Annotated in this window: 109 protein-coding genes, 4 tRNA genes and 1 other RNA gene (2 of these 114 only partly in view); 55 read left to right on the forward strand and 59 right to left on the reverse strand. The window is 60.3% G+C overall.

Going from position 1 to position 114,828, the window contains the following annotated elements; all coding sequences use genetic code 11:
- From mltG to fabD, 6 genes are all read right to left on the reverse strand, one after another.
- A protein-coding gene (gene mltG, locus VOI23_RS05540) for an endolytic transglycosylase MltG (RefSeq protein WP_323782738.1) crosses the window boundary here: on the reverse strand, positions 1-118 show its beginning. It extends 1,037 nt beyond the left edge of the window; only the first 118 of its 1,155 coding nucleotides appear in the window; its start codon is at positions 116-118; its stop codon lies beyond the left edge, outside the window.
- Positions 118-1,377 carry a beta-ketoacyl-ACP synthase II gene (fabF, locus tag VOI23_RS05545; protein WP_323782741.1) on the reverse strand — a complete coding sequence of 420 codons (1,260 nt, stop codon included), beginning with the start codon at positions 1,375-1,377 and terminating at the stop codon, positions 118-120. Before fabF ends, mltG begins: the two co-directional genes overlap by 1 nt.
- Before the next feature lie 151 nt (positions 1,378-1,528).
- Complete coding sequence (locus VOI23_RS05550) at positions 1,529-1,720, reverse strand: hypothetical protein (protein WP_323782745.1); 192 nt, start codon at positions 1,718-1,720, stop codon at positions 1,529-1,531.
- Between the two features lie 69 nt (positions 1,721-1,789).
- Positions 1,790-2,023, reverse strand: a complete 234-nt coding sequence (locus VOI23_RS05555) for an acyl carrier protein (protein WP_058261235.1) — start codon at positions 2,021-2,023, stop codon at positions 1,790-1,792.
- Between the two features lie 257 nt (positions 2,024-2,280).
- Positions 2,281-3,018 (reverse strand): 3-oxoacyl-[acyl-carrier-protein] reductase, encoded by a 738-nt coding sequence (fabG, locus tag VOI23_RS05560; RefSeq protein ID WP_323782751.1) that lies wholly within the window; start codon positions 3,016-3,018, stop codon positions 2,281-2,283.
- Between the two features lie 66 nt (positions 3,019-3,084).
- Positions 3,085-4,026: an ACP S-malonyltransferase gene (gene fabD, locus VOI23_RS05565; RefSeq protein ID WP_323782754.1), complete on the reverse strand. Its 942-nt coding sequence runs from the start codon at positions 4,024-4,026 to the stop codon at positions 3,085-3,087.
- A gap of 183 nt (positions 4,027-4,209) precedes the next feature.
- On the opposite strand from fabD, the gene VOI23_RS05570 reads away from it, so the two are divergent.
- Positions 4,210-5,412 carry a cytochrome b/b6 domain-containing protein gene (locus tag VOI23_RS05570; RefSeq protein WP_323782757.1) on the forward strand — a complete coding sequence of 401 codons (1,203 nt, stop codon included), beginning with the start codon at positions 4,210-4,212 and terminating at the stop codon, positions 5,410-5,412.
- 104 nt (positions 5,413-5,516) lie between these two features.
- On the opposite strand, the gene VOI23_RS05575 is transcribed toward VOI23_RS05570, so the two are convergent.
- Together VOI23_RS05575 and VOI23_RS05580 are read right to left on the reverse strand one after the other, a co-directional pair.
- A complete protein-coding gene (locus VOI23_RS05575; RefSeq protein WP_323782760.1) occupies positions 5,517-6,095 on the reverse strand; it encodes a YceI family protein in 579 nt (192 codons plus the stop codon).
- Between the two features lie 110 nt (positions 6,096-6,205).
- The gene (locus VOI23_RS05580; RefSeq protein WP_323782763.1) at positions 6,206-6,688 is read right to left on the reverse strand and encodes a hypothetical protein; all 483 of its coding nucleotides are present in this window, start codon (positions 6,686-6,688) and stop codon (positions 6,206-6,208) included.
- A 247-nt stretch (positions 6,689-6,935) separates the two neighbouring features.
- Here VOI23_RS05580 and rpsF point away from each other — a divergent pair, with 247 nt between their 5' ends.
- From rpsF to VOI23_RS05605, 5 genes are all read left to right on the forward strand, one after another.
- Positions 6,936-7,292 (forward strand): 30S ribosomal protein S6, encoded by a 357-nt coding sequence (gene rpsF / locus VOI23_RS05585; RefSeq protein WP_323782766.1) that lies wholly within the window; start codon positions 6,936-6,938, stop codon positions 7,290-7,292.
- 22 nt (positions 7,293-7,314) lie between these two features.
- On the forward strand, positions 7,315-7,542 hold the full coding sequence (gene rpsR / locus VOI23_RS05590; protein WP_008328567.1) for a 30S ribosomal protein S18: 228 nt from the start codon (positions 7,315-7,317) through the stop codon (positions 7,540-7,542).
- Positions 7,543-7,554: 12 nt separating this feature from the next.
- The gene (gene rplI / locus VOI23_RS05595; protein ID WP_323782786.1) at positions 7,555-8,178 is read left to right on the forward strand and encodes a 50S ribosomal protein L9; all 624 of its coding nucleotides are present in this window, start codon (positions 7,555-7,557) and stop codon (positions 8,176-8,178) included.
- A 278-nt stretch (positions 8,179-8,456) separates the two neighbouring features.
- Positions 8,457-9,155, forward strand: coding sequence for a LuxR family transcriptional regulator (locus VOI23_RS05600; RefSeq protein ID WP_323782789.1), 699 nt, complete (start codon positions 8,457-8,459; stop codon positions 9,153-9,155).
- Positions 9,156-9,270: 115 nt separating this feature from the next.
- Positions 9,271-10,146 (forward strand): acyl-homoserine-lactone synthase, encoded by an 876-nt coding sequence (locus VOI23_RS05605; protein ID WP_323782792.1) that lies wholly within the window; start codon positions 9,271-9,273, stop codon positions 10,144-10,146.
- An 81-nt stretch (positions 10,147-10,227) separates the two neighbouring features.
- Here VOI23_RS05605 and VOI23_RS05610 read toward each other — a convergent pair whose 3' ends face one another.
- From VOI23_RS05610 to VOI23_RS05630, 5 genes are all read right to left on the reverse strand, one after another.
- On the reverse strand, positions 10,228-10,644 hold the full coding sequence (locus VOI23_RS05610) for a DUF1330 domain-containing protein (protein ID WP_323782795.1): 417 nt from the start codon (positions 10,642-10,644) through the stop codon (positions 10,228-10,230).
- Positions 10,645-10,778: 134 nt separating this feature from the next.
- The gene (gene tig, locus VOI23_RS05615) at positions 10,779-12,113 is read right to left on the reverse strand and encodes a trigger factor (protein WP_323782798.1); all 1,335 of its coding nucleotides are present in this window, start codon (positions 12,111-12,113) and stop codon (positions 10,779-10,781) included.
- Between the two features lie 536 nt (positions 12,114-12,649).
- Positions 12,650-13,303, reverse strand: a complete 654-nt coding sequence (locus tag VOI23_RS05620; RefSeq protein ID WP_323782801.1) for a pyridoxamine 5'-phosphate oxidase family protein — start codon at positions 13,301-13,303, stop codon at positions 12,650-12,652.
- A gap of 10 nt (positions 13,304-13,313) precedes the next feature.
- Positions 13,314-13,778, reverse strand: coding sequence for a nuclear transport factor 2 family protein (locus VOI23_RS05625; protein ID WP_323782804.1), 465 nt, complete (start codon positions 13,776-13,778; stop codon positions 13,314-13,316).
- A gap of 72 nt (positions 13,779-13,850) precedes the next feature.
- Complete coding sequence (locus VOI23_RS05630) at positions 13,851-14,405, reverse strand: carboxymuconolactone decarboxylase family protein (RefSeq protein WP_323782807.1); 555 nt, start codon at positions 14,403-14,405, stop codon at positions 13,851-13,853.
- Between the two features lie 118 nt (positions 14,406-14,523).
- Here VOI23_RS05630 and VOI23_RS05635 point away from each other — a divergent pair, with 118 nt between their 5' ends.
- Positions 14,524-15,414 (forward strand): LysR family transcriptional regulator, encoded by an 891-nt coding sequence (locus VOI23_RS05635; RefSeq protein WP_323782810.1) that lies wholly within the window; start codon positions 14,524-14,526, stop codon positions 15,412-15,414.
- Between the two features lie 132 nt (positions 15,415-15,546).
- Here the strand turns inward: VOI23_RS05635 and VOI23_RS05640 are convergent.
- Positions 15,547-15,636 (reverse strand) — tRNA-Ser (locus VOI23_RS05640).
- Positions 15,637-15,764: 128 nt separating this feature from the next.
- Between VOI23_RS05640 and VOI23_RS05645 the strand changes: the two genes are divergently transcribed.
- Positions 15,765-16,934: an AI-2E family transporter gene (locus tag VOI23_RS05645; protein ID WP_323782813.1), complete on the forward strand. Its 1,170-nt coding sequence runs from the start codon at positions 15,765-15,767 to the stop codon at positions 16,932-16,934.
- Positions 16,935-17,015: 81 nt separating this feature from the next.
- On the opposite strand, the gene VOI23_RS05650 is transcribed toward VOI23_RS05645, so the two are convergent.
- The 12 genes from VOI23_RS05650 to VOI23_RS05705 all read right to left on the reverse strand — a co-directional run bounded on the left by VOI23_RS05650 (position 17,016) and on the right by VOI23_RS05705 (position 30,960).
- Entirely contained in the window at positions 17,016-17,735 is a 720-nt protein-coding gene (locus VOI23_RS05650) for an alanyl-tRNA editing protein (protein ID WP_323782816.1), read from the reverse strand.
- Positions 17,735-20,122, reverse strand: a complete 2,388-nt coding sequence (locus VOI23_RS05655; protein WP_323782819.1) for a DUF3772 domain-containing protein — start codon at positions 20,120-20,122, stop codon at positions 17,735-17,737. The genes VOI23_RS05650 and VOI23_RS05655 overlap by 1 nt, the downstream gene beginning before the upstream one ends.
- 4 nt (positions 20,123-20,126) lie before the next feature.
- Positions 20,127-21,161 carry a cysteine synthase A gene (locus VOI23_RS05660; RefSeq protein ID WP_323782822.1) on the reverse strand — a complete coding sequence of 345 codons (1,035 nt, stop codon included), beginning with the start codon at positions 21,159-21,161 and terminating at the stop codon, positions 20,127-20,129.
- Between the two features lie 54 nt (positions 21,162-21,215).
- Complete coding sequence (locus VOI23_RS05665; RefSeq protein WP_323782825.1) at positions 21,216-22,343, reverse strand: gamma-glutamylcyclotransferase; 1,128 nt, start codon at positions 22,341-22,343, stop codon at positions 21,216-21,218.
- A gap of 26 nt (positions 22,344-22,369) precedes the next feature.
- Positions 22,370-22,810, reverse strand: coding sequence for a TrgA family protein (locus VOI23_RS05670; RefSeq protein WP_323782827.1), 441 nt, complete (start codon positions 22,808-22,810; stop codon positions 22,370-22,372).
- The gene (locus VOI23_RS05675) at positions 22,810-24,021 is read right to left on the reverse strand and encodes a cyclopropane-fatty-acyl-phospholipid synthase family protein (protein WP_323782830.1); all 1,212 of its coding nucleotides are present in this window, start codon (positions 24,019-24,021) and stop codon (positions 22,810-22,812) included. Before VOI23_RS05675 ends, VOI23_RS05670 begins: the two co-directional genes overlap by 1 nt.
- Positions 24,022-24,098: 77 nt before the next feature.
- Positions 24,099-25,520, reverse strand: coding sequence for a deoxyribodipyrimidine photo-lyase (locus tag VOI23_RS05680; RefSeq protein ID WP_323782833.1), 1,422 nt, complete (start codon positions 25,518-25,520; stop codon positions 24,099-24,101).
- A 37-nt stretch (positions 25,521-25,557) separates the two neighbouring features.
- On the reverse strand, positions 25,558-26,778 hold the full coding sequence (locus VOI23_RS05685) for an aminotransferase class V-fold PLP-dependent enzyme (RefSeq protein WP_323782837.1): 1,221 nt from the start codon (positions 26,776-26,778) through the stop codon (positions 25,558-25,560).
- Between the two features lie 115 nt (positions 26,779-26,893).
- Positions 26,894-28,534 (reverse strand): BCCT family transporter, encoded by a 1,641-nt coding sequence (locus VOI23_RS05690; protein WP_323782840.1) that lies wholly within the window; start codon positions 28,532-28,534, stop codon positions 26,894-26,896.
- 42 nt (positions 28,535-28,576) lie between these two features.
- Entirely contained in the window at positions 28,577-28,993 is a 417-nt protein-coding gene (locus VOI23_RS05695; RefSeq protein WP_323782843.1) for a universal stress protein, read from the reverse strand.
- A 373-nt stretch (positions 28,994-29,366) separates the two neighbouring features.
- Complete coding sequence (gene acuI, locus VOI23_RS05700; RefSeq protein WP_323782846.1) at positions 29,367-30,356, reverse strand: acryloyl-CoA reductase; 990 nt, start codon at positions 30,354-30,356, stop codon at positions 29,367-29,369.
- 88 nt (positions 30,357-30,444) lie between these two features.
- Entirely contained in the window at positions 30,445-30,960 is a 516-nt protein-coding gene (locus VOI23_RS05705; RefSeq protein WP_323782849.1) for a DinB family protein, read from the reverse strand.
- Between the two features lie 228 nt (positions 30,961-31,188).
- Here VOI23_RS05705 and ssrA point away from each other — a divergent pair.
- The 8 genes from ssrA to VOI23_RS05745 all read left to right on the forward strand — a co-directional run bounded on the left by ssrA (position 31,189) and on the right by VOI23_RS05745 (position 36,782).
- Positions 31,189-31,539, forward strand: a transfer-messenger RNA (tmRNA) gene (ssrA, locus tag VOI23_RS05710).
- Between the two features lie 106 nt (positions 31,540-31,645).
- Entirely contained in the window at positions 31,646-32,083 is a 438-nt protein-coding gene (locus tag VOI23_RS05715) for a nuclear transport factor 2 family protein (protein ID WP_323782852.1), read from the forward strand.
- A 92-nt stretch (positions 32,084-32,175) separates the two neighbouring features.
- On the forward strand, positions 32,176-33,453 hold the full coding sequence (chrA, locus tag VOI23_RS05720; protein WP_323782854.1) for a chromate efflux transporter: 1,278 nt from the start codon (positions 32,176-32,178) through the stop codon (positions 33,451-33,453).
- Positions 33,454-33,533: 80 nt separating this feature from the next.
- Positions 33,534-33,995 (forward strand): SspB family protein, encoded by a 462-nt coding sequence (locus VOI23_RS05725; protein ID WP_323782856.1) that lies wholly within the window; start codon positions 33,534-33,536, stop codon positions 33,993-33,995.
- 103 nt (positions 33,996-34,098) lie between these two features.
- Positions 34,099-34,656 (forward strand): class I SAM-dependent methyltransferase, encoded by a 558-nt coding sequence (locus VOI23_RS05730; protein ID WP_323782859.1) that lies wholly within the window; start codon positions 34,099-34,101, stop codon positions 34,654-34,656.
- Between the two features lie 251 nt (positions 34,657-34,907).
- The gene (fumC, locus tag VOI23_RS05735) at positions 34,908-36,302 is read left to right on the forward strand and encodes a class II fumarate hydratase (RefSeq protein ID WP_323782862.1); all 1,395 of its coding nucleotides are present in this window, start codon (positions 34,908-34,910) and stop codon (positions 36,300-36,302) included.
- A gap of 79 nt (positions 36,303-36,381) precedes the next feature.
- Positions 36,382-36,555, forward strand: coding sequence for a DUF4169 family protein (locus tag VOI23_RS05740; protein WP_323782865.1), 174 nt, complete (start codon positions 36,382-36,384; stop codon positions 36,553-36,555).
- Positions 36,552-36,782: a ribbon-helix-helix domain-containing protein gene (locus tag VOI23_RS05745; protein ID WP_323782868.1), complete on the forward strand. Its 231-nt coding sequence runs from the start codon at positions 36,552-36,554 to the stop codon at positions 36,780-36,782. The genes VOI23_RS05740 and VOI23_RS05745 overlap by 4 nt, the downstream gene beginning before the upstream one ends.
- A gap of 4 nt (positions 36,783-36,786) precedes the next feature.
- On the opposite strand, the gene VOI23_RS05750 is transcribed toward VOI23_RS05745, so the two are convergent.
- From VOI23_RS05750 to VOI23_RS05765, 4 genes are all read right to left on the reverse strand, one after another.
- Positions 36,787-38,145, reverse strand: a complete 1,359-nt coding sequence (locus VOI23_RS05750) for a cytochrome P450 (RefSeq protein ID WP_323782871.1) — start codon at positions 38,143-38,145, stop codon at positions 36,787-36,789.
- Between the two features lie 8 nt (positions 38,146-38,153).
- The gene (locus tag VOI23_RS05755; RefSeq protein ID WP_323782873.1) at positions 38,154-39,362 is read right to left on the reverse strand and encodes a hypothetical protein; all 1,209 of its coding nucleotides are present in this window, start codon (positions 39,360-39,362) and stop codon (positions 38,154-38,156) included.
- Between the two features lie 124 nt (positions 39,363-39,486).
- Entirely contained in the window at positions 39,487-40,236 is a 750-nt protein-coding gene (locus VOI23_RS05760; RefSeq protein ID WP_323782875.1) for a cytochrome c biogenesis protein CcdA, read from the reverse strand.
- 144 nt (positions 40,237-40,380) lie between these two features.
- Positions 40,381-43,245, reverse strand: coding sequence for an Rne/Rng family ribonuclease (locus tag VOI23_RS05765; RefSeq protein ID WP_323782878.1), 2,865 nt, complete (start codon positions 43,243-43,245; stop codon positions 40,381-40,383).
- A 566-nt stretch (positions 43,246-43,811) separates the two neighbouring features.
- Here VOI23_RS05765 and VOI23_RS05770 point away from each other — a divergent pair.
- Positions 43,812-45,026: a glycerophosphodiester phosphodiesterase family protein gene (locus VOI23_RS05770; RefSeq protein ID WP_323782881.1), complete on the forward strand. Its 1,215-nt coding sequence runs from the start codon at positions 43,812-43,814 to the stop codon at positions 45,024-45,026.
- 89 nt (positions 45,027-45,115) lie between these two features.
- Here the strand turns inward: VOI23_RS05770 and VOI23_RS05775 are convergent, their stop codons facing one another.
- From VOI23_RS05775 to purC, 6 genes are all read right to left on the reverse strand, one after another.
- The gene (locus VOI23_RS05775) at positions 45,116-46,450 is read right to left on the reverse strand and encodes a sigma-54 dependent transcriptional regulator (RefSeq protein ID WP_323782885.1); all 1,335 of its coding nucleotides are present in this window, start codon (positions 46,448-46,450) and stop codon (positions 45,116-45,118) included.
- A 6-nt stretch (positions 46,451-46,456) separates the two neighbouring features.
- Positions 46,457-48,217: a sensor histidine kinase gene (locus tag VOI23_RS05780; RefSeq protein WP_323782888.1), complete on the reverse strand. Its 1,761-nt coding sequence runs from the start codon at positions 48,215-48,217 to the stop codon at positions 46,457-46,459.
- Between the two features lie 45 nt (positions 48,218-48,262).
- A complete protein-coding gene (gene purQ / locus VOI23_RS05785; RefSeq protein WP_323782891.1) occupies positions 48,263-48,931 on the reverse strand; it encodes a phosphoribosylformylglycinamidine synthase subunit PurQ in 669 nt (222 codons plus the stop codon).
- Positions 48,932-49,029: 98 nt separating this feature from the next.
- The gene (locus VOI23_RS05790) at positions 49,030-49,491 is read right to left on the reverse strand and encodes a DUF1203 domain-containing protein (protein ID WP_323782893.1); all 462 of its coding nucleotides are present in this window, start codon (positions 49,489-49,491) and stop codon (positions 49,030-49,032) included.
- Between the two features lie 192 nt (positions 49,492-49,683).
- Positions 49,684-49,914 carry a phosphoribosylformylglycinamidine synthase subunit PurS gene (gene purS / locus VOI23_RS05795; protein WP_323782895.1) on the reverse strand — a complete coding sequence of 77 codons (231 nt, stop codon included), beginning with the start codon at positions 49,912-49,914 and terminating at the stop codon, positions 49,684-49,686.
- Positions 49,915-49,998: 84 nt separating this feature from the next.
- Positions 49,999-50,760 (reverse strand): phosphoribosylaminoimidazolesuccinocarboxamide synthase, encoded by a 762-nt coding sequence (gene purC, locus VOI23_RS05800; RefSeq protein WP_323782898.1) that lies wholly within the window; start codon positions 50,758-50,760, stop codon positions 49,999-50,001.
- Between the two features lie 151 nt (positions 50,761-50,911).
- Here purC and VOI23_RS05805 point away from each other — a divergent pair, with 151 nt between their 5' ends.
- Both VOI23_RS05805 and bmt read left to right on the forward strand, forming a co-directional pair.
- Positions 50,912-51,229, forward strand: a complete 318-nt coding sequence (locus VOI23_RS05805) for a DUF1476 domain-containing protein (protein ID WP_323782901.1) — start codon at positions 50,912-50,914, stop codon at positions 51,227-51,229.
- A 155-nt stretch (positions 51,230-51,384) separates the two neighbouring features.
- The gene (gene bmt / locus VOI23_RS05810) at positions 51,385-52,395 is read left to right on the forward strand and encodes a betaine--homocysteine S-methyltransferase (RefSeq protein ID WP_323782904.1); all 1,011 of its coding nucleotides are present in this window, start codon (positions 51,385-51,387) and stop codon (positions 52,393-52,395) included.
- 46 nt (positions 52,396-52,441) lie between these two features.
- Here bmt and VOI23_RS05815 read toward each other — a convergent pair whose 3' ends face one another.
- Positions 52,442-53,539 (reverse strand): PA0069 family radical SAM protein, encoded by a 1,098-nt coding sequence (locus VOI23_RS05815; RefSeq protein WP_323782907.1) that lies wholly within the window; start codon positions 53,537-53,539, stop codon positions 52,442-52,444.
- Positions 53,540-53,727: 188 nt separating this feature from the next.
- On the opposite strand from VOI23_RS05815, the gene VOI23_RS05820 reads away from it, so the two are divergent.
- Together VOI23_RS05820 and VOI23_RS05825 are read left to right on the forward strand one after the other, a co-directional pair.
- Positions 53,728-54,429, forward strand: a complete 702-nt coding sequence (locus VOI23_RS05820; protein ID WP_323782909.1) for a B12-binding domain-containing protein — start codon at positions 53,728-53,730, stop codon at positions 54,427-54,429.
- 20 nt (positions 54,430-54,449) lie between these two features.
- Positions 54,450-55,088, forward strand: a complete 639-nt coding sequence (locus VOI23_RS05825) for a DUF1638 domain-containing protein (RefSeq protein ID WP_323782912.1) — start codon at positions 54,450-54,452, stop codon at positions 55,086-55,088.
- A gap of 131 nt (positions 55,089-55,219) precedes the next feature.
- On the opposite strand, the gene VOI23_RS05830 is transcribed toward VOI23_RS05825, so the two are convergent.
- A complete protein-coding gene (locus VOI23_RS05830; protein WP_323782916.1) occupies positions 55,220-55,636 on the reverse strand; it encodes a SufE family protein in 417 nt (138 codons plus the stop codon).
- A gap of 126 nt (positions 55,637-55,762) precedes the next feature.
- Between VOI23_RS05830 and VOI23_RS05835 the strand changes: the two genes are divergently transcribed.
- Complete coding sequence (locus tag VOI23_RS05835; RefSeq protein ID WP_323782919.1) at positions 55,763-56,260, forward strand: hypothetical protein; 498 nt, start codon at positions 55,763-55,765, stop codon at positions 56,258-56,260.
- Positions 56,261-56,282: 22 nt separating this feature from the next.
- Here VOI23_RS05835 and rnd read toward each other — a convergent pair whose 3' ends face one another.
- The 3 genes from rnd to purM form a co-directional block, all read right to left on the reverse strand.
- The gene (gene rnd, locus VOI23_RS05840; RefSeq protein ID WP_323782922.1) at positions 56,283-57,440 is read right to left on the reverse strand and encodes a ribonuclease D; all 1,158 of its coding nucleotides are present in this window, start codon (positions 57,438-57,440) and stop codon (positions 56,283-56,285) included.
- A 110-nt stretch (positions 57,441-57,550) separates the two neighbouring features.
- Positions 57,551-58,144 (reverse strand): phosphoribosylglycinamide formyltransferase, encoded by a 594-nt coding sequence (purN, locus tag VOI23_RS05845; RefSeq protein ID WP_323782925.1) that lies wholly within the window; start codon positions 58,142-58,144, stop codon positions 57,551-57,553.
- Entirely contained in the window at positions 58,141-59,190 is a 1,050-nt protein-coding gene (gene purM / locus VOI23_RS05850) for a phosphoribosylformylglycinamidine cyclo-ligase (protein WP_323782928.1), read from the reverse strand. Before purM ends, purN begins: the two co-directional genes overlap by 4 nt.
- A 487-nt stretch (positions 59,191-59,677) precedes the next feature.
- Between purM and VOI23_RS05855 the strand changes: the two genes are divergently transcribed.
- Complete coding sequence (locus VOI23_RS05855) at positions 59,678-61,408, forward strand: methyl-accepting chemotaxis protein (RefSeq protein WP_323782931.1); 1,731 nt, start codon at positions 59,678-59,680, stop codon at positions 61,406-61,408.
- A gap of 342 nt (positions 61,409-61,750) precedes the next feature.
- Here the strand turns inward: VOI23_RS05855 and VOI23_RS05860 are convergent, their stop codons facing one another.
- From VOI23_RS05860 to VOI23_RS05870, 3 genes are all read right to left on the reverse strand, one after another.
- Positions 61,751-61,924, reverse strand: a complete 174-nt coding sequence (locus VOI23_RS05860) for a hypothetical protein (protein ID WP_323782934.1) — start codon at positions 61,922-61,924, stop codon at positions 61,751-61,753.
- A 91-nt stretch (positions 61,925-62,015) separates the two neighbouring features.
- A tRNA-Asn gene (locus VOI23_RS05865) sits at positions 62,016-62,090 on the reverse strand.
- 72 nt (positions 62,091-62,162) lie between these two features.
- A complete protein-coding gene (locus VOI23_RS05870) occupies positions 62,163-63,083 on the reverse strand; it encodes an MBL fold metallo-hydrolase (protein ID WP_323782937.1) in 921 nt (306 codons plus the stop codon).
- A gap of 52 nt (positions 63,084-63,135) precedes the next feature.
- Between VOI23_RS05870 and VOI23_RS05875 the strand changes: the two genes are divergently transcribed.
- Positions 63,136-64,455 carry an ATP-binding protein gene (locus VOI23_RS05875; protein WP_323783704.1) on the forward strand — a complete coding sequence of 440 codons (1,320 nt, stop codon included), beginning with the start codon at positions 63,136-63,138 and terminating at the stop codon, positions 64,453-64,455.
- A 40-nt stretch (positions 64,456-64,495) separates the two neighbouring features.
- On the opposite strand, the gene VOI23_RS05880 is transcribed toward VOI23_RS05875, so the two are convergent.
- Both VOI23_RS05880 and VOI23_RS05885 read right to left on the reverse strand, forming a co-directional pair.
- The gene (locus VOI23_RS05880; protein ID WP_323782940.1) at positions 64,496-67,120 is read right to left on the reverse strand and encodes a hybrid sensor histidine kinase/response regulator; all 2,625 of its coding nucleotides are present in this window, start codon (positions 67,118-67,120) and stop codon (positions 64,496-64,498) included.
- A 323-nt stretch (positions 67,121-67,443) separates the two neighbouring features.
- The gene (locus VOI23_RS05885; protein WP_323782943.1) at positions 67,444-67,572 is read right to left on the reverse strand and encodes a hypothetical protein; all 129 of its coding nucleotides are present in this window, start codon (positions 67,570-67,572) and stop codon (positions 67,444-67,446) included.
- 229 nt (positions 67,573-67,801) lie between these two features.
- On the opposite strand from VOI23_RS05885, the gene VOI23_RS05890 reads away from it, so the two are divergent.
- A complete protein-coding gene (locus VOI23_RS05890; protein ID WP_323782946.1) occupies positions 67,802-68,434 on the forward strand; it encodes a response regulator transcription factor in 633 nt (210 codons plus the stop codon).
- Between the two features lie 45 nt (positions 68,435-68,479).
- On the opposite strand, the gene VOI23_RS05895 is transcribed toward VOI23_RS05890, so the two are convergent.
- From VOI23_RS05895 to flhA, 3 genes are read right to left on the reverse strand one after another with little or no spacing between them, the layout of a single operon-like run.
- Positions 68,480-69,190 (reverse strand): FliA/WhiG family RNA polymerase sigma factor, encoded by a 711-nt coding sequence (locus tag VOI23_RS05895; RefSeq protein WP_323782949.1) that lies wholly within the window; start codon positions 69,188-69,190, stop codon positions 68,480-68,482.
- Between the two features lie 8 nt (positions 69,191-69,198).
- Positions 69,199-70,539 carry a hypothetical protein gene (locus VOI23_RS05900; RefSeq protein ID WP_323782952.1) on the reverse strand — a complete coding sequence of 447 codons (1,341 nt, stop codon included), beginning with the start codon at positions 70,537-70,539 and terminating at the stop codon, positions 69,199-69,201.
- A gap of 11 nt (positions 70,540-70,550) precedes the next feature.
- Entirely contained in the window at positions 70,551-72,686 is a 2,136-nt protein-coding gene (flhA, locus tag VOI23_RS05905; RefSeq protein WP_323782955.1) for a flagellar biosynthesis protein FlhA, read from the reverse strand.
- A 183-nt stretch (positions 72,687-72,869) separates the two neighbouring features.
- Here flhA and VOI23_RS05910 point away from each other — a divergent pair, with 183 nt between their 5' ends.
- The 6 genes from VOI23_RS05910 to VOI23_RS05935 all read left to right on the forward strand — a co-directional run bounded on the left by VOI23_RS05910 (position 72,870) and on the right by VOI23_RS05935 (position 79,752).
- Positions 72,870-73,427: an LPP20 family lipoprotein gene (locus VOI23_RS05910; protein ID WP_323782958.1), complete on the forward strand. Its 558-nt coding sequence runs from the start codon at positions 72,870-72,872 to the stop codon at positions 73,425-73,427.
- Positions 73,428-73,430: 3 nt separating this feature from the next.
- On the forward strand, positions 73,431-74,534 hold the full coding sequence (locus VOI23_RS05915; RefSeq protein WP_323782961.1) for a hypothetical protein: 1,104 nt from the start codon (positions 73,431-73,433) through the stop codon (positions 74,532-74,534).
- Entirely contained in the window at positions 74,531-75,286 is a 756-nt protein-coding gene (flgA, locus tag VOI23_RS05920; protein WP_323782963.1) for a flagellar basal body P-ring formation chaperone FlgA, read from the forward strand. Before VOI23_RS05915 ends, flgA begins: the two co-directional genes overlap by 4 nt.
- 55 nt (positions 75,287-75,341) lie before the next feature.
- Positions 75,342-75,647: a flagellar biosynthesis anti-sigma factor FlgM gene (flgM, locus tag VOI23_RS05925; protein ID WP_323782966.1), complete on the forward strand. Its 306-nt coding sequence runs from the start codon at positions 75,342-75,344 to the stop codon at positions 75,645-75,647.
- 18 nt (positions 75,648-75,665) lie between these two features.
- On the forward strand, positions 75,666-76,031 hold the full coding sequence (locus VOI23_RS05930) for a hypothetical protein (protein WP_323782969.1): 366 nt from the start codon (positions 75,666-75,668) through the stop codon (positions 76,029-76,031).
- A gap of 190 nt (positions 76,032-76,221) precedes the next feature.
- Positions 76,222-79,752 (forward strand): beta strand repeat-containing protein, encoded by a 3,531-nt coding sequence (locus VOI23_RS05935; protein WP_323782972.1) that lies wholly within the window; start codon positions 76,222-76,224, stop codon positions 79,750-79,752.
- A 71-nt stretch (positions 79,753-79,823) separates the two neighbouring features.
- On the opposite strand, the gene VOI23_RS05940 is transcribed toward VOI23_RS05935, so the two are convergent.
- The 4 genes from VOI23_RS05940 to guaB form a co-directional block, all read right to left on the reverse strand.
- On the reverse strand, positions 79,824-82,127 hold the full coding sequence (locus VOI23_RS05940; protein ID WP_323782975.1) for an ATP-binding protein: 2,304 nt from the start codon (positions 82,125-82,127) through the stop codon (positions 79,824-79,826).
- Between the two features lie 61 nt (positions 82,128-82,188).
- Positions 82,189-83,382, reverse strand: coding sequence for an RsmB/NOP family class I SAM-dependent RNA methyltransferase (locus VOI23_RS05945; protein WP_323782978.1), 1,194 nt, complete (start codon positions 83,380-83,382; stop codon positions 82,189-82,191).
- Complete coding sequence (locus VOI23_RS05950) at positions 83,379-84,164, reverse strand: MBL fold metallo-hydrolase (protein ID WP_323782981.1); 786 nt, start codon at positions 84,162-84,164, stop codon at positions 83,379-83,381. Before VOI23_RS05950 ends, VOI23_RS05945 begins: the two co-directional genes overlap by 4 nt.
- The gene (gene guaB / locus VOI23_RS05955; protein WP_323782984.1) at positions 84,164-85,612 is read right to left on the reverse strand and encodes an IMP dehydrogenase; all 1,449 of its coding nucleotides are present in this window, start codon (positions 85,610-85,612) and stop codon (positions 84,164-84,166) included. The genes VOI23_RS05950 and guaB overlap by 1 nt, the downstream gene beginning before the upstream one ends.
- A 125-nt stretch (positions 85,613-85,737) precedes the next feature.
- Between guaB and VOI23_RS05960 the strand changes: the two genes are divergently transcribed.
- From VOI23_RS05960 to VOI23_RS05975, 4 genes are all read left to right on the forward strand, one after another.
- A complete protein-coding gene (locus VOI23_RS05960; RefSeq protein ID WP_323782986.1) occupies positions 85,738-86,625 on the forward strand; it encodes a crotonase/enoyl-CoA hydratase family protein in 888 nt (295 codons plus the stop codon).
- A 67-nt stretch (positions 86,626-86,692) separates the two neighbouring features.
- Positions 86,693-87,649 carry an agmatinase gene (gene speB, locus VOI23_RS05965; protein ID WP_323782989.1) on the forward strand — a complete coding sequence of 319 codons (957 nt, stop codon included), beginning with the start codon at positions 86,693-86,695 and terminating at the stop codon, positions 87,647-87,649.
- 200 nt (positions 87,650-87,849) lie between these two features.
- Positions 87,850-89,898 carry an ASKHA domain-containing protein gene (locus VOI23_RS05970; RefSeq protein WP_323782992.1) on the forward strand — a complete coding sequence of 683 codons (2,049 nt, stop codon included), beginning with the start codon at positions 87,850-87,852 and terminating at the stop codon, positions 89,896-89,898.
- 60 nt (positions 89,899-89,958) lie between these two features.
- Positions 89,959-90,032: transfer RNA gene (locus VOI23_RS05975), tRNA-Gly, on the forward strand.
- Between the two features lie 68 nt (positions 90,033-90,100).
- On the opposite strand, the gene VOI23_RS05980 is transcribed toward VOI23_RS05975, so the two are convergent.
- Entirely contained in the window at positions 90,101-91,138 is a 1,038-nt protein-coding gene (locus VOI23_RS05980) for a trans-3-hydroxy-L-proline dehydratase (protein WP_323782995.1), read from the reverse strand.
- Position 91,139: 1 nt separating this feature from the next.
- The gene (locus tag VOI23_RS05985; protein ID WP_323782998.1) at positions 91,140-93,185 is read right to left on the reverse strand and encodes an NADH:flavin oxidoreductase; all 2,046 of its coding nucleotides are present in this window, start codon (positions 93,183-93,185) and stop codon (positions 91,140-91,142) included.
- 96 nt (positions 93,186-93,281) lie between these two features.
- Between VOI23_RS05985 and VOI23_RS05990 the strand changes: the two genes are divergently transcribed.
- From VOI23_RS05990 to VOI23_RS06015, 6 genes are all read left to right on the forward strand, one after another.
- Positions 93,282-93,896, forward strand: a complete 615-nt coding sequence (locus VOI23_RS05990) for a TetR/AcrR family transcriptional regulator (RefSeq protein ID WP_323783001.1) — start codon at positions 93,282-93,284, stop codon at positions 93,894-93,896.
- Between the two features lie 225 nt (positions 93,897-94,121).
- Positions 94,122-95,201, forward strand: a complete 1,080-nt coding sequence (locus VOI23_RS05995) for a TRAP transporter substrate-binding protein DctP (RefSeq protein ID WP_323783004.1) — start codon at positions 94,122-94,124, stop codon at positions 95,199-95,201.
- A gap of 4 nt (positions 95,202-95,205) precedes the next feature.
- A complete protein-coding gene (locus VOI23_RS06000; protein WP_323783007.1) occupies positions 95,206-95,742 on the forward strand; it encodes a TRAP transporter small permease subunit in 537 nt (178 codons plus the stop codon).
- On the forward strand, positions 95,742-97,067 hold the full coding sequence (locus VOI23_RS06005) for a TRAP transporter large permease subunit (protein WP_323783012.1): 1,326 nt from the start codon (positions 95,742-95,744) through the stop codon (positions 97,065-97,067). The genes VOI23_RS06000 and VOI23_RS06005 overlap by 1 nt, the downstream gene beginning before the upstream one ends.
- A gap of 3 nt (positions 97,068-97,070) precedes the next feature.
- Complete coding sequence (locus VOI23_RS06010) at positions 97,071-98,657, forward strand: gamma-glutamyltransferase family protein (RefSeq protein WP_323783015.1); 1,587 nt, start codon at positions 97,071-97,073, stop codon at positions 98,655-98,657.
- Between the two features lie 13 nt (positions 98,658-98,670).
- Positions 98,671-99,489 (forward strand): sulfite exporter TauE/SafE family protein, encoded by an 819-nt coding sequence (locus tag VOI23_RS06015; protein ID WP_323783018.1) that lies wholly within the window; start codon positions 98,671-98,673, stop codon positions 99,487-99,489.
- Positions 99,490-99,494: 5 nt separating this feature from the next.
- Here VOI23_RS06015 and VOI23_RS06020 read toward each other — a convergent pair whose 3' ends face one another.
- Positions 99,495-100,151 carry a GntR family transcriptional regulator gene (locus tag VOI23_RS06020; protein WP_323783021.1) on the reverse strand — a complete coding sequence of 219 codons (657 nt, stop codon included), beginning with the start codon at positions 100,149-100,151 and terminating at the stop codon, positions 99,495-99,497.
- Between the two features lie 310 nt (positions 100,152-100,461).
- Between VOI23_RS06020 and VOI23_RS06025 the strand changes: the two genes are divergently transcribed.
- From VOI23_RS06025 to VOI23_RS06035, 3 genes are all read left to right on the forward strand, one after another.
- Positions 100,462-101,517: an AbrB family transcriptional regulator gene (locus VOI23_RS06025; protein WP_323783024.1), complete on the forward strand. Its 1,056-nt coding sequence runs from the start codon at positions 100,462-100,464 to the stop codon at positions 101,515-101,517.
- Positions 101,518-101,584: 67 nt separating this feature from the next.
- The gene (locus VOI23_RS06030; protein WP_323783026.1) at positions 101,585-102,340 is read left to right on the forward strand and encodes an SDR family NAD(P)-dependent oxidoreductase; all 756 of its coding nucleotides are present in this window, start codon (positions 101,585-101,587) and stop codon (positions 102,338-102,340) included.
- A gap of 135 nt (positions 102,341-102,475) precedes the next feature.
- The gene (locus VOI23_RS06035; RefSeq protein ID WP_323783030.1) at positions 102,476-103,249 is read left to right on the forward strand and encodes an SDR family oxidoreductase; all 774 of its coding nucleotides are present in this window, start codon (positions 102,476-102,478) and stop codon (positions 103,247-103,249) included.
- 155 nt (positions 103,250-103,404) lie between these two features.
- Here the strand turns inward: VOI23_RS06035 and VOI23_RS06040 are convergent, their stop codons facing one another.
- The 3 genes from VOI23_RS06040 to VOI23_RS06050 form a co-directional block, all read right to left on the reverse strand.
- On the reverse strand, positions 103,405-105,222 hold the full coding sequence (locus VOI23_RS06040) for an ABC-F family ATP-binding cassette domain-containing protein (protein WP_323783033.1): 1,818 nt from the start codon (positions 105,220-105,222) through the stop codon (positions 103,405-103,407).
- Between the two features lie 126 nt (positions 105,223-105,348).
- Positions 105,349-106,080: a GNAT family N-acetyltransferase gene (locus VOI23_RS06045; RefSeq protein WP_323783036.1), complete on the reverse strand. Its 732-nt coding sequence runs from the start codon at positions 106,078-106,080 to the stop codon at positions 105,349-105,351.
- Positions 106,081-106,174: 94 nt separating this feature from the next.
- Positions 106,175-106,630: an outer membrane protein assembly factor BamE gene (locus tag VOI23_RS06050; RefSeq protein ID WP_416376509.1), complete on the reverse strand. Its 456-nt coding sequence runs from the start codon at positions 106,628-106,630 to the stop codon at positions 106,175-106,177.
- A gap of 78 nt (positions 106,631-106,708) precedes the next feature.
- On the opposite strand from VOI23_RS06050, the gene VOI23_RS06055 reads away from it, so the two are divergent.
- From VOI23_RS06055 to VOI23_RS06105, 11 genes are all read left to right on the forward strand, one after another.
- The gene (locus tag VOI23_RS06055) at positions 106,709-107,266 is read left to right on the forward strand and encodes a YceD family protein (protein WP_416376510.1); all 558 of its coding nucleotides are present in this window, start codon (positions 106,709-106,711) and stop codon (positions 107,264-107,266) included.
- 296 nt (positions 107,267-107,562) lie between these two features.
- Positions 107,563-107,769, forward strand: a complete 207-nt coding sequence (gene rpmF, locus VOI23_RS06060; RefSeq protein WP_323783039.1) for a 50S ribosomal protein L32 — start codon at positions 107,563-107,565, stop codon at positions 107,767-107,769.
- A 27-nt stretch (positions 107,770-107,796) separates the two neighbouring features.
- Positions 107,797-108,903 carry a phosphate acyltransferase PlsX gene (gene plsX / locus VOI23_RS06065; protein WP_323783042.1) on the forward strand — a complete coding sequence of 369 codons (1,107 nt, stop codon included), beginning with the start codon at positions 107,797-107,799 and terminating at the stop codon, positions 108,901-108,903.
- Positions 108,900-109,874: a beta-ketoacyl-ACP synthase III gene (locus tag VOI23_RS06070; RefSeq protein WP_323783046.1), complete on the forward strand. Its 975-nt coding sequence runs from the start codon at positions 108,900-108,902 to the stop codon at positions 109,872-109,874. The genes plsX and VOI23_RS06070 overlap by 4 nt, the downstream gene beginning before the upstream one ends.
- A gap of 98 nt (positions 109,875-109,972) precedes the next feature.
- The gene (gene ihfA / locus VOI23_RS06075; protein ID WP_323783049.1) at positions 109,973-110,284 is read left to right on the forward strand and encodes an integration host factor subunit alpha; all 312 of its coding nucleotides are present in this window, start codon (positions 109,973-109,975) and stop codon (positions 110,282-110,284) included.
- Positions 110,285-110,290: 6 nt separating this feature from the next.
- On the forward strand, positions 110,291-111,007 hold the full coding sequence (locus tag VOI23_RS06080) for a MerR family transcriptional regulator (RefSeq protein WP_323783052.1): 717 nt from the start codon (positions 110,291-110,293) through the stop codon (positions 111,005-111,007).
- 69 nt (positions 111,008-111,076) lie between these two features.
- Positions 111,077-111,153 (forward strand) — tRNA-Pro (locus VOI23_RS06085).
- 211 nt (positions 111,154-111,364) lie between these two features.
- Positions 111,365-112,171 (forward strand): crotonase/enoyl-CoA hydratase family protein, encoded by an 807-nt coding sequence (locus tag VOI23_RS06090; RefSeq protein WP_323783055.1) that lies wholly within the window; start codon positions 111,365-111,367, stop codon positions 112,169-112,171.
- Between the two features lie 213 nt (positions 112,172-112,384).
- Positions 112,385-113,461, forward strand: a complete 1,077-nt coding sequence (locus VOI23_RS06095; protein ID WP_323783058.1) for a 2'-deoxycytidine 5'-triphosphate deaminase — start codon at positions 112,385-112,387, stop codon at positions 113,459-113,461.
- Positions 113,462-113,478: 17 nt separating this feature from the next.
- Positions 113,479-114,090, forward strand: a complete 612-nt coding sequence (locus VOI23_RS06100; protein ID WP_323783061.1) for a M23 family metallopeptidase — start codon at positions 113,479-113,481, stop codon at positions 114,088-114,090.
- 78 nt (positions 114,091-114,168) lie between these two features.
- A protein-coding gene (locus VOI23_RS06105) for an MFS transporter (protein WP_323783063.1) crosses the window boundary here: on the forward strand, positions 114,169-114,828 show its 5' portion. The gene runs 489 nt beyond the window's last position; 660 of the gene's 1,149 nt are visible here — the first part of the coding sequence; its start codon is at positions 114,169-114,171; its stop codon lies off the right edge, out of view.

The raw sequence follows: 114,828 nt of genomic DNA on the forward strand, positions 1-114,828 counted from the left end.
GTTGCTGCAACGGCCCCGCAACGCGATAGCTGCGCTGCCCCCAAAGGATCAAACCACCCCCGAGGAACAGCATAACAATAAGCAGTGTCAATGCGTTAGACGCAATTGATCGCCACATCAGCCGACCTTTCCGAACAGCACGCTGGCATTTGTGCCGCCAAAGCCAAAGCTGTTGGACAGCGCCACGTTGATGGTGCGTTCGCGTTTCTGGTTCGGGGCCAGATCCAGCGCGCTTTCAACCGCCGGATTGTCGAGGTTGATTGTCGGCGGCGCGACCTGATCGCGGATTGCAAGGATCGAAAACACTGCCTCGATCGCCCCGGCCGCGCCCAACAAATGCCCGGTCGCCGATTTGGTCGACGACATCGTAGCGGTCGATGCGGCATCGCCCAGCAAACGTTCCACCGCGCCCAACTCGATCGTATCCGCCATGGTCGAGGTGCCATGTGCGTTGATGTAATCAATCGCCGAAGCATCGATCTTGGCGTCCTTCAGCGCCGCGCGCATCGCGCGTTCGCCACCATTGCCATCTTCCGATGGCGCGGTGATGTGATAGGCATCGCCCGACAGGCCATAGCCCAGAACCTCGGCATAGATCTTGGCACCGCGCGCCTTGGCGTGTTCGTATTCTTCCAACACGATAACGCCCGCCCCTTCGCCCATGACGAACCCATCGCGGTCGTTGTCATAGGGGCGGCTGGCCGCCTGCGGATCGTCCTTGCGCTTGGTCGACAACGCTTTGCAGGCGTTGAAACCGGCAATCCCGATCTCGCAGATTGCCGCCTCGGCCCCACCGGCGATCATCACATCGGCATCACCATATTTGATCAGCCGGGTCGCATCGCCGATGGCATGGGCCCCGGTCGAACAGGCTGTCACCACCGCATGGTTCGGGCCCTTGAAGCCGTATTTGATGCTGACCTGACCGGAAATCAGGTTGATCAAAGCCCCGGGAATAAAGAAGGGCGACACCCGACGCGGCCCCTTTTCCTTGATCACCAGCGCGGTTTCGGCAATGGACTGCAACCCGCCGATCCCCGAACCGATCATCACGCCGGTGCGTTCGCGGCTTTCATCATCTTCCGGGGTCCAGCCGGAATCTACCACCGCCTGCGTCGCCGCCGCGATGCCGTAAAGGATGAAATCATCAACCTTGCGGCGTTCTTTCGGCAACATCCAGTCATCGGGATTGAAACTGCCGTCGCTGCCATCTCCATAGGGGACTTCACAGGCGTAATCCGTGGCCAGATGGCTTGCATCGAAACGGGTGATCGTACCTGCGCCAGACTTCCCCTCCAGAAGCCGCGACCAGGTTTCTTCGACACCACATGCCAGCGGAGTCACCAACCCCAGCCCGGTAACAACAACTCGACGCATTTTCTGCTCTCCTTTGCCTCGGCAGTCCGCGCCCTCAATAGCTTGGATCAAGCCGAAAGCGCAAGCATATGCAGCCCCTTATAGGCGGCACGGGCCGGTCCTTGCCAGAGGGAAACGACCGTTATCTTTACCGCAAGCCTGCGACGGCTGATCAACGGTTAAGCTTGCTGCAATGCAGCGCAAATTCTGGAAGGTTCAAACCCACACCGGCGGCTCTTCCCGTCGGGCGTGCGGATTTGCGCGGCGTCTTTTCAACCAGACGCAAAAGCCAGAAGTGAGAAATCGATGAAAAACCTGCTTCCGCAAACGGCTCACAGCCACGTTCCAGTATCTGCAGTTCCAACCGCTATCGCCCACAAAAAAGCCCCCGCCAAAAGGCAGGGGCTTTCAAAATTCAGCGATGTGCAGCCGATTACGACGCTTGGCTGATGAATTTCACTGCGTCGCCAAAGGTCTGAATGGTTTCGGCGGCGTCATCGGGGATTTCGATGCCGAATTCTTCTTCGAACGCCATCACCAGTTCAACGGTGTCCAGGCTGTCCGCGCCCAGATCGTCGATGAACGAAGCGTTCTCGGTGACTTTGTCTTCTTCCACACCCAGGTGCTCAACAACGATTTTTTTGACGCGGTCTGCGATATCGCTCATTTTCTGTCCTCATCTATTGGGCCATCGGCCCGAATTGTCGCCCGTACCCGCAGGCTGGCTTGATTGATGCCCAAAATGCGGGCGGCTCCTCTCCCGCGACGCGGGCAGTTCCGAAGGGCAGATATACCGCCCCCGGGAAAATCTGCGTGGCCTATAGCACATGGTGACGCCAACGCAAACGCTTTAGCAAGGGCCTATTGGGTTTCCTTCAGGTTTTTGCTGCAAACCGCAATTCCCGTCCCAGTGGCCCTGTCGGCTTAAAGCATCGCCATGCCGCCATTCACATGTAAAGTGGCGCCAGTAACATAGCCTGCTTCTGGGCTGGCCAGATACAGAACGGCAGCGGCTATTTCTTCCGGTGCGCCCATCCGGGCGGCAGGAATCTGCGCGTTGATCTTTGCCTTCTGATCATCGGTCAGCTTGTCGGTCATCGCGGTGGCGATGAACCCCGGGGCGACCGCATTGGCGGTGATGCCCCGGCTGGCGACCTCATAAGCAATGGATTTGGTCATCCCCACCAACCCGGCTTTGGCGGCAGCATAATTCGCCTGCCCCGGGTTGCCGGTGGCGCCAACGATCGAACTGATATTGATGATCCGGCCCCAACGCGCCTTCATCATCGGGCGCATCACGCCCCGGCACAGCCGCATCGCCGACGTCAGGTTCACATCCAGAACAGACTGCCATTCGTCGTCCGACATCCGCATGAAGATCTGGTCTCGGGTGATCCCGGCATTGTTGACCAGAATATCCAAGGCCCCCATCGCTTCGATCGCCTGTTTTGGCAACGCATCGACTGCTTCGGGATCGCTCAGGTTACATGGCAGCACGACCGCGCGCTCTCCCAGTTCCGCCGCCAACGCTTCCAGCGGGTCCACCCGTGTACCGCTCAGACCGACAGTGGCCCCGGCACCGTGCAACGCCTTGGCGATGGCCCCACCGATCCCTCCCGATGCCCCGGTCACCAGGGCGCATTTTCCGCTCAGATCAAACATACCAGTTTTTCCTTATTGTCCCCCCGGCCCGCCTGCAAAATGGAACCGGATAAATTCTTGCACAGCTCAGTTCAGGCTGGCCACGGCTTTGGTTACATCCTCCGGCGTACCGACGGCGGTACAGGCGATTGACCGGTCAATCCGGCGGATCATCCCGGACAGGGCTTTGCCCGCGCCGATTTCCCAAACCTCGGTCACACCCTTGCCGGCCATCCACAGCACGCTTTCGCGCCAACGGACCGACCCAACGATCTGATCGACCAGCAACGACCGGATTGTCGCGGGATCGGTGATTGCTTCGGCCACCACATTGGCGACAACCGGAACCACGGGCCGGTTGATATCCACTTCTTCCAAGGCTTCCGCCATCACTCTGGCTGCGGGTTCCATCAGGGCGCAGTGGAACGGGGCGCTGACCGGCAACAGAACCGCCCGCTTGGCACCCTTTTCCTTGGCCAGGGCAATTGCACGCTCGACCGCGTCAGCATGGCCCGACACCACCACCTGCCCCGGATCGTTGTCATTCGCCGCTTGGCAAACCTCGCCCATTGCAGCCTCTTCGGCCACCGCCTTTGCTGCCGCGAAATCCAGCCCCAGCAAGGCCGCCATCGCGCCTTCGCCAACCGGAACCGCCTGCTGCATCGCCAGACCACGGGTGCGCAGCAGCCGCGCCGCATCAGTCACGCTCAACGCGCCCGCCGCGGCCAGCGCCGAATATTCACCCAGCGAATGACCAGCAACATATGCTGCGGCTTCGGCCAGAATCACGCCTTCGGATTCCAAGGCCCGCATCGCCGCCAGCGACGTCGCCATCAAAGCCGGTTGGGCGTTCTGCGTCAGGGTCAGCGCATCCTGCTCCCCTTCCCAGATCAGCCCGCTCAGGTTTTCACCCAAAGCTTCGTCGACTTCATCGAACACAGCCTTTGCAGCCGGATAGGCATCAGCCAGCGCCTTGCCCATGCCAATGGTTTGCGCCCCCTGACCGGGGAAAACGAATGCTTTTGTCATGACGGCCCTCATCCCGTTTTGTTTGAGCCGATGTAACCGTCCAAAGCGACGATCACAAGAGAAACGCAAGCCAAAGCCATGTTGCCGATCTGCGCAGAGCATCTGTGCGCAGGCTCCAGTGTTGCCCGCATCCTCCCCGGATTACATCTCATCAGACCCTGAAATCCGAAAGGACCCGCTCTCATGCAGAACACAGAAGCTCATTATGGTGTGATCGCACGCAGCTTTCACTGGCTGACCGCCCTGCTGATCTTCAGCGCCTTCCCGCTGGGCTTTATCGCCGAAGAAATGTCAGAATCCCTGCGCAGCGGCGACACGAATGTTAATCTCGACACCGTTGTTACTCTGTTTTCCCTACATAAAACCATTGGCATAGCAATTTTCTTCACGGCTTCGGCGCGGGTGATCTGGGCCCTGATCCAACCCAAACCCAAACTGTTGAATGGCGATCACAAAACCGAAGCTCTGCTGGCCGAAACCGTACATTGGCTGCTCTACGGCTCGTTGATTCTCGTGCCGCTCAGCGGATGGATTCATCATGCCGCCACAACCGGATTCGCGCCGATCTGGTGGCCCTTCGGTCAGGGCCTGCCGCTGGTGCCGCAATCGCAGACGCTGTCCGGCCTGGCCTCCGATCTGCATTTCCTGCTGATGCTGGTTCTGGCGACCTCCATCGCGTTGCATGTCGCAGGCGCGCTGAAACACCATGTAATAGACAAAGACGCCACCCTGCGCCGGATGATATCAGGTCATACCGACATCTCTCCCAGCAAAACCCAACCCTCTCACATACTTGCAGCCGCTTCCGCAGCTGTGATTTGGGTCGGGGTTTTGGCCGCAGGCACCGCGTCGGGTCTGGTTGCTTTGCCCGATCCGGCGCAAAACAACCCCGCTCCGCAACAAACCGCAGGGGCGTGGCAGGTCTCGACCGGTACGCTGAACCTGTCGATCACCCAGATGGGGGCGCAGGTCGCCGGAACCTTTACCGGCTGGAGCGCACAGATCGACTATGATGACACCGCCGCCACCGCGCAGAAGGGTCAGATTGATGTCACCATCCCGATTGCCGGGCTCCAGCTCGGCTCGGTTTCGGATCAGGCCATGGGACCGGATTACTTCGACGCCGACAAGTATCCAACCGCACAGTATCAGGCCGCGCTGATCGAAGAAAACGGCACCCTGACCGCGCAGGGACAGTTAAGCATCAAGGGAAACACCGTTGATCTGTCTTTCCCCGTTACATTGGACCTCGATGGAAATACGGCTCATGCGCAGGGCAAATTCCGGCTCGACCGCCGCGCCTTCTCACTTGGCGACGGCATCGGTGACGCGTCTACGCTGGGCTTTGACGTCGATCTGTCCTTCGACCTGACCGCCACCCGGTAGCCCCATTGCACACACCCGCGCTCTGGAACGGCGCAATCAACTATAAAAAACGCCGCCGGGATATTCCCAGCGGCGTTTTTCATTTCATGACGTTGTAAACCGGATCAATCGGCTTTCATCGCCTCGATCGAGATTTTCAGGTCAACTTCGTCGCTGACATAAGGCGCGAATTTGCCCAGAGCGTAGTCGCTGCGCACCAGGGTGGTCGTGGCGTCGAACCCGGCCCAGGGTTTGCCCGCCATCGGGTGATCCCCCTTCTGGTTCAGCTTGGCATCCAGAACCACCGATTTGGTGATCCCGTTCAGGGTCAGGTCACCGGTGATCTTGGCGGTGGCGTCGCCCGTTACTTCGATTGCTGTCGAGGTAAAGCTGACCATTTCGTCATCCGTTGCAGCAAAGAAATCGGGCGACATGAAATGCCCGAACCGTTCGGCCCAGCCGGTGATCATTGATTTCACCGGCATCGACACCGTTACCGAAGACGCGGCCGGATCGGCTTCGTCGAACTGGATCTCGCCCTCGAACCCCGAAAACATGCCGTAGCTGGTCGAATAGCCCAGATGATTATAGCTGAAAAGAATTTGGCTGTGACTTGAGTCCAGCACGTATTTGACCGGCTCGGCGGCGGCAAGGCCAGCGCTCAGAACAAGCGCAGCTGCGCCTGCAAATAGGGTCGTTTTCATGGATGAGGTCTCCTGTGTTCATCACCAGATCAGATGATGGCAATGTGACCTCTCTGTGCGGCGCGGCAATTCCGGACCACTCCACACAATCTGTTGGAAAATGAACAGCGTTACGCCCTTGCCGCACCAAAACAATCCGCAATACGGTCGCACGCTGCCTCGGGGATGTTTCCGGCAAGCGCCACATGCAGGACTTCACCGCCATGCGCGCGCGCAATCAAACGGTTACCATTCGCGTCAAGGCTTTCCAGATCGGCAAAGTCGAGGCTGCCGCGCAACCGTGCGATCCCGTCCGCGCCCCGCTCCATATGAAGCAGCCTTCCAGCGTTGAAATCGATGGCCAGCTCTTCCAAGCTGTCCCGCCGCCCCATGTGAAACAACAAAAACCCGATCCCGACGAACAGACAAGTCAACGCTGCGCGGATCGTGATCGCGTCCGGCCCGGACAAGCGCGCCGGCACCAGCCACAGGCCGAAGGCCGAAAGGCACAGCACCACGCCGACAAAAACAAACAAACCGCGCAGCAGCACCCCTGCCCGCCCTGCTCGCTCAGCCACTGATCCCAGAACCATGCCGTGATTGGTGATATCCATAGTGTAGCCTCCATCAAGCGTTCACTTGGATATTGCCTGCAGGTTTCAGGCGAAAATACGGCACGGATTGGGAACTTCTGGCACATCAGGGCCAGAACAACTCTTTCGGTTGCAACACAGCCATAACCATCGTATATGCCCGCATCCTTCCGCATTCTTATGTTTAACCGCGCAGTCTCTCGTGGGTGGGTCGCGGAAGGTTCTGACCCGTCCTTTGAAATGCGCCTGAAAATGAACAGGAGTGCACATGCCGCTTTACGAGCATGTATTCATCTCGCGTCAGGACTTGTCCAACACGCAAGCTGAAGGCCTTATCGAACATTTCGGCACCGTACTGGCGGACAATGGCGGCAGCGTCGTTGATAGCGAGTACTGGGGCGTCAAGACGATGGCCTACAAGATCAACAAGAACCGCAAGGGCCACTATGCCTTCCTGAAAACCGACGCCCCGGCGGCGGCAGTTCAGGAAATGGAACGCCTGATGCGCCTGCATGACGACGTCATGCGCGTTCTGACCATCAAAGTCGACGGCCACGAAGACGGCCCCTCGGTTCAGATGCAGAAACGTGACGATCGTGGCGACCGCCGCGAACGCCGTTCGTAACCCCAAGAAAGGAAGCTAACCCATGGCAGCTAAACCATTTTTCCGCCGCCGCAAAGTTTGCCCCTTCTCCGGGGACAATGCGCCGAAAATCGACTACAAAGACACCAAACTGCTGCAGCGCTACATTTCTGAGCGCGGCAAGATCGTGCCCTCGCGTATCACTGCAGTGTCGGCCAAGAAGCAGCGTGAGCTGGCCCGTGCTATCAAGCGCGCCCGCTTCCTCGCCCTGCTGCCCTACGCCGTGAAGTAAGGAGACGACCAAATGCAAGTTATCCTTCTCGAACGCGTGGCAAAGCTGGGCCAGATGGGCGACGTCGTCGACGTCAAGTCCGGTTATGCCCGCAACTTCCTGCTGCCCCAGGGCAAGGCCCTGACCGCATCGGAGGCCAACAAAGCCAAATTCGATGCCGACAAAGCGCAGCTCGAAGCCCGCAACCTGGAAACCCGCAAAGAAGCCGAAGCGCTTGGCGAAAAGCTGGATGGTCAGCAATTCGTCGTGATTCGTCAGGCCTCTGATGGCGGCAACCTTTACGGCTCTGTCACCACCCGTGACGCCGCTGATGTCGCCACTGCCGGTGGCTACTCGGTCGACCGCAAACAGGTCGTCATCCCGACCCCGATCAAAGAACTGGGTCTGCACGCGGTTGACATCACCCTGCACCCCGAAGTTCAGATCCAGATCGAACTGAACGTTGCACGTTCGCAAGAAGAAGCGGAACTGCAAGCCTCGGGCAAGTCGATTCAGGAACTGGCCGCCGAAGCCGAAGCCGAAGCTGAATTCGAAATCTCCGAATTGTTCGACGATATCGGATCGGCCGCAGAGGACGACGATCTGGGCCTGTCGCCGGCTTCCGACGAAACCGACGAAGACACCACCGAAGAATAATTCAAACGGTTGCTTTGAATGCAGGAACTGCGCGGAAATCCGCGCAGTTCTTTTTTTGTTCAGGGGCGATTGCCTCATGATCGAATTTGCGTCATGCTCACTTGGCGTAACTTTTAGTTGTTGTCTTCTTACCGTAGCACCAACCGCATCAAACACAGGCGGTGCCAGGCTCCGGCCCAATGCCAAGTGTTCTTGAGTGAAAACAACAGTCGTGATTTCGCTCTACGCATTGAGTACCCGTTGCTCTGGACACCGTCCGGCACAGTAAGTGAACGACTATGGACCTGATCGACCTCAGTTCGGTTAACGATGACGACCGTTTTCTTGATTTTCTCGAAAGTCTCTGCCTGTCTCTTGGCTTTGACTTCGCGTCCTATGCGACCACCAATATGGTCACAGGGGATGTGCAGGGATTCGCCAATTACCCTGACGAATGGAAAAACCATTACGCCAAAAAGGGTTATCACCGTCTGGATCCAACTCTCTATGTCTCGATGCAATCCATCGCGCCAGTAGATTGGGGGCGATTTTCACATGATGAAAAATTCAACAAGGTCTTCTCCGATGCGTTCGATTTCGGTATCACCGATCGCGGCATCAGCGTTCCGGTGCGTGGTCCCTATGGCGATTGCGGATTGCTCAGCGTGACCCGGAAATGTTCCAATACTGAGTGGGAAAAATTCAAACCCGAAGTTATCGGCGACCTGCAATTCGCCGCCGTGCACATGCATGATAATGTGATGAAATCCGGCCTGTTGCCCAAAGCCCTGTCTTTGCCCACGCTTTCAACCCGGGAAAAGGAAATCCTGCAATGGGTCGCCGCGGGCAAATCACAGCAGGATATCGGTGACATTCTGTCGATTTCGCACCGCACAGTCGAAGTTCACATCCGGTCTGGACGCGAAAAACTTGGCGCTTTAACCACGGCACAGGCGGTTGGCCGGGCGATCACAATGGGCATGATTTATCCCGGATAGCGTGTATTATTAGATTTTCAATACCCTTATAGGTCATACGGGAAACCCCTAATGGCCTAATGCATGTCATTTAGTTCAATTTAGATACAAATGACACACGGTAGGGGAACCACTCATGATCATCGTAATCGACGCACTGAATCGTCACTTGTTTTCAGATGTCTTAGCAGAAATGCACGCATTGCGGGCCCGCGTCTTCGCAGGCCGGCTCGGATGGGAAGTCAACGTAAAGAACGGGATGGAAATCGATCAGTTCGATGCCCTGAACCCGGCACATGTAGTTTGTCTGGATGACGATGGAGATGTTGTCGGCTGCATGCGGCTTCTTCAGACCACTGGCCCGCATATGCTGGCGGATGTGTTTTACAACATCCTCGACGGCGAACCGCCTCTGCGCAGCGCCCGGATTTGGGAAGCCACCCGTTTTTGCGTGGATACCGAAAAACTGAAAGGCACCACCAAGAACAATTCAATTTCCTATGTCACCAGCGAAGTGATGATCGGGGCCTTCGAATATGCCCAGCAGGCCGGTGTGCTCGACGCCATCGCAGTGATCGATCCGGTGATGGACCGGGTGATGAAACGGTCGCGCAACGCGCCCTACGACTACCTCGGCAGCGCCAAACAGATGGGCAAGGTCAGGGCGATGGCGGCGTTGATGGATTGTTCGGATGAACGGATCGAAGGCATTCGCGACTTCGCCGGCATCACCCAAAACGTATTCGCCACCAACGAAGAAGCGTTGGCCCTGTTCAACTCGGGCGTCCACACTCACGCGCATCACATGGCCGGGATTGCGCTTGAATCAGCTTACGATTTCGATCCGCAGCCAACAGCAACGCGCAAACCAACATTGGAGGAACTCCGCCTCTATTGTGAGGATCAGATCGCCAGCGCCACCAGCAAAGCGGACAAAGCCGCAGCGCATGCGCTTAAACTCGAACTGTCCGCCCTGCTGACAACCGGAACGCCCAAGCGCTGCGACGCCTGATCGTCGAAAACATAGCCGATCCCGCACTCACGGAACCGGACCACGAACCAGCCCCCGCCTTTGAAGCGGGGGCTGGTCGTTTCATGAACTGAAATCATCCCCTGCTGGCAACGGCAGCATACGGATCAGCCGTGAATCAACCACCGCCGCCTGCCGATGCAGCATCGCTTCGCGATATTCGGGGTCTTTCAGCATTTCGACAAACGCCTGCGGGCTGGGATATTCGGCGATGAAACACAGATCCCATGCCTTGTCCTTCGGCCCGATCACCATCTGCTCCATCTCGCCGCGCCAGATGATCCGCCCGCCCAGACGCAGGAACACCGGATGGCTCAGTCGTCCATAAGCCGCATAAGCTTCGGCCCCGGTCACATCGCGCCCGTCGGGATAGTCCGCCTTGTCGCGCAGCTTCACCAGATTAAGCATATTGATCGGCCCGGGCCGGTTATTGGCGCTGAATGCGTCAAAATCTTCTTTTGAAAAACTTGTGTAATCCATGCTGTCCTCCCTGCAATCAGGGTCAGCAAAGCCAACAGACGGCAGCAGGTCAATCTTGCCTGCCTTAAAACGTGGCGTTGAAAATGAAAAGGCCGCCCAAAGGGCGGCCTTTCCGACGTCCCAAAACGGAACGCTTATTCGTCTTCCAGCTCTTCAACGGCTTTCTGCAGCTCGTCCTTGCTGATTTCTTTGTCCGTCACCTTGGCCTGCTCGACCACGTGATCGACAACCTTGTCTTCAAAGAGCGGTGCGCGCAACTGCTGCTGCATCTGCTGGTTCTGCTGCACGAACTCAAAGAACTGACGTTCCTGACCCGGGTATTGACGGGCTTGGTTCATGATCGCCTGGGTCATCTCGGCATCGGTCACCTCGACCTCGGCCTTGCGGCCCAGCTCGGCCAGCAACAGGCCCAGACGCACGCGACGCTCGGCCAGCTTGGTGTGCTCTTCGGTGGTCTCGATCTTGTCGTGGTTGTGATCGTGCACCTCGGGGTTTTCTTCGTGCCACAGCTGATGCGCGATCTGATCGGCCTCTGCGGTGACCAGGCTCGGCGGCAATTCGAACGACACCAGTTCGTCCAGATTGTCCAGCAGCTTGCGCTTCATGACCTGACGTGCGGCACCGGCATATTCGGCTTCCAGACGCTCCGAAATCTGACCCTTCAGCGCGGCCAGATCCTCGGCACCGAATTTCTTGGCCAATTCGTCATTCAGTTCGGCCGCTTTCGGTTCCTTCACCGCCTTGATGGTGCATTCGAACACGGCCTCTTTACCGGCCAGGTTTTCCGCACCGTATTCTTCGGGGAAGGTCACGTTGACGTCTTTTTGCTCACCGGCCTTCACGCCAACCAGCTGCTCTTCGAAACCGGGGATGAACGATCCCGATCCCAGCACCAGCGGATAATCTTCCGCCGCGCCGCCCTCGAACGCTTCGCCATCGACCTTGCCGAGGAAATCGAACACGATCTGGTCGCCGTCCTTGGCTTTCGAGCCGGCCTTGCGATCGGCAAAATCCTGTGCGGTTTCGGCCAGCGAAGCCAGCGCTTCATCGACTGCCGCGTCATCGGCCTTGACCACCAGACGTTCCAGCTCAACACCCGAGAAATCGACTTCGGGAATTTCCGGCAGCGCTTCATAGGTCATGGTGACCTTCATGTCGTCGCCTTCTTTCCACTCTTCGGAATCGACCATCTGCACATCGGGCTGCAGCGCCGGACGGTCGCCGCTTTCTTCGAAATGCGAATTCATCGCGCCGTCGATGGTTTCCTGCATCGCTTCGCCCAGCAAACGCTGTCCGAACTGCTTCTTCAGCAGCGCCATCGGCACCTTGCCCTTGCGGAAGCCCTTCATTTCGACTTCGGGCTGAGCCTCGGCCAGCTTCTCGTTGACCTTCTGTTCCAGCTCGGCGGCCGTGACGGTAATCTCGTAACCGCGCTTCAGGCCTTCGTTCAGGGTCTCGGTGACCTGCATTTCTTCGTCCTTTCGGTATATTTCCTACGCAGCCCCCCAAAGGGGTGCCGGAATCTTGCCGTCTTCTAGGGGCTGAAAAGCAAGGGTGCAAGCGCGAATCCCGACTGAGCGCGCGATTCAAACCGCGCTCATATCCGCCCCGTCATCCCCTCGCCCGATATCCGCCCGCCCATGTGAAAAGATCACACCCTCTAAAATCGCAGATATTTCCAATCTTTCCACCGAAAGGAGATTGGGATTACGGACTCGCAAACATGGCAGGACCGATTACGGCAACCCCGTTTCAGCATTCTGCCAGCTTCCGGCACCTGCGATAGCAGCGCCGGCACCAATCGCGAAAATTTGCTGCTGATCACTACGTCGGGCTGCGGGTGCCCGCCTCAACGCTGGCGCAGGCGACGCAAAAAAACGCAGGGGGCCTCGTCTTGGGTTCGCGAATGGTTTGTGGCGGAGGGGACAAGACTGACGTCGAACCGTCTCCACTTGCAGGTCATTCCATTTGGTGGTCGAAGACTCTGTTCCACCCTGTTCTGGCGTCAACCGGAGCAGCCCCCGGCAATGCCCTCTGATGTCAGGTTTTGGCCACCTGCATTCAGTTTGGCGACCTCGGCTTCAAGCACGGCAATCCGCGCATCGCGCGCCGCGAGGGCTGCGGCAACATCTTCGGCCTCGAACCGCTGCGGAATATGCTGGGGACAGTTCTCATCCCAGGCGGACACCTTGAACAGGATCACCTGCTCGGCGCGCGCCTTGCAGTCGGCGGGCATAAGTTCCGCGAGCAGCCTGTCTTCCCCCTCGATGACTATCGCCGTTCCCCAGATCTTGATCCGGCGCCGGTTGGGGTAGTCGATCAGGAACAGGTAGGCCTTGGGGTTGTCCACAAGATTTCCCGTGGTGATGAATTGCCGGTTGCCGACATAGTCGACAAAGCCAAGCGTCTGCGGGTCGATCACCTTCAGGAAGCCGGCGGGACCACCCCGATGCTGGATATAAGGCTGCCCTTCGGCGTTGGCAGTCGCCAGAAACACGCTTGTTTGCCCCTCGATGAACGCTTTAAGGTCGATCGTTATTTCAGTGCGCCAGCCCCCGGCCTGTTCGAGATTGGCATAGGCCCGTCGCGAACCCTTGCGGGTCTGGATGTCCTTTACCGTCGGGGTGAAGGCGACATCGCTGGAAAAGAGAATGTCCATTCTATCCTCCCTATAGCCCAAGATCGTCGAGGCCGGGATGGTCGTCGGGGCGACGCCCCAAGGGCCAGTGGAATTTGCGGTCGTGTTCTCGGATCGGGTGCTCGTTGATGCTGGCATGGCGGGCCGCCATCAGCCCATCCTCGGCGAATTCCCAGTTTTCATTGCCATAGGCCCGAAACCATTGTCCGCTGTCATTGTGGTATTCATATGCATAGCGCACGGCGATGCGATTCCCGGAGACCGCCCAAAGCTGCTTGATCAGGCGATAGTCCAGTTCCCGAGCCCATTTACGGGCTAGGAAGGCTTCGATTTCAGCGCGCCCAACAGGGAATTCAGCGCGATTGCGCCAGCGGCTGTCCGGCGTGTAGGCGAGCGCCACTTTGGCCGGATCGCGAGAATTCCAGCCATCCTCGGCCAGCCGGACTTTTTCTCTGGCGCTGTCTTTGTTGAAGGGAGGAAAAGGGGGGCGATTCATTGATGTGTCCTTTCAATCCTGGGCCTCAATGGCGGGTGGCCGGATGGCGGCGTCCCGGCCACCGCGCTACGGCTATGCCGCGAGTTCGTCGGCATTCACCGTGGGGAAATCAATCTCGGTCTGTGCAACTTCGTTCAGGTAATTGGTCCAGGTGTTCAGCGCGACATGCAGCACGATCTCGATAATCTGGGCATCGTCATAGCCGGCATTGCGCACCGCGTGCAGATCCTCGGCACTGATGTGGCGGCGCTCGCCAACCAATTTTGCGGCAAAGCGAACGGCGGCGTCGGCCTTGGGATCATTCGAACGGCCAGCACGGTTGGCCGCGACTTCGGCCTCGTCGAGCTTGGCGAGATTCGTGCCGAGATAAGTGTGTGCCGAAAGGCAGTAGTTGCAGCCGTTGATCTGTGCCACCGTCAAAGCGATGCATTCGCGGGTCGCGGCAGGCAGGCGTCCTTTTCCGAGGGCACCGGACAAGCCGAGATAGCCTTCCAGGGCGGCCGGGCTGACGCTGGCGAGACGGAACAGGTTGGGAACAGACCCCAGCTGTTTCTCAACCGCTTGCAACAACGGCTGCGCGGCCTCCGAAGCGGCTGCGATGTTGGCGGGATAGGTAATACGGGACATGTGAAAGCCTCCTTGGGTTTTGGCCAGTCATTCTGGTCGAGCGATAGATAACGGCTGGTCCGTCCCGGGATAATCGGGTATTTTTGGCAATCATAATTCCATTTCTCGGGAGGGTGATTTGGACCGGTTTGATGCGATGTCCATTCTCCATGCGGTCGTGGAGACAGGGAACCTGTCGGCCGCAGGAAGGCGGCTCGGTGTGCCCCTCTCGACTGTCAGCCGCAAAATTTCCGACCTCGAGGCGCATCTCGGCGCGCGCCTGCTGATCCGGTCAACACGTAGCGTCAGCTTGACCGAGGTTGGCAAGGCATATGTGGTCGCGACCCGGCGCATCGTCGAAGACCTCGCCGAGGCCGAGCGGGCGGCGGCTGGCGAATATGCGGATGTGAAAGGGGAACTGGTGATCACCGCGCCCATCGTGTTCGGACGCCTGCACATTCTGCCGATTGTCACGGACTTCCTGCAGGCCTATCCGGAAACGGATGTGAAGTTGGTCCTTGCCGACAGGCTAGTGCACCTTGCGGACGAACACGTCGACATGGCCCTGCGTATCGCGACTCTGCCTGACAGCAGCGATGTCGCAGTGAAAGTCGGAACGATCCGTCGTGTGGTTTGCGCAAGCCCCAGCTATATGGAAAGGCGCGGGCGTCCGCAAAATCCGGCAGAGCTTGCCGACCACGATGTCGTGACCTTCTCGGCCCTCCCCCTATCCGAGGCCTGGACCTTTGGAAAAGGAGCGGCCGCCCGGCCCGCCTCACCCCACTCGCGCCTGACAGTCAATACGGCAGAGGCCGCAATAGATGCGGCCATCGCCGGCGTGGGCATGACGCGCGTGTTGTCCTATCAGATCGCAGAAGCCGTCCAAGCAGGACGACTTGTGACTGTCCTCGACGATCACGCTCCCGATCCGGTGCCTGTCAGTCTGGTTTATCGCGGTCAGGAAATGCTGCCACGCAAACTTCGGGCCTTCATCGATTTCGCGACCCCGCGCCTCAAGGCTGCCCTTTAGGGCTGCATGAGCGGCGATTCTTTAGTCGAAACCGCGTTCGTTCCGCCGACTATACGTTCGGGCACGCCAGCCAATAGGGTAACGCTCACCTGAGTGCTGGGCAGGCAGTTGGATTTCGGTTCCATTTGAATGTGGCGGAGAGACAGGGATTCGAACCCTGGAGACGGTCTCCCGCCTACACACTTTCCAGGCGTGCGCCTTCGACCACTCGGCCACCTCTCCGTAGGCGCTCTCATACAATCAGATTCCGGGTGTTTGCAACCCCAGTTTCACCGTTGCCCCGTTGTATCCCGGACGCGCATGGAACATAATTCCCGAAAATCCTGATTGCAGCCGGAAATTCCCCAGATATGAACCAATCCCCCCGTCGCCCGCCTCGTCCGCGCCGCCTGCCCGTTCAGGACCGGCGCAGCACGCAGCTCGACCGGGTGCAGACCGGCGCGCTGTTGATCATCGCCTTTGCGGTGGTGCTGTTTTTGCTGGTACAGGCGCGATTCCTGCTGATTTCTCTGGCCACCGCCATCGTGCTGTTTTCGCTGACCAGCGATGCGATCAATTTCATCGCCCGGCAACGGATCGGGCCGATCCGCATTCCAAATATCATCGCCTCGATTCTGGCGCTGATCCTGATCTCCACGGCGCTGCTGACCACCACTTCGATCATCCTCAGTCAGATCAACACGGTACTGACCACGACGTTGGCCTATGCCGAAAGCGCCCCCAAGGCGGTAGCGGCGATGTTCACCTGGTTGGGACAGGATGTGGAACAGGCGGTGTTCAAATCGGTCAGTTCGATCAATGTCTCGTCTTATCTAAGCACCGCGGCAAGCCAGGCCGGCAACCTGATGTCGGCTACGGTTCTGGTAATCCTTTTCGTCGGCTTCCTGTTCGCCGAACGGATCTGGTTTTCCACCAAGCTGGTGAATTTCGTCGGCGGCGACCCGGATCAGGCCGACCGGATCGGTCAGGTGATGAGCACCATCATCCACCGGGTCAACTATTACCTGCTGGTCAAAACACTGGTCAGCGCAGTCACCGGCGGCATGGTCTATATCATCGCGGAAATGTTCAAGCTGGAGTTGTCGGCGGCACTTGGCATCCTGACCTTCGTGCTCAATTACATCCCCAATATCGGGTCGATCGTTGCGACGGTTCTGGTCGCGCTGGTGACCTATGTGCAGATCGGCGAACCGGCCCCGACTGCGGTTATCTTTGTCATTGTCGGTGCAATCCAGTTCGTCAATGGCAGCATCATCGACCCGATGTTGATGGGCCGCGCATTGCGGCTCAGCTCGTTCGGCATCATCATCAATCTGGCATTCTGGGGGGCGGTCTGGGGTCTGCCGGGAATGTTCCTGTCGGTGCCGATCATGGTGGCGATGCTGATCATCTGCAGCCAGGTGCCGGAATTGCGCCCCATCGCCATCCTGCTATCGCGACAGGGGCTGCCCGAAACCCAGACAGAGCCCGAATACCCGCTGGATGATATTACGCATCCCGATATCGGTCCGAAAGACTGAGCCGGAAATCCCCTAATCGGGTCGGCCCAAGGGGGTCCGGGCGGCAGCTAGCCGCGGCCTCCGCCGCACATCCGATCGCGCTCAATCGTCCAGCAGCACCGACACCCGGCGGTTCTGGCGCCCCTTCTTTTCGATCTTGCCCAATACCAGACGGCCAATTTCCCCAGTCCGGGCCACATGGGTGCCGCCGCAGGGTTGCAGGTCGATCTGGGTCTCACCCTGACCGATCCGAACCAGCCGCACCCTGCCCTGCCCCATCGGCGGCATCACCGACATGGTTTTCACCAATCCCGGGTTCGCCTTCAGCTCATCATCGCTGATCCAGTCTTCGGTCACCGGCAGATCGCGGTCGACCAGATCGTTCAGCGCCGCCTGAACCGCATCGCGGTCCTCTGGTGCCTCGGGCATGTCGAAATCCAGCCGCCCCTTTTCCGCCCCGATACTGCCGCCCGATACCGGGAAAGCCAGCACCACAGACAGCAGATGCAGCGCGGTGTGCACCCGCATATGGCGGTGCCGCCGGTCCCAGTCGAGCGTCTGTTCGACCACAGTTCCCGGCGCTGGCAATGTGCCGGGTTCGGCGGGCACCAGCACGATGTCGTCGCCCTCGCCCTTCACCGTGGTGGCGATCGTCATCTCGCCACCGGGCCAGCTGATCCGCCCACTATCGCCGGGCTGGCCGCCGCCCGTGGCATAGAAAACCGTCTGGTCCAGAACGATCCCGCCTTCGGGCGTATGCGCCACCACCGTGCCGGGGGCGCTGCGCGTATAAGCATCTTCGCGAAACAACAGGTGGGTCATCAGCTTTCTCCTTCGGTGTTATCCCCGGGATCTCCGGCCTGCGCGTCGCCGCGCAGCGCTTCGGGATTTCGCAGCCAGATATCGCGCTGCGCAAAGGGGATTTCGATGCCTTCTTCGGCAAATCTGTGGGCTATCTCGTGATTCATATCGGATTTGACGATCAGGCTGAAATTCACGTCGCGCAGGATGGCGCGAATTTCGAAATCCAGAGAATCCGCACCGAACCCCTTGAACAAAATCCCCGGTTCGGGATGCGCCAACACCATCGGATGCGCCTGTGCCACCTCGGTCAGGATCTTTTCAACCCGGCGGGTATCGGTGCCATAGGCCACACCCACCGGCAGGATGACCCGCCCCACGGTATTGCCGCGGGTGTAGTTGGTCACTGTACCGCTGACCAGATCGGCATTCGGCACGATCACATCGGTCCTGTCGAAGGTTTCGATCCGGGTCGACCGGACCGAGATATCGCGCACATATCCCATCTGACCGCCGACCTCGATCCAATCGCCCTCGGTGATCGGCCGCTCGATCAGCAGGATAATGCCGGACACGAAGTTCGACACGATATTCTGTAACCCGAACCCGATGCCAACCGACAGCGCCCCGGCCACGATGGCGATCGAACTCAGGTCGATCCCAGCCGTCGTGATCGCGATCAGCGCCGCCACCGTCACCCCGACATAACCGACCCCTGCAACAATCGCGTTTTGCCCGCCGGGGTCGATTCGCGTCTTTGGCAGGACCGATCCCCGTAGCGCGCCCTGAAACACCCGGGTCACCACGTAACCGATGGCAAAGATCAGAACGAAGGTCAGGAAATCAGTTGGTGATATCCGCGTATTGCCCAACTGGAACCCTTCCAGGAACCGGCTCCATAATTCGGTCAGATCGGCCACCCGCGCGCCCCAGACAAGCGCCAGCAGCGGCAGCGCCGCCAGAAGCAGAACAAACCCGATCAGCACCGGCACCAAGGCTTCGCCGCGGTCTTCGCTGCGCGGCGCGACCAGCGCATACAGGTCCTCGATGAATTGCTGCAGCACCAGTACAAAGGCCAGAACGCCGATGGTCATCACCGTGGGATAGAGCAGCGCATCGGCAGCAGCGCGGTATCCGATCGCGGCCAGAACCGGACTGACGATCCCGACGACCAGCGCCCCCTGCGACAGGCCGCGCACCGCGCTCAGCCGGTAGCGCCCGGGCTCCGCTCCCTCTTGGGCTGGCGGAGGGGCCAAGCGGTTGCGCAGGAATCGCGCCATCTGGGTCAGTTGAACGCTAATCAGGACCGTAACGGGAAATTCCAGCACCGCAGAGGCCTCGGCGCTCAGCCCGGCAACTTCACCGAACAGCCTGATCACCGATCCCAGCACCAGTACCAGCGCCAGTAAATTTATATGTCGCCGCGCCGCAGGTCGCAGCCCCTCTTCCAGATCGAACGGTGTCCGCAGCGGCAGATAGGGAAACAGCCGGTCGCTGATCCACATCACCACCAGCAGCATTCCTCCCCAAAACGGAACCACCGCAATCAGCTGTTCGGCGCGCAGCCCGGCAAATCCACTCTGCTGCACCGCCGCCACCAGCAGCGACAGCCCGACCAGAGGCAAGACCACTTTGATCAAGGACAAAAGGAAGCCCAGAACATCCTTGCCGCGTTGCACCCGGCCCATCAGGTGCCCGGACAGCCGTGATGTCCACCGCCGGCCGCGCAGCATCAAAACCAGTCCAAACAGCGCAAACGGGACGATCACCAGCAAATTCTGGCGGAATTCGTACTGGCGCAATTCGTTGTTCCAGTTGGTCTCGACCTCGGCCACCAACACGATCAGCCCCTCAGCCGCATCCGACAGCGCCGTGTTCCAGTTCAGCGGGTTCAGCGGCGACGGCCCCAGACTGAGCAAAGCTTCGGTCTGACGGTCGCGGATGATCTGATCGATTTCGCTGATAACCCCATTGGCGCGGGAATAGGCTTCGGCGGCTGCCAGAACCGGGGCCTGCAACCGCGCCAGTTGCGCATTCAGATCGGCCCGTCTGCTGGCGATGTCGACGCTTTCGGCGCCATCCTCCGGCACCGGGCCCAGCACGTCCAGCTGCGCCTGCAACGTGGCAATGCGGCGGCCATGGGTATCCTGCGCCGTCAGGAAGCTTTCACGCCAGGTGACAATCTCGGCACGCAATTCTTCCAGCGCCCGATTCGACGCCTTACCCGCCTCGACCGCCGCCTCTGCGCGTTTGGCGGTGCTTTCCCAGACATCGTAATCGGGTGCGGTTTCGGAAACCGTCGCGCCCGTTTCCAACTGCGCCTGCCCCGGTCCTGCGGCAAATATCAGCCCAAATGCCAATACCAGCGCCAGACCTAACCGCAACAGATCGACCGCCCCCCGCGCCATGACTTTACGGTGTCTCGAAAACCGACGGCGGCGTCGGCAGGTCGCGGGTCAGCCATTCAGGCTGCGGCAGCCCCTTTTCGGCCAGGAATTGCGGGTTGAACAGCTTGGACTGATACCGGTTGCCATAATCGCACAGCACCGTCACGATGCTGTGGCCCGGTCCCATTTCGCGCGCCAGACGCATCGCCCCTGCGATATTGATCGCTGACGACCCGCCAAGGCACAGGCCCTCTTCCTGCAACAGGTTGAACACCACCGGCAGCGCTTCCTCATCTGGAATCTGATAGGCGAAATCGGGCGTGAAACCTTCCAGATTCGCGGTGATCCGTCCCTGTCCGATCCCTTCGGTGATCGAACTGCCCTCGGATTTGAAGTCTCCGGTCTTGTAATAGCTGTACAGCGCCGCGCCCATCGGATCAGCCAAGGCGACCTTGACCCCTTTCGGCTGCAACGCCATGCCGATTCCGGCCAGCGTCCCGCCCGATCCAACCGCACAGATAAACCCATCCACCTTGCCATCCATCTGATCCCAGATTTCCGGCCCGGTGGTTTCTATATGGGCCTGACGGTTGGCAATGTTGTCGAACTGGTTGGCCCAGATCACGCCATTGGGTTCCGTCTTGGCCAATTCATTGGCCAACCGTTCGGAATAGCGCACGTAATTGTTTGGATTCTTATAAGGCGCTGCTGGCACCTCGACCAATTGCGCCCCGGCCAGGCGGATCATGTCCTTTTTCTCCTGGCTCTGGGTTTCGGGGATGACGATGACGGTTTTGAACCCCATCGAGGCCCCGACCAGCGCCAGACCGATCCCGGTATTGCCCGCGGTCCCCTCGACGATTGTACCACCGGGTTTCAGCGTGCCCCTGGCAACCGCGTCACGGATGATGAACAACGCCGCGCGGTCTTTGACCGATTGACCGGGATTCAGGAACTCGGCCTTGCCGTAAATGTCACACCCGGTTTCCTCGCTCGCCCGTTTCAGACGGATCAGCGGGGTATTTCCGACGGCCTCGGCCAGATCGTTGGCAATGCGCATGTCATCAGTTCCTTTATCGTTCCCGATATGGTTTAGGCGGGCTTGGCCCGGACCTCAAGCTTCTGCGCGCAAACCATCACGTTTCCGTGCCAGCCAATTCAGCGCCAAGGCCATCGGCGTTACCCGGACCCGGCCCTGATCCAACATCTCCATCGTCGCGTCAAAGCTCAGGATATGACTTCGGATGTCTTCGTGCTCGCCCGCTATCCCGCCGGTGCCCGCCAGATGATCGTTCAAATCGGCAAGCCCAAGATAGATATGAAAAAATTCGCTCGAACAACCGGGTGAAGCATAACCGCGATGGATCGGGATCAGCGCCTTCAGCGCCAGCCCCGCCTCTTCCAGCGCTTCGCGCATCGCGCAATCCTCGGGGGTTTCACCGGGATCGACCCGCCCGGCGATCGGTTCGATCTGCCATGGGCTGTGGTCGCCGCGGGTCCACGGCCCGGCGCGGAACTGTTCCAGCAGCAAAACCGTGTCGCGGACCGGATCATAAGGCAGGACCAAAGACGCGTCGGTCGCCACGAAGGTCGCGCGCAACACCTCTTCGCTCAGACCGCTATCGAATTTCCGGAATTGCAGCCGCTGTTCCTCGACGGCAAAGTAATTGGCATAGGGCCGGGTCAGCGCGTGGCCGACCACATCGTCCTCGGTCAGTCCGCTCGGCGTTGCCACCGGGGTCTCGTCACGGGCATAGACCCAACTGGCGGCGCGGGCATGGATCATGCCATAGATCCCGCCCAGTTCCTGCGGGCCCTTCTGACCGCGATAGCCCATCACCTCATCCGCCGCGCGACAATTGATCCGGCCCCACCTGTCCGCCCAGCCGTCCAGATCGAAATCGCCGCCGGGCCGGTATTCGTTTTCCGGCGGCCACCAGATCAGCGCCTCGATCGGGCCGGTATCCGCTTCGACCCGCACCGGACCGCGGTCATAGCCGAAAACCTTTTCGTAAAAATCCAGCCGCTCCAGATCTGCCGCGTTCAGCCCGCGCAGCAACAGACCCTCCGCCGCCTCTCCCTCGGCGGCGAAAATCAGCGGAAAGGCCTGTCCCTCGACCAGACGGGCGCGATAACCCGGCAACCGCGCACGGATCAGCGTCAGATGATCCGCTCCGCGCCCCAGCACGGTTTCAAGCAGCGGCATATGGCGCAGCGTGCCATAGACAAAAATATCGGTCATGAAAGCGGCATCCCCAGAAACCAGGTTTATCGCCAGACGCTATTAATCACTTCGGCGATAATGGCAATCGCCACACCACCGGCGACCAGAACCAACGCCACACTCGGGTTCAACACCAACGCCCCGAATTCGGCGCCGATGCGAAACATATCCTCGATCCCCTTCAACGGGTCCTGATAGGCCCGGCGCATCGACAATCGCAGCATTTCGTTCAGGGCGTGAATGAACAATCCGAAAAACACCAGAGTAACAATCGCGGTAATGCCATTGCTGATCGCATTGACCAACCCAGCCCCCGCCTTGGCGCCGATCATCCGCCAGCCGATGATCAGACCAAGCGCTGAATTGACGTAGTTGAACCAACCGAAAACCGTGCTTTCCGGCATCAGGGGGCGGATCATTTCCGACACCAACCAACACAGGGCTGCCAGCAGTATCGCAGAAAACAGACGGGCAGCGGTCAACATCAGTCGGCGGGCCTTTGAATGGTAATCTGAGTCACGTCGCAGTTTCCGCCATGAAACGACCCCGCACAAGAGGTCAGGTAGAAATTCCACATCCGCCGGAACCGCTCGTCGAACCCAAGCGCCGCAACATCCTCCCAGCGGGCGTTGAACCGTTCATGCCAGCGCCGCAAAGTCTGGCTGTAACTTTCACCGAATTCGATCGAACCGATCTCTGTCAGTTTGGCCCGGGCGATTTCCCTGCGCAGCGCTGTCGCACTGGGCAACATGCCCCCCGGAAAAATATATTTCTGGATGAAATCCACGCCCTTACGATATGTTTCAAAACGTTTTTCCTGCAACGTGATGATTTGCAGCGTGGCGTTTTTACCCGGCTTCAGGCAATCGCGCACCTTGTTGAAATAGACCGGCCAGTATTTTTCACCCACGGCTTCGAACATCTCGATACTCGCAATGCCGTCATAATGCCCCGCCTCATCGCGGTAGTCCTGCAACTTCAGCTCCACCAAGCCAGAAAGTCCAGCCTTTTCAATCCGTTCACGAGCGTATTTCAACTGTTCCTGCGAAATGGTCAACCCGGTCACACGCAGCCCACGTTCGCGCGCTGCATATTCCGCAAACCCGCCCCAGCCACAGCCGATTTCCAGCACGTGATCGCCTTCCTTGGCGCCCATCTGATCGACCAAAGAGGCATATTTCGCCTGTTGCGCCGATTCCAGACTTTCCTGTCCGGTTTCAAACAGGGCGCTGGAATAGGTCATCGTGTCATCCAGCCACAGGGCATAGAAATCGTTGCCCAGATCGTAATGATAGCTGATGTTCTTCTTGGCCTGTTTGCGGCTGTTGGAATTCATCAAATGGCGCATCCGTTCATAGGCGCGCACCAGAAACATGCCGGGAAAACCATCATACACGTCGTCATTGCCCGAATGCAGCAGGTCCAGAAAGGCCTGCAAATCGGGCGTATCCCACCAGCCATCCAGATAGGCGTCGCAAAACCCAAGATCGCCTTCGCGGATCAGCCGGGCGAAAGTGTCTTCGTTTTTGATCCTCAATTCGGCCACGTAGCCGGGTTCCTTGCCCTCGGCGCGGAAAACGCGCCCATCGGGCATCACGAAATCCAATCGCCCCCTTGCCATGCGCTTGGTGACGTCAAAGACCTGTGCGAAATAACGTGGCAGATTGCTCTGGTTTTCCGTCGTTGTCAGGATCATTCCGCTTTCTCCCCTCAGCGAACTGATCACAGGCTGGCAAGAAAATCCTTTTCTGGCAAGAAAATCATGGGTTTCTGCTAGAAACTACGGTTTTGATAGGCTGCAAGCGCCCGTTCGCGCCCCTCTTGGGGACTGACAATGGGCACCGGGTAGGTATCCTCGGCCCGGATGTGCCATGATCTGGGAATCGCCCTAAAGTAGGAAAGCGCGGTGTCGCTCGGCATCGCATCCCCTTCGGCGATCCATGCCTGTCGATAGCGCCCTTCGGGATCGAATTTCTTCAATTGCAGATCGGGATTGAACACCCGGAAATAGGGTGCCGCATCCGGCCCTGACCCCGCCGCCCATTGCCATCCCATCGCATTCGACGCCGGGTCCCAATCGGTCAAACAATCAGCAAACCAGTGCTGGCCGATCCGCCAATCGGTCATCAGGTGCTTGCTCAGATAGGATGCCACGATCATGCGGCCGCGATTGTGCATCCGCCCGGTGACATACATTTCCCGCATCGCCGCATCGACAAAGGCGATCCCGGTACGCCCTTGTTTCCATGCGGTTACATGGGGATGCTCTTCGTCCTGGTTCCAGGGAAAGTCATCCCAGCCCTGCCGCCAGTTCCGGGTCAGGATATGCGGCTCATGAAACATCAGATGATAGGCGAATTCGCGCCAAACCAGTTCCTTGAGGAACGTTTCAGCCCCCGCGACCCCGTCCTGCCACAGCGTCCGCGCCCGGTGCCAGATCTGCCGGGCACCGATCTCGCCACAGGCCAGCGCCTCGCTCAACCCTGACGTGGCGGGCCGCGACGGGATATCGCGGGCGGCGGCGTAATCGGGCAGACGGTCCTCACAAAACATCTCCAGCCGGTCCCACGCCGCCTGTTCGCCCAGCGAAAGATAGGGTCGCACCACCGCCGCGCCGCGCCCCATCCCGTGCCGTGCCGCCCAGGTTTGAATATCGTCCGATTCCGGCCAGATACCCGGCCCGCGCAACTTTTTGGGGGCCGGTGCGGGCGCCGCCACGTTCAGGTTCCGAACTGATTTCCAAAACGGTGTGAACACCCGGTAAGCGCCGCCGCTGCCCTTGGCCACGCTCCAGGGTTCGAAACACAGGTTTCCGGGAAAACTTTTCGCTTCGATACCAATGGCTTTCAAACCGCTCTTTACGTCAGTATCGCGGGCAATCTCATCGGGATGATAGGCCCTGTTCCAATAGACGCAAACGGCCCCTGTTTCCGCCACCAACTGGTGCAAAACCTGCGCCGCGGCCCCGCCACGAAACAGCACCCGGCCGCCGATCTGCCGCACAACCCGGTCGAAATGGGCCACGCCCAGTTTCAACCGCCAGTCCGGCGCCGCGCCCAAACCCTGAACGATCTCATCGGCAATGAAGACCGGAATCACCGGCCGCCCGCTTGCCGCCGCCGCCGTCAGCGCCGGATTGTCGCTCAACCGCAAATCCCGACGCAACCAGACCAGTACCGGCTTGTTATCGTCCATTCCTCACCGCCCTTGAAAACCAGAGTGTTCCAGGGGGTTATAGAACGCGTTCAAGCGCCTTCAACAGCTGCGCAATCTCGTCGGGGCTGGTGTAATGCACGAAACTCAGCCGCAGCACGCCCTGCTGTGGGTCGACGCCCATCGCCTGCAACGCGCGCACCGCATAAAAATCGCCTGCGCCGGCCATGATCCCCTGCGCGGCCAACGCCTCGGCGACCGGCATCGCGGGACGGCCCAGATCGACCGCCACCGTGGGGGCCCGCCCCTCGGCCCGGGCCGGCCCCAATAGTCGCAGATCATTGCGCGCCGACAGGAAATCCAGCACCGGCTGCAACAGCTTGACCTCGTGGCCACGCATCAGATCATGCACCCCCGCGCCCCGCTCTGTCGCGGTGCCGGTCAGACCGTGATGATCGGCCAGCAGGTCAAAATAATCCACCATCCCGGCGCAGGCCGCCACCTGGGCATGATCCGGCCCGGCAGGGGTGAAACGCTTATACAAAACCTCCGCATTGAAATAATGCCCCTGGTTTGGCAATTGCTCTCCCAGTGGCCGGCGGATCACCATAACGCCCTGATGCGGACCATAGGTCTTGTAGGACGAAAACAGATAGATATCCGGCCCCAACATGCCGACATCGGCAATGCCATGCGGCGCATAGCTGACCCCGTCAACACAGACAAAGGCCCCGGCCGCATGGGCCATTGCGGTGATTTCCACCACCGGGTTGATTTCGCCCACAACGTTGGAACAATGCGGGAAGCAGACCAACCGCACATTTTCATCCAACAGGTTTCCCAGATCGGCGGGATCAAGATGCCCGGTTGCCGGGTCAACCTGCCATTCGCGGATTTCGATCCCGTCCTCGGCCAAGCGCCGCCACGGGCCGGTATTGGCTTCGTGATCCTGATTGGTCACCACGATCGCTTCGCCGGGTTGCATCCATTGCCGGAAGGCCTGCGCCAGAACATAGGTGTTTTGCGTGGTCGACGGACCAAAGCTCAGCTCGTCCGCCTGCACCCCCATCAACGCGGCCAGTCGGGCACGCGCCTCGTCCATTTCCTCACCAGCAAGACGGCTGGCCAAATAGGGGCCATAGGGCTGCACCTTGCGCTGATGATAGAACCGGGTCAGCCGGTCGATCACCGGGGCACAGGTATAGGACCCACCCGCATTTTCGAAAAACGCCTGTCCCTGCAGGGACGGCTCGGCAAAAGCGGGAAACTGCGCCCGCACGAAATCGACATCCAGCTCCATTTCGACCCTCCGGCATTCAGCGCCAAAGCGCCAATACGATCATTGCCCGCACTCAAATACAAAAACCCCCGGGGTACAAGCACCCCGGGGGTCGGTTTTCAGCGGCAGATCGACCTCACCGCGTTTCGTCCAGCAATCCGCGCCAGATCGCCCAGCACATCAGCAGCAGCACGACCGTGAACGGCAGCCCGGTCGAAATCACCATGGATTGCAGAGATGACAGACCTCCGGCCGACAGCAGCAGCACGATTGCTACCGCGCCTTCGAAGACGCACCAGAACACCCGCTGAGGCACCGGCGCATCGACCTTGCCGCCCGCCGTGATCGTGTCGATCACAAGCGACCCGGAATCCGACGAGGTGACGAAGAACACGATCACCAGAACAATCCCGAGCAGAGACGTGCCCCCTGCCAGCGGCAGAACGTCAAGCATCTTGAACAGCTTCAGCTCCAGCGCAGCATCCTGCGCCGCGGTATAGCCGTCGGCCAGCACCTGATGGATGGCGACGCCGCCGAACACGCTCATCCACAGAACGCAGACCAGACTCGGGATCAGCAACACGCAGATAATGAACTCACGAACAGTACGGCCGCGGCTGACGCGGGCGATGAACATGCCCACGAACGGTGACCAGGAAATCCACCACGCCCAGTAGAACGACGTCCAGCCCTGGCTGAAATTCACATCCGCGCGCCCGACCGGGTTGGACAGCGCCGGCAGGTATTGCAGATAGGCCAGAAGGTAATCGGCAAACCCGCTCAACAACGCCAATGTCGGTCCCACCAGTAGCACAAACAGAAGCAGCGCGAAGGCCAGCACCATGTTGATCTCGGACAAAACCTTGACGCCGCCATCCAGACCGCGCAGCACCGAAATCAGCGCTACAGAGGTGATCGCCGTGATCAGGATCACTTCGGTGGTCTCGCCCACCGGGATACCGAACAATTCGTTCAGCCCGGCGTTGGCCTGAGTTGCGCCGAACCCCAGCGACGTGGCCAGCCCGAACAGCGTGGCAAAGACCGCAAGAACGTCAATTGCATGCCCCCACCAGCCCCAGACACGTTCGCCCAGAATCGGGTAGAATGCCGAACGGATCGTCAGCGGTAGACCCTTGTTGTAGGAAAACAGCGCCAGCGCCAGCGCCACCACCGCGTAAATCGCCCAAGGGTGCAGCCCCCAGTGAAATATCGTCGCGGCAAAGGCCAGCCGCACCGCCTCTTGCTCGTTGCCACCTGCGGCGCCCAGCGGGGCCCAATCGGTACGTACACCGTCTTCGCCTACGGCGATGCCTCCGAAAGAGGATGAAAAATGGCTCATCGGTTCGGACACGCCGTAGAACATAAGCCCGATGCCCATCCCGGCAGCGAACAACATCGCGAACCATCCGGCATAGCTGTAATCGGGCGTCGCCTCGGCCCCGCCCAGCCGCACCTTTCCAACCGGGGTGACGATCAGCAAAAGGCAGAAGATCACGAATATGTTCGCAGCCCCAAGGAAGAACCAGTCAAACCCCTTGGTAACGGCAGAAAACAGCCATTTGAACGCATCGCCTGCCTGTTCCGGCAAGGCCAGCGTGTAGAATACAAAGGCAATGATCGAAAGTCCCGAAATCAGGAAAACGGGATTATGGATATCCATCCCGAACGGCCCGATCTGGGTTTCAATATTGTCTTGCCCGATCTCGTAATCGGTTTCGATGATATCCGAATGCCCTTCGGGCGCGGGGATACCCTGATTTGTTGTGTCGTCGGCCATCAATGACCTCCCGTCCTATATTTTAAAGTCTTGTTTAGCGTTTCAGCCGCGCACGATCATCACCGACACCTTGGCATGAGCGGCCAGCTTGCCGCCGTTCGACGGCCAGATGTAATCGGTGAAATTCGGGATGTGGCTTTGCATCACCACCAGATCGGCGCCGGTTTCGTCGATCGCCCTGAACAGGTTGTCGTCCAGGTCTGTGGTTGGATCGTGGGCGGCCATGGCATGGGCGCTGGCAATGATGCCGTGCGCCTTGGCCTGTTCGGCGGCGAAGGCATCCAGCTTTTCGGCATATTCCGCCGGGTTGTGCCCCAACGGCCCCGGCGTTTCGGCCGTCACCCCGACATAGACCAGTTCGGCGCCGTAATGCCGGGCCAGATCGGCGGCGCAATCCAGCGCCCGCTTCAGGCGCCCGGCATGGGCCAGATCGACCGGCGTCATGATTTTGGAAAACACGGATTTGTCCCCTTCCTGCGTTTTGGCGCAGGCCGGACAAGCCGGAAAGCAGTCGCTCCAACCCGCCGTCCCGCGCGGTTTTCGCTGACGCAGATGACAGATTGTCGCACCCGCGTGATCCCCACCGTACCGGCGCAGGCGCTGAAATACAACGAAACCGCGACCCTTTGGCCGCAGCTTCCGACATCTCTCCGGTTTATCTCCGTCCCGACGCTGATTCCGCGCCGGGTCACGATTTGCGGCAGGCGACCGGCCGGAACGTGCGACCTGTCCTTACCGCAGCGGGGAATCCGCGCAGATTAACGACTTGGTGCGCGGACGCGCACCACTTATCACCGCGTCCGCTTTGCTTCGCAGTCGGGACCGAAAAGGTTCAGCCGTTCACATCCACTACAACCCGCCCCTTGACCTGACCTTTCAGGATATCGGCCCCCAGTTTCGGCAGGTCGGACAGGGTGGCGGGCTGCACCATCGCCTCCAGCTTGTCCATCGGCAGATCGGTCACGACCCGGTTCCATGCCCGAAGCCGGTTTTCATAGGGCTGCATCACCGAATCGATGCCCAGCAGATTCACCCCACGCAACAGGAAGGGAATGACCGTGGTTGGCAGCGCCGCGCCCCCGGCCAGACCGACCGCAGCGACCGAACAGCCGTATTTCATCTGGCCCAGCACCCGCGCCAGCATTTCGCCGCCAACCGCATCGACGCAGCCCGCCCAGGTCTCGGATTCCATCGGTCGCTTGATGGCTTCGGCCAGCTCTTCACGCGGCACGATCTGACTTGCGCCCAGACCGCGCAGATAGTCTTCGGTTTCCGGTCGCCCGGTCACGCCGGCAACCTCGTATCCAAGATGTGCCAGAATCGCGGTGGCGACCGACCCGACCCCGCCCGCGGCCCCGGTGACCAGAACCGGACCGTGCTTGTCCTTCAGCCCGTGATCTTCCAGCGCCATCACCGACAGCATCGCGGTAAACCCTGCGGTGCCCACCGCCATCGCCTGCCTTGTGCTCAAACCGTCGGGCAGCGGCACCAGCCAATCGGCCTTGACCCGCGCCTTTTGCGAATACCCGCCCCAATGCGCCTCGCCGACGCGCCAGCCGGTCAGAACAACCTTGTCACCCGGCTTGTAGCGATCATCGTCCGAACTCTCGACGGTACCAGCGAAATCAATACCCGGCACGTGCGGGTAATGCCTTACCAGCCCGCCGCCCGGCCCGATGCACAGCCCGTCCTTGTAATTCACTGTGGAATATTCGACGGCAACCGTCACCTCGGCATGGGGCAGATCGTCCAATCCGATCTGTTTCACCCCGGCATGGGTTTTTCCGTCTTCGTCCTTGTCGACGATCAATGCGTTGAACATGGTCTTTCCTCCACTTGCACAGACGGGTCCCCCGATCTGTATTTTTCAGTTGGGGTTCGCCCCCTAATCCGATGCGCCGCATGCGCGGCTATAACCAAGGCCCCTGTTCCGGCATGAAGGGCAGATCGGTCACCCATCCCGCACCGCCCGCCGCCGTTACCATCGCATGGATCTGACCACGATGATGGGTCTGGTGATTGAACAGCTGTATCACGCACAGCGCCACAGGTTTTCGAAAAGCAGTCCCGCTCGCCACAGAAACCCATTCCAGATCGCCCTTCAACCCTAGCTGGCCAACTTTTTCCGCCCAACGCAGGATGCGTCCGTCGGTTCGGAACCGCTCACCGCTCCAGGCGGCGAAAGTCGGCGTCATTTCGGTGCTCTTGCTCATGCTCATCCCAGGCCCCGCGCCCCGGTCGAACCGTGACATCCATAACATGTCGCCCCAAAGCAGATGATTGGCGGTTTTCAGGATCGACCCGAAAAAGGCTCCGCGTTCGGCGCGTAGTGCCGCGTCATCCAATTCCTCCAACGCCACTTTCATCAGCTTGTTCTGCCAAGCATTATAGCGCGCCATGGTCAGGCAATAGCCGGGCTCTATCATCTCTGTGGACCTCGTGCCTAAATCTGTTGTCTCTTTTACGCTAGCATAGCGAAGCAACTGTTATCACCCGGTTTTTCATCTTCCGACGCAGGGTTCGCCGGGGCGGCCCAAATCCTGTGCTTTCAGGCCCCGGCTGCGGCGCAATTCCGCATTCCGTCCCTGCCCCAAGCCCGGACCGGCGCTTTGCGGCATGTGAAGCGCTCAAAATCCTGCACCAGATTTCGCTCCCCCCTTTTCACCGCGACGCATCGCGCCTATATATGGGATGTCTCTTCGGGGACTATGGACATAAACGCGCTCGTAATAAGCGGATCGGACCCGGGGGCGGTACCCGGCGGCTCCACCAAATATCCTTTATTGGGGGATCATGGGGCCGAAATAGGATCGACGAACGTCTAAAGGGGTTTGCTTTGTTCCGGTGAGATACCACCGTTATCGGTTCACATAGTACAATTGCCAATAACAATCGTGCTCCGATGGCTCTGGCTGCGTAAGCAGTTCGAGTTATCGAAACTTAAGCCCTTGCGCCTAGCCGCGTAAGGCGGGGTTCGCAGGTACCTGGCAACAGAAACCTGCACTTTCATCCTCACTGTTATTCCCTCCCTGTCGGCTTCATGGCTCTTCAGTCTTCGGTAAGACCTTGCCGTTACCCTGCCTTCGTCGAGGACTGGCACAGGAGGATCCGATGTCCGATACAAAGGCGAATGCAGAGATTTTAAGGGAATTTTTCAGCCGTGTCTGGGAACATGGCGACCTTGACGCCATTGATGATCTTTTCATCCCCGATGCCCATGCCGACGGCATTTTGCCGGATATGGGACTGGGGCCGGATGAATTCAAAGTCCTTGTCGCGACGGTACTGGAACTGATCACCACGCCCAAGGTGACGATGAACAAATCGGTGGAACAGGGAAACTGGGCCTCTGGCTTTCTGTCGGTCGAGGCGGAAAAACTCGATACTCGAACGCCGATCCATATCACCCTGATGGTGCTCTGCCGGTTCCGCGACGGCAAGATCGTCGAAGCCTATAACAACGTCGACTATATCAGCTTCTTTGAACAGATGGGGATCTTGCCGGAAAATACCGTCGCGATGGGGATGTCGGGGATGGCGATCGCCTGACATGCCCGCTTGGCATTCGGCCTGACTTGGCTTGACGGGTGACGGAATTTGCGACACCGCTGACGCGATACCGCGCAACGGGATGCCCGCAAATGTCTTCGACCTCCGCCCCGGACCCCGCCACCCCAAAGCCCAAACCAGCCCTGCCACTGGGGGATCTGATCCGGGTCTTCGGCCGGATCGGCCTGCTGTCTTTTGGCGGTCCAGCGGCACAGATTTCCCTGATGCACCGGGAATTGGTCGAGATCCGCGATTGGCTCAGCGAAACTCAATTCCTGTCTGCCCTGTCCTTTGCCATGCTTCTGCCAGGGCCCGAAGCGATGCAATTGGCCACCTATGCGGGCTGGAAACAGCGCGGCACATTGGGCGGCGTCATTGCTGGCGGGTTGTTCGTGCTGCCCGGCGCGGTGGTCATCCTGACACTGGCGCTGTGCTATATCCACTTCGGCGACCTGGCGCCGATCCATGCCGTTTTTCGCGGGGTTCAGGCCGCCGTTGTGGTCATCGTCATTCTGGCGCTGCGCAACATTGCCGCCCGGGCCCTGACCGGACCGGGGGCTTATGGCTTGGCCGCGCTGGCCTTTGTCGCGCTGTCCAGCCTGCACCTGCCATTCCCTCTGGTGATCATCGCCGCTGCGCTCTGGGGCGCGTTCACAGCCGCGGCGCCCGACACCCCCGCCCGTCCGGCCCTGCCCCGGTTTCCATTCCGCCCGGTTATGGCCTGCCTGGCGCTTTGGGCCGCGCCGCTGATCTGGCTGGCCATGACAGGACAGGATTTCCTGCTCGATCTGGCGCTTTTCTTTTCAAAACTCGCGGTGGTGACCTTTGGCGGCGCCTATGCGGTCCTGGCCTATATGACCCAGGCAGTGGTTTCTGATCACGGCTGGCTCAGCCTGCCACAGATGATCGACGCGCTGGGGCTGGCCGAAACCACGCCGGGGCCGCTGATCCTGGTGACTCAGTTCGTCGGCACTCTCGCCGGGCACGGTCAGGGTGGCATCACGATGGCGCTCGCCGCGGCTGGATTGACGCTTTGGGTCACCTTCATTCCCTGTTTCCTGTGGATCTTTGCCGGGGCGCCTTATGTCGATCACCTGACCCATCAACCGCGCCTAAGGGGCGCGTTGCAGGCGATCACCGCCGCCGTCACCGGGGTGATCCTGAATCTGTCGCTTTGGTTCGCGCTGCATGTGCTGTTCGACCGCGTCGATCAAACCCGGTTCGGCCCGCTGCCCGACTGGGGCAGTTTCGATTCCACCGCCGCCGGGCTTATGCTGGGCGCAGGGCTATTGATGATCGGGTTGAAACGCGGCATGCTGATGACCCTGTTGCTTTGCGCATTGGCGGGCGGGCTGACCGGTTCTTTCTGAACGCAGAAAATTTTCCGCAGCTCTCTTTTGTTTTGTCTTGAATCGCTTATGCTCGTTAGCAGACTGAAAAGGGTGAAAGCATGTCGCGCAGCATTGATTATGGAAACCTGATGCATCGGGCCATGAGGGGCCTGATTCAAGAGGTTCTGCAGGATGTCTCGGATAACGGCCTTCCCGGGGCGCATCATTTTTTTATCACCTTCGACACCACCCACCCGGCGGCGCAGCTGGCCGACTGGCTGCGCGAACGCTATCCCGAAGAAATGACGGTAGTGATGCAGCATTGGTATGACAATCTGGAGGTCGAAGACGACGGCTTCCATGTCACGCTGAATTTCGGGGACCAGCCCGAACCGCTTTACGTGCCCTATGACGCGATCAAGACCTTCGTCGATCCGTCGGTCGAATTCGGCCTGCGCTTCGAAAGCGCCGAGGATATCGAAGACGACGAAGACCCGACCCCGCCAGAAGACGACGGCCCCGAAGAGGACAGCGTGTCCCATGATGCCGAAGTCGTTAGCCTGGACAGTTTCCGTAAATAACGCCGCTCGGTCGTGAAATTTTCATGACAGACTGAAGTCGTAATCAAACGGTTACACCGCCTTGCCACATTCTGCGCATATGATGCAGATGGAAGGCCCCAGCATGGCAAGTGATTTCGCGGTATTTCTTGGTGAAATGATACGCCGCCCGACCGAGGTCGTGGCGATTGCGCCCTCTTCGGCGGCGGTGGCGCGCCGGATGACCGAAGGGGTGGAACAGGTGCAAGGCCCGATTGTCGAAATCGGCCCCGGCACTGGCAGCTTCACGCGGGCGATCCTCGACCGTGGCGTGGCACCGGAACGGCTGACCCTGATGGAAATGAACCCGCGATTTTGCGAAACGCTGCGGCAAAAATTTCCCGGTGTGACCGTTCTGAACCGCCCGGCGCAGGATATCGAACGGATTGGGCTGCGCGATATCGGCGCGGTAATTTCCGGCGTGCCGGTGCTGGCCCGGCCGCAAATTCAGCGCGACGTGGTCGGTCGCGCTTTCCGGGTGATGGCGCGGGATGGATTTTTCACCCAGATCACCTATAGTTCCAGCGCGCCGATTTCGCCCGATATGCAGGCCGAACTGGGGCTGCGCGCCGAAAAACGCGCCACTGTCTGGGCCAACTTGCCACCTGCGCGGGTGTTTTCCTTCTCCCGGGCCGGGCATTAAGCCCGGCGGCATTACTCTGGGGGGCGGAAATTGGGGGCCAGCCCCCAAACCCCCGGAGTATTTTGACCAAGAAGAAACAAGGAGGAGCTTGCGGGGAGGCTTCTTGGTACAAATGCTCCCGCCGGACGCGGATGCACCGTCATCAGGTTGCGATCCTGTCACCCGTTAGCGGTATCCAACGGTATGCAGTGTTGCAGTTTACGCGCCATGCGTTATGACAACGCCTGACACGATTTACCGGAGAGGTCACGATGGCTCATACCCGCACAGAAACCGACAGCTTTGGCCCGCTGGAGGTCCCCGCAGACAAATACTGGGGCGCCCAGACCCAGCGGTCGATCATGAATTTCCCGATCGGCTGGGAACGCCAGCCGGTACCGATCATCCGCGCCCTTGGCGTGGTCAAGAAGGCCTGCGCACAGGCCAATCTGAAACTGGGCAAGATGGAGGCCGAAGTCGCCGATGCGATCATCGCCGCCGCGGGTGAGGTGATCGAGGGCAAGTTCGATGACAACTTCCCGCTGGTGGTGTGGCAGACCGGGTCGGGCACCCAGTCGAACATGAACGCCAACGAAGTGATTTCCAACCGCGCCATCGAAATGCTGGGCGGCGAAATGGGATCGAAAACCCCCGTCCATCCCAACGACCACTGCAACATGGGCCAGTCGTCGAACGATACCTTCCCCACCGCCATGCATGTCGGCATCGCCATGCAGGCGCGCGACGTGCTGCTGCCCGGTCTGAACAAGCTGGCCGCGGCTCTGGAAGCCAAGTCGGAAGAGTTCAAGGACATCATCAAGATCGGCCGCACCCACACCCAGGACGCGACCCCGCTGACGCTGGGCCAGGAATTCGGCGGCTACGCGCATCAGGTCCGCATGGGCATCAAACGCGTCGAGATGTGCCTGCCCGCGATTTACGAGCTGGCACAGGGCGGCACCGCCGTGGGCACCGGTCTGAACACCCAAAAGGGTTGGGCTGAAATGGTCGCGGCGAACATGGCCGACATCACCGGCCTGCCCTTCGTCACCGCCCCCAACAAGTTCGAAGCACTGGCCGCGCATGACGCGATGGTGATGTTCTCGGGCGCGCTGAAAACCGTGGCCGCGTCGCTGTTCAAGATCGCCAACGACATGCGCCTGCTGGGGTCTGGCCCGCGCTCGGGTCTGGGCGAACTGATCCTGCCGGAAAACGAACCCGGCTCGTCGATCATGCCGGGCAAGGTGAACCCGACACAGGCCGAAGCGCTGACCATGGTCTGCGCCCATGTGATGGGCAATGACGCCGCGGTCGGTTTCGCCGGGTCGCAGGGTCATTTCGAACTGAACGTCTATAACCCGATGATGTCCTACAACGTTTTGCAATCCATGCAGCTTTTGGGCGACTCGGCCAGTGCCTTTACCGACAACATGGTGGTCGGCACCAAGGCCAACGAGGCACGGATCGAAAAGCTGATGAAGGAATCGCTGATGCTGGTGACGGCATTGGCCCCGACGATCGGCTATGACAACGCCACCAAGGTCGCCAAGACCGCGCACAAGAACGGTACCACGCTGAAGCAAGAGGCGATCGCTCTGGGCTTCGTCGACGAAGAAACCTTCGACCGCATCGTGCGCCCCGAAGACATGATCGGCCCGAAGGACTGATCTTTCCCCGGTACAATTCAAAGGGCGGCCCGGCGCGGCCGCCCTTTTCTTTTGCGGCTTCGCGTTTCATAGTCGGGGCATGAGCACACCGGTCAACCTCAACCAGTTTCGCAAGCAAAAGGCCCGGGCCGAAAAACGCGCCCGCGCGAATGAGAACGCGGTTAAATTCGGCCGCAGCAAGGCCGAGAAGGTGCTGGACAAGGCCCGCACCGAAAAATCCGACCGCGATCTGGACGGAAAGAAACGGGAATGAGCGCACCAGTCAAACGTTCGCTGACCCTGCGCGGGCACCGGACCAGCGTGTCGCTGGAGGATGAGTTCTGGCAGGCCTTCCGCCACATCGCCGCTGAACAGGACAAGCCGATCAATGCTTTGGCCGCAGAAATTGACGCGACGCGCGATCTCGACAGCGGTCTGGCCTCGGAAATCCGGCTCTTTGTGCTGCGCTATTACCGCGACCGACAGGCAGGCTCCGGCTGACGCCCTAGCGTGGTGTCAGTTTCAGCCAAATCCCGTCCTTGCCCCGCACGGTCAGATGCGCCACCGGCATCGCTGGCCGGTCCGGCACCAGTTCAAACCGGTAAGCCCGCAACAGCATCGCCAGAATGATCGGCCCTTCGGCCATCGCAAACCCGGCCCCGGTACAGACCCGCTGGCCAGCGGAAAATGGCATATAGGCGCTGCGCAGGCAGGCCTTGCCGTTCTCAGTCGCAAAACGCGCCGGGTCGAAATCGTCGGGCCGGTCCCACAACCGTTCATGCCGGTGCAGGTGCCACGGACTCAGCACGATCTGGCTGCCTTTCGGTACATCTCGATCACGGAAATGCTCGGGGCAAGACGCCTGCCGCACCATCATCGGCACCGGCGGATAAAGCCGCAGCGCCTCACGGAACACGTCCCGCGTGATCCGCAGCTTGGACAGGGTCGAGAAATAGGCCTTTTTCGGGTCGATTTCCTGTGCCGCCTCGGCCGCGACCCGATCCTGCCATTCGGGATACATTGCCAGCAGATACAGCGACCAGGCCAGGGCCGAGGCGCTGGTTTCATGCCCCGCAAGAAAGAAAATGGCGACCTGATCGACCATTTCTTCGGTATCGAAACGGTCACCGGTCACCGGGTCGGCGGTGGTCATGATCTTGGTCGCCAGATCATCCGGCGCGCTGCCGGCATCAATCGCCTGCATCCGCTCTGCAGTCAGTTGGGTGATCAGTTTCCGGATCACCTTTGCCGTCTGCTTGGTGCGCCGCCGGTGAAACCGTGGCATCCAGCCCGGCAAAGGCAGGAACGCACCCAGATTCAGCACCGGTTGGGTGCGCTGGTACTCGCGGAAGACCTGAAACACCTCCCCCGCCACCTGATGTTCAATCGGGATCGAAAACAGGGTACGGAAAATCACGTCCGCCGCCGCGTGGCTGGTCTGCGCTTCGATTTCGACCGGATCGCCGCTGGCCAGCGGCGCCAAGCGGTCGACTGCTGCCACCGCAGCATCCCACATCGCCGGGAAGGTATCACGTAACCGCCCGCCCTCGAAAGCGGGATCAATGATCCGCCTTTGCCGTTTCCAAACCTCGCCATTGGTGACGAAAACCGAATTGCCCAGCAGCGGCCGCAATCCTTCTCCGACCCGGTTCGACTTGGGAAAATCGTCTGGTCGCTGGCGCAGCACCAAATCGACCAGATCGGGATCGTTGCACATGTAAGACCGGAAGAACGGGGTGCGAAATTCCGCCATCCAGGCACGGTACAGGCGCTGCGGCTGCGCCGACAGGATGTCCTGACGGAACAATTTCAGATAGCGCCATAACGACACCCGGTCGGGCCGCGCGGGGGGTTTCGGCGGCACCGCCCCGGTCACGGCGCGACCGACGTGAATTTATTGACCGCAGCCGCGATCCGCGATTGCGATGGCTGCCGGTCGGCAAACCGGCGCGACAGGCTCAGCGGCCCGGCGGTAATGCGGAAATAATCGTAATCTCCGGGCCGGTCGAACGCGCAGAGATATTGAAAATGAAGCCGGAAGAACCGCCAGCGCAGCTCGGCCCAGCGTTCCGGGCTCAGCGTTTGAGTAAAGGCCGCCGAAATCACCAGCGGCCAGCGCGTGTTCTGCGTCGCCACGCCGGACACCCCGACCGGATCGCACAGCGCAAAGGCACAGCCATCGCCCGGCGCCGTCACGTCCAGCCAAAACAGCTCGTCACGTTCGGACAGATAGCGCAGGTCGGCGCGCAAACGCTGCGCCTTCGGCAAAAACGATACCATCGGCACCACCTGCCCCAGCGACAGGAAATTCAACGCCGGACCATCGGCGGGCACCCGTCCCTGCCGGATCAGATCCGACAGGATCGACACGGCCAGATGCGCGCCCGACGAATGGCCCACAACCAGCACCTCATCGACATCCGTCTGCAACGCCGCCGCGATGATGTCGGCAAACTCCGCCATCCGCGCCTCCAGCTCGGGCGGATTGGCCCCTTTGGACCGCGCCGAATAGGCGTAATCATGCATCAGGTAATAAGCGAAAAACTTGTTATCCTTCTTGCGGAACCATCGCAGCACAAACGGAATCACCGCCAATCCGGCCCAGGCCATCCAAGGGTGAATCAGCGCCAGGCCGCGCCCAATCCCCCAGGCCAGAACCAGCGCCAGCACCAATTGCCCCAACAGGAAAACCACCGGATACAGCGCCGCGATCACCGGCCCCTTGCGCAGCCGCATCAGCCGCCACAGCGCGCCTGACCCGATATAGGCCCAGGCAGTGCGGATCAGCTGCAAATAGGTTGCTGCAATCCCCTGATCCATGCTGTCGCGGACGATATCGGCCCAATAGAGCACTTCGATATCACTTTCGACCGGCTGGTCTTCGATCACCGCACTGACATGCCAGCCATAAGGGCCTTTGGTGGTTTTTGGCTTCAGCCCGATCTCATAGCCTGAAATCTCCGCCTGACGGGCTGATTCCTTGCGATACAGCTCGCGATATCTGCGCGGATGAATCGGGTCATAACCGGGGATATAGAACACCCGGCGGCGCTTCACATATGAATCTGTGACACTGCTCATCATTCGCCTCTTGGGCGCATCATAGCGCGGAATTCAGGCAGGAACAGGGCTTATCAATGGCCGGAACCGTGGCGTTGGATCGGCTGCGATAACGGCGTTGGGTACCCGCGGGCGCGGACCGCCCCTATCCCAGCAACGCCAATGACGGGAAATGTTCCAGCAGCCAGTAGGAAAATGCCGAAAAGCCGCCTGTCAGCATCAGCAATCCGATGGTCCACAGCAACAAGCCCATGACTTTTTCGATCCGGTCCATATGCCGTTTCATCCATCCCATGACCCCGCCCAGACGCGGCAGGAACGCCGCGACCAGCAGGAAAGGAACGCCCAGCCCAAGCGCGTAAACCGCCAGCAGAAGCGTGCCGCGCGCCACCGATGCCTCGGACGCGGCCAGCGACAGGATCGCGCCCAGCTGCGGCCCGATACACGGCGTCCAGCCAAAGGCAAAGGCCAGACCCAGAACATAGGCGCCAAAAGACGACCCGCCGCGATCACCGGCATCAATGCGGGCTTCGCGATCCAGAAACCCGATCCGGTAGACACCGATGAAATGCGCGCCAAAAACCATCACCAAGACCCCGGCAATGGTGTTGAACCAGCCCTGATAGCTCAGAAACAACGACCCGATGGCCGAGGCGGTAAACCCGAGGAACAGAAACACCGTCGACAGGCCCAGCACGAAACACAGCGCCGGCACCAGCGCCTTGTTCTTCGCCGTCCCGCCGGACAGTTCGCCCAGTGATACCCCTGACATATAGGCCAGATAGGGCGGAACGATGGGCAAAACACAGGGACTGAGGAAGGAAACGATCCCCGCCATCAGCGCCACGAGCATTGCAGGCAACAATCCTGCATCGATGATTTCTATTCCAAACATGGTGTCCGTCTTAAGCGATTGTTCCGCGGTCGTCACCTGACGCGTTGTCACAACATTGTGGCCGGGCTGAAACATGCCCCGGCGACAGAAAACGCCGCGCTTTTTCCAAAGCGCGGCGTCATTTTTTCTAACAGGCGGGCCGGGTTAACCCAAAGACCACCAACCGCGACGTTTCGGCTTCTTGGCGGCTTCGACGGGCGCGGCTTCGGCCACGGCGGCCACCGGTTCCGGCGTCGGTTCTGCTTCGGGCTCCGCCTTGGGCTCTGGCTCCGCAGCGGTCTCGGCATCCGATTCAACGGCAGACTCTGCCATGACCTCGGGCTCCGCCACCTTTTCGGCCACCTGCTCAGGTTCCGCTGCAGGTTCCGGGGCGGTATCCGCGACCGGCTTTGGCGCTTCCGGCTCTGCCTCTGACACAACCGCAGCGTCCGCCTCGGCAACCGGTTCCACCACCTCGGCAACAGGCGCGCTCTTGTCCGCCTCAGCAGCGGCTTCGGGCGCGGCTTCGGCCTCGGCCGTCGCAGCCGGGGCTTGCACTTCAGCGGCCGGTGTCTCTGTGACCGTTTCCGCCGTCAGCCCAGCCGTTTCGCCATCGACCGCCGCAACAGTCGCGTCCTCGTCGGTTTTCTTCTTACGCGACCGGGTACGGCGGCGTTTGGGCTTCTTTTCTTCCTCGGCCGGTTCTTCGCTGGCCTCGGCGTTCGCGTCAGTGGCCGCAGTGTCGGTCTTGGCCTCAGCGGTCGCCTCGCCCTGCTGCGCGTCTGCGGCAGCGGGTTCGACATCCGACCCATCCTTGTCCTGATTGTCCTGATCGCCCTCGGTGCTGTCACCGTTGGGCTTCCGCCGCCGACGACGCCGACGGCGCTTCTTGGGCTTGGTATCTTCGTCGTTGGTCTCGACCGTCTCGGCCACCTCTTCGGGGTCGGCCTCGGTATCCTCGTCGACCTGATCCATCAGAGACATATCCGCCGACACGACCGGCGCGGCAACTTCTGCCACCACCCGCGTTGCGGTCTTGAACTTCTCCAGAGTGAAATCGGGACTGATCAGATGCGGTTCGCCTTCGATCCGCACCGACAGGCCATAGCGCGCTTCGATCTGCGCGACATGTTCGCGTTTCTGGTTCATGATGAAATTGGCGATGCCGACCGGGCATTTGACCAAAACCTCACGCGACCGGCGACGCACGCCTTCTTCTTCGATCTGGCGCAGGATCGACAGCGACAGGTTGTCATCCGACCGGATCAACCCGGTGCCGTGACAGGACGGACAGGGCTGGGTCGTCGCTTCGATCATGCCGGGGCGCAAACGCTGACGGCTCATTTCCATCAGACCGAAACCGGAAATCCGGCCCACCTGAATGCGGGCGCGATCGGATTTCAGCTTGTCCTTCATCCGCTTTTCGACCGCGTTGTTGTTGCGGCGTTCATCCATGTCGATGAAGTCGATCACGATCAGACCGGCCAGATCACGCAGACGCAGCTGGCGGGCGACCTCTTCGGCGGCTTCCAGATTGGTCTTCAGCGCGGTTTCCTCGATCGAGCCTTCCTTGGTGGCCCGGCCCGAGTTCACGTCGATCGCAACCAATGCTTCGGTCACGCCAATCACGATATACCCGCCCGAACGCAACTGAACGACCGGATTGAACATCGAACTGAGATAGCTTTCGACCTGGAACCGAGCGAACAAAGGCATCTGTTCGGCGTATTGCTTCACGTTCTTGGCGTGGGACGGCATGATCATTTTCATGAAGTCCTTGGCGATGCGGTAGCCGCGTTCGCCCTCGACCAGAACCTCGTCAATATCGCGGCTGTACAGATCGCGGATCGACCGTTTGATAAGGTCGCCTTCCTCGTAAATCTTGGCCGGCGCTACGGATTTCAGTGTCAATTCACGGATCTGTTCCCACAGACGCTGCAAATATTCGTAGTCGCGCTTGATTTCCGACTTGGTCCGTTTGGCCCCGGCGGTGCGCACGATCAGGCCCGCGCCCTTCGGCACGTCCAGTTCGTTGGCGATTTCCTTCAGCTTCTTGCGGTCGACCGCATTGGTGATCTTGCGGCTGATCCCGCCACCACGGGCGGTATTCGGCATCAACACGCAATAACGCCCGGCAAGGCTCAGATACGTGGTCAGTGCCGCGCCCTTATTGCCGCGTTCTTCCTTGACCACCTGCACCAGAAGAATCTGGCGCACCTTGATGACTTCCTGGATCTTGTAGCGGCGCGGACGCGGTTTGCGGCGCGGACGGATGTCTTCGCTGTCATCCTCTTCCGCGACGGATTCGATGCTTTCGTCCTTGGCGGCGGCATCAAAATCGCCTTCGTCGTCTTCGTCGTCCGCATGGTCTTCGTCCGCCGATTTGGCGTCGTCACCATCGCTTTCAGTCGCTGCGTCTTCCGATGCCACTGCGGCATTGTCGTCAGATACAGCCTCAGCAGCTTCGGGCGCTTCGCTTGCGTCGCTGGCCGCGTCATCCACCGGTTCCTCGACCGGGGTTTCTGCCACCGTTTCCATCGGCGAACTGCCCTCGGGCACTTCATCGCCTTCCAGGTCGATGGTTTCCATACCGGCGATTTCACTGCTGCCGGTGTCGGTCTTTTCGACCTCTTTGACCGCAGTGGCATCATTCGACGTGGTCGATGCGGCCTTGGATTTCGACCGCGACCGGCGCCGCGGCTTTTTCTCGTCCGCTTCTTCCTCGGCCTTCTGGGCCTCGGCATAGGCGCGTTCTTCTTCCATCAACGCTTCGCGATCGGCGATTGGAATCTGGTAGTAATCGGGATGAATTTCCGAAAACGCCAGAAAACCATGGCGATTGCCGCCATAGTCAACGAAGGCTGCCTGCAACGAAGGTTCGACGCGGGTTACTTTTGCCAGATAGATATTGCCAGCGAGCTGGCGCTTATTTTCGGATTCAAAATCGAATTCTTCAACCTTGTTTCCGTCAACCACAACAACGCGGGTTTCTTCCGCGTGGGTGGCGTCGATGAGCATTTTCTTTGCCATTGTGTCCGTCTGCATCGCGGCATAGCCCCCTGACCCGGTGGGCGGGGGCGTTGCAGCAGATGTCTGTTAGGGGCGAATGCGGACGCGAGGCAGGTGCGGCTGTTGTCAGCCCCTGCTCTGTTACTCGACAGTGTCGCGCGCCTCATCGCGTTTCTTCTCCGACGCATCGGATGGCCATAGCCAATCTCAGTGCGCCCATTCATGGCCGTCAGCACCCTATGGGCAACCAAGCAGCGGTCTCAACGGCCCTGTCGCGAATATCTGCGATAGGGCCCAATCGGTCTGACCAGGATGTCGGGGTTTTGTGTCCGAATACTTCTGGATCAGCGAAACTCATTCGGCGGGCGCATCGCGCCTTTCGCCGTTCTAAGACCATAAGGGGTGCTGGGGACAAATTACAATAAGGAAAATGCAACTTTATCCACAGAGAGCGCCGCTGCAGGCTCTCCAGCCGTCACAGGAGTTTCAGTTTACGTTCATCTCTTCATCGTCGAACCGTCGTGGGGATGTCATCTGCGACTGACAACGCGGGACTGTCGGAATTTATTTAAATAGGAAAACGACTGATGAACATTTTCACCCGCACCGCGCTTGGCGCCCTGACCCTAAGCGTGCTCGCCGCCCCGGTCTTGGCCGAACGGATAGAACTTGGGCCCCGCCCCGGTTACCTGATCGACCAACTGCCCGCAGGGGCATTGAAGTCGAAACTGGAAAGCTGCAAAGACATCACCCCGGTGCGCACAGATTTTTCCATCGGACATCGCGGCGCCGCCATGATGTTCCCCGAACATACCAGGGAAAGCTATGTCGCAGCCGCGCGTATGGGTGCCGGCATCGTGGAATGCGACGTGGTGTTCACCGCAGACAAGGAATTGGTCTGCCGCCACGCCCAGAACGACCTGCACGCCACAACCGATATCCTTGCCACCGACCTGGCAGAGACCTGCGTGAAACCGTTCAACGTGGAAAACGGCAAAGCCTCGGCCGAATGCCGTACATCTGAACTGACGCTGGCCGAATTCCAGACGCTGAACGGCAAGATGGACGCCTCGAACCAGAATGGCGCAACCGTTGCGGACTACATGAACGCCACCGCCAACTGGCGCACCGATCTCTATGCCAGCAAGGGCACCCTGATGACCCATGCGGATTCGATCGCCCTGTTCAAGAAGCTTGGTGTCAAGTTCACTCCGGAACTGAAAACCCCGGCAGTCGACATGCCCTTCGACGGCTTCACTATGGACGATTACGCTCAGAAGATGATCGACGAATACAAGGCCGCCGGAGTGCCCGCATCTGACGTGTTCGCGCAAAGCTTCGATCTCGACGTGGTGAAATACTGGATTGAAAACGAACCAGATTTCGGTGCCCAGGCGGTATACCTGATGGATGAATATAATACCGAAGGATATTCACCGATGGACGAAGCCACCTGGCCGAACAGCATGGAAGAGCTGAAGGCGATGGGTGTGAACTACATCTCGCCGCCGATGTGGATGCTGGTCACCACGGAAAACGGCGCAATCGTGCCGTCGACTCTGGCCAAGAAGGCTAAAGAAGCGGACCTCAAGATCATCACCTGGACCCTGGAACGGTCCGGCCCGCTTGCCCATGGCGGCGGCTGGTATTTCCAGTCGGTGAAGGACGTGACGACCAAAGATTCCGATTATTTCCAGCTGCTGGATGTTCTGGCCCAAAAGGTTGGTATCGTTGGTATGTTTTCGGACTGGCCTGCGACCACCACCTATTACGCCTCTTGCATGCGTAAAGGCGTGAACTGAGCCGCACGACGTTCCCTAAAAAAGGGCGGCCTTGCCGGGCCGCCCTTCCAAATCAGATGGGTTGCGCCAAAATGGCGATTGCAGGTCTCTTACAGATAATCGGACCGTTGCAGGCCATATTTGGCCATCTTTTCGTTCAGCGTCCGGCGCGGCAGGCACAATTCGTCCATGACACTGGCGATCGACCCCTTGTGGCGCCGCATCGTGTTGTCGATCAACATCCGCTCAAACGCTTCGACATATTCCTTCAACGGCTTGCCTTCGGTGGTCATCACCGGCTGCATTTCCTCGTGGTCGGACATCAACAACGATGCGATGGTGCCGCTGCCCCGGCGCGATTGCAGTACCGCGCGTTCGGCAAGGTTGATCAGTTGCCGCACATTGCCGGGCCACGGGGCCTGCAACAACTGCGCGGCCTCCTGAGCCGACACTTGCGGCGCGTCGCACCCGTATTCTTCGGCGAATTGCTCGGACAACCGGGTGAACAGGGTCAGGATATCCTCGCCCCGCTGACGCAGCGGCGGCAGGGTGATCCGCAACGCGGCCAATCGGTAAAACAGGTCAGGCCGCAGCGCGTCTTCGCAGGTCCGGTCCTGTTCCTGCATGTTGCAAATCGCAACGATCCGGGTTTCTGCCGGGCTGCCCTGATCGTTGATGAAGCTCAGCAGACGCGCCTGCAAACTATCCGACAGCGCCTCGACATCTTCCAGAACAAGTGTACCGCCACGCGCCTCTTCCACCGCAGGCAATTGCGCGTCTTCGGGCTGCATCGGCCCGAACAGCCGCTTGGCCAGCGCCTCTTCGTCCCAGGCCGCACAGGACAACAGCACGAATTTCTTACCGGCCCGCGCCCCCACCGCGTGCAGCGCATGCGCCACCAGCGTCTTGCCGGTTCCGGTTTCGCCATCAATCAGCACGTGACCGTCGGCCTGTCCCAGATCCAGAATATCCTCTTTCAGCCGTTCCATCGCCGGCGACGCGCCGATCAGTTTCTTCATCAACTGGCCGCCATCGGACAATTCACGCCGCAGCGCCCGGTTATCCAACGTCAGACGACGGGCATTGGCGGCTTTCTTGGCCAGTTCGGTCATCCGGTCGGGGTTGAACGGTTTTTCCAGAAAATCGAACGCACCGACCCGCATCGCCTCGACCGCCATCGGCACATCGCCATGCCCGGTGATCATGATCACCGGTAACGCGCTGTCGCTGCCCATCAGTTTTTTCAGGAATTTCATCCCGTCCATGCCCGGCATCTTGATGTCGGTGATCACGATGCCGGGGTAATCCGGTCCGATCCCCTTCAGCGCATCTTCGGCACTGGCAAAGGTTTCGGTATCGTAGCCCGACAGTGCCAGCCATTGGCTGATCGACTGCCGCATATCCTGCTCGTCATCCACGATGGCGATTTTCATTGCTTTCGACATGGGGCTTTACTCCGCCGCTTCTATATCGCTCTCAGGTGTTAAGATAGGCAGTTGCATTTCGAATACAGCCCCCCCGCCTTCGGCATTACGCGCCATCAGACGTCCCCCCAAGTCCTTGACGATGCCGGATGAAATGGCAAGCCCCAGGCCGACGCCCTCACCGGGCTTCTTGGTCGTGTAAAATGGCTCGAACAGCTCATCGAGTTCTTCAATACCATGCCCGTTATCGCGCACCGTAAAGGTAGCAGTTTCACCGGCAGCCAGAATGATTTCGATCTCGGGTTCATCCACCGACTGGGTCGCGTCCAGCGCATTGCGCAGAAGATTCACCATCACCTGTTCGATCCGCACCCGGTCGCCCATCACCTGCACCGGTTCAGACGGCAACGCACGGGTGATCCGCAACTTGCGATCCTTCAGTTGCGGCGCCATCATAGAGAGCGCCGAGGCAAGCGCTTCGCCCATATTCACAGGGGAAAACGCATCCCCGCCCTTGCGCGCATAGCTTTTCAATTGCCGGGTGATCGCGCCCATCCGCTCGATCAGATCGTCAATCCGCTGGAAGCTCGACAGCGCCTCGTCGGGACGGTTGCGTTTCAGCAATAACCGCGCCCCGGCAAGATACGTCTTCATCGCTGCCAACGGCTGGTTCAATTCATGGCTCACGGCCGCCGACATTTCGCCCAAAGCGGCCAGTTTCGAACTCTGAGCCAGCGTCTGTTCGGCCACGTCGAGCGATTTTTGCACCCGCTCACGTTCGGCGACTTCCCGCTGTAGCCTTACGTTCAATGCGCGAAGCTCTGCCGATTCCCGCTGGAACAGCATCATCCTGAGCGTCGATTTCCGGCTCATCGCATAGAAGGTCAGCGCCAGCAGCATGGCGAATCCCATGATTTCCAGCGCCAGCACCCCGTTCACCTTGTCGCGGACGCTTTCATAAGTGGTGAAGCTGGCAATCCGCCAGCCACGGAACGGAATGCGGCTTTCCATCCGCATCACCGCCTGGCCCTGCACATAGGCGTCAGCGGGCACCGTGGCCCAGTCTGCGGTGGCCTGAATGGCGCGCTGGATCGCGGATTGCGCCGGTGCCGTTGCCAGCGCCTCGGTCTCGGTCTGGCCGCGCCAACGCGGTTCGGTCGACAGAATGATGGTGCCTTCGCTGTCGCTGACCAGAACCGCGTCGGAAATTCCTGCCCAGGCGCGTTCGAATTTCTGCAAATCGACCTCGACCATGATCACGCCCAGCGTCTGACCCTGGTTCTCGATCCGTCTGGTATAGGCGAACAGGTAGCCGCCCGTTTCCCTGCGCAGCACGGTAAACAAGGTCTCGCTGGCCCGGATCGCGTTGACGAAATAGGGTTCGGTCCGGTGCTGCGATCCCAGCCGGTTGCGGTCGGTCGCCGCCACCGCCCGGCCGTCGCTGTCCAGCAGCATCAGCGACGCCGCGCCGATTTCTTCGACAAAGGAAATCAGCCGCTGGGTGGAATTGGAATAATCAGATGAATTCAGCGCCCCGATCAGTGTCGGATCGCGTGACAACAATTGCGGCACGATGGCGTTGCGGCGCAATTCCGACAACAGGTTGCCGCTATAAAGCGCCAGCCGCAGTTCGGCCCTGTTGCGGGTATTTTCGGTGAACCGGTCAGTCAGCAACGTATGAGTGGTCAGGACCGTCGTCACCGCCACGATGAACAACGCCAGCAACGCCACCCTCACCCGCCACGAAATCGTACGGGGACCGCCCAGAGACTTTACTGATCTTGGCAACAGCGACATGCCTCAGAATAGGCTACAGCCCGCCCCCGCCGCAAGTCACGCTGTGGCAAGTTGATCCATCAGGCTGCGGAACATTGCCGATCCGTCGGTGCCGCCATGATTATCCTCTACCGCGCGTTCGGGATGCGGCATCATGCCCAGCACCCGGCGATTTTCCGACAGAACCCCGGCGATATCGGCCACCGACCCGTTGGGATTGTCGGTATAGGTGAAGGCGATACGATCCTCGCCCTGCAACCGCGCCAGCAATTCGGGCTCGGCATTGTAGTTACCATCATGATGGGCGACCGGAATGGTGATTTCCTGACCCTTCTGATACCCGGCTGTAAAGGCGCTGTCGGCAGTTGCAACCCGCAGCCCCACCTGCTTGCAGATGAATTTCAGATTCGCGTTGCGCATCAGGGCGCCGGGCAGCAGCCCGGTTTCGGTCAACACCTGAAACCCGTTGCAGATACCCAGAACATAGCCGCCCTTGTCGGCATGTTTCACCACCGACCGGCAGATCGGCGAATTCGCCGCAATCGCGCCGCAGCGCAGGTAGTCGCCAAAGGAAAACCCGCCCGGGATGCCGACGATATCGATATCGTCGGGCAAATGGGTGTCCTTGTGCCAGACCATGGCGACATCCGCCCCGGCGCGTTCAAAGGCGACCGCCAGGTCGCGGTCGCAATTGGATCCGGGGAAAACGATGACGGCGGCTTTCATCGGGCACACTCCTTGGCTCTGGGGTCCGGGCAGTCGGTTCGCCCGCCTGATACGCCGCCCGGCCGCCCTAATCAAGCCCACAGAAACCGCCGCACCGCTCAGGCCCGTGTCACCCGGGCCATCCAGCAATTGTTGCGTGCCGACCGGATATCGACAAACCCGATATTGGCGCGCGCCAGAAGCATCGCCACATAGGCGACAAGATCGGCCTGCGGCGTCACCTGTCCGGTGCCGTAAACGATACGCTCATCGGGGCTATAGCCTTTGATCAGGTAATCCGGCGACGTGGTCAGAACCTGCGGCAGATCGGGCCCACGATATCCCGCGCAATCTTCGGCGCACAGAAAAATCGGCCCCAGCTCGGCATAGGGCTGCACCGTCTCGAACGGACGATGGGCGCAGATCAGCATCTCCGCTCCTGCCGTGACATGGTTCAGGCAACATCGGCACGGATTCGCCGCACCATCGCTTTGCCCCCGTTCCGCCGTCATCCCGTTGGCATCCGGCCCGCCGGCCCGCAGGCCCCGCGCCACGTCGCGGTTCAATCCCTGAAAAATCATTCCAAACCTCCATGTTAAATGCTGGTTCGGCAATAGAATATCGGGACCAGCGCAGACGATCCGTTTCCTGCGCAAAGCGGCGACAGCGGGCGGTATTTGAAACGCAGCCACGAAAAAAGCGCCCCGCAGGGCGCTTTGAAAGAAGGTCGAAACCGCGCAGGCCGGTTGCCACCGGCCCGTTGGACGGCGCGGTTAGCCCATGTCGATCGTGTAGCTTTCGATCACGGTATTGGCGAGAAGCTTCTCGCACATATCCTTGACCGTGTCTTCGCTGGTACCCTCGGCCAGATCCAGTTCGATCACCTTGCCCTGACGCACGCCTTCGACCCCGTCAAATCCGAGCGACCCCAAGGCATGGCGGACCGCTTCGCCCTGCGGATCCAGAACACCATTTTTCAGCATGACGTGAACGCGAGCTTTCATTTGCGCTTCTCCGGTCTGTGACCGCATCCGGTGCGGTCTTGAGTTTACTCTGGCAGATCAGGCCCGGCAGCTCCGGGCCCGGCTTCAGTTGATCAGGGTCGGCTTGCCCATCGGAGCCGAGGTTTTGGGCATCACACCTAAACGCTTGGCCACTTCGGTATAGGCATCGGTCAGGCTGCCCAGATCGCGGCGGAACACGTCCTTGTCCAGCTTCTGACCGGTTTCGATATCCCACAGACGGCAACTGTCGGGGCTGATTTCATCAGCCACCAGCAGACGCTGAAAATCACCCTCGTACACCCGGCCGATTTCGATCTTGAAATCCACCAGCTTGATTCCGACGCCATACATCACGCCGGACAGGAAATCGTTGACCCGCAGCGCCAGGCTGAGGATATCATCCATGTCCTGTGGGCTGGCCCAGCCAAAGGCCGCGATATGTTCTTCGGTGACCAGCGGGTCGCCCAGCTTGTCATCCTTGTAGCAATACTCGACGATCGGGCGCGGCAGCTGCGTGCCTTCCTCGATCCCCAGACGCTTGGCCATCGACCCGGCGGCGTAATTGCGCACAATCACTTCCAGCGGAATGATTTCGCACGACCGCACCAGCTGTTCGCGCATGTTCAGCCGTTTCAGGAAATGGTTCGGTACGCCGATATTGGTCAGACCCAGCATGAAATATTCTGACAAAAGGTTGTTCAGGACACCTTTGCCTTCGATCGTGGCCTTTTTTTCAGCATTGAACGCAGTGGCGTCATCCTTGAAATACTGCACGATCGTGCCCGGTTCGGGGCCTTCATACAGTGTTTTCGCCTTGCCTTCGTAGATTTTTTTGCGCCGTGCCATGGCCACTCCGTCGATCCCCCGGGGCTGAGTCCCCGGGACTTGCGCCGTCTTAGTGCAATGGCGGCTTTGTCGCAATAGGTCCCTAACTCTTGCACCGGACGGTGATGACAGGCATATGAGGGGCAACACCAACGTCACCAGAGGATCTAGAATGACCACCTTTGACGATCGCGAATCCGCATTCGAAGCCAAATTCGCTCATGATGAAGAAATGATGTTCAAGGCCGAAGCCCGCGCCAACAAGCTGTTGGGCCTGTGGGCGGCCGAAAAGCAGGGCCTGTCGGGCGACGAAGCAGACGCCTATGCCCTGTCCGTCATCAAGGCCGATTTCGAAGAAGCCGGCCACGAAGATGTCGTGCGCAAAGTCGCCGGCGATCTGGAAGGCAAGGTCGAGGCCGACGAAATTCGCGCCAAACGATCCGAAATGCTGGCTCAGGCCAAGGCCGGCCTGATGAAGGAAACCGACTAAGCCGCGCTTTCGGGTCCTGATCAAAGAAAAAACGCGGCGCTGATACGCCGCGTTTTGTCGTTTCCGGCCCTGCTTTTTCGTACTCGCGCCCCGATGATAATGCCCGCCACCTCTGTTTCGGCGCTCCTGCCCCGCAGATTATTCTGGACACTGATATGACCGACGCCCTTTCCCGCCTCCTGCAATCCCGCGACTGGCTGATGGCCGATGGCGCGACCGGGACCAATCTGTTCAATATGGGGCTCAGCTCGGGCGACGCGCCGGAACTGTGGAACGAAGACCACCCTGACCGGATCAGGCAGCTGTACAAATCCGCCGTCGATGCGGGCAGCGATATCTTCCTGACCAATTCCTTTGGTGGCAATGCCTCTCGGCTGAAACTGCACGGGGCGGAAAAGCGCGCCCGCGACCTGTCACGGATCAGCGCCGAACTGGGCCGCGACATCGCCGACGCTGCCGGACGCACCGTTGTGGTGGCCGGGTCCGTCGGGCCCACCGGTGAAATCTTTGCCCCGATGGGCCAGCTGACCCACGCGGTCGCGGTCGAAATTTTCCACGAACAGGCCGAGGGGCTGAAAGAAGGCGGCGCCGACGTGCTGTGGCTGGAAACCATTTCGGCCCCCGAAGAATACAAGGCCGCCGCAGAAGCCTTCGCTCTGGCTGACATGCCCTGGTGCGGCACGATGAGCTTTGACACCGCTGGCCGCACCATGATGGGCGTCACCTCGGCGCAGATGGTCGACATGGTGGAAAAACTGCCCAACCCGCCGATTGCCTTTGGGGCCAATTGCGGCGTTGGCGCGTCCGACCTGCTGCGCACCGTGCTGGGCTTCGTCGCCCAAGGCACCGAGCGGCCGATCATCGCCAAGGGCAATGCCGGCATCCCGAAATATCACGACGGCCATATTCATTACGACGGCACGCCCGAGCTGATGGCCGACTATGCCGTTCTGGCCCGCGATGCAGGTGCCACGATCATCGGCGGCTGTTGCGGCACCATGCCGGACCATCTCGCCGCGATGCACGAAGCGCTTTCCACCCGCCCGCGCGGTCCGCGCCCGACGCTGGAACAGATCACCAACGCGCTTGGTGGTTTTTCCTCGGCCAGTGACGGCACCGGCGCCGACTCCGCCCCGGCCCGCCGCCCCCGCCGTCGGAAAGGCTGACCCGACCCGCGCCCGCAAGGGACAGGGCGCGGCTTCCTCGTTTCGATCAAAACAGGTCCAGCTGATCCCCCGCCCGCTTGGGGGCCCGAAACAGGTCGCAGCGCAATTTTGGTTGTGGCTGGTTCAGCCCGTGCCGCTTCGCCGCCAGATCGAAGCGCCGCGCGATCATCTCTGCATAGACCCCCTCGCCGCGCATCCGGCGGCCCCAGCGCGCATCGTAGTCGTTGCCGCCATGCATTTCGCGCAGCCGCGCCATCACCCGCCCGGCCCGGTCGGGATAATGTTCGGCCAGCCATTGCTGCATCAGCGGTGATACCTCGCGCGGCAATCGCAGCATGATCCAGCTTGCCGCGTTGGCCCCCGCCGCCTTGCCCGCCGCCAGCAAAGCCTCGATCTCATGATCGGTCAGCCCCGGTACGATGGGCGAAGTCATGATCCGGACCGGCACCCCGGCCCGGCTCAGCCGGCGGATCACCTCCAGCCGCCGCTGCGGCGAAGGCACCCGCGGCTCCATCCGCCGTGACAGTCCCCTGTCCAGCGTTGTCACCGAAATCCCCACCCGCACCAATCCATCCCGCGCCATGTCGCTCAGAATATCCACATCACGCTCGATCAGCGTCCCCTTGGTCACGATCCCCACCGGATGGCGGAAATCGCGCAACACCTGCAAACAGGCCCGCGTGATTTCCATATCACGTTCAACCGGCTGATAAGGATCGGTATTGGTCCCGATCGCCAGTGGCGCGACCTTGTAGCCCTTGCGCCGCAATTCCCGCTCCAGCACCTCCGGCGCTTGCGGGCGCGCTACCAGCCGGGTTTCGAAATCCAGCCCCGGCGACAGGCCCAGATAGGCATGGCTGGGCCGGGCGAAACAGTAGATACAGCCATGCTCGCAGCCGCGATAGGGATTGACCGACCGGTCAAACGGCAGATCCGGCGACCGGTTATAGCTGATCACGCTGCGCGGTCGCTCGATGCTCACCTCGGTTTTCAGCTTGGGCAGTTCCTCTGCACCCTCCCAGCCATCGTCAAAGGGCGTGCGCTCGAAGCGTTCGAACCGGTTGACATCATTGCTCAGCGCCGCGCGCCCGGGGCGTCGCGCCGCGTCTATCGGGATCTTGGCATCGCTCTGGATACAGGACATGGCCCACATTAGAACATAACAGGAACATGATGCAAGCCACCCGCCCCGGAGCGGCAAATTCTGTCCACAGGTCGGTTGCGAAACACCGCGTGTCGCAATCCGCCTAGTCAGCCAAAGCGGAATTTCTCAAAGCTGAGACGAAACGAACCGCATCGGCCTTGCCGACCAAACCTCCAGGGAAACGCGCCATGTCCGACCAAGAAGACGACCTCATCCTGTCCGAACTCGATGACGAAGAGCTTGTCCAGCAAATGTTCGACGACCTCTATGACGGTATGCGGGACGAAATCGAAGAATCGGTGAACATCCTGCTGGAGCGCGGCTGGATTCCTTACGACATTCTGACCAAGGCGCTGGTTGGCGGCATGACCATCGTCGGCCATGATTTCCGCGACGGCATCTTGTTCGTTCCCGAAGTGCTGCTGGCGGCCAACGCGATGAAGGGCGGCATGGCGATCCTGAAACCACTGCTGGCCGAAACCGGCGCCCCGCGCATGGGCAAGATGGTGATCGGCACGGTCAAGGGCGATATCCACGATATCGGCAAGAACCTCGTGTCGATGATGATGGAAGGCGCCGGTTTCGAAGTGGTTGATCTGGGCATCAACAACGCGGTCGAAGCCTATCTCGAAGCGCTGGAGGCCGAACAGCCCGATATCCTCGGCATGTCGGCGCTGCTCACCACCACCATGCCGTACATGAAGGTCGTGATCGACACGCTGATCGAACAGGGGCTGCGCGACGATTACATCGTTCTGGTCGGCGGCGCGCCGCTGAACGAAGAATTTGGCAAAGCGATCGGCGCCGATGCCTATTGCCGCGATGCCGCCGTAGCGGTGGAAACCGCCAAGGATTTCATCGCCCGCAAACATAACCTGCTCAGCGCCTGAAACCGGCCCCCGGCCCCGCCATGCAACAGCCCGATGACATCGCCCTGACAAATGAGGGCCTGCCCCCTCAGGGACGGGGCCGGGTATTGCTGATCGCTTGCGGCGCACTGGCGCGGGAAATCCTCGCGCTCAAGGCGCTCAATGGCTGGGATCATATCGACCTGACCTGCCTGCCCGCGATCCTGCACAATCATCCCGAAAAAATCCCGGCCGCTGCCCGCGCCGCCATTGAAAAGAACCGCGCCGATTATGATCGGCTGTTCCTCGTCTATGCCGATTGCGGCACCGGCGGCGCGTTGCAAACCCTCTGCGCCGAAACCGGCATCGACATGATCCCCGGCCCGCATTGCTACAGCTATTTCGAAGGCAACGCCGCTTTCGCCGCCCACGCCGACGAAGAAATCACCGCCTTCTACCTGACCGATTTCCTGACCCGGCAATTCGACGCCTTCGTCTGGCAGCCGCTTGGCCTCGACCGGCATCCCGACCTGCGCGAGATGTATTTCGGAAATTATACCAAACTGGTCTATCTCGCCCAAACCGACGATCCCGGCCTCAGTGCCAGGGCCGAAACCTGCGCCGACCGGCTCGGGCTCGCCTATGAACGCCGCTTCACCGGCTATGGCGATCTCGCCACCGAACTCGCGCGCCTGTCCTGAGCTTTTTCTTGGCTAAAATACCTCGGGGGAGGCGTTGAAAATCGAAGGATTTTCAACGTCGGGGGCAGCGCCCCCACACCGCTTCGCCCTTGGGCGAAGCTAAACCTGCGTGGCGCAGCCACACAGTCAGGTCACGCCGCGGCCGCCTCCGCCGCCACCAAGCGAATCCGCTCGATCATCGCGCGCACCCCGTTCGAGCGCTGCGCCGACAGGTGATCGTGCAGCCCCAGCCGCGCCAGTTCGGCCTGGGCGTCGATCGCTGCGACCTGCGCCACCGGCACCCCGTTATACAGCGCCGCCAGAACCGCGATCAGCCCGCGCACGATCAGCGCATCGCTGTCACCGTCGAAGGAAAACACCTCCGCCTCGATCTTCGGATGCAGCCAGACCTGGCTGGCGCAGCCATCAACCTTGGTCGCGGGCACTTTCAGCGCCTCGTCCAGCGGCTCCATAGCCTTACCCAGCTCGATCACATGGCGATAGCGATCCTCCCAATCCTCCAGGAATTCAAAATCCCCGACAATCTCTTCAAAGGCTTCACTGGCCATGATCCTTGGTCCCCTTGCTGCTCTCTCCCAGTTAGGGCGGGCGGGATCAAAGGTCCAGACCCGCAAGCGTCTTTTCAAGCCCGGCCGGATAGGGTAACCCGGGAACAAAGCAGATGAGGCGTGACGATGCAGAAATCCCTTTCGGTCCTTTTGATCTCGGCGGTCATTCTGACTGGCTGTGGCGACTCCCGCCTCAATCCGAAAAACTGGTTCGGCCGTGGCCGTTCGGTGCCGGTCGCCGAAAGCTCCGCCGACGTCAATCCGCTGATCCCGTCCAAAAGCCGGTTGCGGCGGCGCGATCCCGGCTATCAGGGCCAGTTGGTCGGTGTAATCAAATCTTTGGCGATCGAACAGGTCCCCGGCGGCGCCATCGCCCGGGTCACCGGCGTTTCGGATGTGCAGGGCCCTTACGAGGTCAAGCTGCTGCCGCTCAATGACGGCAAACCGGTCAAAGGCGTGCTGAGCTACGAATTGCGCGCGCTGAGCGCAAGCCGGATCACCGGCGGCACCGAACGCAGCCGCAGCCTGACCGCTGCGGTCTATCTGACCGACCAACAGCTTGGCGGCGTGCGTGAAATACGCATTCAGGGAGCGCGCAACGCGCAATCAAGCCGCCGACGCTGATCCAACATAATTGAAAGCTGGCCTACAGCTTGACGATCCTGACCGAACTGCCCTTGGCGGCCAGCGCAATTTCGCCATCGCACAACCGCAACGCATCGTTGCCGAACACCTCGCGGCGCCAACCGTTCAGCGCGGGCACATCGCGCAGCCCGGCGGCGATCGCATCCAGATCGGCGGCAGGGGCGATCAGCTTTGACGCCACCCCGGCGCTTTCGGTCTTGGACTTCAGCAGCACCCGCAACAGATCGGCAAGCGCCGGGTTCACCTGTAGCTTTTCGCGGCTCAAATCGGGTTTGGGGTAATTGTCCGGCGCACAGTCGATCCCGGCCTTGACGGCGGCCAGAATGCCATCGGCAATCTCGCCCTTGCGGGCATCGCGCAACAACAACCGCGACCGGCCCAGATCCTGCATCGTCGCGGGCTTGGTCGATGCCAGCTCGACCAGCGCATCATCCTTGTAAACCCGGCTGCGCGGCACGTTGCGCGATTGCGCATAATCTTCGCGGAACCGCGCCAGTTCGCGCACCACCGCCAGGAACTTGCCGCTGGTGGTCCGGGTCTTGACCCGTTTCCACGCCTCTTCGGGCTGCACGATATAGGTCGCCGGATCGGTCAGGATACGCAGCTCTTCGTGCACCCATTTATCCCGCCCGGTCTTGTGCAGCTCGGCAGCGAGGTATTCGTAAATCACCCGCAAATGGGTGACATCGGCCACCGCGTATTTCAACTGCGCCTCGGTCAGCGGACGGCGCGACCAGTCAGTGAACCGCGAGGTTTTGTCCAGGCTTTGCTTGGCGATCTTGCGTACCAGCGTCTCATAGCCGACCTGTTCGCCAAAGCCACAGACCATCGCGGCAACCTGGGTGTCGAACAAGGGTTCCGGGAACACGCGATGTTCGATGAAGAAGATTTCCAAATCCTGCCGCGCGGCGTGAAACACCTTGACCACCGATTGATCCCGAAACAGGTCCATCATCGGTTCCAGCGACATCCCCGACGCCAGCGGATCAACCAGAACCGCGTTGTCATCGGTGTCGCCGGGCATCGCCAACTGCACCAGACACAGTTTGGAATAATAGGTCCGTTCACGCAGAAACTCGGTATCGACGGTTACGTAATCATGCTGGCGGGCCTGTTCGCAGAATTGAGCGAGCTCTTCGGTCGTCGTGAGTGTTTTCATCGTGCGCTGTTTTTCGTATTCTTGTTGCGTTTTGTCGCGGTACTGACCCGGTCGCCTAGACATACGCGATTGCGCCGGGGATGCAAACCATCGCCAAAACGCCTTTTGCGTCAGTCCAGAAAGATCGGATCGGTTTCGCCGCGGGCGAAGCGTTCCAGCACCGCCGGGTAAAGCCTGTGTTCCTGCTCCAACACCCGCGCGGCCAGGGTATCGGCGCTGTCACCCGGTTCCACCTTGACCCGCGCCTGCCCCAGAATCGGGCCGTCATCCAGCGCCGCAGTGACCAGATGCACCGAACACCCGGCCTCGGTATCGCCAGCGTCCAGCGCGCGCTGATGGGTGTGCAGCCCTTTGTATTTTGGCAATAGCGACGGGTGGATGTTCAACATCCGCCCTTCCCAGTCGCGCACGAAGCTTTCGGTCAGCACCCGCATGAACCCCGCGAGACAGATGATATCGGGGTTTGCGGCTTTCAGATGGGCCTGCAATTCGGCCTCGAACGCTTCGCGGTCGCCCTTGAACGGGCGATGATCGACGGCAAAGGTGTCGATCCCCATCGCGGCGGCCTTTTTCAACCCGCCTGCCTGCGGATCGTTCGACCCGACCAGAACAGCGCGGGCCGGATGATCGCCGACCATGCTTTCGACCAGCTTGATCATGTTCGACCCGCCGCCCGAAATCAGGATCGCAACGCGTTTGCTCACAACAGAGCCCCGCTATAGCGCACGCCCTCGCCTGCCCCGATGGTCCCCAGCCGCGAAACGGTTTCACCCGCGTCCTGCAACAGCGTGGTCAGCGCCTCGGCTTCGTCCGCCGCGACCACGGCAATCATGCCGATACCGCAATTGAAGGTCTTCAGCAGCTCGGCCTCGGCCATGCCGCCGGTCTGCGCCAGCCATTGGAACACGGGCGGCAGATCCCACGCGTTCAGATCAATTTCGGCTCCCATCCCTTCGGGCAGAACCCGCGGCAGGTTTTCGGTCAGCCCGCCGCCGGTGATATGGGCCAGCGCATGAACGCCGCCCTTACGGATCGCTTCGAGAACCTGCGTCACGTAAAGCCGTGTCGGTGCCAGCAGCGCCTCGCCCAATGTCTGTTCACTGTCCCAAGGACAGGCCGCGTCCCAACCCAGGCCGGACACGTCAACCAGCTTGCGGACCAGAGAATAGCCGTTCGAATGGACCCCGTTCGATCCCAGCCCGAGCAGCACATCGCCCGGCTTCACATCCAAAGGCAGGTCCGCCCCACGTTCCATCGCGCCAACCGCAAACCCGGCAAGATCGAAATCGCCATCGTGATACATGCCCGGCATTTCAGCGGTTTCGCCACCGATCAGGGCGCAGCCAGATTGCGCGCAACCCTCTGCAATGCCCTCGATGATCCGCGCGGCGCTGTCCAGGTCCAGCTTACCCGTGGCGAAATAGTCCAGAAAAAACAACGGCTCGGCGCCCTGACAAACCAAATCGTTGACGCACATCGCCACCAGGTCGATGCCGATCGTATCGACATTTCCGGTATCGATCGCAATCCGCAGCTTGGTGCCAACCCCATCGGTGGCCGCGACCAGGATCGGGTCGTTATACCCTGCCCCTTTCAGATCGAACAGCGCGCCGAAACCGCCCAGGCCGGCCATGACGCCCGACCGCGCCGTGCGCTTGGCGGCGGGCTTGATCCGCTCGACCAATTCGTTTCCTGCATCGATATCCACGCCCGCATCTGCGTAGGTCAGACCGTTCTTACCTTGGCTCATAAGACTATCCCCGGTGAAATTTCGCTCCCGATAGACCATCAGCAGGGCCGTGTCCACGCCCCGTCCACTTCCGGTGCCGTTTGGCGGCGATTTATGTCCGGCCCGTCTTCGGTCCCTCCCGGTCCGAAGCTAATAAGTGTATTTTCGACATATTATTTATTCAGACACCTCTCTTTCGTAGGTATTCCGGGGTATCATTCGTCGGTAAGACTTAAGCGCCGCGCTACCGCTTTCGGCACCTTCTTATCCGCGCTTCCGTCAGTCGAACTGCGCCACCCCCCCTTTAATAACAGGGTTTCCAGATGCATATTTGCATGTGATTACCTAAAAGCCAGACAATTTTTCCTCAAAGATAATCAAATTCATTTTCTCGAATTCAATCTTGAAGCGACAATCTGTCCGGTAAAAACACCCGGAAGGATGTCGTTGGCTTGGAAGATCGCGCAGTGTCGCGGTTTAGTATTCGAAAATTTAAGAGTGAGCACAAATGCCAGATAAAAAACCTCACACAAACGAAACGAGCCAGGGCATCAGCGACCTATCCAAGCAAACAGCCTACAGCGCCTACGAACATCTCAGCTGTCCGATTATGGTCTGCGATCAGGATCTTGTGATCCGTTTTGTGAATAGTGTTGGCTATGACATGTTTGAACGTCTCGAAGACGACATCCAGACAGATTTACCTAACTTCAAAGCGCGCGACATTGTTGGTCAGCCAATCGACGTTTTTCATAAAACACCGACCTATCAGCGGGAACTCATCGCGCGGCTGACCGCGCGGCACGAAGCCAAATTCAAGATCGGTTCCACCTATCTCGGCTTCCATGCCTCGCCCAATTTCCGCGATGACGGCACATTGGACGCAATCGTCGTCGAATGGCAGGACAGGACCGGCGAATTGAGGGCAAAGGACGATCTGGAACGCTTTCTGTCGGAAACCAAGGCGATGGGAACGGCCCATGAAATGGGCAAAATCAATACCTTCGTCGACGCCGCAGAATTCCCCACCGATCTGCAGGAGGTGGCCAGTGCCGTCAATGACATGGTACGGGGCCATATCCACCTGCAGGACCGGCTGATCGCAACCGTTCAGGCCTTCGCCAAGGGCGACTTCGATTACGAACTGGAACGCTTCCCTGGTGAAAAGGCCCAGATCAACGACAGCGTCGATCTGGTCCGCGCGGCCTTCCGAAAGATGAATGATGAAATCCTTCGGGCCTCGCAGGCGATCCAGCAGGGCGACCTGTCGCTGACCATCGACCTCGACAATTTCGAAGGCGAATATCACAATGTCATGCTCTCCTTCGACCAAACCTTTGGCGAACTGGGCAATCTGGTGAACAATCTCAAAACCCAGATCAACGAAGTCACCAAGGCGGCGGAACTGGTGTCTTCGACCTCCTCGACCCTGTCTACCGGGGCACAACACACCTCCTCTGCGATTGATCAGATCTCGTCCAGCTTCGATGAAACCGAAAGCATGGTCCGCGCCACCTCCAGCGCCGCCAACAGCGCGATGACCGTCGCCACCACGGCGAATGAAACCGCCTCGGAGGGACGCGACACCATGGCCCGGATGAAACAGGCGATGGAAGGCATCGACAGCTCGGCCCGGTCGATCAGCTCGATCAACAAGGTGATCGACGAAATCGCGTTTCAGACCAACCTTCTGGCTCTGAATGCCGCGGTCGAGGCGGCGCGCGCCGGTCAGCATGGCCGCGGCTTTGCCGTGGTGGCGCAGGAAGTGCGCAATCTGGCCCAGCGTTCGGCCAAGGCAGCGCGCGAAACCACCGACCTGATCGACAAATCGACCCAAGCCATCACCGAAGGCGTCACCATCACCGATACGATGGACAGCGCCTTCAAGGAACTGTCCGAAGCCTTCGGCGAGGTGCAGTCGCTGGTGAGCGAAATCAATCAGGCGACCCAGGAACAGACCGGTGCGATTGCACATATCAATCTGGCGGTGGGTGAAATTTCGACCAGTGCGGCGAATACCGATACCGAATCCACCTCGCTGGCCGCCAGCGCCGAAGAGCTGTCTTCAAGCGCCAATCACATGCTCAGTCAGCTGGCCCGGTTCAAGCTGCGCGCAAGCACCAGCATGGCCGCCCGGCCCGGCATGCCCGATCTCGACAGCCTGCCCCCCGAGGTCGCAGCCAAGTTTAAGGCGTATCTGGAACAGAATCCGGCAGCGAATAAGATCGCAGCCGAATAGCGGATGGGCGGGCTTTCCCATCGGCAAAGGCGGCCCTTCGGGGCCGCCTTTTTTTGGCCGGGTGCCCTCTCCAGCCTGACCCGCTGTCATGAACGGGCGGAACGGTCGGCTGTTTTCACCAGCAAGCAGGATCGGCAGAAACCAATCGCGCTGTCTGGCCGGTCGTCGTTGTCGTATCGGTGTATACAGAAAGGTGCCGAAACCGGCGCAAGCTCCTGAAATCGTTTGTAATTTCTGCGTCAGACTGGCAAGCCTGATGCGGGTCCGCAAAGGGTTCATCACACCAAAGGTCGTAAAGACCGTTCTGGCCCCGGTAATCACGCCTGCTGCAGACACGCCCGATCAGACGTAAACGCCACCCGAGACCAGATCGACGTCGGCATTGAGGGCATCCTCAAGGCACCCAAGGCTTCGCATTGCCCCCTGAATGGCATGGCCGAACATGCCTGAGACATCGCCCAAAGCTCGATTGGCGACCCCAGCCCCCTTGACTACCGACACTGAAAAGTCACGCAACCTTGTCCCGCCTGCGCCCACTCGGCGAAAAACAGTGTTTGCGATGAAGAAATAAAAAGCCCTCAAGTCTCAGGGACTTAAGGGCATTTTATGGCTCCGGCGGTAGGGATCGAACCTACGACCAATTGATTAACAGTCAACTGCTCTACCGCTGAGCTACGCCGGAACATGTCGCGCTGTATAGCTAGGGGATTTTCCCGCGTCCAGAGGGTTTTGTCACATTTTTGCGAAAAAATTCTCAGCCCTGCCCGACGCGTTCGAACCGCGCATCCGCAGCAAGTTCTCCTATCGGCGAAACGGCGTTTTTACCCACCAGATCAATGAGATGGGCCAATACGTTGCGCGTAGCCGCAGGCAGCAGCGCCGGCGGCGTATCGGTGTAGATGCGCCGCGCCAGACCCTCGGCGGTGTCGGCCTGTTCGGCCAATGCCGACAGGATTTGCGCCTCGCGGCCGCGGCGATGGTCCAACAGCCAGTCCAGCCGCGCCTGCGGCTCGGTGACCGGGGCACCGTGACCGGGAAAAAACACCCGCGCGCCGAGCGCCTGCAGCTTTTCGCACGATGCCATGAAATCGGTCAGATCGCCATCGGGCGGCGAAACCAGAGAGGTGGCCCAGCCCATCACCAGATCGCCGGTCAACACCGCGTCGCCGAAGCGGAAACACAGATGGTTGCCGTAATGCCCCGGCGTCCACAGGGCGGTCAGCTGCCAATCCGCCCCTTCGATCACGTCGCCATCGGCGATCAGATGGTCGGGCCGAAACGCCAGATCGGGGCTTTCGCCACCGCCCAGCATCCCGGTTGCGGCCAGTCTGCGCATCACCGCGCTGCGCCCGGCATGGGTATCGCCATAGCCCCAGATCGGCGCGCCGGTCCGCTCTGACAACGCCCGCGACAGCGGCGAATGGTCCAGATGAGTATGGGTGACAAGGATATGGCTGATCCGCGCGCCCGGCCCTACCGCCGCCAGAATCGACTCCAGATGGGCATCAATTTCGGGACCGGGATCAATCACCGCGATTTCATCAGTGCCCAGCAGATAGGTATTGGTGCCGCGATAGGTCATCGGCGACGGGTTCGGCGCCACGATCCGGCGCAGGCCCGGGGCCAGAGTTTCGGCAACGCCAATAGGGGGATCGAAATCATCGGGCGCTTGCATGGGGCTTCCTTCCTGCTGCCCGCGCCGCTAGGCTCCGGGCATGAATTTTCATCTGAATTTCCGTTGGCTCAAACGCTATGTCCCGCGCGGCCTGTATTCAAGGGCCGCACTGATCCTGATCCTGCCGGTTGTCACTTTGCAACTGGTGGTCTCGGTTGTGTTCATCCAACGCCATTTCGAAGGGGTGACACAGCAGATGACCCGCGCCGCCGCGCGCGAGGTGCAACTGCTGATCGACCGGCTGCCCGGGCCCGACGACGCGCTGCCCCCCGAGCTGACGGCGTTGGCCCGGGCGCTGGAAATCGACGTCACCCGCGTTGCGCCCGCCGATATCCCCGGCAGAAGTCTCAGACGCTGGTACGACCTGACCGGGGTCATCGTCGATGCCTCGCTGCGTGAAAACCTGTCCGACATCCGCCGGATCACTCTGCCTGACGATTATAACGTCCGTGTCTATGTCGCGACCCCGGCCGGTCTGATTGCATTTCATTTCGACCGCCGCCGGGTTTCGGCCACCCAGCCGCACCAATTATTCGTCAATATGGTGTTTTTCGGCGCGCTGATGACGGTGATCGCATTTTTCTACCTGCGCAATCAGCTGCGCCCGATCAAGCGGTTGGCCGAAGCGGCCGAAGCTTTCGGCAAGGGCCGCACCGTGCCCTACCGGCCTTCCGGTGCGCTGGAGGTGCGCGCCGCAGGCAACGCCTTTCTCGACATGCGGGCGCGGATCGAGCGGCAAATCGAACAACGCACCCTGCTGCTGTCGGGGGTCAGCCATGACCTGCGCACGCCGCTGACCCGGCTGAAACTCGGCCTGTCGATGCTCGACAGCGAAGATTCCAAGGACATGCTGCACGATGTCGACGACATGCAACGGATGCTGGACGGCTTTTTGTCCTTCACCCGCGGCGCTGGCGATGTCGCCGCAGAAAGCACCGATCCCTTCGATCTGGTCGAACGGATCATCCACGACTGCCAGCGCACCGATATCCCGGTCACGCTGGATCGGGCAGAAGGTGCCGATCAGGGCCGGGTGATGCTGCGCCCGCTGGCGATCCGCCGGGCGGTGACCAACCTGATCGACAACGCGGTGCGCTACGGCACCCGCGCCGAGGTGTCGATCCTGCTGACCGAGAAATCTTTGCGGATAAGGATCGAAGACGACGGCCCCGGCATTCCTGCGGATCGGCGCGGCGATGCGGTCAAACCCTTCACCCGGCTTGACAGCGCCCGCAATCAGAACCGCGCCAGCGGCGTCGGGCTGGGCCTTGCCATCGCAGCCGATATCGCGCGCGCGCATGGCGGGTCTCTGCGACTGGACAAAAGCGAAAAACTGGGCGGCCTGCGGGCCGATATCGTCATCGGGCGCTGACCCGCCCCCCTGCCCGCGACCTGCGGCAGACCAGGTCGGGTTAACTCAGCCGGGCGCGCATCAACCCCAGGGTATCCGCCGTCAGCCTGAGCAGCGGTTCCGCCAGGGCCCTGCCCTTGGCGGCGTCCTGATCATCGGCGGCATGGGTCATGCCCTGCAACACCGAATGCACTTCGGCCGCGCCAATCACCGCAGCCCCGCCTGCACAACGATGTGCCTCGGCACGGGCGGTGGCGAAATCATTGGCATCAAGAGCTGCCGTATAGGCGGGAAACACCGCTTCGGCATCTCTTTCGAACTGATCAAGATAGCTGCCCAGGGATTCGGCATCGAGCATGTCGAGCAAACCATTGAAAACATCCTGATCAATCATCTTCTCCATATCCACCTCCGGCTCTGTGGGGTCGTGGTCCTCTTTCGCCGCGCCGTCATCTGCTGTTGGCGCCATTGCGTACAAATCATCGAACAACTGGTCCAGCGTGCTCATCCGCAACGGCTTGGTCAGCACCCGATCCATGCCAGATTCAAGGAATTCCTTCAAATGTTCGGGCTGCGAATGGGCGGTCACCGCGACGATCGGAGCGTTTTTGCTTTTGCCGAACTGGCGCAGCATCCGGGTCGCCCCGACACCATCCAGTTTGGGCATGCTGACATCCATCAGGATCAGATCATAGGCCGTGTCACGCCCCATCGACACGCCTTCCAGACCATCTACCGCCTCGGTCACGCTGTGTCCCTTGGAATGAAGCATATCGACCAGCATACGCCGGTTTATCTCATTATCCTCGACGACTAGAATATCCATTAGGGGTGATTTCTCTTGGTCTTTGACGTTTCGTCGCTTCAGTGTCGTAACGGTGTCGGCGGTACACTCCACTTTAGGCCACTCGACTTCAAGCGTAAATGCACTGCCTTTGCCCGGCGTACTGTCCACCGAGATCTTTGCGTTCATTAATTCGGCTGAATGCTGGACGATGCTCAATCCCAGACCAGTCCCCGAATTGAAATGGGAATAAGACCCCCGGATGGTTTCGAAATTCTTGAAAATCCGCTCCAGATCTTCTGGCAGGATACCGATTCCGGTATCGATCACGCTGGCGCGGAGAGCGATATTGCCGTTTTCCAGCGCCTCTGCGGTCAGCGCCACCTTGATTTCCCCATCACTGGTGAACTTGAGCGCATTGGACAACAGGTTTTGCATGATCTGCTGAAACAGCACCTCTGCGCCCTCGACCTGCAATGTATCCGGCACATCGGTTTCCAGGCGCAGGGTATTACGGTTCAGCCGCGCCCGCGATTCGGCCCGCGAAACCAGCTTTTGCAGCACGATCACAGGCGCAAACGGTTCCAGTTCAACCCGCGTTGCGGCCATATGATCGAGCCGGGTCAGTTCCAGCACGTTTTGCACCTGTTCCAGTGCATCGTCGCCGCAGCGTTCTATGATCTCGGCCAATTCCATCTGTCGTGCGTTCAACTGTGTCGTTTCCCGCATCAGGTCCAGACTGGCCAGCACCCCGTTCAACGGCGTACGCATTTCATGGCTCATCGCCGACAGGAACCGCGATTTGGCCTGTTCGGCCTGCAAAGCCTCATTACGCGCCTGCATCAAATTCGCTTCCCGTTCCGCCTGCGCGGTCAGATCGCGAATCGACGCGATCAGCATCGCTTCGTCGCCGTCGCCATGCAGGATGCCGAACCCGACCTCGATCGGAAAGCTCTTGCCGTCGGGCTTCTTGCCCTTCATGTCCAGCCGCCCACCCTCCTTGAACCATTTCGGCGGTGCCTTGATCCAGGTGGAAACGCGGTCCAGAATTTCTTCGTCGGGCAATTCACTGGACACGAAATCGGTAAACGGACGCCCCAGCGCCTCTTTCTGATCCAGACCGAACATCTTTTCCGCCGCGGTACTGAAGGACACGACGACACCCCTGGCGTTCAGCATCAGTGACGCATCGCGCGACGCTTCAACCGCAGTACTCAGATTGGCGACAGCATGCATAATGATCTTGTTCTTCTGCCGCAGCTTCAACAACAGCGATCCGTCCAGAATGATCACCCCGACCATGAAAACCATGATCGTCGCTACGGCGAAGGCAAGTTGCGACAGGCCCCGAAACAACGCCTCGTTATTGGCCTCGATGCGGCTTTGAACCACTTTCAAATACTCGGTAACCGCGATCCCTCTGGCCCGGCTCAACTGGTCAATGGCCACGATCATGGCCCCCAGTCGGGGTACGATCCCGGCATCCGATAGCTTCATAACAGGATGTAATTGTTCTAAAAATTCAATCTGCGCCGTGATTAGCCGCTCCAGCGGCCTGTCATCCGGCTGCGTCCGGCCCTTCCAGGTCGCATGGGCGTCTTCGATCTGGCGGCGGACGTTGGTAAATTCCTCGCGCAGATCCGCGAAAACGGCATCGCCCGGTGCGGACATTATGGCCAGCTCGGACAGGTCGTGTAGCCGGGTCAGATCAATTTCGATTTCGGAAACGACCACGCCCTGATAGCGGGTCTGGTCATGGCGCTGCTCCAGAATATCGGCGATGCGCCACAAGGTGTTCACCAAGAACACCACAGCAATCAACAGGGAACAAGCCAACCCAACCCAGGCGGCCCATACCCATTTCTTGCCTTTTCGCTCAAGGGTACGGGATTCCCCGAACATTCAGTTCCTCTTTTTTACAACGGCTCCGGCAACACGGCCCCCCCTGATGGTGACCGGATGCAAAATTTCACCGCCCAATTCCGAAATGAATCGCCTTAGATACACCTTTCCTCACAAATCCCGGCATGACCGGGTGTCACTTCAGGGATGATGACCCTAGACGCGCCACCGTTCCGGATACGGGTAAACGCATTGCGAACTCTCATTCCCCATGCACGGAACAGCAACGGGGCGCATTCACCGTCCACTCAACAAGACATTGTTTCCCAGAATGACAAAATGTTACGCCAATTCAAGAACCAAATCAGCCTCGGCTGCGGTCGTCATCCGAAATCGGTATCGTAACGGGTCAGGCCGATTGCATCATGTAGCCCGAACACTTGAGCGGTTTCGCCAATCAAAACCACAACCGTGGCAAGCACAAGAACCGCACGCAAAAACACCGGGTACACAGGTCAATTTCCTATTATTGTATGTGTAAAATATTACAGCTTGCGGTCTGTCCGGACAATCTAGACTTCGGGCTACTCATACATACTAAAGTATGTTAATTTGGTCATTCCCGCTTGTTCTTCGCGTTCGGGATGATCTAATCAAAAAGAAACGTAAAATAATCCTTCCGGCTAGCCGTTTATATACTCGAGTAACTAGTTCGTATGGCTAAAGGCAAAAGAGGTACTTATGAACGACACCAGCACTAAAATCCGTGTTCTGATCGCAGACGACCACGGTATGATCCTGGACGTATTGTCGATGTTCCTATCTACCCAGCCGGATATGGATGTGACCACAACGACCGATCTGGACGGGGCGCTTTCCGCCATCACCGCCAATGGCGGCTATGACGTTGTCCTGTTGGATTACAATATGCCCGGCATGAATGGCACGCAGGGTCTGACCCGCGCCATCAAGATGAACAAAAAGCGCCCGGTCGCCATCCTGACCGGCACACCGACGCGCCGCATCTTGGATGAATCGCTGGCCAAGGGCGCGGCAGGCCTGGTGCCCAAGACGATGCCGGCCAAAAGCCTGGCCATCGCAATCCGCTTCATGCATGTCGGCGAAACCTATGTGCCGCTGGACCTGATGCGCGAAGACACCACGGATACTGGCGACGGCGTCGGCAAGCTCAGCGCGCGCGAAAAGACGGTTCTGGAATGTCTTGGCGAAGGCAAGCAGAACAAGGAAATCGCCAATTCGCTGCAATTGTCCGAAGCGACGATCAAGATGCATGTGAAATCTATCTGCAAAAAGCTGGGCGCAAACAACCGCACCCATGCCGTGATCACCGCGCGCGACCAGGGTTTGCTCTAAACCCCGGTTGCCGCGATTTCCCCCGCGATCCTTGGGCGTTCTTATTCAGAACGAACCCTTCATTCGGTCGCGTAAGCGGCCAATCGCGGCTTTCTTGATCTGCGATACCCGTCCTGTGGTCACTCCCAGGATCGCGGCGACTTCGTAGATGTTCATCTCTTCCACGTAATACAGTTGCAACACCAGCGCCTCGCGCTCGGGCAGTTCCGACACCGCCTTTTTCATGATGGCGCGGATTTGCTGATGCTGGGTGGCATCTTCGGGATTGACGCTGTTGTCTTCAAACAACGCCGAATGATCGGAATACACCTCGTCCAGCGACTGGGTCTTGTTGGCCTGAAACCGGGATTCCCAGTTCAGATATTCCTCGATCGGCAATTCCAGCTCTGCCGCCATTTCGTGCGGCGTCGGTTCGCGGCTCAGTTGCTGCGATAACCGGCGTTCGGCGACACGGGCCTTCTGCTGCATTGAAATCGTCGACCGGCACAGGTTTGAATTGCGCCGCAACAGATCGACAATCGCGCCCCGCACACGGATCGCCGCATAGGCGGAAAAACTGACCCCTTCCTGCACGGTATAGCGTCGGCTGGCATCAATCAGCCCCAGATACCCGGCCTGCAACAGGTCGTCGATCTCGGCAAACTGCCCTACCCGCCCCATGAAATGCCAGGCCAGCTTACGGACCAGCGGCATGTGCTCTTTGACCAGAGTGTCCGGGTCGGTTGTTTGTTGGGTATAACCCTTTTGCGCAATCATTACCGTCCTCACTCAAACTTTCGCCGCGGCGCGGTCTGATAACTGTGAAACAGCGGGGCACCCTGCGGCGCGGCGGTTTCAGACGGCGCGGCGATCCAGCCGCGCATCCAGTTGATGACCGTTTCAGCGTTGACCTGGGTCAGATTGTCGAGAATTTCCTCGCCCTCACTGACCCACGCCGTCTGCCAATTGAATTGCAAAAGACATGCCACCAGCTCGGCCGGGACCTGTTCATGTTCCGGGCTGCACAACATCAGCTGCACATCCATCCCGGACCAGCCCTGCAAAACCGATTCCAGCGTCCGGCGGCCATAGACCGTCGGCAGAACCAACACGCCCTTGTCGCCATCATGTTCGAATTTCTGTGCATATTCCCGTGCGCTGCTGGCATTATCGGGCAACAGAACAATCTGCGATCCGGGCACGTTATCGGGCAGATTACGGCCGACGCTTTCATCGACCAAAGACACCGTCAGCCCCAGCAATTCCGCCTTGGAGGCCAGGAAGGCCGCGTCAGCGCGCGCTTCCGATCCCATCACGTAAAAGGCGGGTTTTTCCTCGCCTGCATCCAGCTTGCGGGTGGCCAGCCGGATCGCCGCCAGCGCCTTTTGCCGCATATCGGGACCGGCCAGCCAAAACCGCCCTGCCCCCAGAGCTTCGGTCGGGCGGTCCGGCACCAGGCTCGACACGATGGCCTTGCTCAGCCCGATCAGTTGAAAACTGCGGTCGAAATAGTCCAGATCTTCCTTAACCGCCTCGACCACATGCGATGCCAGCGCCGGGATCGGAATATCGAAAGCCCCCAGCCCGGTCACCCGCGATTCCGGTTCAAGCCGCTCTTGTACCGGCTCCCGCGGCGGGACCTGAGCCGCGCTCAAATCGGGCCGGGTCTCCGGCACGGGGTCGCGCATCTGCTCGGGCCGCGCCTGGGGGGCCGGTTCCGGCGTGGGGCGAATAATCTCGGGCGCGGGTCCCAGATCGGTCTCAGGCTCGGGCAGCGGCGGGCTCGTCGGGTCCGAAGGCGTCATGCCTTCTGCACTCTGACGCGCCGAAGTGATCAGGGCGTCCACCTTGTCTTCTTCCAACCGCCGTTTCAAAAGCGCCTCAAAGGTCGATGGCGCAGTTTCCAGCAACGATTTGCTGTCAGCGGCAGAGGCGGTCGCGGCCTCGGTTTTCCCCGCCTCAAGCTGACCGGAATTTTCGTCTTCCTCTTCCAGAGTCGCTTCGATTTCTACCATACCGTTGCGTCTGGTGGTCGACAGGATCAGCGCATCCGGTCCCAATTGCCGGACCACTTCATCCATGGCCAAACTGCTGTCGGCAGCGCGAATGATGATGATATTGCTCATGCGATCTTCTCCTATTGACCCATGTTCGGCACGGCTTCATGGCCACCGATGGTGGACACGACTTCGATCCGGCGACCTTCGGGCAATTCATCCAGCCCCAGCACGACGCAATCCAGCGCGTGCATCCGCGTAAAGGCAGCCAATGGCCGGCGCAGGGCGCTGGCAACGATTACAATCGGGTGGCGGCCTTCGGCGGCCAGTTGTTCACTGATCTGCGACAGCCCACCGACGATTTTCTCGGCCAGCGCATTGTCGACCATCAAGGCGGCTCCGCCCTGCGGGATCGACCGCAGCAACAATTGCTCCAACTCCGGGCCCAACGTGATCAGCGGCAACGGCTGATTGACCGGCACGATCTGTTGCAGCATCTGCGGCACCAGCGACGGGCGCAGCCGTTCGGCCATTTCCATCGGTGCCATGCCCATCCCGGAAATATCCGCCAACCCTTCCAGAATGCGGCGCAGATCGCCCACCGGAATACGTTCGGTCAGAAGGTGGCGCAGAACCGATGTCAGCGTATGCAGCGGCACCAGTTTCGGCACCACGGTGTCGATCAGGGTCGGCGCCATACGCTCCAGGATATCCAGCAGTGTCTGCACGTCATCCGGCCCAATCAATTTGTCTGCATGGGCATAAATCATCTGGCTCAGATGGGTCGCCACCACAGATTCGGGTTCGACCACCACGTGATCGTCGGCTTCCGCCTCGGCCTGCTGATGCGGCATGATCCACACCGCATCCATGCCAAAGCTGGGATCTTTGCATTCGATGCCCTTCAGCTTGCGCTTGGACATGCCGCCGGGCAACGCCAGTTTACGATCAGGATAAACGCTGTCTTCGCCGACGATGGCCTGACCGATTTTCAGACGGTACTGGTTCGATTGCAGATTGAGATCGTCACGAATGCGCACCCCCGGCACCACGAAACCCATCGCCTTGGACGCGTCCCGGCGCACCCCGGTCACAGAAGACACCAGCGCGCTGCTGTCGCCACCGTCGATCAGCGGGATCAGCCCATAGCCGATCTGGATCGAAATCGGCGCGTAATCAGTGACATCCTTGGCGGTGATCGCAGCCGACGGTTTATCCGTCTCGACCTGATCCTTGCGTTCGGCAACCGCCTGTTCCTGTTCGGCATCCGCCGCCTTCTGCGCGTCGCGCTTCTTGGCAAACCAGGCCGCGCCGCCCGCCGCAGCCGCCGCGCTGAGGAACATCATGTTGGGCATGCCGGGAACCATGCCCAGAATGCCCAGAACCGCCGCCACCGGAACCCAGGCGCGCGAAATATTCATCTGCGATCCGATATGGCTGGCCATATCTGCGGTGGACGACACCCGGGTCACGATGATCGCGGTGGCAATCGACAACAGCAGCGACGGAATCTGCGCGACCAGACCATCGCCGATCGACAACAAAACATAGTTCTGCGCCGCCGCCCCGATCTCCATGCCATGTTGCATGGTGCCGATGACGATACCGCCCAGAATATTGGCCGCAAGAATGATGATACCGGCGACCGCATCGCCCTTGACGAATTTCGACGCGCCGTCCATCGCACCGTAAAAATCGGCCTCTGTGGCGACATCGGCACGGCGCTCGCGGGCTTCTTCCGAGGTCAGGATACCGGCATTCAGATCGGCGTCGATCGCCATCTGTTTGCCCGGCATCGCGTCCAGGGTGAACCGCGCCGACACTTCCGATACCCGGCCCGCACCTTTGGTGATCACCATCAGGTTGATCACCATCAGGATGACAAAAACCACGATCCCGACCGCGAAATTACCGCCGATGACAAAGGCGCCAAAGGCTTCGATCACCTTCCCGGCGGCCCCCGATCCGGATTGCCCTTCGGTCAGAACGATCCGGGTAGACGCCACGTTCAGCGCCAACCGCAACACCGTTGCGATCAGCAACACGCTGGGAAAGCTGGAAAAATCCATCGGCCGATAGGAATGCAGCGACACCATCAGCACCAGCAGCGCCAGCAGGATATTAAAGACGAAAAACACATCCAGCAGCAGCACCGGCAACGGCAGCACCATCATCGCCACCACCGCCAGAATACCGAAGGGCAAGGTCATGCCTCCGGCCCGGTTCAACATCTGGCGCGATGCGCTTGGTCCCATATTGGCGCTGAATTCAGCCATATATCTGCGTGCCTTTACATCTGTGCGGTGCGGGACGAACGCCCCTGTTGCTGAAAGGAACTGCAAATCCCGTGCCAGACCCGGCAACCAAGTTTTCTTTTCTTAACCACTTGGGAACCGACCTTGGCACGTTGCTTGCAAACCTCAGGCCAAAGCCCTGTTCGCAATCGAGGAGTACACCCGATGTCCCGTAAATCCCCTGCCCTGCCGATTATCGGCACCGCGCTGACCCTAGGCATGACAATCGCGGGCTGCGCCGGTCCGCGCAGCGCTGTGCAATCGCTGCCCTCCGCAGCGGCGCAATCGACCGAAGCACTGGCCGTGACCAAGGACAACCTCGATGCTCTGTCGGGCAAGCAGGTCGCCCCGATGAATGCCATCGGTGAAATGTTCAAACCGACCCCCGCGCCGGTGCAGATCACCGGCGTCGGCTATTCCCAGATCAGCGCCCAGCCCGGCAAGACGCTGAATGAACGCCGCCTGATGGCGATGCGGGCGGCACGGCTGGACGCGATGCGCGACCTGACCGAACAGATCCACGGGATGCAGCTCAGTTCGGACACCACCATCCGCGATTCCGTCATCCGCAGCGACACCATGCGCGGTGTCGTCGATGGCGAAATCCGTGGCGCCAAAACCCTGCGCATCATTCCCAAGGATTCCGATAGTTTTCAGGTCATTCTGGCGCTGGAACCCGACACCGTCGCCTATATCCTGCGGGCGGCCCGCGGCCAGGTGTAAACCATGAAACGTTGGCCGCTCACCCTGCTTCTGGCGCTGATCTATCTGATCGGCCTGCCGCTTGCGGCCTCCGCTCAGGCGGTCTGGGTCGAAGTGATCGGCCATGCCGTCGCCGCCAACAGCAAGGACAAGCCTGCCGCGCGACGCCGGGCGCTGGCCGATGCGCTGATCGCGGCCGGGATGGCCGGTGGCGTCAGCATGAAAGGCCATACCGTCGTGGACAAGGGCCGCGTAGTGCGCGACCTGACCATGATGCGCGCCGCCGGACGGGTGCTGCGCTATGACAATCTGGGCGAAGCCTGGGGCGGCAATACCGTACAAATCCGCCTGCGCGCGCTGGTCGCCCCGCTCGAAGGGCCGGCCTGCGGCGCCCGCCGGCATCTGGTACTGGTGACATTGCCGCCCGATATCCGCGTGTCGCCGAACGCGCCTGCCTGGGCGGCGCAGATGGGGACCGATCTGTTCAACGATGCGCTGGCGCGGCTCGACCGCAAACGCTCGGTCACTCTCGACAATGTGCTGGCGCAGGGTCAGAAACCCATTTCCAGTTCGAAAAACACCTCGATGTCCTATGCGTCGCTGACCCGGGGCGATGTCCGGCTGAAAGGCGGCGACACTCAACTGGCCACATGGTTCGACATCGACACCGAATACGGCAACGGCAAAGGCCGTCAGTTGGTGATGCGGGTGCAGATTCAGCTGATCGAAGGCACCGGCCAGGTCACCGAACGCACCCTGTCCAACGCAGTGAAACTCCCCGGCTCCGGGCCGATATCCTCTGCCTTGGGTGCCAAACGACCCAAATTACAGGCCCAACTATCCAAGGGCTTCAGCGAAATTCTCGAAGGTCTGGTCGATCTGGCCACCTGCACCCCGGTCGCGGCCCATGTGGTCCGGTCCGGCGGCAAGCTCAGCGTGCCGGTCGGCAGCCGTCAGGGCCTGACCCGTGGCGCATTGGCCTTTACCGAAAACCCCGCCTCGGATTTCGAGGCGCTGGAAATCATCAAACTGGGCCGCGACAACGCCGTGCTGCGCCCGCTCGACCCGGCGATGAAAACGTCTGTTTTCGATGGCCGCATCGTACGTTTCGTGGATGCGGGCAGATGAAGATCGCGGTTAAACCTGCCCTGACTCTGGCGCTGGCTCTGGCGCTGATCGCCACAAACGCTGCCGCCGCCCCCGATAGCGGTGCGGCTGCGGCCTATCCCAACGGCATCGGCGGGGCCGACCTGAAACATCTGCTCGACGCCGCCTTGCAGCAGCGCGGCATTTCGGCGGGCAAAAATATCTCGGCTGCCCGCAGCTTCCCGCCCTGTGATCACATTCCCAGCGTCAGCCCGTCTAACGGGTCCTGGGCGGTGATCCGGCTCAGCTGCGACGCACCGCGCGCCTGGACCCGCCACCTGCGCACCACTGCCAGCCTCAATCACAGCCCCGGCACCAGCCGCCCCGTCGCTCCCGCCAGCGATGGCCGCCAGGTCGCCACCCTCAGCCGCAGCCTGAAACGCGGTTCGGTGATCACCCAAAGCGATATTGAAATGGTCCCCGCCGGTACCGGCGTGGCGCTCGGTACCTTTAGCGATCCGGCCGATCTGATCGGCCGCCGGTTGGTGACAAATGTTGCAGAGGGACGCAAAATTCAGGCCCGGCAACTGGAACAAAATTGGCTGATCACCCGTGAAACGCCCATCGCAATCGGATTCAGCAACAGCGCAATTTCGGTCAAAATGCCTGGAATTGCGTTAGAAAACGGACAGTTAGGTGATCTTATCGAGATCAGAAACAGCTCCAGCGGTCGCGTGTTACGCGCCATCGTCGCCGGACCTCAGAAAGTTCAGATAATTGCTAAAACCCAGTGAAGCCGCGCCGTTAGTATATGCGAGAAATGACACTCATCGGACAGGAGAGAGAGCTATGGTCGATCCGATCAAAATATCGCCCAACGCCTCAGCCACACGGCCTGTTACAACTGGTGCATCAGGGGCGAAAGCTTCGCCTGCTGCGCCTCAGAAAGCTGCGTCGGTTGCGGGGGCAAATACCGACGAAGTTAAACTGAGCGCAACTGCCAGTTCAGTGCCGAGCGAGTTGAAGGCTGGACCACCGTTTGACACAGAAATGGTCAACCGCATCAAAGGCCAGTTGGCGGACGGAAATTATCCCGTCGATGTGGAAAAGATCACCGACAGTTTGTTTCAGGGCTATCTGGAACTCGCAGGCTAACCGACGAAGGACGAATTCATGACCACCGTTCAAATGATCCATCTCGGGGCCAGCGTCCTTCTTCTTGCGGCGGCTTTCGTGGTTTTGGGCTATCGCTTCAAACTGCGCAAAGCCTATGCAACGCATGACCGTTCAACGGTCGATCTGCTCGACGCTCTCGAAGACCGGCTCGACAGCCAGTTCCGGGCGCAGACCGCGCTGATCGGCGATCAGAACAAAAAAATGGCCAAAATCGCCAACCAAGTTACCACCCTCGCCGATGAACGGCTGGTGGAACAGGCGATCTCGATTGCGCGTATGGGCGGTGATCCCGAACATATCAGCACCTCGGTCGGTCTCAGTCTGGACGAAGCGCGCACCTTGCACCGCTACAGACAAAACTGATTAATTCCTTAATACCAAAGCAAAAGGGCCGGTTTTTCCGGCCCTTTTTGTGTCTTCTCCGGGTGTCATGTCCGGCCGCCCCCCCTGTGGAGAGCAACGAAAGTTAAAAATTCACTAAAAAAATGAAATTTTGTGCTAAGCTTCCCCAAATATTTTTTAAAAATTGATCAAATACTAGGGGGATGTATTTATGACCGACCTGTTTGGTATCCAAAGCCCGTTCAAGGTAAAGCTCGGATCTGACATCGACGGCACTGAGAATGACGATCACCTGAACGGCAGCTCCGGCGACGACACGATTGACGGCTTTGGCGGCGATGACACGATCAATGCCGGCAACGGTGGCGACCTGATTGATGGTGGCGACGGCGATGATTTCATCCAGACCGGCAATGGCGATGACATCGTCACCGGTGGTGAAGGCGACGATACGATCAATGGCAATGGCGGCAGTGACACCGCGATATATGCCGGCTCGGTGGCCGAATACGCTCTTTCGACCGAAAACAGCCGCATCATTGTCGATGATCTGAACACCGCCGATGGCGACGACGGCACCGACAGCCTGCACGATGTCGATTATATCCAATTCTACGATTACACCGTCGATCTGACCGGCGGCACGAATAACGCCCCGGTGGCCGTGGTCGCGGACCAGACCACCGACGAAGACAGCCCGACAGACTTCGGCATGACGCTGATTGATTTCGATGGCGACAGCGTCGTCGCCCCGTCCCTGTCTGTCAGTTCGACCAATGCGATGGATGTGACCCTGCCAGCCTCGGTCAGCGTCATCAGCGGCCCGACACCGGGCAGCACCGGACTGGGATCGGCCACCGGATTCGGTCTGCATTTCGACCCCGGCGATGGCTATCAATGGCTTGCCGCCGGTGAATCCACCACCGAAACCGTCACCGTGACCAGCACCGACGATCAGGGCGGCAGCTTCGTTCAGACTTTCGACGTCACGATAACCGGCGTCAACGATGCCCCCGAAGCCAATGATGTCGCCACCTCGGTCAGCGAAAGCGGCAACACCACGATTGCGGCCGATTTTACCGATGTCGACCTGTCCGACAATCACACATTCAGTCTTGAAACCATCGCGACCACGGGCAACGTCACCAACAATGGCGACGGAACATTTTCTTATGATACCAACGGTTTGTTCGAATATCTTGCGGTCGGGGAAACCGCGACCGACAGCTTCATCTATACCGTGGATGACGGCAATGGCGGCTCCGACAAGGGCACCGTCACCATCACCATAACGGGCGAAAATGACGATCCCGTCGCCAATGCCGTCGCCGCCGCGGTTGGCGAAGACGGCCCCGGCACGACCGTCTCGGCCGATTTCACCGACATCGACACCAGCGATAGCCACACGTTCAGCATCGACACCACCGGCACCGTCGGCAGCGTCACCGATAATGGCGACGGCACGTTCAGCTATGACCCGAACGGTCAGTTCGAAACGCTGGCCGTGGGGGAAACCGCGACCGATACGTTTACCTATACCGTCGATGACGGCAATGGCGGCAGCGATACCGCAACGGTCACCATGACCATAAACGGAGCCAATGACGATCCCGAAGCCAATGATGTCGCCGACTCGGTCGGCGAAAGCGGCAGCACCACCATCACCGCCGATTTCACCGACATCGACGCCAGCGATAGCCATACATTCAGCGTCGACACCGCGCTGACCGCCGGGACTGTCACCGATAATGGCGACGGCACGTTCGATTACGATCCGAACGGGGTCTTCAACGCGCTGAACTTCGGCGAAACCGCGACCGACACCTTCACCTACACCGTCGATGACGGCAATGGCGGCAGCGACACCGCCACGGTCACCATGACCATCATCGGCGAAAACCAATCCCCGATTGCCGGGGCGGTTTCCGACAGCGTGGTCGAAGTCAACGGTGCCCTGATCCAGATCGACCTGCGCGATTACGTCAGCGATCCGGACGGCGATAACCTGAGCTTCTCCAACATCGCGCTGGCGCGCAGCGGTACGCCAATTCCCTATAGCGTGGTCGGCGACGGGTTGATCGCGATCAACCCGGATGCGTTGCTGTCGGGCGGATTGTTCTCGAATGACAGCATTTTCCTTGGCACCGGTGAATCCATCCTCACCGGCTTCAATTTCACCGTCACCGATGACAGCGGTGCGCCCAATGCCGCCTCCACCGGGGAACTGGCGTTAACCATCAACGGGGTTAACGAACCCACGGGCGGCCCCAACACCGCGCCCACCGCCTATGAAGTCACCCGCAACGGGCTCGACGAAGCCGACGGTCAGGTCAGTATCGCGTTTTCCGATCTGGCGACTGACCCGGATGCGGGCGACACGCTCAACATCACCTCGATGACATGGGTCGACGGCGGTGGCATCACCCGCAATGTCGCCTATCTGGGCGGTACGGGCGGCGAAGGCAATGTTGCCATCGACCTGACCCAGTTCTTCCTCGAAGAAGGCGACGAGGGCCTGATCGAAATCGCCTTCACCGTGCAGGACGCCGCTGGCGAAACCGCCTCCAACACGATCACGCTGGAAATCGCCGGCGACACGCCCGGCGCCGGCAATACCCCGCCGGTCGCGGGCAATATCCCTGTCGGCGAGACCGGCATTGAGGACGTGATCGTGGACGATCCGGGTACGACGTCACTACAGATCGACCTCAGCACGCTTGTTTCCGACGCCGATGGCGACCCATTGACGATCACCGTGGATGGGTTCGTGTTCGGTTATGATCCGGCGACCGAGGCGCCGAATTACGCCACCTACAGTTTCGACAACGTCACCGGAATCGTCACCATCGACTTTGCCGATCTCGGCCTTGCCGACGGCGAAAACCAGATCGGGTCGCTGCTCTACTCGGTGACCGATGGGATCGACACGGCCCACGGGACGGTCGATTACAACTATATCGATCCTGCCGATACCGCCCCACCGGCCCAGTCGGTCTTCGATTTCGAACCGTTTTCCAGCGATTCCGGCGCCTTCGTCGCGGTCACCGTCTATGACACGATCCAATTCCGCGGCAGCGCCATCGCCTATGAAACCGATGAGCTCGTCGGCAACGGTGATGGTCGCGACGGCAGCAGCCTTTACGATGGCCTGATCAACGGTCAGACCACCCCGGGCGGCAATAACGTGCTGGCGGGCACATTCACCACGATCGAGGTGCCGGTGCTGGACGAAACCGGCGAACCGGTTCTCGACGAACGCGGCGCCCCGATCTATGAAATCGTTCTGGACGAGGAATTCAGCCTGCTCGCGGCAAACAGCACGGCCGAAATCGGTGGCGATCCGGTCCAGCTTGCAGGCTTTGCTCCGGCGGGTTTGACGCTTGCCGACTTCCCGATCGAAGACTACGGTTTTTCGACATTCGATTTCGACGGCTTGTCGCTCAACACCCTGGGGGCTGACAACGTGACGGTAACGATGACCACCTACGGGCTCTCGTTGGTCGAAACCCCGTTCAACGCATCCTTTAGCAGCTATACTCTCGAACAAACCGAACTCGACACGTTCGAATTCATCGTCAATGCCTCCGACGGTGCGGAACTGCTCGATTTCAACGCGGTGGATTTTGCCGACGACGCGGCAGGGGTCGATGATATCACCCATTTCGACGGTATCTTCGCGGTGACCTTCGCCACCGATACCGGCGTTCCGGTAGTGCTGGACGATCTCCTGATCACCCTGTGATCGCGGCGCGGGTCCGGCAACGGGTCCGCAATCCCACCGGGGGCCTTTGCCGCTCCCTTCCGGCACGCGGCTTAGTGCAATTGACGCTGCACCGTTTCGGTCAGATCGGTCAGTGAAAACGGCTTCGGCAAATAGGTCGAATTGGGGATTTCCCCCTTGTCGCTGTCCAGCGCATCCTCGGCATAGCCCGAAATGAACACCACCCGCGCCGACGGCCGCCGGGTCAGCGCCTCGCGCACCCATGTCGGACCATCCTTGCCCGGCATGATCACATCGGTCACGAACAGATCGACGCACAGATCGGGATCTTCCAGCATCTCCAGCGCCTCCTCGCCATTTTCCGCCTCAATCACGGTATAGCCGTGCAGCCTGAGCGCACGCGACGCAAAGGCGCGCACCGGCGCTTCATCTTCGACCAGCAGGACCACCGCGTCACCGCTGATCAGCGGCGTCCGGTCAGGTACGGCAACATCCGGTTTTGCCTCGACCTCTGTTTCGCTGCGGGTAAAGACCGGGAACATCAGCGTAAACGTGGTGCCGCGCCCGACTTCGCTGTCGATAAAGACATAGCCACCGCTTTGCTTGACGATGCCATAAACCATTGAAAGCCCCAGACCGGTGCCTTCACCGGGGCGTTTGGTGGTAAAAAACGGTTCGAACACCTTTTTGCGCTTATCAGCTGCAATGCCACAGCCGTCATCGGATACCTGCACCGTCAGGTATTCCCCTGCCGGGACCTGCGCCTGATCGCGTTCCATCGGTTCATCAAGACTGTGATTAAAGGCTTCGATCCGGATTTCGCCGCCGCCCGGCATCGCATCACGCGCATTGACCACCAGATTCATCAGAACCTGTTCCAATTGCCGCTTATCCGCCCGGATGGTCCAGGGTGCCGGGTCATGGCGCAGCACCAGATTGACCTTTTCCCCCACCAACCGGTTCAGCAGATGGGTCAGGTCGGCCAGCGCGTTGCGAATGTCAATTTCGACCGGGCGCAGCGTCTGCTTGCGCGAAAAGGCCAACAATTGCCCGACCAAAGCCGCGGCGCGGTTGGAATTCTGGCTGATCTGAACCAGTTCGGGATAATCCGGATCGCTGTTATCATGGCGCAGCATCAACAGGTCGCAATGACCCGATATCGCAGTCAGCAAGTTGTTGAAATCATGTGCAATACCTCCTGCCAATTCACCAATAGCCTGCATCTTCTGGCTTTGCACGAATTGCGCCTCAAGGCTCTTCAATTCGGTTGCATCATGCAAAACTGCAATCAATGCGTAGCCCTTGGCTTCCAACACCCGGTTCAGCGATATTTGCACGAACACGTCGTGATCGGACCGTTTGACCCGCAGGAATTCGGTATTATTCAACCCGCCCCCCGCCGCCGCCGAAAGCCAATCCAGGATCGGGCGGCCCAGACCTTCGACCAGCTCCGGCAGTTTCAGATCGTCCTCGTCGCCCATGCATAACAGGTCCCGCGCCAACCGGTTCGACCGCAGGATGGTGCCGTCGCTGCCCAGACGCAGCACCGCCACAGGCAAACCGTCAAAGGCGGCCTTGCCTGCTTCGATGACCTGTTCTTCGCGGATCATTGGCAGGAAATACACTTCTCTCTGAGCACCGTGATGTTCCACTTCGTGGATCAGGCAATTGCGCGGCCCGTCGACAGAAAGCGCCATGTTGAAACCGCCATCCCGCAGCGGCAGATTGGGAAAGACGCTGTTCAGCGTCCGCACCCGTTCGCCGACAAAATCGCGCGCGGCTTCGTTCATAAACAGGATCGTATTGCCGCGCCCCACCGTCAGCATCGGCAATCCCGACCCGCAACGTGCCCGCGCCGGACCCATTCCGATGTCTTCGATCCGCCACAGATATCCGCCCGACTGCAACCGATGCACATTCAGCCGGATATGCCCCTTGCGGGTCACGATATCGTCGCTGGCGGTCCTTGCGACCTTGGCCTTTTGCTGCAACCGCGTCAGAATCGCGACCGGATGGGCAAAAATATCCTGCAACACCGCCTCGATCGTTTCGGCTTCCTGCGTGTGATACTGTTGCCGCGCCGCCGGGTTCAGGTATTGCAGACGGCCCAGATCATCGGCAACAAAACTGGCCGCGGTATCATGTTCGACGAAATCGGCGATATGGGACAGCATCCGGCGTCTGGATCGTCCCCGAATCCACTGCACCAGCCCGATCATCAGCAGCGCCCACAGGACCGACGCCCCCGCCGCCGCCAGAGCCGCGCCAAGGACCGACCCGTTCATTCTCGCCGCTACAGCGAGACAGGCCAGCGCCGCAATCAGCAGCAAAATACCGGTGCCCCGGTTCCAGACCTTGCGGGGGACCGTAGGGTCCATCCTGAATAGCGATTGCAACAAGTCAGCTCTCGTTCTGATTCTTCTCCCGCATTAGGCGCTGAGAGAAATTAATCGACGATTAACCCGAAAAATTGCGATCTATAGTTGCATCACTATCCGCCCTGATCAAGCATGACAGGAAAAACCCGTCACCTTGCGGCCCCGGCAGCCAGTGTTGCAGCTGGGTCTCGGTCCAGCCGGGATGCCGCGCCAGAAAGGCCGCGATCTGGTTGTCGTTTTCATCCGCCAACAGCGAACAGGTCGCATAGGCCAAAACACCGTTTGCCGCCACCAGCCCCGCCGCCTGATCCAGAATGTCGCGCTGCAGCTCGGTCAGATGCTGCAACTGCCCGGCGCTCAGCCGCCATTTGCCATCCGGGGCCCGGCGCCAACTGCCGCTGCCCGAACAGGGCGCGTCGCACAGCACCAGATCAAAATCACCCTGCACGTCCCCGGCAGGCAGCAGCGTGACCTCGACCCCGGCCCGCGCCGCGCGGTCGGGCAGATCGCGCAACCGGCCTTCATTGACGTCATGGGCATAAAAACGCGCGTCGGCCCGCCCCGCCATCGCCAAGGTTTTGCCGCCGCCCCCGGCGCAATAATCCAGCACCCGCATGCCGTCGGTCAGTGGCAGCGCATCGACCACCGCCTGACTGGCACCGTCCTGCAATTCCACCAATCCGGTCTGAAACGCCTGTGATAGCGCCACCTTGCGGGCCCCGGTCTCGACCAACAGCGCGGTATCGGATATCTCGACCGGCCGGGTTTCTATCCCCTCGCCGCTCAGCGCGGTACGGGCCTGATCGAGATCGGTCTTGCGCAGGTTCGCCCGCAACATCACCGGCGCGCGGCTGCGCTGCGCCAGCGCCGCCGCCTCGGCCCGCTCGTCCAGACTGTCGCGCCAGATCGGTTCCAGCCAGTCGGGCAAATCCAGCGCCGCCGCCCCTTGCGGCGCCTCACCGGCCGCCATTTCCGCGTCGCTCAGCGGTTCCGGCGCATGACCCTGACCAGAAAACAACTCTGAAACTTCGATCTCTTGTGCCCGGACCAATCCGATCATCAGCCCGCGCCCGGTCATCGCTCCGCCCAGCGCGGCATAGGACCGTTTGCACCGGATCGCATCGAACACATGATCGCGGATCGCGGCGCGGTCCTTGGACCCGGCAAACCGCGACCGCCGCGCCCAGCCGGTCAGCGCCTTTTCCGCAGCCTCGCCGTCGAGCCAGCGGTCGAGGATTTCCACAGCGGCCTGAATCCGCGCGCCCGGCGTCATGGCGCGATCTTTGCGAAACCCTGCCCCGCAGGACGCAACCGGCCGAATTTTTCCGGGCTCAGCTGGTGCCCGCCGCCATAAACCAGATCACGCGCGGCAATCTCCGCCATCGCGGCGCGGCGCGTTTCCGCCCCCTGTCCCCCGTCGGTGTCATAGATCGGCGACAGCTCGGGATGCGGCAATTGCAGCAGTTCGGCATGCAGAATATCGGCGACGATCACCAAATCATCGCCGATCCGCAGCCCCATATGGCCCGGCGTGTGCCCCGGCAGGTGCCACGCCAATACCCCCGGAACGATTTCATCAGCGTCGGACACGGTACGGATACGCCCCTCATAGGCAGCGATCAGAACGCCGCCGGGCTGATCAAGCTTGCCCTGCCAGAACGCCTTTTCGGCATCCAGCATGACAATCTCGGCATTGGGGAACACCGCCCGTTCGCCATCCAGCGCGCCGCCAACATGGTCGCGGTGCAGATGGGTGAAAATGATCCGCTCGACCGCCCCGGGCGCTATGCCACGTTCGGCCAACTGTCCTGCCAGCGCTCCGGCCTTGTCCCCCATCAAAACACCACAGCCGGCATCGATCAGGATCGGCGCCGCCCCGGGCTGTTCCAGCAGGAAACAGTTGAACTCGGTCCGGATGTCCGTTTCACCCGCCGCAGCCAGAAGCGCATCCCGCTCCGCCCCGGGCAAAGCCGCAAAGACCTCAGGCGCGAAGGACATCACCCCATCGGTCAGGCATGTCACCCGTCCCGCAACGCTGTTAAATACGTGCTCCATTATCCGATCCGGTAATTCGGGCTTTCGCGGGTGATCTGCACGTCATGCACATGGCTTTCCTTCAAGCCCGATCCGGTGATCCGCACGAACTGGCAGTTCTTGCGCATCTCCGCGACCGTGGCGCAGCCGGTATAGCCCATCGCCGCGCGCAAGCCGCCGACCAGTTGGTGAATCACCGCACCCGCCGACCCCTTGTAGGGCACCTGACCTTCGATCCCTTCCGGCACCAGCTTGTCGCTGGCCGCGTCCTTCTGGAAATAGCGGTCGGCCGACCCGCGCGCCATGGCGCCAAGCGACCCCATGCCGCGATAGGATTTGAACGACCGGCCTTGGTACAGGATCACCTCACCCGGGCTTTCATCAGTGCCTGCAATCATGCTGCCAACCATGGCACAGGACGCGCCTGCCGCGATCGCCTTGGCGAAATCGCCGGAAAACTTGATACCGCCATCGGCGATGACCGGCACGTCACCCGCCGCCGATGCGCAATCCATGATCGCGGTCAGCTGCGGCACGCCGACACCGGCGACCATCCTTGTGGTACAGATCGACCCCGGCCCGATCCCGACCTTGATCGCATCGGCCCCGGCATCGATCAGCGCCCGGGTCGCATCACCAGTCGCCACGTTACCGGCAATCACCTGCACCGCGTTCGACTGCGCCTTGATCCGCTTGACGGCTTCGATCACGCCCGCGGAATGGCCATGTGCGGTATCGACGACCACGATATCCACACCGGCATCGATCAACGCCTCGGAACGGGCAAATCCCGCATCCCCGACCGACGAGGCCGCCGCGACCCGCAAACGGCCCAGATGGTCCTTGCAGGCGGTCGGGTTCAACACCGCCTGTTCGGTATCCTTCAATGTCAGCAACCCGGTCAGCCGCCCCTGCCCGTTATGCACCAGCAGCTTCTCGATCCGCCGCTCCTTCATCAGGTTCTTAGCCTGTTCCAGATCCGCCGGTTCCGCCAGCATCGCCAGGTTTTCCGCCGTCATCATCGCCTGTACCGGCGTGTCGTCGGAGGACGCGAAACGCATGTCGCGGTTGGTCAGGATGCCCAGCACCTTGCCGCTACCATCAACCACCGGGAACCCCGTGAAATTGTACCGCTCGATCAGCGCCTTGGCATCGGCCAGCGTCTGATCGGCGCGCAGCGTCACCGGGTTGTAAACGATGCCGGATTCGAACCGCTTGACCCGGCTCACTTCCATGGCCTGTTCATCCACCGTCAGGTTCTTGTGGATCACCCCCATGCCACCGGCCTGCGCTATGGCAATGGCCATGCGCGCTTCGGTCACGGTATCCATTGCCGAGCTCAGCAGCGGGATATTGAGGTCAATAGTATTGGTCACCCGGGTCCGTGTATCGGCCGTAGACGGCAGAACGCTGGACGCGGCTGGAACAAGCAGAACATCATCGAAGGTCAGGGCCTCACGAATCTCCATTTGGCATCTCCATGGACAGATCGTTTGGCGCTTCCCTATTGCATGAAAGCGACCAGGGGAAAAGGGCAAAACGGCGCATAAGGCCTGACAGCGTTTTCAGTTTGGCTTCAACTTGCCCATGCCCGATGCTTCCCAAAACCCAAAGGGAGGAACAAATGCCAAAGATTCTGTACGAAAAAACCGGACGGATCGCCCGGATCACCCTGAACCGGCCCGAAGTAATGAATGCCATCGACGATGAATTGCCCCGGTTGTTGGCGCAATGCGTGGCCCGCGCCGACGAAGACCCCGAAGTGCACCTGATGATCCTGTCCGGTGCTGGCAAGGCGTTCTGCGCCGGCTATGACCTGACCTACTACGCCGAAGGCAATGGCAGCGGCGATGTAACACAACCGATGCCCTGGGACCCGATCAAGGATTACCAGTTCATGTGGAAGAACACCCAAGCCTTCATGTCGCTGTTCCACGCGATGAAACCAGTGATTTGCAAGGTGCACGGCTTCGCGGTGGCGGGCGGGTCCGACATCGCGCTTTGCTCGGATCTCGTTTTCATGGCCGACGATGCGCAGATCGGCTACATGCCCGCCCGCGTCTGGGGCTGCCCGACCACCGCGATGTGGGTCTACCGGCTGGGCCTTGAGAAAGCCAAGCGAATGATGTTCACCGGCGACAAGATCAGCGGCAAAGAGGCCGAAGCGATGGGCCTGATCCTCAAATCTGTGCCCGCCGACCAACTGGACGACGCGGTCGAGGAAATGGCGCACCGCATGGCCTCGGTCCCGGTCAACCAACTGGCAATGCAGAAGATGGTGATCAATCAGGCGGTTGAACAGACCGGCATGATGAACACCCAGCGCCTTGCCACCGTCTTCGACGGCATCACCCGGCATTCCCCCGAAGGTATCAATTTCAAGACCCGCGCCGAAGATGTCGGCTGGAAACAGGCGGTGCATGAACGCGACAGCGGCACCTATGACTGGACCCGGAACCGTCCCATCAACGCGCCGAAATGAGGCCCGCCAAAGGGCTTGCCTCCCCCGCGCAATAAGACCAAGCTGCCCCGAAAAACGGGAAACCAGCATGGCACATGGTTATGAAAGCGGGCGGCTCGACCTGCCCTTTGTCGGCATCGCCACCTTTGGCAAACGGCCCTATCAACCCGATTGGGATGCGCTCGATACCGACGTGGCGGTGATCGGCGCGCCGTTCGATGCAGGCACGCAATGGCGGTCGGGCGCGCGGTTCGGACCGCGTGCGGTGCGCGAAGCCTCGACCCTGTTCAGCTTCGGCCATGCCGGGGCTTACGATCACGAAGACGATGCCACCTACCTGCCCGGCTCGGTGCGGATCACCGATATGGGCGACGCCGATATCGTCCATACCGACACCACCGGCAGCCATGCCAATATCGAAACCGCCGTCCGCGCGGCGCTAAAGGCCGGTGCGCTGCCGGTGGTGATCGGCGGCGATCATTCGATCAACATTCCCTGCGTAAACGCTTTCGACGATCAGGGCGATTTCCACATTCTGCAAATCGACGCCCATCTCGATTTCGTCGACGAACGCCACGGGGTCCGCTTCGGCCACGGCAACCCGATGCGCCGCGCGGCGGAAAAACCCTATGTCACCGGGCTGACCCAGGTCGGCATCCGCAACGTGTCCTCGACCGCGAAAGAAGGCTACGATGACGCCCGCGCGATGAGATCGGACATCCTGTCGGTACGTCAGGCCCGCAAACTGGGCGCCGACGGCGTGGCGGCCCGGATTCCCAAAGGTGCGCGGGTCTACATCACCGTCGATATCGACGGCTTCTGCCCCTCGATCGCGCCGGGCACCGGCACGCCCAGCCATGGCGGGTTCCTCTATTACGAGGTGCTGGAAATCCTGCAGCAAGTGGCCCGTGATCACGACGTTATCGGCCTCGACCTGGTCGAGGTGGCGCCGGATTACGACCCCACCGGATCGACCGCGATCCTCGCCGCGCAATTGCTGCTCAACACGCTGGGGTTCATCTTCCATGCCCGCGGGTTCCGCTAACGCAACACAAGGCAGCACCCGGCAGTAGATGAGCGCTGCCCGGCGGCGCAAAACGGCGCTGTTTCGGGCGGCCTGTCCTTCCCGAACCAGAAACCCGATGGGAAAAATGACGCCCCCGAACAACGAATTGCCGCTCTGCGACTCTCGCTGTGCACAACGCGCCCTATGCTGGGCCTACGCGAACAGGTCATGACCCCGATATGAACAGCAATTCCACCGATCCCCTCGTCGTTTTCACCCCTTCGGGCAAACGTGGCCGCTTTGCCAAAGGCACCCCGGTCCTGACCGCCGCGCGTCGGCTCGGCGTCGATCTCGATTCCGTCTGCGGCGGCCGTGGCATCTGTTCCAAATGTCAGATCACCCCGGCCTTTGGCGATTTTCCCAAACATGGCGTCACCGTCGAATCCGGCGCGCTGTCGGACTGGAACGCGGTCGAACAGCGCTACAAGGACAAGCGCGGACTAACCGAGGGCCGCCGACTGGGCTGTCAGGCCACCATTCAGGGCGACGTGGTCATTGATGTCCCCCCCGAAAGCCAGGTCCATAAACAGGTGGTGCGCAAAGCCGCCACCGCCCGCGCCATCGTGATGGACCCAGCCACCCGAACCTATCTCGTCGAAGCGGCCGAACCCGACATGCACGATCCCACCGGCGATCTCGAACGGCTGAAACGGGCACTTCGTGACCAATGGCAGATTGACGACCTGCGCGCCGGCCTGGCGGTGCTGAGCAAATTGCAACCAGCCCTGCGCAAGGGCGGCTGGCAAGTCACCGTGACACTGTTTCAGGATCATCGCGGCGGTCCGGCGCAATTGCTCGACATCTGGCCCGGTTTCCATGACGCGGGACTTTATGGTCTCGCCATTGATCTCGGCTCCACCACCATCGCGGCGCATCTGTGCGACCTGACCGACGGTCAGGTTCTGGCCTCCTCGGGGGTGATGAACCCGCAGATCCGCTTTGGCGAAGACCTGATGAGCCGGGTGTCTTACGCGATGATGAACCCCGGCGGTGCGGCCGACATGACCGCCGCCGTGCGCATGGCCCTGAACGGTCTGGTGCAGGGGTTGACCACCGAAAGCGGCATTGATCCGGCGCTGATCTATGAGGCGGTGCTTGTCTGCAACCCGGTCATGCATCACTTGGCTCTGGGCCTCGACCCGGTGGAACTGGGTCAGGCGCCCTTCGCGCTGGCCACTTCCGATTCCATCGCCCTGCCCGCCGCCGCTTTGGACCTGACCACACTCAACGACAGCGCACAGGTCTATATCCTGCCCTGTATCGCCGGGCATGTCGGGGCCGATGCCGCCGCCGTGGCGCTGTCCGAAGAACCGCATAAATCGAAAGACCTCGTTCTGGTCGTCGATGTCGGCACCAATGCGGAAATCCTCTTGGGTAACGAAACCCGCGTTCTGGCCTGTTCCTCGCCCACCGGCCCGGCCTTCGAAGGGGCGCAGATCAGTTCCGGCCAGCGCGCCGCGCCGGGGGCCATCGAACGCATCGAAATCGACCCGGTGACCAAGGAGCCGCGGTTCCGCATCATCGGGCTCGACATGTGGTCGGACGACCCCGGCTTTGCCGAGGCTGCCGCCGCCACCGGTATCACCGGCATCTGCGGATCGGGCATTATCGAGGCGGTGGCGGAAATGCGCATGGCGGGCCTTCTCGACGCCTCCGGCCTGATCGGGTCGACCGACCAGACCGGCACGCCCCGCTGCATCGCCGAAGGCCGCACCCATGCCTATACGATCTGGGACGGCAGCGCAGATGGCGGCCCGCTGATCACCGTCACCCAAGGTGATATCCGCGCCATCCAGCTGGCCAAATCGGCGCTCTATGCCGGGGCGCGGCTGTTGATGGATGAAATGGGTGTCGACAAGGTCGACCGCGTGGTGCTGGCCGGGGCCTTCGGCGCCCATATCAGCCCCAAACACGCGATGGTGCTCGGCATGATCCCCGACGTCGCCCTGGACAAGGTCCAAAGCGCGGGCAATGCCGCTGGCACCGGCGCGCGCATCGCTTTGTGCAACAACGCGGCGCGGGCCGAAATCGAACAGGTCGTGCATCAGATCACTAAGGTCGAAACCGCGATCGAGCCGCGCTTTCAGGACCATTTCGTCGCCGCCAGCGCGATCCCGCACGCCACCGACCCGTTCCCCGAACTGGCACAGGTCGTCACCCTGCCCGATGTCAGCTTCAACACCGGCGGCGACGGCGCGGGAAATCGACGGCGCAGGCGGCGCGGCTGATCATTTTCGCCTTTGCCATCTTGACGACGCCCGGCCCATTGGCTACCTGATCCGGCACAAGCGGGTGTAGCTCAATGGTAGAGCAGCAGCTTCCCAAGCTGACGACGAGGGTTCGATTCCCTTCACCCGCTCCAATCTCCAACACACCAGGATTAGGGCAGCAAGCGACCAGCTGACCCGCAAAATTTTGTGCTTGGCAGTCTCAGCGGCGCTTCAAGTCCGGCCAGGTATCGCTCAGGCGGTAGCCCTCTGGCCAAGGGTCATCCGGGTCCAGCATATGCTGGTGTGTGCCGGTGATCCATGCACGGCCAGTGATTTCGGGAATGATCGCCGGGATGTCGCCCACGGTTGCGGTTTCCACGATCCGTCCATGGAATTCCGAGTTGATGATCGAGCGGGCTGTGATGGTTTCCCCCACCCGCATCTCTCCGCGTGCATGCAAAAGCGCCATCCGCGCAGACGCCGCCGTGCCCGTTGGTGAGCGGTCAATCTTGCCGGGCTGGATCGCGACGGCGGCGGATGTGGTCAAATGGCTGCCCTCGCGGGTGACCGGCCCTGCGAACAAACAGAACGAGATATGCCGCCAATCGGGGGTGTCAGGGTGATGAAACGTCAGCTGCGTATTGGCCGCATTGGTGATCGTCACGCCCAGATTTGCCAGCTCCCTGGCCTCGGAAGCCACTAGGTCGAACCCGAGGGCGGCCGCATCGACGACGACAAAGCTGTCCCCGCCAAAGGCCGTGTCGACGGTGATCTGACCCAGACCCGGCACATCCAGCGGCACGCCCATCTCCCCCGCGAACGAGGGCAGGTTGCGCACGGTGATCCGCTCGGCCTTGCCATTGCGGCATTCGGCGCGCACGCGCACCAGACCACCGGGGGCCTCCAGCACCATCTCGGTCACGGGTTCCGTCATCTCGATGATCCCGTGATCCAGCAGCACGGTCGAGACGCAGATCGCGTTCGACCCGGACATTGGCGGCGTGTCTTCGGGCTCCATGATGATCCAACCCATCTGGGCCGCGGGATGGACCGGCGGGACCAGCAGGTTCACGTGGCGAAACACGCCGCCGCGCGGTTCGTTGAGCATGAAATTGCGCAGGGTCTGATCCTTGGCAATCCAGCTGCGTTGGTCCCACAAGGTCTTGCCCGGTGGTGGGGCCACGCCGCCCACGATAACATCGCCGACCTCGCCTTCGGCATGGCAGGATACGACGTGAATGGTTTTGCGGCTGCGCAACTCAGATGTCCTTGACCAGACGCAAGGCGTCATAGATCGCCGCATGGGTATTGCGGGCCGACACCGCATCGCCAATGCGAAACAGCTGGAACGTGGCGTTTTCATTGCGGTTGACGGTTTGCGGCGTGCCGGAAATCAGCGCGTTATAATCCACCTCGCCCAGATTGGATGAGTGCGGCTTGAGGTCGAAATATAAATCGTCCAGCGGCAGGGTGCCGTAGTTCACAACGACCTGTTCCACCTCGACGTCATGGCTATGATCGCTGTAATCCGTGCCGATCTTGGCGGTCAGATTATTGCCGTTGCGCGCGACCCCCAACAAGCGGCGGGTGACGGTAAAGGTGACGTCCTTGTCCTGAAGCGCGCGCATATAGGGCACCAGGTTCATCGCCATCACATCCGGCGAAAAAGTACGGTCCGGCGTCATGATTTCGACCGAGGCCCCCGCATTTGCCGCAATCTCGGCAGCCTGCAAGGCAGGATGGTCACCGCTTTCATCGTAGATCAGCACCTTGCCCGCAGGCTTCACATCGCCCGAAATGATGTCCCAGGATGTCACGACATGCGCCTGTTCGCCGTTCTGCTCAAACAATTCGGTGTTGGGAATCCCGCCGGTTGCAACGATCACCACGTCGGGATTCAGCGCGGTCACATCCCCCGCCTCGGCCCATGTGTTGAAATGGAAGCTCACATCACGCGCCGCGCATTGCGCCATGCGCCAGTCGATGATCCCGATCATCTCTCGGCGGCGCGGGGATTGGGCGGTCAACCGCACCTGACCACCGGGGTCTGCGGCGGCCTCAAACACCGTCACGTCATGGCCGCGCTCGGCCGCAACACGCGCAGCCTCAAGCCCCGCCGGGCCAGCGCCGACGATCACGATCTTCTTTCTCGTCGCAGCCAACGGGATATCATGCGGCATGGTCAGTTCGCGCCCGGTCGCGGCGTTGTGAATGCACAGGGCATCCCCCGCCTGATAGATACGGTCAAGACAGTAGGTCGCCCCGACACAGGGGCGGATGTCGTCTTCACGCCCTTCGATGATCTTGCGCACGATATGCGGGTCCGCCATATGCGCGCGGGTCATCCCGACCATATCGAGCAATCCCGCCTGAACCGCATGGCGCGCCGTGGCCACATCGGGAATGCGCGCGGCGTGGAATGTCGGCACGCCCGTTGCCTTGCGCACTTCACCTGCAAAATCGAGATGTGGCGCAGATTTCATTCCCTGTATCGGGATCACATCGGTCATCGCGGGATCGGTATGGATGCGCCCCTTGATGACGTTCAGGAAATCAATCTGCCCCGTCGCGGCCAGACGTTTGGAAATTTCCAGCCCTTCTTCAGGCGTGATCCCGCCCTTTTGCGCCTCGTCGGCGGTGTAGCGCAGCCCGACAATGAACTTTGGCCCGACACGCTTGCGGATCGCCTCGACCACATCCATCGGAAACCGCATCCGGTTGTCGAGCGTATCTGCCCCGTATGGCCCCACCAGGTCGTTGGTCAGGGGCGACCAGAACTGATCCAGCAAGTGGCCGTAAACCTGCAACTCGATCCCGTCCATGCCGCCCGATTGCATCCGCTCGGCTGCGTCGGCAAAGTCGTTGATGATCCGGTCTATATCCCAGTCTTCGATCAGCTTGGGAAAGGCGTGATGCGCGGGTTCGCGGTGCTTGGAGGACGACACCGATGGCAACCAGTCCCCCTTGTTCCAGGTGGTGCGCCGCCCCAGATGGGTCAGCTGAATCATCACAGCGCAGCCATGTTCATGCACCGCATCGGTCAGGTTCTGGATCCACGGAACAACCTCGTCCTTATAGGCAAGGATGTTGTTGAACACCGGCGGGCTGTCGCGGCTGACAGCCGCAGACCCCGCTGTCATCGCAAGGGCAACACCGGCCTTGGCGCGTTCGGCGTGATAGGCCGCGTAACGCTCTTTGGGCATCCCGTCTTGCGGATAGGCCGGCTCATGACTGGTTGTCATGATCCGATTGCGCAATGTCAGGTGTTTGAGTTGGAACGGTTGAAGCAGCGGGTCGGTGGACATGCGGGGATCCTTTTCGAGTCGAATCTTTCCTGACACAGGTGTCAACTGGATGCTTTCCCCAATTGACACACCTGTCAAGTTCTTTAGAAACGTGGCATGACAGATGCTCCGCTCCCTCGCCGCCGCGCCAGCCGGCAAGTCTGGCTGGACGCGGCCTATGATCTGTTCGTCGCCGAAGGCATCGAGGCGGTCAAAATCATGCCGCTGGCCAAAAGGCTCAACCTGACGCGCACAGGGTTTTATTGGCATTTCAAAGACCTGTCAGAATTGCATGACGCAATCGTCGACATCTGGCTGACGCGGAATACCGGCATTGTGCTTGAACGTTGCGCCGCCCCGGCCCAAAGCCTGTGCGCCGGACTTCTCAACCTGATCGATTGCTGGATTGATGACGACCTTTTCGATGCCCCGCTTGATCTTGCGATCCGCAATTGGGCCCGCAGTGATATCAGATTGCAGCTTCTGGTCGATCAGTCCGACCGGGATCGGCTGGCGGCGGTGAAGGGATTGTTCGAAAGGTTCGGAAAAACAGGCGATACCGCCCATTACCGTGCGCTGACAGTGATCTTGACCCAGACCGGCTATTATTCGATGCGCGTGTCCGAGCCGCGCTTGCAACGGGCAATTGCCGGTTGCCATTATGCAGAGATATTTGCAGGCGAAGCGCCAACTCGGGCTGAAACCGAAGCGTTTCTCAGTCGTCACCGCTGAACCCGCCGCGATCTCACACGCATGAATCGAAGCCCCGGAATCATCGGCACAGCCGGGATCGGTTTTCCTTTTGTGCTTATTTTGTATTCAAAGACATCATTTTCAATTCATTTTGTATACAATATAGAGACCCTACACCCCCGTGAAGCACGATAATCATGGGGCATTCAGGCCGCGATCTGCGTTTGTGTCATCAACTGACACTCCATGATGAAAGGACTACCAATGGACAGACGCAAGTTCCTCGCAGCCTCAGCAACTTTCGGTGCCGCCCCGCTCGCCGCGCCGTCGATTGCCCATGCACAAACCACCTTCAACTGGAAAATGACCAACGCCTACGGTCCCGGTTCGCCCTTTTACGTAGAAGGCCCCGGCAGCCCGACCGATTTCTGCAAAAAGGTCGAGGCGATGTCCGATGGCCGCCTCAAGATTCAGCATTTCGCCGCCGGTGAATTGATCCCCGCGCTCGAAGGCTTCGACGCCGTGCGCTCCGGTGCGGTCGAAATGAACGCAGGGAACGCCTATTTCTGGGCCGGAAAAATTCCCGCCGCGCAATATTTCACCACCGTGCCTTTCGGCCTGAACTTCCAGGGCATGAACGCGTGGCTCTATCACGGGGGCGGGATGGCGCTTTGGGACGAACTGTATGCTCCGCTCGGGCTCAAGGCCCTGCCGATGGGCAATACCGGCGTGCAAATGACCGGCTGGTTCCGCAAACCGATCGAAAGCGTTGCCGATTTCAAAGACCTTAAAATGCGTATTCCGGGTCTTGCGGGCAAGGTCTACGCCGCGTTGGGCGTCGATGTTAAACTGCTGCCCGGCGGCGAAATCTTCCCGGCGCTGGAACGCGGCGTGATCGACGCGGCCGAATTCGTCGGCCCCTATCAGGACCGTCGTCTGGGTCTCCAGAATGCCGCGAAATATTACTACACGACGGGTTGGCACGAGCCGTCCAACGTCACCGAACTGCTGATGAACGAAGCCGCATGGTCCAGCCTGCCTGCCGATCTTCAGGCCATCGTTCAGACCGCGGCCATGGCCTGCAACCTCGAAAGCCACACCTGGTGCGAAGCCAACAACGCCGCCGCCCTGCGCGATCTGATCGAAAACGAAGGCGTGATCGCTCAGGTATTGCCCGATGATGTCGTGGCCGAGCTGAAAACCGTGAACGATAAGGTGCTCGCGGAATTCGCGGCAAAAGACCCCGCCACTCAGAAAGTGCATGACGCATTCATGGCGTTCAAAGCCGAACACAATGAATGGGCGGCGATCTCGGAAAAGCCCTATCACAATCTGCCGGGCTGATCGGATGCTGATCCTGATCGAAAAACTGTCGAACGGTGCGTCAAGCACCGTTCGTATCATCGGCCAGATCGCGGCGTGGGTGGGGCTTGCCCTCGTCCTTCTCGTCGCGTTCAACGTGCTGTCGCGCTACCTGTTTTCATTTGGCACCGTCGCCCTGCAAGAAGCGGAATGGCACCTGATGGCCGTCGGGGCGCTGTTTGGCATGTCCTATGGTCTCAATCAGGGCGGCGAAGTCCGCGTCGACATTTTCTATGCGAACATGTCACCGCGATTGCAGGCCATAGTCGATCTGCTGGCCAATCTGCTGATGACCAGCGTGGCCCTGATCATCGCCTGGCTCAGCCTCGCCTATGTTCAAAGCAGCTTCGCAATCGGCGAAGGCTCCCCCGATCCCGGCGGCCTTGGCTATCGCTACCTGCTCAAAGGCACGATGCCCGTGGCCTTCGCCGTGCTCGCGCTTCAGTGCCTCGCCATGACCGGTCACAGCCTGTTGTCGGTGTTGCGCCCGCAACGCCCAACGAAGAATGAGATAAACTCATAATGCCTATTAACGAAATCCTTGCCCTTTGCATGATCGGGGCGTTCTTCCTCATGCTTCTGGGCGGAATACCCGTGGCGGCCTGCCTCGGGATCACCGGCCTTGTTTTTGGCTATGCTGGCTTTGGGCCGTTCCTCTTTTCCCTGCTTCCGGCGCGGATTTTCGGGGTCATCACCAATTACACGCTGCTGGCCCTTCCCCTGTTCATCTTCATGGGGATCATGCTTGAGAAATCAAAAATAGCCGAAGAATTACTAGACGTCATAGGGCTTGCCATGGGCGGGCTGCGTGGCGGCATGGCGCTGGCGATCATCCTCGTGGGGGTGCTGATGGGCGCGGCCTCGGGCGTGGTCGGCGCCACGGTCGTCACGATGGGGTTGATCGCGCTCGGGCCGATCCTGCGCCGTGGCTATGACACCGGCGTCGCCGCCGGCGTGATCTGCGCGTCAGGCACGCTTGGTCAGATCATCCCGCCCAGCCTCGTGCTTATCCTGCTGGCCGACATCATGGGCGAATCCGTCGGTACACTCTTTGCCGCCGCCCTGTTCCCGGGGCTGCTTCTGGCCGGGCTGTTCGTCGCTTACGTGCTGCTGCTTGGGGTTTTCAAACCGGCAATGGTGCCCGCCATCGACGCCGAAGAACGGTCGCAATATACCCGTGCGATGCTCGCCAGGAAGATCGTCAAGGTCGTGCTGCCGCCAATCGCGCTGATCGCGGCGGTGCTCGGCTCGATCATCGGCGGCATAGCCGCCCCCACCGAAGCCGCCTCGATGGGGGCCTTGGGCAGTATCCTTCTTGCGGCCATGTCCGGCAAACTGAGCTTTCCGGTGCTCAAGGATGCGGTGCGCGCGGCCTTTGTGACCAGCGCGATGGTGTTTCTGATCCTCATCTTCTCGCAACCTTTCGGGCTCGCCTTCCGTGGCCTTGGGGGTGAAAAACTGGTGCAGGACGCTTTCGCGCTCGTTCCGGGCGGGCTGAACGGGCAGATTTTCTTCCTGATGCTGCTGCTGTTCGTGCTGGGGTTCTTCCTCGAATGGATCGAAATCTCCTATATCGCTTTGCCGCTGTTCCTGCCGATCTTCATGAGCGCCGGTGTCGATATGGCATGGATCGCCATTCTGGTGGCGGTGAACCTGCAAACCTCGTTCCTGACGCCGCCTTTCGGCTGGGCGCTGTTCTTTCTCAAGGGGGTTGCGCCGCCATCGGTCAAGACCTCACAAATCTACAAGGGGGTTCTGCCCTTCATCGGCCTGCAACTCGTGGGTCTGCTCATGGTGTTTTTATTTCCGGGACTGGCCACATGGCTTCCCGAAGCGATCGGATGGTGAGACATGCTTCATTCTGCACTCGGGTATAAAGGGGCGGTCTCTGCCCCGCATCGCGCGGCCGCATTGGCCGGGCGCGACATTCTGGAATCGGGCGGCACCGCCATCGAAGCGATGGTCGCCGCCGCCGCCGCTATCGCGGTCACCTATCCGCATATGAACGGTATCGGCGGCGATGGGTTCTGGGTGATCCACCGCCCCGGCCAAGCCCCCGTCGGCATCTCCGCCTGCGGTCAGGCAGCCGCCCTGGCCACGCCGGAATGGTATGCCGAACGCGGCCATGCCACGGCGCTGCCGACACGTGGCGGGCTGGCCGCCCTGACGGTGCCGGGCACGATCGGCGGCTGGGACAAAGCCCTGTCGCTGGTGCCTGAAACCCGCAGGCTGCCGCTGTCGAAACTCCTCGGCGCCGCCATTGATTATGCCGAAAACGGCATCGCCGTGACCGGAAACCAATCCCGCACCACCGCGGAAAAACTCGATGGGTTGCGCGACGTGCCGGGCTTTGCCGAAATGTTCCTGACACAGGGCAAGGTACCGTCAGAAGGGCACCTTTTGCGTCAAACCGCGCTGGCCGACACCCTGCGCGCGCTGGCCGAAAACGGCTTGGGCAGCTTCTATTCCGGCCCGCTCGCCGACATCCATGCGCGCTTTGCCGAAGACGCCGGAAGCCCGCTGCGGCGCTCAGATTTCGAAGCCTGCGAGGCCGAAATCGTCACCCCGCTGGAAATGCAGACCTCGCACGGTAGGCTCTACAACATGATCGCCCCGACACAGGGGGTTTCGTCTTTGATGATCCTCGGCCTGTTCGACCGGCTTGGCGTCACCAAGGGCGAAAGCTTCGATCATGTTCATGGGCTCGTGGAAGCAACCAAACAGGCCTTCATTCAACGCAACGCCGAACTTGGCGATCCGCGCACGATGGACACCCCCGCGCAAAACTGGCTCGAAGACGCGCATCTTGATGCAATGGCTGCGAAAATCGACCGCGAAACGGCGCTGGACTGGCCCTATGAACCAAAACAGGGCGACACGATCTGGATGGGGGCCGCAGATGCCGAAGGCACCGTCGTCAGCTTCATTCAAAGCGTCTATTGGGAATTCGGCTCCGGCCTGACCTGCCCGGACACCGGGGTCTATTTCCAGAACCGCGGCGCGGGGTTCTCGCTAACGCCCGGCCCGAACCAGCTCGCCCCGGGGAAACGTCCTTTCCATACGCTGAACCCGGCATTGGCCGTGCTCTCGGATGGCCGCGTTCTTGCCTATGGCACCATGGGCGGCGAAGGCCAGCCGCAAACCCAATCCGCCGTCTTCAGCCGCTACGTGCAGTTCGGAATGGATCTGCAACAGGCCGTCACCGCGCCGCGCTGGTTGCTGGGCCGGACATGGGGCGACGAGGCGACCTCGCTGAAACTCGAAGACCGCTTCGATCCCGCGCTCATCGCCGCGCTCAGGGCAGCGGGTCACGATGTGGAACTCATTCCGCCGTTCTCCGATCTGGCAGGACATGCCGGTGCCGTGTTGCGCCACCCCAACGGGCTTCTGGAATCGGCCAGCGATCCGCGCGCCGACGGTGCGGCCCTCAGCTACTGAAACGATGACTGACATGACTTTTCTTGACCTTCTGCCGATCGTGATCGGTGTTATCGCCACCTCCATCCTTGCCGGGATCATGGCCGGGCTTCTCGGTGTGGGGGGCGGCATCGTGCTTGTCCCGGTGCTGTTCTGGATTCTGTCGCTGACGGATTTTCCACCGGAACTGACGATGCATATGGCGGTCGCCACCTCGCTGGCGACGATCATCTTCACCTCTGTTTCCTCGGCGCGCGCCCATGCCAAACGGGGCGGCGTCGATACGCAGCTTCTCAAACTCTGGGCGCCGGGTCTGGTTCTGGGGGCGTTAAGCGGCGGGCTGGCCGCGAAATATATTCAGGCGGAGGGGCTCAAACTCGTCTTCGGAACGATTGCCCTGTTCGTTTCGATCAACATGGCCACGCCGAAAACGCTCGTGATCAGCTCCCACTTGCCGCGCAGCCGGGCCGTCAACGTGGTGATTTCCTACGTGGTCGGTGGGTTTTCATCCCTGATGGGGATCGGCGGCGGCACCCTGTCAGTCCCGATCCTCAGCGCCTTTTCCTTCGAAATCCGCCGCGCTGTCGGCACCGCCTCGGCCTTCGGCATCCTGATCGCGATCCCTGCGGTGGTCGGGTTCGTCGTCTCCGGCTTCGGGATTCCGAACCGGCCGCCCTTCTCGCTCGGCTTCGTCAACATACCGGCGGCGCTCCTGATCCTGCCCTTCACGGTCGGTTTCGCCCCGGTCGGTGCCGCGCTCGCGCACAAACTGGACGGGAAATGGATCAAGCGCGTTTTTGCCCTGTTCCTTGCCATCACAGCTTTGCGAATGCTGTCCAGCGCCCTCTCCTGATACCCTCAGGACATTGTGGCGATGACTTCTGCGGCGGCACTCATCAGGTGTCGCCGCAATGCTTTTTCCGCCTTTTTCGCATCGCGTTCGATCAGTGCTGAAACGATGGCCTCGTGCTCCGCATTCGACCGTTTCATGCGTTCGCGTTTTTTCAGCTGCGATTTCCGAAACGGTGCAAGCTTCAGACGCAGGGTATTCGCCAGATCAATCAGATCGGTGTTATGGGACGCCGTGAAAAGAAGCTGGTGAAACTCCGAATTCGCGGTTTCATAGGAATTTGCATCCCCGGTTTCTGCAAGCTCCGACATGCGCAGGTGAAGCCGTTCAAGTTCAACACGCTCCCCCACGCTCATGCGCTCCGCCGCGAACCGGCCGCACAGCGCTTCGATCTCGCTCATCGCCTCGAACATTTCCTCGATCCGCTCTTTCGTGATGTCGACCACAAGCACCCCGCGATAGGGCACACGTTCGGCCAGAGAACGGGCAACAAGCTCGTGCAAAGCCTCCCGGATCGGCGTTCGGGACACCCCGAACCGCTTGGTCAACGACTGTTCGTCGAGTTTCTCGCCCGCCTTGATCTGCCCGGCGACGATTTCAGTCTCAAGCTGTGCTGCAATGGATGTGCTGTGCAGTTCCCGAAGCACCGGTTTGGAGCTGACCATGATGTTTTCTTTGCGCTCCGTACCTTCGGGAAAGAGAGTTTCAACGCTGATGAATAAATCAATCCAAAGGCGTTTTGACAATGCGTTTCCCGGTGAAATGTGGTCTTTTCAATCCTTTTCGGGTGACATTTGATGTAACGATTTCCAACCCTTCCCGCCTTAGGTGGATTTCGCGAAGTTGACCCCCTGTACCGGGCGCGGTCCCGGGCCTTGCCACGTCAGAACGATACGCCACCGTAGGTCTGGACCGGCTTGCCCTCCCGATATAGTTCTGTCATATAACTATCGACGCCCCAACCAAGCCGACAGAATGCTCCTCAAGCTCGCCCTGCAGACGTTGATCCTGACCGCCCTTTGCGGTGCTGGTGGCTATCTGGCCTCGCTGATCCACCTGCCGCTGCCCTTCATGATGGGCAGCCTGATCACCTCGGGGCTGATCGCGATCTTTTTCACCGACCGCCTGCCCGACGGCTACCGCTTCCCGATGAAATTCCGCATGATATTCATGGCGCTGATCGGGGTGATGATCGGGTCACGGGTCCATGCCGACCTGTTGACGGAAATCCCGTCACTGATTGCGTCGCTTTCGGTGCTCAGCGGCTTCGTTCTCGCAACTCATTGGATCAATTATAACATTTTTCGCCACTTGGGCGGCTATGACCGCCCAACCGCGTTCTATTCCGGCACCCCCGGCGGGTTGATGGAAGCGCTGGCAATGGGCGAAGAGGCCGGGGCCGACCTGGCGGTGCTGACCATGCAGCAGTTTTTCCGCATCATCACCGTTATCACCATCGTCCCCATCGGCATGTCGCTGTGGTATGGCGCGCCGGTGGGCAGCGCCGGGGGCCTGACGCTCGGCTCTGCCGAAACCGGTATCAGCGCCCTGCCCCTCGCTCTGGCTGTCGGTCTGACCGGGCTGTTCATCGGCACCACGATCCGGCTGCCTGCCGCGCAGCTGACCGGCCCGTTGGTCGCAGCCGCCGTAATCACCGTGCTGGGGCTGGCCGATCTGGCGCTGCCGCAATGGGTGATCAACCTCAGCCAGGTGGTGATTGGCACCTCTCTGGGGATGCGCTTTACCGGCCTAAAGGGCCGCACCATGGTCATCGCGGCGGGGCTCTCAGTGGTCTCGGTCGGGGCCATGCTGGCACTCGGGGCGCTCTGCGCGATCCTGCTGCACCGGTTTACCGGCGCGGCCTTCGATGCCCTGATGATTTCCTTCGCCCCCGGCGGCGTCACCGAAATGGCGCTGATCGCGCTGTCGCTGCACGCCAATCCCGCAGTGGTTACACTGCATCATGTTTACCGTATCATCCTGACGGTCATTGAAATGGCCGTCATCGCCCGTATCCGCCCCCGGCACTAGGTTTTGACAGACCGCGCCCGGGGCATTACTGAACAAGTGTTCATTTAGACGAGAGAGGACGTCCAAAATGCAAATGAAAGATACCTGCGCCGTGATCACCGGAGGGGCTTCGGGCCTTGGCGAAGCCACCGCGCGCCTGTTCGCCGAATCGGGGGCCAAGGTCACCCTTTTGGACCGCAACGCCGAACTGGGCGAAAAAGTCGCCGCGGATCTGGGCGGCACCTTCGTCGAAACCGATGTCTCCAACGAAGCCTCGGTGCAAAATGCCATGCAGGCGGCCGTCGCCGCGATGGGCAAGATCAACACCGCCGTCAACTGCGCCGGCATCGGCACGGCGGAAAAGACGCTGAATAAAAACGGGGCCCACAGCCTTGAACATTACCAGCGCATCATCAACATCAATCTCGTGGGCAGCTTCAACGTCGCCCGCCTTGCCGCCGCCGAGATGGCCAAGAACGACCCCTCCGACGACAATCAGCGCGGTGTGATCATCAACACCGCCTCGGTCGCCGCCTTCGACGGCCAGAAAGGTCAGGTCGGCTATGCCGCGTCCAAGGGTGGCATCGTCGCCACCTCGCTGCCGATGGCCCGTGATCTGGCCCGCGAAGGTATCCGGGTGATGGCGATCGCGCCGGGCATTTTCCTGACGCCGATGCTGATGGGTCTGCCGCAGGAAGTGCAGGATCAACTCGCCGCCGACGTGACCAACCCGAAACGGCTGGGCGATCCGCGCGAATACGCCGCTCTGGCGCGCTTCATCTGCGAATGCGGCTACCTCAACGGCGAAGTCATCCGCATCGACGGCGCATTGCGGATGCAATAACCGCCCGTCCCGCGAAAACCGGGACCGGCAGGGAATGCCGCAGGCCGGGCTGAAACCCGGCCTGCGGCTCCCCCCGATTGACACCCGCGACCACAGGACATTAGCTGACCCCACCCCTGTTCCGCGAGGTTGCACATGACACAGACTCAGGCCGTAAAAGACACCCCTTGCGCGATTGTCACGGGGGCGACCTCGGGAATCGGTACGGCCATCGCCCGCGCCCTCGCGGCGGCGGGATATTCTTTGTTTCTGGTGGGACGCCGCGCAGCGGCCGGACAGGCGATGGCCGCCGCGTTTCAGGCCGAAGGTGTCAGGGCGGTATTCCACGCCGCGGACCTGTCCGACAAAGCCGCGCCGGACGCGATCGTTCAGGCAGCGCTTACCGCCTTCGGCCGTGTCGACGTGCTGATCAACAATGCCGGAATCCTGATCCACGGCACGGCTGAGGATACCACGGATACCGACTGGGACCGGTTGATGGACATCAATCTTGGCTCCGTCTTCCGCCTCTCGCGCGCGGCTGTACCGGCGCTGCGGGCGCAGGGCGGCGGCGCGATCGTCAACATCGCCTCGGACTGGGCGCTGGTTGGCGCGAAAGGCGCACTCGCCTATGCGGTGTCGAAAGCCGCCGTCGCGCAACTGACCCGCTGCATGGCGCTGGATCACGCGCAGGAAGGGATTCGCGTCAACGCGATCTGCCCCGGCGATACCGATACCCCGATGCTGGCCGCCGGGATCACCGGGGCTGCGCGCGCCGAACGCGTGGCCGAATATGGCGCGGCGATCCCGATGGGGCGCGTCGGCACCCCCGAAGACATCGCGGGCGTCGCCGCCTTCCTTGTCTCGGACGCAGCAGGATACATGACCGGGACAATGATACCGGTGGATGGCGGCGCGACCTCTGACTGAAACGACTGGCGTCGAATGCCGCCGCCGGAAATGTCTTCGACGCCACACAAGAAACCGCGATTGATGGCCGTCTGAACCGCGCTTCAAACGCCGCTTCGGCCATCCGTACCGTTTGCCGCTACAAATGCCTCAAATATCCACAAACTTCTGCGCGGCTACCCTTCGGACTTTTCTTCCAGCGTCAGCCATTCCTCTTCCGCCGCCGCAAGCGCCTGCTGCCGCTCGACCAGAGCATCGGTTGCCTTCTGGAATTTCACCGGCTGCTTCGAAAACAGCTCCGGATCCATCAGAAATTCTTCCAGCTTGGCGATCTCGGCTCCCAGCCGTTCGAGGATCGCCGGCAGCGCCTCCAGCCGGTGCTTTTCGGTGAAACTCAATCCCTCGGCCTTCATCTCAGGCCCGGCTTCCGGCTTCGCCTTTGACCCAGAAGCTTTTGTTTTTTCTTGACCTTTACTGGGGTTCGTCTCGGCCTTCTGAGCTTGGTAATCGCTCCATCCGCCGGCATAGACGGTGGCGCGCCCGTCGCCTTCCATCGCGATCGTCGTGGTCGCCACCCGGTCCAGAAAATCGCGGTCGTGACTGACCAGCATCACCGTGCCGTCATAGTCGTCCAGCAATTCCTGCAACAGGTCCAGCGTTTCGATGTCCAGATCGTTGGTCGGTTCGTCCAGCACCAGAAGATTGCTTTCCCTGGCCATCAGCTTGGCCAGAAGCAACCGCGCTTTTTCCCCACCTGACAACGACTTAACCGCCGCTCTTGCCTGCCGTTCGTCGAACAGGAATTCCTTCAGATAACCCACGACATGCTTTGGCTGGCCGCGCACCAGAACCTGATCGGCCTTACCCGACACCCGCATTTCGGGATCGCCCGTCAAGCTGTCCCACAGGGTCATTTCCGGGTCCAGTTGCGCCCGCGCCTGATCGAAAACCGCTGGCAACAGGTTGGTACCCAAACTCACCGATCCCTGATCCGGTGTTTCCTGGCCCAGCAGCATTTTCAGCACCGTGGTTTTGCCCACGCCATTCGGCCCGACAAACGCCACCCGGTCGCCGCGCAGGATCTTGATCGAAAAATCCTGAACGATGACCTTATCGCCATAAGCTTTTGATATTTCTCTGGCTTCAATCACCTTGCGGCCGGATTTGGGGCCCGCAGACAGCTCCATCGCCGCAGCCCCCTGGCGCTTGATCTGCGACGACCGTTCAGCCCGCAGCGCCTTCAAGGCCCGCAGCCGTCCCTGATTGCGCGTCCGCCGCGCCGAGATACCTTCGACCGCCCATCGCGCTTCGGACTTGATCTTGCGGTTCAGCTTGTGGCGCTGCTGATCTTCTTCTTCCCAAACCTTGTCGCGCCAGGCCTCGAACCCATCGAATCCTTTCTCTTGTCGCCTCACTTTTCCCCTGTCAATCCATAGGGTTGCACGGGTAAGTGCACGCAAAAATGCGCGGTCATGGCTAATCAGAACATAACCTTTTCGGGTCTCGCGAAGCTCGTTTTCCAGCCAGGCAATCGCCTCGATATCCAGATGGTTGGTCGGTTCGTCCAAGAGCATCAGCTCGGGCGCTTCGGCCATCAGCTTGGCCAGCGCCGCCCTGCGTCGCTCGCCGCCCGACGCCGTTTCCACCGGCCGGTTCGGATCGAATTTCAATCCTTCGCCCGCCATCTCGACCCGGTACATCTCTGCCGCATCCAGCCCGCTGGCGGCATAATCCCCCAGGGTGGCAAAGCCCGCCATGTCGGGGTCTTGTTCCATATAGCCAACACTGACCCCCGGGGGCACCACGCGGGCTCCCTGATCGGGTTCAACAAGACCCGCCATCACCTTCATAAGAGTGGATTTTCCCGATCCGTTTCGCCCAACCAAGGCGACCCTGTCGCCGGGCTGTACCACCAGTGACAGATCGTGAAAAATCGGATCCCCGCCGAATGTCAGCGAGATGTCGTTCAATTGAAGTAAAGGAGCGCGTGCCATGCTTCGCAGCTAACGACGCCCCGGAACGAGGTCAAGAACCCATGCATTCATCTTAGCAAAAATACCCCCCGGGGAAACAATGAAAACCCAAAAGTTTTCAACGCAAGGGAATAGCGCCCCCTTTGGCTATCCCGCGACGCCGCGCAACAGCCGCTTGCGCGTCGGCGGAATCGCTTTGATTTCCAACCCCGTAAACACATGCAACGTGTTCATTTGCGGGTCCACCACCGCATGATCCGACACCCAGCCCCCCATCAACAGATAAGTTCTGAGCAAGGGAGGCATTCGCAGCATCGCCTTTTTTGCATCCGGCTTGCGCCGCAGCTTCTGGCCGAAACGAAACACTTGCGGTGCTTTCACCCGCGGCAGCCAGCGTTTCGGGGCCAGGTGGCGTTCTTTCAGCACTCCGAATGCGTCCAGATATTCCTGTTCGTCCGTACCGTGAAACGACGAACATCCAAACAGCATTTCAACATTGTTTTCATCGACATAGCGGGTCATGGCGCCCCATGCGACACGCAGTATATCGGCGTCCTTGATTTCTGGATGGATACAGAACCGGCCCATTTCGACCATTGGGCCCGTGAAATCCTGCAGACCGGATAATTCGTAATATTGCGCAGAATAGCTGCGTCCGATCTCTTTCCCACCGGTCAGCGGCAGCACCCGGAAACAACAGACCAGCCGCCCGGTCCTGATCTCTTCAACTAGGATATGGGTGCAGATTGGATCGAATCGATCTGAATCGACCCCTTCAGCCCCGTGAAAACTCAAATAGCGCAACCGTTGAGCAGCTTCGACATCTTCAACAGTTTCCGCCAAGCGCGTGATATAACGCCCTTTTTTTAATGACAGCATCAGAACACTCCGGCCGCTTTGCCTATAGCAAAGGTGATTACGCCGAATCTAGCATACAAGATGTGTAGCGTATGTGACGAAAATCTGCTCGGGTTCAGCCCGCGAAGTCCGACGCCCGCACCCGTCCGAGATTGCCCAACAGCTGACGCAGGAACCCCTTGTTGGCGACGTTCGAACTGGTCACCCGGCGGGTCAGCGGCACGACCTTGCCATCTTCGAGGGTAAACCGTTCCACATTGCTGACGACCCCGCGCTTGTCAAAGCTGATCGCAACAACCTGGCGTTCGGTTACTTCCGGACGGCGATAGGCGAAATGGCGCACGCGGCTTTGAACATAGTAATAGCCACTATCGTTCAACACACCGGCCGCCCCCGGCGTGCCCACCGCTTCGGCAACACTGTCGCGGGTGTCTACGCCGACGGCAATTGCCGACAGCTCTTCTTCCGGTGGAACATATCCGTGATTACGGTATAGCGCCGTACACCCCGTCACCGACAGGATTACAATTCCGGCCACGACGGTTTTCAAAGTCTTTCCCATGAACGACATCGCTGTCCTCTTGCCTTGGCCGTTTCCGCCTTTTATCCCGCTTACAGAAGGAATGACTTCGGTTCAAGCAAAGGAACCATGCTAACCATGATCAACCTGCCCAGCGAGAAACTGCGCGTCTCCGATTTACCCACCACGCGCCCGACCCGGTTCAAACTGATCCCGGACGATGCCGAACTGCGCGCAATCGCAGATGAATTAGGGCTACTCGACCTGCGCAAACTGCGATTTGAAGGCGAGATACGGGCCGAAGGCCGCCGTGACTGGCGGCTAAAGGCAGATCTGGGCGCGACCGTTGTGCAGGCCTGTGTGGTCAGCCTTGAACCGGTCAACACCCGGATCGACGAAAAAGTGAACCGCCTGTTTGTTGCCGAGCTGCCCGAAGACAATACCGACGAAGAGGAAGTCGAAATGCCCGAGGACGATTCGATCGAAGCTCTGGGCAAGGTGATTGATCCGGCCGCCGTGATGGTCGAGGCGCTGTCGCTCGCGTTACCACTTTATCCAAGAGCCAAAGACGCCGAGTTGGATCAGACGCGGTTCACCGAACCTGGCAAGGCGGCGATGACGGATGAAGAAACCAAGCCTTTCGCCGGACTTGCCGCATTGCGCGACAAACTGGACAAGAAAGACTAGATTCGGCCGCAATTTTCTTGAAACTGCGTGGCAATGGCAAAGCGGGTCCGTATTTCAATGCTTGAGTAGAGCCGGACACGCATTTCGGCAGAAATCGAAAATCCAAACCCATTCATTATCAATCCCCCCTGCAATGTATAGGCCAGTGACAGAAAAAACACTTGCGCCTTGCGGAATTCACAGTATTTTCCGGCGCTCATCCGATTTTTGGGTTGGACATGTCGGCTTGGACCGAATATGTGCCACGAACCCACGTGAAACCGGGCCTTGTGCCCATAGGAAATTGAGGTTGTGACATGGCTGTCCAACAGAACAAAGTATCCAAGTCGCGCCGTAACAACCGCCGCGCACATGACGCGCTGGTCGCGGCAAACCCGAACGAATGCCCCAACTGTGGCGAGCTGAAGCGTCCGCATCACGTTTGCGCGTCCTGCGGCCACTATGCTGATCGCGAAGTCGTCGCTCTGGCTGACGAAATCGATCTGGACGAAGACGCGGCATAACGCAACTTTCGGGGACCGGCGTCCGCAATGACCGCTTTGCAGGATCAATCCACGGCGGGTGCAGGACGCACCATTATCTCTGTTGACGCCATGGGTGGCGACCGAGGACCGGCGGCAGTTGTCGCCGGCATTTCTCGTTCCGCGAAAGAAAATCCAGATATCGGCTTCATATTGCACGGCCCCGAGGTCGAGCTTGAAAAGCTGATCGCGCGCAAGAGGTATCTGGCCGGTCGGGTCGAGATTCGAGACGCTCAGGGCGTCGTCACGATGGAGGACAAACCTTCCTACGTGATGCGTCGTGGCAAGGATACCTCGATGTGGTCGGCGCTGGATGCGGTAAGGTCGGGCGATGCGGATGTGTGTGTGTCCTGCGGCAACACCGGTGCACTGATGGCCTTGAGCATGGTGCGCCTACGCAAGTTGCCGGGCATCAACCGTCCGGCGATTGCGGTGCTATGGCCGTCGCGAAATCCGCAAGGTTTCAATGTCATGCTGGACGTCGGTGCAGATGTGCGCGCCGACGAACGCGACCTGCTGCAATATGCCCTGATGGGGGCCTCCTACGCTCGCAACGGTCTGGATTTGCAACGGCCGCGGATTGGGCTGCTGAATGTCGGCACCGAAGAACACAAAGGCAGGGCCGAACTGAAACTGGCTCATGACCTGATCAAATCCAATGCCGACCGGGCCGGCTTGGATTTCGTTGGCTTTGTCGAAGGTAGCGATATTCCTGGTAATGTCTGCGATGTAATCGTCACCGATGGATTTACCGGCAATGTCGCGCTGAAAACCGGTGAAGGCACCGCCAGCCTGATCGGCGATCTGTTGAAAGAAGCTTTCAAGTTTTCGCCGCTGTCGCGGCTGGCTTCGGTTCTCGCTTTTACCTCGATGCAGCGCCTGAAGAAACGGATTGATCCGCGCCGGGTCAATGGCGGCGTGTTTCTTGGCCTCAATGGCACCGTTGTGAAATCGCATGGATCGGCCGATGCTACTGGCATCGCCGCAGCGGTAAAGCTGGCCCATCAGCTTTCGCAATCTGGTTTTTCTCATAAACTGGCAGCGCGGGTTGCATCGGCCACAGAGCAGGTACAAGATACCGCGACAGAGCAGTTCGAAGACGGTGAAAAAGAATGACAATACGCGCTGTTGTAAAAGGCGTTGGCCACTACCTGCCGGAACGTGTTGTTCCCAACAGCGAATTTGAAAAAAGCCTCGATACCTCGGACGAATGGATTCGCACCCGGTCCGGTATCGAACGGCGGCATTTCGCGGCAGAAGGTGAAACCACATCCGACCTCGCCGTAAACGCGGCGCGGGCGGCGTTGAAAAATGCCGGACTGCAACCCGATGATATAGACGCGATCATCGTGGCCACCTCGACCCCGGACCTGACCTTCCCTTCTGTCGGCACCATGGTGCAGGAAAAACTGGGCATGACCCGTGGCTACGGCTTTGACGTGCAGGCGGTTTGTGCCGGTTTTATCTATGCATTGACCAATGCCAATGCACTGATCCTGTCGGGGCAGGCCAACCGCGTGCTGGTGATTGGCGCAGAAACATTCAGCCGGATCATGGATTGGACCGATCGCGCGACGTGCGTTCTATTCGGCGATGGCGCCGGGGCACTGGTGCTGGAAGGCGAAGCCGGCGACGGAACCAGCGAAGATCGCGGCATTCTCGCCTCGGACCTGAATTCTGACGGGCGCTATCGCGACATGCTTTATGTCGATGGTGGTGTTTCGAGCACCGGCACCACGGGAAAATTGCGCATGCAGGGCAACGCCCTGTTCCGTCAGGCGGTGGAAAAGCTGACTTCGACTGCGGAAACGGCTCTGACAAAGGCCGGGCTGAGCCATGACGACATTGATTGGATCGTACCGCATCAGGCCAATATCCGCATCATTCGCGGCACCGCGAAAAAGCTGGGATTGTCGATGGATAACGTCATCGTCACCGTTCAGGATCACGGCAACACATCGGCGGCATCGATTCCTCTGGCTATGTCGGTGGGGGTCGAACAAGGCAAAATCAAACGGGGCGACCTGCTGGTGGCCGAAGCGATTGGCGGCGGATTGGCCTGGGGCGCGGTTGTATTGCGCTGGTAGGTCAAAATCGACTGTTTCAATGCCTCCTTACAAGCCATTGATATTGACTCGGAAATTCGCTTCCCTCATGTTTGACGAAACAATGGGGGGTCTCAGTGATGAGCGAAAAAACTCTAACCCGGATGGACTTGAGCGAAGCAATCTTCCGAGAGGTGGGGCTTTCGCGCAATGACTCGGCCCAATTGGTCGAAAGCGTGCTGAACCATATGTCCGACGCGCTGGTGCAAGGTGAGCAGGTCAAGATTTCCTCATTCGGTACCTTTTCGGTCCGGGACAAGGCTGCCCGCGTCGGGCGCAATCCCAAAACCGGGGAAGAAGTCCCGATCAATCCGCGCCGTGTCCTGACCTTCCGCCCGTCGCATCTGATGAAAGAACGGGTCGCTGCCGGAAACGCCTCGACCAAGGGGTAAAAGGGCATGGCGAAATCGCCCGACGCTTTCCGCACAATCAGCGAAGTGGCCGAATGGCTGGATCGTCCGGCTCATGTGCTGAGATTCTGGGAAAGCAAGTTCAGCCAAGTCAAACCGGTGAAACGTGCCGGCGGTCGTCGGTATTACCGGCCTCAGGACATGCTGCTCCTGGGCGGCATCAAGAAGCTGTTGCATGACGATGGTATGACCATAAAGGGCGTGCAGAAAATGCTGCGTGAACAGGGCGTGCATTCTGTCGCCGAGCTGTCGCAGCCGCTGGATGTCGATGCCGACACGATTGTGGAGGCAACCGCAAACCTGCCCGAGTCTGCGCAAGACGCCGCATCACCGGACGACGCCCTTCATGTGGATGAAGTCGAAACGGCGGCAGCCATGTCCGTTCCCGAAATTCAGCCCGTTCAGGACACCATAGCTGAGCCTGAGTCGGAGCCCGCGCCTGTTGAAGCTGTGGCAGCCGACAAAGCCCCCAAACCGCAACAGGCGACGCTTTTTGATATCGAACCGGAATCAGAGCCCGCGACGGCATCTGACGCGCCAGACCCGGACACATATCAGGCGGCGCAACCTGCTGCTGCCCCGCTGATCGCCTTGCTGGCACGTCAGGACCGATGGACCGGTGAGAACGCCGAAAAGGCCCGGTCTCTTTTGCAGCGGAGCAGGTCCCATGCTGCGGCCCTGAGGGACGCATCGAAACAAGGATGACCAAGGGCTGAAGAAAATGGTGATTGCCCCTTGCCCCTGCCCTGAAAATCGCTATGAAAGCCAAACCGTCGGGCTATAGCGCAGCCTGGTAGCGCGTCCGTCTGGGGGACGGAAGGTCGCAGGTTCGAGTCCTGCTAGCCCGACCAATTTTCCCCTATCTACCCTACCCGAAATCGCCTGCCAGCTCCTGCCGTCTCCAGACGCGCAGGATATCGGGCGCAGTCGACGCTACGTCCTGCAACAAATCCGTCCAAACGGTCGATTTTCCGCCTTCAACCGCTTGACTTGGCCGCTCTGGCACGGATGGTCTGAGGTTAGAGCGGCCGGGCCAATAGCCCAGACCGGAAGGAGGATACTATGAAAAAGACCATCGACGATTTTGTCCTTGAAAACCTGGCGGTCAGCATGGATGACGACGGGATCACCACGGTCACGCTGAACCGACCGAACAAGCGCAATGCGCTGAACGCCGACACCGTTGAGGAACTGATCGAAGTTTTCTCCACCCTGCCGCGCATGGGCGCCCGGGCTGTGGTGCTGCGCGCCGAGGGTACCCATTTCTGTGCTGGTCTGGACTTGGTGGAACATCATGACGAAGATCGCAGACCGGAAGATTTCATGCATCTCTGCCTGCGCTGGCACGAGGCGTTCAACAAGATGGAATATGGTGGCGTACCGATCATCGCCGCATTGAAGGGCGCGGTTGTCGGCGGCGGTCTGGAACTGGCCTCTTCCGCCCATATCCGGGTCGCGGATGCGTCAACCTATTTCGCCCTGCCCGAGGGCCAGCGGGGATTGTTTACCGGCGGCGGCGCGACGATCCGGGTTGCCGATCTGGTCGGCAAGGCGCGGATGATAGATATGATGCTGACCGGGCGCATCTATACTCAGGACGAAGCGATACAGGTCGGTCTGGCGCAATATCTGGTCGAAGACAGCGAAGCCAAGGCCTATGAAATCGCCCGCGCGGCGGCGGAAAATCCGCCTTTGTCGAATTTCGCCATCTGCAGCGCGATCAGCCATATGCAGAACATGTCAGCGCTGGACGCGGCCTATGCCGAATCCGTGGTGGCGGGGATCGTGAACACGCAGCCTGCCTCACGCGGACGGCTCGAAGCTTTCGCCAACAAGACCGCAGCGCGGGTAAAGCCGGGACAAAGCTGACGGCAACAGGGCGAAGTCTGGAGCAGATTTCGCCCTGTTTTCCGGGTCAGAAAACAGATTCGGCACGGCGATCCGGCCCGCAGAGCCGTAGTCTGCAAAACTTTCAGAGCGTTTTCGGCATTGAAAACGCCCTTGGCGCAAGTTTATCCGCTTTCGCTATTCCGTCCCTGCCCCGGCCTTTGCTAAGACAAGTCAATTGCAAAGGGGATATTCATGACCGGCGTTTTGCCCAGCCAGGAATTGCAGCGAATGATCGCGGCAGGCCAGATTTCGGCACAGCCCGAAATCATACCTGAACAGATCCAACCCGCCAGCCTCGATTTGCGGCTGGGCACGCGGGCTTGGCGTGTGCGTGCCTCGTTCCTGGCCGGGCATGGCCGTACGGTGCAGGACCGGCTGGCAGAATTCGAAATGCACCAGATCGACCTGACCCAAGGGGCGGTGCTGGAAAAAGGCTGCGTCTATGTCGTGCCGCTAATGGAGGTGCTGGACCTGCCCGAGGGTATCCAGGCCGTGGCCAACGCCAAAAGCTCCACCGGCAGGCTGGACCTGCTGACCCGAACGATTACCGATGGCGGCGAGGAATTCGACCGTATTCAGCCCGGGTATCAAGGCCCGCTCTACGCCGAGATTTGTCCGCGGTCCTTTTCGGTTCTGGTCCGTCCCGGCATGCGGCTCAATCAGATCCGGTTCCGCGATGGACAAGCGGTGCTCAGCGATGACGCGCTGCGCGCATTGCACGCACACACCCCATTGGTCGATGGCGAGGCGGTGATCAGCGAAGGCTTGGGATTTTCGGTCGATCTGAAACCGGACTCGGGCACATTGGTGGGCTACCGCGCCAAACCGCATACCGGGGTGATCGATCTGGACCGGATCGGCGAATACGATCCGGCGGAATATTGGGAAGAGGTGCGCACAGAGAACGGTCAGATCATCCTCGATCCCGGCGCATTCTATATTCTGGTCAGCCGCGAAGCGGTACATATTCCACCCGAATATGCCGCTGAAATGGCCCCCTATCTGGCGATGGTGGGGGAATTCCGGGTGCATTACGCAGGCTTCTTCGACCCTGGGTTCGGCCATGCAGCGGCTGGCGGTGCCGGATCGCGCGGAGTGCTGGAAGTACGCTGTCACGAAGCCCCGTTCGTTTTGGAACATGGGCAGGTCGTCGGGCGACTGGTCTATGAAAAGATGGCAGAAGTACCAGAACAGATTTACGGTGCGGGCATTGCTTCGAATTATCAGGGGCAAGGTTTGAAACTGTCGAAGCATTTCCGCACCTCCTGACGACACCCGGAGCAGCCATGCTGAAATCCGCGCTGACATCGCTGTGCCTTGGCGGACTGCTTCTGACTGCCTGTTCCGCGCCAGATGGCACATCGGCCCCTTACAGCCCGTTTGCCACCCATCGCATTGACGTGGTGATGCCCGCCAACGCTCCGGCCATCGGACAGCAATTCCGGGTGGTTTCCGATCACGCGGATCAGGGCGGTAAGGGCGGCAATCATCTGGGCATTGATCTGCTGGCACCACGAGGCGCACCGGTTCTGGCCGCCGCCGATGGCGTGGTCGTCGCCTCGTTTTATGAACCGGCCTATGGCAACCGGGTGCAAATCTCCCACGGGTTGGACAGCGAAGGCCGACGGGTCAGCACGAGGTCTGTGCATCTCAACAAGCGACTGGTGGCAAAGGGCGACAAGGTCGTACGCGGTCAGAAGATTGGCGAAGTGGGATCGACCGGGGCGCTGGCTGGGACGCTCAACCATCTGCATTTCGAAGTCCATGTAGCAGGATTGGGGGCGGTCGATCCGCATCTTTTTTGGGCCAATGGCCTTGGCAAAGTCACTTGTTTCGATCCCGTCCGGCCACAGCCCGACAGCCCGGTCCGACTGACCTATCCGGTCCATTGCCACTAAGGGTGCCGTAGCGTCACGCCCCTCCGGCCCTGTTTGGGCTTTTTCATTTCCGGGTGAAGGCGTTATCGCAGAATTAAGATGCTGACCAAACCTGTTCCCCTCCTGACTGCAACGATCGGCGTTGTCGGCGCCAATTCTCTGGTGCTGCCGCCAATTGCAACCGTGGTGGCGCAGGATCTGGGTGTGTTGCCCGGCGATATCATTCAGGCGATGGGCGCTTATGGCGCGGGCACCGCGTTGTCGGCCTTGGTTCTGGCCCCCCGGGCCGACAGGATCGGGGCGGACCGGGCATTGCGCCATGCCTGCGCGATGCTGATTGTAGCATTGTCGATTTCTGCACTGGCACCAAGCATACTGATTCTGCTGATCGGCCATGCGATTGCGGGGATTGGCGCCGGCATGGCGCTGCCAGCGATCTACTCACTGGCGGCACAGGTCGGCCCCAAGGGGCGCGAGAAACAGACGATCGGCACGGTTCTGACCGGATGGACGCTGAGCCTGGTCGGCGGTGTGGTTCTGGCCTCGGCCCTGGCCGATATCGCGGGCTGGCGCAGTGTTTATGGATTGATGGCGGGGATGACCGTCGTGATCTGGTTCTTACTGGGCCGCTGCGACATGCGGGTAGAGGTTTTCGCCACCGCCCCAACATCGCCGCTGACCGGGTTACAAGTGCCCGGTATCAGCCGCGGATTGCTGTCCAACGCTTTGCTGATGTTGGGGTTCTTCGGCGCTTACAGC

Source organism: Thalassovita sp. (genome assembly GCF_034670005.1).
Taxonomy (GTDB): Bacteria; Pseudomonadota; Alphaproteobacteria; order Rhodobacterales; family Rhodobacteraceae; genus Thalassobius.

Bases quoted from the DNA above. Each gene is read 5' to 3' on its own strand.
- VOI23_RS05995 (WP_323783004.1), top strand. From the start codon at position 94,122: ATGGACAGACGCAAGTTCCTCGCAGCCTCAGCAACTTTCGGTGCCGCC.
- VOI23_RS06040 (WP_323783033.1), bottom strand. From the start codon at position 105,222: ATGGCACGCGCTCCTTTACTTCAATTGAACGACATCTCGCTGACATTC.
- speB (WP_323782989.1), top strand. From the start codon at position 86,693: ATGGCACATGGTTATGAAAGCGGGCGGCTCGACCTGCCCTTTGTCGGC.
- rpsR (WP_008328567.1), top strand. From the start codon at position 7,315: ATGGCAGCTAAACCATTTTTCCGCCGCCGCAAAGTTTGCCCCTTCTCC.
- guaB (WP_323782984.1), bottom strand. From the start codon at position 85,612: ATGGAGATTCGTGAGGCCCTGACCTTCGATGATGTTCTGCTTGTTCCA.
- VOI23_RS06045 (WP_323783036.1), bottom strand. From the start codon at position 106,080: ATGCTGTCATTAAAAAAAGGGCGTTATATCACGCGCTTGGCGGAAACT.
- VOI23_RS05685 (WP_323782837.1), bottom strand. From the start codon at position 26,778: ATGGAGCTGGATGTCGATTTCGTGCGGGCGCAGTTTCCCGCTTTTGCC.
- VOI23_RS05805 (WP_323782901.1), top strand. From the start codon at position 50,912: ATGACCACCTTTGACGATCGCGAATCCGCATTCGAAGCCAAATTCGCT.
- VOI23_RS06025 (WP_323783024.1), top strand. From the start codon at position 100,462: ATGCTCCTCAAGCTCGCCCTGCAGACGTTGATCCTGACCGCCCTTTGC.
- VOI23_RS05790 (WP_323782893.1), bottom strand. From the start codon at position 49,491: ATGATTTTTCAGGGATTGAACCGCGACGTGGCGCGGGGCCTGCGGGCC.
- VOI23_RS06035 (WP_323783030.1), top strand. From the start codon at position 102,476: ATGACACAGACTCAGGCCGTAAAAGACACCCCTTGCGCGATTGTCACG.
- VOI23_RS05650 (WP_323782816.1), bottom strand. From the start codon at position 17,735: ATGACCCACCTGTTGTTTCGCGAAGATGCTTATACGCGCAGCGCCCCC.
- VOI23_RS06080 (WP_323783052.1), top strand. From the start codon at position 110,291: ATGGCGAAATCGCCCGACGCTTTCCGCACAATCAGCGAAGTGGCCGAA.
- VOI23_RS05740 (WP_323782865.1), top strand. From the start codon at position 36,382: ATGAGCACACCGGTCAACCTCAACCAGTTTCGCAAGCAAAAGGCCCGG.
- flhA (WP_323782955.1), bottom strand. From the start codon at position 72,686: ATGGCTGAATTCAGCGCCAATATGGGACCAAGCGCATCGCGCCAGATG.
- fabD (WP_323782754.1), bottom strand. From the start codon at position 4,026: ATGACAAAAGCATTCGTTTTCCCCGGTCAGGGGGCGCAAACCATTGGC.
- VOI23_RS05715 (WP_323782852.1), top strand. From the start codon at position 31,646: ATGTCCGATACAAAGGCGAATGCAGAGATTTTAAGGGAATTTTTCAGC.
- VOI23_RS05705 (WP_323782849.1), bottom strand. From the start codon at position 30,960: ATGATAGAGCCCGGCTATTGCCTGACCATGGCGCGCTATAATGCTTGG.
- VOI23_RS05835 (WP_323782919.1), top strand. From the start codon at position 55,763: ATGCAGAAATCCCTTTCGGTCCTTTTGATCTCGGCGGTCATTCTGACT.
- VOI23_RS06100 (WP_323783061.1), top strand. From the start codon at position 113,479: ATGCTGAAATCCGCGCTGACATCGCTGTGCCTTGGCGGACTGCTTCTG.
- VOI23_RS05915 (WP_323782961.1), top strand. From the start codon at position 73,431: ATGAAACGTTGGCCGCTCACCCTGCTTCTGGCGCTGATCTATCTGATC.
- fabF (WP_323782741.1), bottom strand. From the start codon at position 1,377: ATGCGTCGAGTTGTTGTTACCGGGCTGGGGTTGGTGACTCCGCTGGCA.
- rplI (WP_323782786.1), top strand. From the start codon at position 7,555: ATGCAAGTTATCCTTCTCGAACGCGTGGCAAAGCTGGGCCAGATGGGC.
- VOI23_RS05895 (WP_323782949.1), bottom strand. From the start codon at position 69,190: ATGATTGCGCAAAAGGGTTATACCCAACAAACAACCGACCCGGACACT.
- VOI23_RS05775 (WP_323782885.1), bottom strand. From the start codon at position 46,450: ATGTCGAAAGCAATGAAAATCGCCATCGTGGATGACGAGCAGGATATG.
- purC (WP_323782898.1), bottom strand. From the start codon at position 50,760: ATGGCACGGCGCAAAAAAATCTACGAAGGCAAGGCGAAAACACTGTAT.
- VOI23_RS05745 (WP_323782868.1), top strand. From the start codon at position 36,552: ATGAGCGCACCAGTCAAACGTTCGCTGACCCTGCGCGGGCACCGGACC.
- fumC (WP_323782862.1), top strand. From the start codon at position 34,908: ATGGCTCATACCCGCACAGAAACCGACAGCTTTGGCCCGCTGGAGGTC.
- chrA (WP_323782854.1), top strand. From the start codon at position 32,176: ATGTCTTCGACCTCCGCCCCGGACCCCGCCACCCCAAAGCCCAAACCA.
- VOI23_RS06030 (WP_323783026.1), top strand. From the start codon at position 101,585: ATGCAAATGAAAGATACCTGCGCCGTGATCACCGGAGGGGCTTCGGGC.
- VOI23_RS05770 (WP_323782881.1), top strand. From the start codon at position 43,812: ATGAACATTTTCACCCGCACCGCGCTTGGCGCCCTGACCCTAAGCGTG.
- VOI23_RS05825 (WP_323782912.1), top strand. From the start codon at position 54,450: ATGCAACAGCCCGATGACATCGCCCTGACAAATGAGGGCCTGCCCCCT.
- VOI23_RS05830 (WP_323782916.1), bottom strand. From the start codon at position 55,636: ATGGCCAGTGAAGCCTTTGAAGAGATTGTCGGGGATTTTGAATTCCTG.
- VOI23_RS06015 (WP_323783018.1), top strand. From the start codon at position 98,671: ATGACTTTTCTTGACCTTCTGCCGATCGTGATCGGTGTTATCGCCACC.
- purS (WP_323782895.1), bottom strand. From the start codon at position 49,914: ATGAAAGCTCGCGTTCACGTCATGCTGAAAAATGGTGTTCTGGATCCG.
- VOI23_RS05855 (WP_323782931.1), top strand. From the start codon at position 59,678: ATGCCAGATAAAAAACCTCACACAAACGAAACGAGCCAGGGCATCAGC.
- VOI23_RS05620 (WP_323782801.1), bottom strand. From the start codon at position 13,303: ATGGACATTCTCTTTTCCAGCGATGTCGCCTTCACCCCGACGGTAAAG.
- VOI23_RS06000 (WP_323783007.1), top strand. From the start codon at position 95,206: ATGCTGATCCTGATCGAAAAACTGTCGAACGGTGCGTCAAGCACCGTT.
- VOI23_RS05680 (WP_323782833.1), bottom strand. From the start codon at position 25,520: ATGGACGATAACAAGCCGGTACTGGTCTGGTTGCGTCGGGATTTGCGG.
- VOI23_RS06020 (WP_323783021.1), bottom strand. From the start codon at position 100,151: ATGGTCAGCTCCAAACCGGTGCTTCGGGAACTGCACAGCACATCCATT.
- ihfA (WP_323783049.1), top strand. From the start codon at position 109,973: ATGAGCGAAAAAACTCTAACCCGGATGGACTTGAGCGAAGCAATCTTC.
- purQ (WP_323782891.1), bottom strand. From the start codon at position 48,931: ATGAAAGCCGCCGTCATCGTTTTCCCCGGATCCAATTGCGACCGCGAC.
- VOI23_RS05985 (WP_323782998.1), bottom strand. From the start codon at position 93,185: ATGTCCACCGACCCGCTGCTTCAACCGTTCCAACTCAAACACCTGACA.
- VOI23_RS05815 (WP_323782907.1), bottom strand. From the start codon at position 53,539: ATGTCCTGTATCCAGAGCGATGCCAAGATCCCGATAGACGCGGCGCGA.
- purM (WP_323782928.1), bottom strand. From the start codon at position 59,190: ATGAGCCAAGGTAAGAACGGTCTGACCTACGCAGATGCGGGCGTGGAT.
- VOI23_RS06095 (WP_323783058.1), top strand. From the start codon at position 112,385: ATGACCGGCGTTTTGCCCAGCCAGGAATTGCAGCGAATGATCGCGGCA.
- VOI23_RS05990 (WP_323783001.1), top strand. From the start codon at position 93,282: ATGACAGATGCTCCGCTCCCTCGCCGCCGCGCCAGCCGGCAAGTCTGG.
- VOI23_RS05960 (WP_323782986.1), top strand. From the start codon at position 85,738: ATGCTTCCCAAAACCCAAAGGGAGGAACAAATGCCAAAGATTCTGTAC.
- bmt (WP_323782904.1), top strand. From the start codon at position 51,385: ATGACCGACGCCCTTTCCCGCCTCCTGCAATCCCGCGACTGGCTGATG.
- VOI23_RS05610 (WP_323782795.1), bottom strand. From the start codon at position 10,644: ATGGATTACACAAGTTTTTCAAAAGAAGATTTTGACGCATTCAGCGCC.
- VOI23_RS05725 (WP_323782856.1), top strand. From the start codon at position 33,534: ATGTCGCGCAGCATTGATTATGGAAACCTGATGCATCGGGCCATGAGG.
- VOI23_RS06055 (WP_416376510.1), top strand. From the start codon at position 106,709: ATGCTAACCATGATCAACCTGCCCAGCGAGAAACTGCGCGTCTCCGAT.
- VOI23_RS05660 (WP_323782822.1), bottom strand. From the start codon at position 21,161: ATGCGCATTGCCAACGATCTGGCCGAGGCCGTCGGAAATACCCCGCTG.
- VOI23_RS05625 (WP_323782804.1), bottom strand. From the start codon at position 13,778: ATGAATCGCCCCCCTTTTCCTCCCTTCAACAAAGACAGCGCCAGAGAA.
- VOI23_RS05555 (WP_058261235.1), bottom strand. From the start codon at position 2,023: ATGAGCGATATCGCAGACCGCGTCAAAAAAATCGTTGTTGAGCACCTG.
- VOI23_RS05570 (WP_323782757.1), top strand. From the start codon at position 4,210: ATGCAGAACACAGAAGCTCATTATGGTGTGATCGCACGCAGCTTTCAC.
- VOI23_RS06005 (WP_323783012.1), top strand. From the start codon at position 95,742: ATGCCTATTAACGAAATCCTTGCCCTTTGCATGATCGGGGCGTTCTTC.
- VOI23_RS06010 (WP_323783015.1), top strand. From the start codon at position 97,071: ATGCTTCATTCTGCACTCGGGTATAAAGGGGCGGTCTCTGCCCCGCAT.
- VOI23_RS05765 (WP_323782878.1), bottom strand. From the start codon at position 43,245: ATGGCAAAGAAAATGCTCATCGACGCCACCCACGCGGAAGAAACCCGC.
- VOI23_RS05670 (WP_323782827.1), bottom strand. From the start codon at position 22,810: ATGTTGACCGCTGCCCGTCTGTTTTCTGCGATACTGCTGGCAGCCCTG.
- VOI23_RS05655 (WP_323782819.1), bottom strand. From the start codon at position 20,122: ATGGCGCGGGGGGCGGTCGATCTGTTGCGGTTAGGTCTGGCGCTGGTA.
- VOI23_RS05970 (WP_323782992.1), top strand. From the start codon at position 87,850: ATGAACAGCAATTCCACCGATCCCCTCGTCGTTTTCACCCCTTCGGGC.
- VOI23_RS05675 (WP_323782830.1), bottom strand. From the start codon at position 24,021: ATGATCCTGACAACGACGGAAAACCAGAGCAATCTGCCACGTTATTTC.
- acuI (WP_323782846.1), bottom strand. From the start codon at position 30,356: ATGTTCAACGCATTGATCGTCGACAAGGACGAAGACGGAAAAACCCAT.
- VOI23_RS05950 (WP_323782981.1), bottom strand. From the start codon at position 84,164: ATGGAGCACGTATTTAACAGCGTTGCGGGACGGGTGACATGCCTGACC.
- VOI23_RS05730 (WP_323782859.1), top strand. From the start codon at position 34,099: ATGGCAAGTGATTTCGCGGTATTTCTTGGTGAAATGATACGCCGCCCG.
- flgA (WP_323782963.1), top strand. From the start codon at position 74,531: ATGAAGATCGCGGTTAAACCTGCCCTGACTCTGGCGCTGGCTCTGGCG.
- flgM (WP_323782966.1), top strand. From the start codon at position 75,342: ATGGTCGATCCGATCAAAATATCGCCCAACGCCTCAGCCACACGGCCT.
- VOI23_RS06070 (WP_323783046.1), top strand. From the start codon at position 108,900: ATGACAATACGCGCTGTTGTAAAAGGCGTTGGCCACTACCTGCCGGAA.
- rpmF (WP_323783039.1), top strand. From the start codon at position 107,563: ATGGCTGTCCAACAGAACAAAGTATCCAAGTCGCGCCGTAACAACCGC.
- VOI23_RS05645 (WP_323782813.1), top strand. From the start codon at position 15,765: ATGAACCAATCCCCCCGTCGCCCGCCTCGTCCGCGCCGCCTGCCCGTT.
- VOI23_RS05760 (WP_323782875.1), bottom strand. From the start codon at position 40,236: ATGTTTGGAATAGAAATCATCGATGCAGGATTGTTGCCTGCAATGCTC.
- VOI23_RS05575 (WP_323782760.1), bottom strand. From the start codon at position 6,095: ATGAAAACGACCCTATTTGCAGGCGCAGCTGCGCTTGTTCTGAGCGCT.
- VOI23_RS05945 (WP_323782978.1), bottom strand. From the start codon at position 83,382: ATGACGCCGGGCGCGCGGATTCAGGCCGCTGTGGAAATCCTCGACCGC.
- VOI23_RS05900 (WP_323782952.1), bottom strand. From the start codon at position 70,539: ATGAGCAATATCATCATCATTCGCGCTGCCGACAGCAGTTTGGCCATG.
- rpsF (WP_323782766.1), top strand. From the start codon at position 6,936: ATGCCGCTTTACGAGCATGTATTCATCTCGCGTCAGGACTTGTCCAAC.
- VOI23_RS06050 (WP_416376509.1), bottom strand. From the start codon at position 106,630: ATGTCGTTCATGGGAAAGACTTTGAAAACCGTCGTGGCCGGAATTGTA.
- VOI23_RS05755 (WP_323782873.1), bottom strand. From the start codon at position 39,362: ATGAGCAGTGTCACAGATTCATATGTGAAGCGCCGCCGGGTGTTCTAT.
- VOI23_RS05880 (WP_323782940.1), bottom strand. From the start codon at position 67,120: ATGTTCGGGGAATCCCGTACCCTTGAGCGAAAAGGCAAGAAATGGGTA.
- VOI23_RS05930 (WP_323782969.1), top strand. From the start codon at position 75,666: ATGACCACCGTTCAAATGATCCATCTCGGGGCCAGCGTCCTTCTTCTT.
- VOI23_RS05820 (WP_323782909.1), top strand. From the start codon at position 53,728: ATGTCCGACCAAGAAGACGACCTCATCCTGTCCGAACTCGATGACGAA.
- VOI23_RS05890 (WP_323782946.1), top strand. From the start codon at position 67,802: ATGAACGACACCAGCACTAAAATCCGTGTTCTGATCGCAGACGACCAC.
- VOI23_RS05580 (WP_323782763.1), bottom strand. From the start codon at position 6,688: ATGGATATCACCAATCACGGCATGGTTCTGGGATCAGTGGCTGAGCGA.
- VOI23_RS05600 (WP_323782789.1), top strand. From the start codon at position 8,457: ATGGACCTGATCGACCTCAGTTCGGTTAACGATGACGACCGTTTTCTT.
- VOI23_RS05690 (WP_323782840.1), bottom strand. From the start codon at position 28,534: ATGGCCGACGACACAACAAATCAGGGTATCCCCGCGCCCGAAGGGCAT.
- VOI23_RS05665 (WP_323782825.1), bottom strand. From the start codon at position 22,343: ATGACCGATATTTTTGTCTATGGCACGCTGCGCCATATGCCGCTGCTT.
- VOI23_RS05870 (WP_323782937.1), bottom strand. From the start codon at position 63,083: ATGCAAGCGCCCGATGATTTCGATCCCCCTATTGGCGTTGCCGAAACT.
- VOI23_RS05910 (WP_323782958.1), top strand. From the start codon at position 72,870: ATGTCCCGTAAATCCCCTGCCCTGCCGATTATCGGCACCGCGCTGACC.
- VOI23_RS05935 (WP_323782972.1), top strand. From the start codon at position 76,222: ATGACCGACCTGTTTGGTATCCAAAGCCCGTTCAAGGTAAAGCTCGGA.
- VOI23_RS05630 (WP_323782807.1), bottom strand. From the start codon at position 14,405: ATGTCCCGTATTACCTATCCCGCCAACATCGCAGCCGCTTCGGAGGCC.
- tig (WP_323782798.1), bottom strand. From the start codon at position 12,113: ATGCAGGTCACCGAGACCCTGAACGAAGGCCTGAAGCGCGGTTACGAG.
- VOI23_RS06090 (WP_323783055.1), top strand. From the start codon at position 111,365: ATGAAAAAGACCATCGACGATTTTGTCCTTGAAAACCTGGCGGTCAGC.
- VOI23_RS05605 (WP_323782792.1), top strand. From the start codon at position 9,271: ATGATCATCGTAATCGACGCACTGAATCGTCACTTGTTTTCAGATGTC.
- rnd (WP_323782922.1), bottom strand. From the start codon at position 57,440: ATGAAAACACTCACGACGACCGAAGAGCTCGCTCAATTCTGCGAACAG.
- plsX (WP_323783042.1), top strand. From the start codon at position 107,797: ATGACCGCTTTGCAGGATCAATCCACGGCGGGTGCAGGACGCACCATT.
- fabG (WP_323782751.1), bottom strand. From the start codon at position 3,018: ATGTTTGATCTGAGCGGAAAATGCGCCCTGGTGACCGGGGCATCGGGA.